Source organism: Marinobacter sp. EhC06 (assembly GCF_001650915.1).
Lineage (GTDB): Bacteria > Pseudomonadota > Gammaproteobacteria > Pseudomonadales > Oleiphilaceae > Marinobacter.
In genome coordinates this window covers 1-110,031 of record NZ_LXYO01000038.1, presented here as the reverse complement: position 1 = coordinate 110,031, position 110,031 = coordinate 1, and the positions used below count along the sequence as shown (strand labels likewise).

The window sequence follows — 110,031 nt, the reverse complement described above, 5'->3', positions numbered from 1 at the left end:
GAACTCTAATTACGCATGCACCGATTTTAGGGGATGGTTACACATCCAGGATGATTTCGGAAAGGATCTGAGACGAATTCAATTTGGTCAAGACCCTGTCCTGGCGATTAAACACCTCAACGGAATTGGCGCCGGCGTTACGGAACTGATCATTAACGGAAGCCCCGCCTATAGGTGCGTATACGTAACCAAATATATGGACGCTGTGGTCGTCCTGCATTCATTCGAGAAGACGGCCCAGGGAAGAGATAAAAAAGGGATGAGAGTTGCCGAGCAGCGCCTGAAGGAACTGCTCGCAGAGGTAAGAAACTCGAAATGATCAGGCAGCCACTTGGCTGTCTTTGATGCAGATGGATGCCTCGTGAATCGACGGCATGGTCATTTTCGCTTTGAAGCCCAGGGCATCTAACATGTCGAACATGGCATCCACTGTGAACTTCTCGATCTTCGAATTCATCAGATCAGAAACCCTGGATTGTGTAACATCTAGTTTTTCAGCAGCTTCCACCTGAGACCAGCCTTTCTCTTTGATCAGAGAAGTCAGCATGATTGAGAGGTCCATTTTCATAGCCATTTTGCTGGCAACGTCCTCTGAGTGAGTAACGTGGAACGGGCTTTCGTAGAATTTCAGTGCCATGGAAACCTCCAGATTTCTCAGTGCTTGTTAACCAGGTAATGAATAAAATTGGTGATCAGCCGGTTAACAATCATCAGTATATAAAATTTTAGATAATTAGCAAGGGTGACATTGCCCAATTGCAAACTCATACGTACATCTTCAGGCGTTTGTTGAGAGTCAGAGGACACCGAAGACAGACCCGAACTCGGGAAAGAGCAGTTGAAGGAGGTCAGGAAATGAAGAGCTTTAACGAATTCAAGAAGAAAGCACTGGAAAACCCCGAGGTCCGGAAGGAGTACGACGCACTAAAGGATGAGTTCACACTGATTGATCAACTGGCCACCGTGAGGACTTCAGCCGATCCTACCCATAAGGAGGTTGCCAACAAGCTGGGAGCCAATAAGCGTTGAACACCGCCGGATGTACTCATAATGTCGGTTGCCCCCTTGCCTACCGCCGTGTACCTTAATGCCCGTTAACGGCTGGACAGAACACGCAAGCAGCTGATTTTGAACGCCTGTGTCCTTAAATGTATTCCTCACACAGGTCTCATGGTGCTGGGGTCGGCGGTTCGACCGGAGCACGCAGCGCGTGCGGAGGAACGTCGGAGCAACGCGACGACGGCCCGAAGGGTGAGGGCCGCAGGCCCGAAGGGTGAGGGCCGCAGGCCCGAGTACTCCGCCCCTTGCTACCAAGATTCAAAGGGTTGCGACGCAAGTCGTGACCCTTTCTGTTGGTTGACTACAAATTGACTACAGCGAGACAACTTGCCCTTCAAAGCACCCTCTAGCGGCTGGATAACATTTAGCGGCTGGATAACATTTAGCGGCTGGATAACATTCCGTTCTCTGAGCGACAGGCCTCAACGGCGTGCATGATCCGAAAGGACACATTGGTCAGTTCATGGCGCGGTGAAATATACATTGAGGCAGAAAGCTCTCCAGCCTTTTGAATAACCGCTTCTTTAGCTCGCTCTCCCAGCACATCGTCTACCAGTATCGAGGGAATGACGGAAGCGTCCACCCTTCCACGCTCTAGCATCGGAACCAGTTGTGACCAGCTGGTCACCTCTTCGATCAATGAAGCCGATTCAGGGATGAATAAGTGGCCCACAAAGCCTCTCACAATGCCAAAGCGCAGACTCGTGTTGCCCGAAACCTCAGGCAGGGGCTTAAAAGAGACATAGGCATATTCGGCACGAATCAACTCACCTGCAAATACCAGGGACTCATCACGATCGGGCGTCCTTGCCAAAGGTAGCAAAGCATCCAGGTGCCCCCTTTCCAGGTAATACAGACCTCTCTTCAAAGGTATAGAAACATATTGAGGTTCCAGACCCGAGGTCTCAAAGACACACGTGTAAAGCGAGGACAGGGAGCCGCTCAGATGACCCTCGGAATGATCCACCAGTCCAGAAACCCCTTCGCTGATGCCAACCCGAATTATATTTTCTGCAAACGACAAATCTGAAAAACAGAGGAACACGAAAAGAATTGGAATAAAACGACTTGGAATCAAAGACCGAACTCCCACTCAGCGCAAAACAAGCCTTCCATTGGTGAAATAAGGAACAGAGCTTATAGAGAATTGTTAACAATCACACTATAGATGAGAATCATTTTGAATAAGCACTCATGATTAAAACTTACACAATTTTTTACATTGATCGGGATTAAGAGGCGAGATCAACCACTGGAGACAACCTGACCAGGTCACCTCTCCGATGGCGAGACTTTCAAAATGGCGTAGTCAGTTCTTTGAATCACGGCTTCTCTGAGGAATATCCCATCCCCCCTGATTCTGCTCGGCAATGAACCGGCATTCTCTTATTGCCTCCCTGAGATCTTGCGTCAAATCACTGTCATCCACGCGATGGGAAATATACATGGACAGATCTACCCAGGCGGCCGTCCTGTCAAAGTATGGATTGTCATAACCCGCCATGTAGGTGTCGATGAGCACCCATGGCAGAACTACAACATCCACACGTCCTCGTTTGAGCAGTTCAACAGCCTGCGCCCAATCAGACACATCAATAACCTGAGGGTCCTCACCTCTCAAAAGCTTGTCACCAACGAACTTGCGGACAAATGCGAACCGAAGACCTGTCAGACTATCTAATGGTGGGAGATCCTCGATCAGAAGATAGACATACTCTGTCTGGAACAACAGACCGCCAAAGTCGGCATACTCATCCCTATCGGAAGTTTGCACCAGCGGTAGTCCGGCGGCTATTCCACCTTTCTTGAGTCGATAAAGCATCTGCGCGAGCGGCATTTCCAGAAACCTGAAGTCACCCTCAACACGGTTGAAAACGCACCGGTAATAAGGAGAGAAGCGGCCAACCAGCTCACCGTCGGAGACTGCAATTTCACGCTCGATGCCCTCGAAAACCCCTATAGTGTATGGATCTTTCGACGAAGCGAAGGATACGGTCGAGGCGAGCAAAATAGTTATAATCGAAGCAAGCCTGAACGGAAGTAGCCTATCCATGAAATCACCTCCAAGACACGTTAGTCCTTACGTGCTGTACGAGCAGTAAAACAATACGGGTCAACCTGTCATCGTTATGACCAACTCACCCTGAATATAGTTGTTAAAATCAATTTCGCATCCAGTTCCTGGGGACGACCCCACCCTTTCCGGGCAGTGAACGCGGGACGACCCGCCTTCGTACAAGACTTGCTATGAGATCAACCAAAGACAGAGTTCGCCAGGCTATTTCCTTTGAGGTTATCGGCCTGCTTCTTTCCGTTCCCCTCGCAGCCATGACATTCGGGTTCGATATGGGAAAAACAGGAGTTCTCGGTGTGGTGGGCGCCACCATCGCAACCGTCTGGAACTACGTGTTCAACCTGGGGTTCGATCACGGACTGAACCACTTTACTGGTTCAACCCGTAAATCAATCCGAATCCGGTTCCTTCATGCGGTGAGCTTCGAGCTTGGTCTGATGTTGATTCTCCTGCCGATTATTGCCTGGTGGATGGGTATCGGTCTGCTGGAGGCTTTGATTGTGGATGTGGCGTTCGTGGTGTTCTACCTGGTGTATGCGTTCGTATTCACCTGGTGCTACGACACCATATTTCCTGACACGGGCGCCAAGAAATCCAACGTCACTTAAACAAACTTTGACAATCCTGGGGCCAGGAGTCGGATAGGATAGAGACTTCTCCCGAATGCGTTTTTAAGGCTGTATCGCATTATGAAATCCCGCCATGCACTCACGGTGTTCCTGGCCGTTGTTCTGGTTCCCATTGCCCTTGGGTTCGCTGGCGCGAGCGTGAAGGCGGCTATCCTGTCGATCAGCGTTTTCTGGGCCTGCCTGGGAATATTCTTTTATCCATCCATCAGCGACTATCTCAAGGCTGAAAAGAGGCAGCGCGACGACTAGCGCCTCATACGCTTCGCCTCAATCCGTTTCTCTTTCAACCAGGCTGCAACGATCCTCTCACAACAAACTCTGTGGCATACTCACGGGCTGAAACCCACAAAGAACAACACACCAGCAAGGACCGTTGACATGAAACCGGAAACCCTCGCGCTGCACGCAGGCTTCAAAAGCGATCCCACTACCCGGGCGGCAACCACGCCGATTTACCAGACCACGTCCTACACCTTTGACGACACCCAGCACGGTGCCGATCTGTTTGATCTGAAGGTTCAGGGCAACATCTACACCCGCATCATGAACCCGACCAACGCGGTTCTGGAAGAGCGGATGGCAGAACTGGAAGGCGGTGTTGGCGCCCTGGCCGTGGCCTCTGGCATGGCTGCCATCACCTACGCCCTGCAGACCATCTGCAAGGTGGGTAACAACATTGTCAGCACCAGTCAGCTTTACGGCGGCACCTACAACCTGTTCGCGCACTCGCTGCCGAACCAGGGCATTGAGTGCAAGATGGTTCGCCATGACGATTTCGATGCCGTGGAAAAGGCTATTGATGAGAACACCCGCGCCCTGTTCTGCGAGTCCATCGGCAACCCGGCGGGCAACGTGGTCGATATCCAGCGCTGGGCCGAAATTGCGCACAAACACGGCATCCCGCTGATGGTGGACAACACGGTTGCCACGCCGTTCCTGTGCCGCCCGATCGAGCACGGCGCCGATATCGTGATTCACTCGCTCACCAAGTACATCGGTGGCCACGGCACCACCGTCGCAGGCGTTGTCGTGGATTCCGGAAAGTTCGACTGGAAAGCCAGTGCTGACAAGTTCCCGATGCTGAACGAACCGGATCCGTCCTACCACGGCGTGGTCTACACAGACGCCCTGGGCCCTGCTGCCTTCATCGGCCGCTGCCGAGTGGTTCCGCTGCGCAACACCGGTGCCGCCCTTGCTCCGTTCAATGCGTTCCTGATCATGCAGGGTCTGGAAACCCTGGCGCTGCGCATGGAACGTCATTGCGAGAACGCCGAGAAAGTCGCGAACTTCCTGCAGGAGCACCCGTCTGTTGAATGGGTCAACTACGCGACCCTGGCCAACAGCCCGTACAAGGCGACCTGCGAGAAGATTTCCGGCGGGAAAGCGTCCGGCATCCTGAGCTTCGGCATCAAGGGGGGCCGGGAAGCCGGGGCAAAGTTCATCGATGCCCTGGAATTGATCCTGCGTCTGGTGAACATCGGTGACGCCAAGTCCCTGGCCTGCCACCCGGCGACCACCACCCACCGCCAGCTCAACCCGGAAGAGCTGAAGAGCGCCGGTGTGAGCGAGGATCTGGTGCGGCTGTCCATCGGTATCGAGCATGTCGACGACATCATTGCCGACATTACCCAGGCCCTGGACAAAGCCCAGGCCTGATAGCGGTCAACCGGGTACGACCAATGTCGTGCCCGGCACCCTCGTGATTGCCCCTATCTGTCTTGTAACTCCCCCGCCAGGCCATTACTCTTTAGTGTTCCCCATGCCCGAATCGAGAGTCCGGTTGCAATGAGCGAAAGCGCAAAAACCCGCATTACCAGTGGTTCCAAATTCCGCAATGAGCATGGCTTCTCGGCCATCAAGGATGGCGTCAAGCGGTCATCGAAGCAGGAAGCCACAACAGCGGAAAAGCGAGAGCCGAAGCCTAAATGGCTCCGGGCACGCATGCCCGGGGGCGAGCGCTATGAGGCGGTGCGCAAGAACGTCAGTGAGCACCGGTTGAGCACCGTTTGCCAGGAATCTCATTGCCCCAATATCGGTGAGTGCTGGACCGCCGGCACGGCCACCATCATGGTGATGGGGTCTGTGTGTACCCGGGCCTGCAAATTCTGCGCGGTGGACACCGGCAACCCGAAAGGCTGGCTCGATCATGAAGAGCCGGAGAACACGGCCAAGTCCGTAGAGCTGATGGGCCTTCGTTATATCGTGCTTACCTCGGTAGACCGTGATGACCTGGACGACGGCGGCGCTGCCCACTATGCCGCTTGTGTCTCTGCCATCAAACAGCGCACGCCGGAAGTCGCCGTTGAGGCGCTGACGCCGGATTTTGATGCGGTGATGGCGGACGTTGAGAAGGTGGTGGATTCCGGGCTGGATGTCTTTGCCCAGAACGTGGAAACCGTCAAGCGGCTGACCAGTCGGGTTCGTGATCCGCGTGCCGGGTATGAAAAAACCCTCCGGGTCCTGGAGCACGCCAAGAAGCACCGTCCGGACGTGCTTACCAAGACCAGCCTGATGCTGGGGCTGGGCGAAACCGAAGAGGAAATCCTGGAAACCATGGACGATCTGCGCGCCATCGGTGTGGATATCCTGACTCTGGGCCAGTACCTGCGGCCTACTCCGAACCACTTGCCGGTAGAACGCTACGTCACCCCCGAAGAGTTCAACCGTTACCGGGAAATCGGCCTGGAGAAGGGCTTCATGGAAGTGCCATCCGGCCCCATGGTCCGCTCCAGCTACCGGGCTGACAAAGTCTTCGATAAAAACAATCTGGGTCTCGCCGTGCCCGAGGTTCCCCAAGCCTCCAATGCCATGCAGATTCCGGTGAAGGCCATCGACTGAGAACATACATGCTGACACTGCTGCGAAATGCCCGGCTGAAGTACAAATTCTGGTTGCTGAACATTGTCGTTTTTGCAGTTCTCTGCTTGCTCGTTCTCTATGCCATGAACACGATTGCCGGGCAGACCGGCCGGTCGTTCAACGAGGTCTTCGCTGATACGGCACCCGGATTCGCGCTGGTTGTGGCAATACTCATGGTGCTCGAGATGGCCGGGTCCCAGCTGCTGATCTCGTTTATCGAACGCCACGTGAACCGCCTGAAAGACACCATGGTCGACGTTCAGGCATCGGGCAATCTGAGCCAGAGGGCGGTGGTGGACTCCACGGACGAAATCGGCGAAATGGCCAGCGCCTTCAATGCCATGCAGGACCGCACCGTGGGCGTGGTCCGAAGCATGAAGGAAGCCACAGAACGGCTGCACCGGGAAGTCGAGGAACTGACCGCGGCCGCCGAAGCCCGCCGGGATGACTTGGGCCGCCAACAACAGGGCGCAGACCGGTCGGCGGAAGTCATCGAAACCATGCTGCAAAGCTTTACCGGCATTGCCGAACAGGCCGGAATCGCCAAGACCCTGTCCCACGAAGCCAGCGATGCGGCTCGCGACGGCAGCACCCGTGTCGGCCAGAGCGCCGACAGCATCCGCAAGCTTGCCGACGTGGTGCGCAATTCCGCCAGCAGCGTCGAAGCCCTGGCCGAAAACAGCCATGAAATCAGCCACGCCATTACCGAGATCCGGGGTATTGCCGAACAGACCAATCTGCTGGCCCTGAACGCGGCCATCGAGGCGGCCCGAGCCGGCGAACAAGGCCGAGGGTTTGCCGTGGTGGCCGATGAAGTGCGTAAACTGGCCCAGCGGGTCCAGGACTCCACCGATCAGATTCAGGGCACCATTGATCGGCTCCTAAGCGCCATCAACACCGCCGTAAATCAGATGACCGGCAGCTCCGAGGATGCCACCCGCTGCGTCGAGGAATCCGAAGAAGGCCGCCGTGCCCTGGAAGCCATCAATGAAGTGGTCAGCCGGATCGATCATACCAACCAGGAAATCGCCAACGTTTCTGCAGAACAGACCGCCGGGACCGACGACGTGCTGGCCAACGTCCAGGGCATTCGCGAGACCACCCAGAACATGGTGACCCAACTTGCTGAGAGCGCAGATATGAGTCGCCGCCTGAAAAAGCTGATCGATTCCCTGGAAGAAGCCTCGTCAAAGGTCACGGTTCACTGAGGTTTATGGCACACTCTGCACTCGTTTGAACTGGCAGAGTAGTTGTTCATGAATCGTCTTCGCACCCTGTATGACCGCCTGATTTTTCCGCATCCCTTTATTATCCTCGCGGCCTTTGCCCTGTTACTGGCCCTCGCCGCCTTCAAGTTTGGCGAATTCCGGCTGGATGCTTCCGCCGAGTCCCTGGTGCTGGAAAACGACCGCTCCCTTGAACAGTACCGCCAGGTAAACCGCCGCTTCACTACCTCCGACGAGTTCCTGATCGTCACCTATACACCCGAAGGCGAGCTGTTCTCTGAAGATGGCCTGGCCAGGTTGGGCGCGTTGCGTGATGAACTGCAAAACCTGGAAGCGGTAGGCACCACCAACAGCATCCTGAACGTACCCCTGCTCCACAGCCCGGATCTGACACTGGATACCGTGGACAGCGAGATCAAGACCCTGGACGAACACGATGTGGCTCCAGATACCGCCCGCCAGGCGCTGCTGAACAATCCGCTCTACCCCAACCTGCTGATCAGTGAAGACGGTCGCACCACGGCGATACAGGTCAATCTACCAACGCCGGATCGTTATTTTGAGCTGCTGAGAAAGCGCAACGATCTGCGAGACAAGGCCGACGCCGGTGAAGCCTCCGAAGCCGAGCTGGCAGAACTGGAACAGGTAAAACAGGAATTCATCGACTTTACCGAAACCCTCGGTGTAGAGCGCGATGCCACCATCCGCACCGTTCGCTCCATCCTGGACAACTACCGGGATGATGCCGAAATCCATCTGGGCGGCGTGCCCATGATTGTGGCGGACATGATCCGTTTTATCGAAAACGACCTGTCGACCTTCGGGCTCGGCGTGCTCGCGTTTCTGCTGCTGACTTTAGCCATCATTTTCCGGCAGTGGCGCTGGGTGCTGGTGCCACTATTGTGCTGCGGCTTCACGGTCTGGCTGATGATTGGCTTTCTGGGCTGGGCCCAGTGGCCGGTGACGGTCATCTCCTCCAACTTTATCTCCCTGCTGCTGATCATGACCCTGTCGCTCACCATCCACTTGATCGTGCGCTACCGGGAATTCCAACACGACGATCCTGAGGCCAGCCCGAGAGATACCTTGCGCAACACCGTGATGGCGATGATCAAGCCCTGCTTCTACATGGCCATCACCACCATCGTCGCCTTCGGCTCACTCACCTTCAGCGGCATTCGCCCTGTCATCGATTTCGGCTGGATGATGACCCTGGGCCTGACAGTGGCTTTCCTTATTACCTTCGTCATATTCCCGGCCCTGCTGACCCTCCTGCCACCACCACTGGATAGCCGGGTAACCTCTGACCGGATTCCCTTCACCGATGCCTTTGCCAGGTTCACGGAACACTTCGGCAAGACGGTTCTGGTCGGATCCGGAGTGATTGCGGTGCTCTGCGTTATCGGCCTGAGCAAGTTGACGGTGGAAAACAGCTTCATCGACTATTTCAAATCGTCCACCGAAATCCATCAGGGCATGATCACCATCGACAACCGCCTGGGCGGCACCACGCCCCTGGACGTGGTCATCACCGACGATCCGCCACCGGAAGGCGCGAGCGGCGGCGACCCGTTTGCCAGTGACTGCGACCCGTTCGTGGAGGACTGCGGTGCCGACGAGGAATACCGGGATACCTGGTACACCTACCAGAAAATGGAAGAACTGGAAGCCGTGCACAAGTACCTGGACGGATTACCGGAAACCGGCAAGGTGCTGTCGATCAACACCACGCTGGATATCCTCGCCAGGATCAACCAGGGCGAGCCCCTGGATGCCCTCGAGCTGGCGTTTGTTCCCGCTGCGGTGCCCGATGACCTGCAGGACACCCTGCTGACGCCCTATATATCTGAGGAACACGACCAGGCGAGATTTAGCATCCGGATCCTGGAAACCATGCCGGAACTGCGTCGACAGGAGCTGCTGAACCGCATCCATAATCACCTGACCACGGAACTGGGCTACTCGGAGGATCAGGTGCTCTTTGCCGGCATGACCGTGATGTACAACAACATGCTGCAAAGTCTGTTCGATTCCCAGATCAAGACCATCGGCGTGGTCTTCGCCGCCATCATGGTAATGTTCCTGATCCTGTTCCGTTCCCTGAAACTGGCCCTGATCGGCATCGCCCCCAACCTGATCGCCGCCGGCTCCGTGCTCGGTCTGATGGGCTGGCTCGGAATCCCGCTGGATATGATGACCATCACCGTGGCGGCCATCACCGTGGGCATTGCCGTGGACGACACCATCCACTACATCCACCGCTTCAAAACCGAATTCCAGAAAGACGGCGACTACATCGCCACCATGCACCGCTGCCACCGGAGCATCGGCCAAGCCATGTTCTTTACCTCGCTGACCATCATCTCCGGGTTCTCGATACTGGTGCTGTCCAACTTCATCCCGACCATCTACTTCGGGTTGTTTACGGGGTTTGCCATGTTCATGGCTCTGGTTGGGGCTCTTACCTTGCTTCCCCGGCTGATTGTTCTGGTTAAGCCCTTTGGCTTGGGTGGGGCTTCGGGCTTGGGCTCCTAGCCTTTCGGTTTCGGGGGTGGCTCCACACCCCTGTTCCTCCCGCCAAACCAGCAGGCTAGGGGCACAAAAAAAGGGCCACACCAAAAGATGCGGCCCTTCTCAAATCCAGCTAGAGGGAAAGCAGGATCACTGCATGCCCTGACCTTGCCCCTGCTGCATCTGCTGTTGCATCTGACGACGCTGCTGCATTTGCTGTTGCATCTGCTGCATACGCTTGTCCAACTCGTCGCGCTGCTCCTGGGTAAACACGCTGTCGACCTTCGCCTGCATCAGAGTGGACAGAGCCGCGATCTCGCCAGTCACATCGCCCAGTTCTTCGGCCTGCTCGCGAATAGCGGCTTCATCAAAGTCTGATTTGATCTCACCCTGCATCTGCTGCTGCAGCGCACGGGCTTCCTGACGAAGCTCACCGATTTCGCCTTGCATCTCGTCGATGATGGCACGGATTTCAGTTTGCTGATCTTCGGTCAGCCCTACCATCTGTGCCAGCTGGTCAACCTGATCAGGCTGGCCGCCGGATTGCTGGGCCACGGCCGGGACCGAAAGGCTCAGGGCGACCAAGGCAGTACCAAACAGTTTTACAAGCTTCATAAATGTCTCCGTTAACAGGGTGGCCACAATCTGAATACCACCGACATACATTGGTTTCATCGTTCAGGGACTACACCCTAAAACATACGGATACGGTTTTTCACCCCGATCAGCCCTCTTTTTGTACATACTTCTCAGTATCCCCCGCCACAAGCCGCCACACACGGGGATTCAAACAAATGTGAAAGTTTGGTCATTCCCCTTCATAATGGCGCCGTTTAACCCAATCCGGAGCAGATACGATGGCCATCAACTGGTTTCCAGGGCATATGCACAAGGCCCGCAAGGAGATCAAGAAAGTCATGCCACAGATGGATCTCATCATTGAAGTGGTTGATGCGCGCATTCCCTTCAGTAGCGAAAATCCGCTGGTGCCGGCCCTTCGTGGCGAAACGCCACTGATCAAGGTATTGAACAAGCGCGACCTGGCGGATCCAGAGATCACCGAGCAGTGGCGAGCCTGGCTTGAGAAAGAGCGTGGGGTACGCGCCATCACTCTTACCCACAACCAGCGCAGTGAGGCCCTGTCCATCCTCAAGCTGGCCGAGGAATTAACGCCAGATCATGATCGCCAGAAGAGTGCGTTGCGGGTGATGATTCTCGGCATTCCAAATGTCGGCAAATCCACACTGATCAACACACTGGCAGGACGACCTGCGGCCAAAACCGGGAACGAGCCGGCCGTGACCAGGGCCCAGCAGGCCATCAAGCTGCCTAATAACATTCTGCTCTACGACACCCCCGGCTTTCTCTGGCCTAAGCTGTCCCCCGAAGCCTGCGGTTACCGTCTGGCGGTTACCGGGGCGATTCGAAGCGCGGTTCTGGACTTTGAGGATGTGGCCATGTTCGAGGCCGAGTACCTTCTGGAAGCCTACCCGGAGCTTGTGCAGGCCCGCTATGGCTTTGAGGAGCTGCCGAAAGATGCCCTGGCGCTGATGGACGGCATTGCCGCGAAACGCCGATTTTTCGGGCGTGGTGGTGTTCCGGACCTGCACAAGGTTTCGGAGGTACTACTCAACGAATTCCGGTCGGGCAAGCTGGGACGCATTTCCCTGGAAACCCCGGAAATGGTTGAACGCGAAGCCCGGGCCGCCGAGGAGGCGGCGAACTGAGCGCCTCCTGAGCTCCCCTTACCAAGGTCAAATATCGTATCCGGGCCAAAGCGCCTAGACTGTTAAATAACGTTATTGATCGCAAGGTCGGCCATATCGGCCGATCGGTAAGGAGGAACTTATGAGACGCGTCGTCGTCACCGGCATGGGCATTGTTTCCTGCCTCGGCAACTCACTGGACGAGGTCACCCAGAGCCTGAAGAACGGAAAATCGGGCATCCGTTTCAATGAAACCTACAAGGAAATGGGCTTCCGCAGCCAGATTGCAGGCTCTGTGGATGTGGACACATCCGTTATTGACCGCAAGATCCGTCGTTTCATGGGGCCATCCGCCATGTACAGTTTTCTGTCCATGGAGCAGGCCATTGCCCAGGCGGGGCTAACCGAGGACATGATCTCCAACGACCGCACCGGCCTGATCGCCGGCTCCGGTGGCGCTTCCTGTTCGAGCCAGGTGGAAGCCACCGATATCATGCGCGAGAAAGGCGTGAAGCGCATCGGGCCCTACATGGTCCCCCGAATCATGACCAGCACCGTTTCCGCCTGCCTGGCCACTGCTTACAAGATCCGGGGGGTGAACTACTCCATGTCTTCGGCCTGCGCCACAAGTGCCCACTGCATCGGCCACGCCATGGAGCAGATCCAGGCTGGCAAGCAGGACATCGTGTTCGCCGGCGGCGGTGAGGAAGAGGACTGGAGCCTGACCATGATGTTCGATGCCATGGGAGCGCTGTCCACCAAGTACAACGATGCCCCTGAAACGGCCTCCCGCCCCTTCGATGCCGGCCGGGACGGTTTCGTGATTGCCGGTGGTGGCGGCATGATGGTTCTGGAAGAGCTGGAGCACGCCAGAAAACGCGGCGCCAACATCATTGCTGAGCTCACCGGCTACGGCGCCACTTCGGACGGCTACGACATGGTCGCGCCTTCGGGCGAAGGTGCCCAACGCTGCATGAAGCAGGCCATGGCCACTATCCGGGGCAAGATTGACTATATCAACGCCCACGGCACCAGCACCCCCGTTGGCGACGTTGCAGAGATGGGCGCGGTGCGCGCAACCTTTGGTTCCGACATTCCCGCCATTTCCTCTACCAAATCGCTGACTGGCCACTCCCTGGGTGCCGCAGGTGTTCAGGAGGCGATCTATTCGCTGCTGATGCTGCAGAATGGCTTCATTGCCGGTACCAAAAATCTAAATGATCCAGATGAGAAAATCAGCGATCTTCCGCTGGTGGGCCCGAAAAGTCGCGACGGGGCGCTAAACACCGTCATGTCCAACAGCTTCGGGTTTGGTGGGACCAACGCATCGCTGGTTTTCGAGAAGCTTTGAGCGTAAAAGTGATAAGGGCCCACGGGCCCTTATTTGCTTAAAATATATTCTGATATCGTTATGCTTGATTATTGGCAAAGACAGTCATCCGTATTAAGGTACACACTTGATATGGATCAAATCGGACGGATTATCACGTATGGCCCAAGCAATTCCGTTTCGTCAGGCTTCTCCCCTGAAGGCCTCCTGCCACCAGTGCAGTCTGAGTAACCTGTGCTTGCCACTGGCGATTGAAGAAAACGATCTCGACCGGCTGGAAGACATTGTCCAGCAGGGGCGTATCTTCAACCGCGGCGAACATATCTTCGACCAGAGTACGCCCTACCGCTCATGCTTTGCGGTGAAAAGCGGGTCCATCAAGACGTCGATTATCACTGAAAGCGGTGAGGAGCAGGTCACCGGCTTTTTCATGCCCGGTGAACTGGTGGGCCTGGATAGCATTGGCAGTGAACACTATGCGTGCACCGCCAAAGCTCTGGAACGGACCAGCGTGTGTGAGTTTCCGATCGACAAACTGGAGGAACTGACTGGCAAACTGCCGGAGCTTCAGCATCACATGTATCACCTGATGAGCCAGGAGATCCAGAACAGCCATCAACTGGCCATGTTGCTGAGCAAGAACACCGCTGAAGAGCGCATTGCCGCATTGTTGTTGTCGCTTTCCAGCCGGTTCCAGCGTCGCAGGATGTCGCCGACCAACTTCAGCCTGCCCATGGCCCGTAACGATATCGCCAACTTCCTGGGTCTCGCCGTTGAAACGGTGAGCCGGGTATTCACGCGCTTCCAGAACCAGGGCATCATCAAGGCCCGCGGCCGGGAAGTCGAACTTCTGGATATTGAAGGCCTGCAGATGGTCAGCCGGGAATTCTCCCGCCAGTGCAATAACTGAGAAACTGTTTAGTGCCCGCCGTTGTCGTTAACCGGCGGGCTCACTCTCCACTTCCCTGCCGTTGTTCTTTTTCAGCATGGTCAGCTCATCCACCAGGCCGGAGCGCCATGGCATCTGCTTGATGCCGAACGTATTGCGGATCTTGGTGCAGATCAGCGTGGTATTGACCGGCTCCAGATGCCCCCACTGCGGCACCTCATCCACCACCCGGATACCTTCGGGAATCCCGGGAAGACCGGCAATCGCCAGGCCCAGCTCGTATAAATTGATTTCCTCGGCACCGGCGTACTGGTAGGTACCCCACACCTCTGCTCCGCAGTCCAGCTGAAGAACCACCGCTTCAATCACCCGGGCCAGGTCCCGAACCGCCACAGGCTGGCCGCGGCAGCGCCCTGGCAATGACAGTACCTCACCGGCAGCGGTACTGGCCTGAACTTTTCGTATGAACCGTGCCAGGCTCCAGCCGGTCCGCAGGATGATGTGTCTGGGCAGCAGGGTGCGCAGGGCTTGCTCGCATTCCCATTGCCAGTTACCCAGCTCGTTTACCGGCTGCCCCGGGTTCGATGTTATATACCCACTCTGCTTTCGGCCATCAAACACGTAGCAGGAGGAGAGCTGGAGCAGCGCCATGCCACGATCACGGGCGAACTCGGCCATGGCTACCGGCAAAGAGAACGCTGCCATATGAGCGCCCTCAGGGTCTTTCTCGGCAGTCTCCGGATCGGCCATCCAGAGTGCGTTTACAATCAGGTCGGTATCTTCGGGAATCCAGTTTTCCAGCGCATCGAGATCCGCATTGGAGGGGTCGCTGACAAGCAATGGGCTGACGTGCAGGTGAGTTTCCCGCAGCCGCTCCAGCAAAACCTTCCCCAAGGGGCCGTAATCGTGAACAACAAGTACATGCACGAGGATTCAATGCCTCCGGATATCACTGATGTGACGGTATTTCGGAACCGGTCTGGCCAATGGCTTATCCATTCCGGTCCATACACTGTGATGCAGTCTGAACTTAATGCTTTGCTATTTCTTTCAAGAGCATACAACAACAGGAACTCTCATGCTGAAACAACAGAGCCACATTGTGGCGCCGATTCCCGATGAGTTGCGAACCCGGGCCCTGTATACCGTCGGCGAACTGCGCGAACGGGGCAAGGCCGACAAGGAAGCCATCGACAAGCTCTTCAACCTGATCGTGGACATGACCGAAGAAGGTCTGGACTTCTTTTTCCTGGAGCCGCTTCGCCGTCTGCATGCCAGCAACATGATGATGGGCATGGCCAAAATGGGCATCAGCAGCATGCTCAAAGGCAGCAAGATGGTCGTGCACAAAGTGCTCAAAAAGCTGGACGACCGCAGCCTGGCTGCCATTCTCGACTTTATCGAGGAAATCATTCACGAACCTGAACAGGGCTGACAAAGCACCCCGCTATGTTACCGGTATTGCCGTGGCACCCGCCCGGTAATGCCGGTCATAAGCTCGTAGGAAATGGTGCCGGCGCAGGCGGCCACCTCGTCAACCCCCACGGTGCGCCCCCAGAGCTCGACACTGTCGCCCTCCTTCGCGTCCGGCGCACCGGTGAGGTCAACGGCCAGCATATCCATGGATACCCGGCCGATGAGCCGGATTCGCTGGCCATTGATGGCCGCGGGGGTGTTGGTGCCGGCATGCCGGGGGTAACCATCGCCATAACCAATCGCCACCATGCCCATTCGGGTGTCCCGGTCGGCAACCCAGCTGGCGCCGTAACCAACAGACTCTCCCGCTGGCACCATACGGGTGCTGATCAATGGCGCTTCCAGCGACATCACCGGCTCCAGACCAAGCTCCGGGCCGGTCTTGCCTACCATTGGCGAACCGCCATACAGCATGATTCCCGGGCGGCTCCAGTCAAACATCGGCTGGTCCGGATGAAAGTGGGCGGCCGAGTTGGCAACGCTCTTCATCAGCCCCGGGAAAGCAGAGGTGGCCTGCTCAAACACCGATGTCTGCTGCGCCGTCATGGCGCTCTCAGGATCGTCGGCACAGGCGAAGTGGGTCACAAAGCCCAGCAGCCCCTTGTCAGCACTAATGGCCTCGAGCTTGCCCATGACTCCGGCCAGCTCGTCCGGGTGAAAGCCCAGGCGGTTCATGCCGCTGTTCACTTTCAGCCAGAACGCCGGTCGTGCTTCAAGGCGCTCCAGCCACGACAGCTGCTGGAAACTGTGAAAAACCGGCTCAAACCCCTGTTGGGCGCACTCCTCGATATCCGCGTCGGCGTGCACCCCCTGCAGCAGAACCACCGGCTGCACCAGGCCGGTTTCCCGAATGGCCCGAGCCTCTTCCAGGCATGCCACCGCGAATTTTGGTGCCAGGCCGTCAAGGGCCGAGGCCACCGGCCCGATACCGTGGCCATAGCCATCGGCCTTGACCACCGCCATCACCTGCGCCCCGCCGGCCCGATTCAGGGCAGTCTGGAAGTTCCGGCGAAGGGCGTCGAGATCAATCCGGGCAACAGTGCTGCGGGGCATCAATACTCCCCGCCATAATCGCTGTAGTCACCGTGGGCCAGATCCTCGAATTTCGTGTACTTGCCGATAAATGCCAGGCGGATAGTGCCAATGGGGCCGTTCCGCTGCTTACCAATAATGATCTCGGCAATGCCCTTATCGGGGGTATCCTCGTTATAGACCTCATCCCGATACACGAACATGATCACGTCGGCGTCCTGCTCGATGGCGCCCGATTCCCGCAGATCCGAATTAACCGGGCGCTTGTTGGGCCGCTGCTCGAGACTCCGGTTGAGCTGGGACAGCGCCACCACCGGGCAGCTGAGTTCTTTGGCAATCCCCTTGAGGGACCGGGAGATTTCCGAAATTTCGGCCGTACGGCCTTCGGTGTTTCCGGGCACCCGCATGAGCTGCAGGTAGTCGACCATGATCAGGCCGATCTTGCCATCGTTCTCCCGGGCAATACGCCGGGCACGGGAGCGCATTTCGGTGGGGCTCAGGCCCGGCGTATCGTCGATATAAAGCGGTTTGTCCTTGAGCAGGCTCACCGCTGAAGTCAGCCGGGGCCAGTCATCCTCTTCCAGCTTGCCGCCACGGACCTTGGTCTGGTCGATGCGCCCGAGCGACGACAGCATACGCATGGCGAGGGCATCCGCTGGCATTTCCATACTGAACACCAGAACCGGCGTGCCGGTACTGATCAGGGCATTTTCAACGATGTTCATGGCGAAGGTCGTCTTACCCATGGAGGGGCGACCCGCCACAATGATCAGATCCGAAGGCTGCATGCCCGAGGTCTGCTCGTCGAGATCCTTGAAGCCCGTCGTCAGGCCGGTGGTCTGCTCACCCGACTCAAACAGTTCCTCAATCCGGCTCAGGGTCTTGGCCAGAATGGGGTTAATGGCCTGGGGGCCGGAACCTTCCTTGACCCGCGCCTCGGCAATCTGGAATACACTACGCTCGGCTTCGTCGAGAATTTCATTACTGTTCCGGCCGAGCGGGTTGAAGGCCGAATCGGAAATCTTGCCGGACACCTCCACCAGCTGTCGCAAAATGGAGCGCTCGCGGACGATATCGGCATAGGCGCGGATGTTTGCGGCACCGGGGGTTTTCTCGGCCAATTCCGCCAGATAAGACAAGCCACCGGCATCTTCAATATCGCCGGCGCGCTCCAGGAATTCGGCCAGGGTGACAACATCCAGCGGCTCGCTCTCACCAGCGAGGCGCTCCACTGCGCCAAAGATCAGGCGGTGATCCTGTCGATAGAAATCGGCGGCCGAAATCACTTCCGAGATCTCGTCGAACCGGCGGTTGTCGAGCATCAGGCCGCCCAATACCGCCTGCTCTGCTTCCACAGAATGGGGAGGCACCTTGATACGACTGGTTTCGAGATCAGTACTCGCGGGCTTCAGATTGGGCTTGGCCATGAACACATCTTCAGTTGGACATCGTAACCACGACAGTTTAAGCGACCTGCCGCAGCAATGGGAGAGGGTTACAGGGACTTAACAGCATACCAGAAAGCAACAGGCCCGAAAGCCGCGAGATGCGGTTCGGGCCTGTCAGGTTGGCCATCGCTCGGCCTCAGAAGAGGCAGCGACGGCCACCAGCGCATTACCAGAGCCGGGAAAACCCCGACGCCGTTTTCAGAGAAAACGGCTTACTCGGCAACCACCGCCAGCTTGACCGTTACTTCAACGTCGGAGTGCAGCTGAAGCTCGATCTCGTACTCGCCAGTCACCCGGATCGGGCCTTCCGGCAGACGAACTTCGCTCTTCTCGACTTCGGTACCACCGGCAGTGATCGCGTCAGCAATGTCGCGCACACCGATAGAGCCGAACAGCTTGCCTTCTTCACCAGCTTTGGAGCTGATGGTGAAAGCAGCACCCTCGAGAGCCTCGGCGCGAGCCTGGGCGGCAGACAGCTTCTCAGCAGCTGCTTTCTCAAGCTCTGCACGACGCTCTTCGAACGCCTTCAGATTTGCTTCTGTGGCAGGCACAGCCTTGCCATAAGGAAGCAGGAAATTACGACCGTAACCGGCCTTAACCTTTACCTTGTCACCCAGGGAGCCAAGGTTTGCAACTTTCTCGAGCAGAATAACTTCCATCTCGTTAACCTCTTCGTGCTTTATTCAGCCGGCCCGGCAGGGCTTATACGCCTCCGGATATCCAGCCAGCTATCCACAAAAGCCAGAACCACTAACAGAATCATCAGACTTGGGCCCAAAAGGACCAGTGCGACATAGAACATCGCCAGCCAGTTCCCACTGAGCTTTTTCAAACCAACAACACCGTGCACAAGTGCCAGGCTGGCGAGGAACAGCGGCGTTCCCGCAGCCCAGGCCAGCAGCATGGAGTTCAGTCCGAGGAACGGACCAACCACCATGGTCACCGCACACAACACCGCAATTGGCGGTGAAAGGCGCAGACCATGAAATTCCTTGCGGAATCCACCGGGGTTATAAAGCCCCGCCTGCCAGGCCCGCGCCAGCATGGTCATGCCCACACCCGTTGCCAGGTAGGTGCCTGCCATGCTCGCGTTCATCGTGTCCCGGATAACCCTATCGAGGTCATCGCCGAGACTCTTCGCAATTTCGGCATTGTACTGTTGGTAAAAACTCACCCCGGCCTGGACCAGATCATCCAGTAACCCCGGGTAGACCACAGGCAACATCAGGCCTGTGACGATTGCGAGAAAACTTCCCGCAAGCAGAGCTTTTTCCCAGGACAGCGTGGTTCTGATCAGTGACGCCATGAGCATAACCTGGAGCAACACAGCCAGAGCAGTCGGGTCCTGCCCGAAAATGCTCCAGCCAAGCGCCGGAAGTAATGCCCAGAGCCCGATATTGAGCCCCTGACTGATGCCGAGCCTCAGGATTACCAGGCCGACAACGGCTGCGCCAATCCAGAACAACAAGGGTACGGCAGTTGTGACTGCTGCTACCCCGCCGGCCTGGAGGGGACCGCGCATTACATACTGTGCAAGTGCACGCATGGTCCCAAGTCCTGTGTTTCTGTTACTTAGTTATCGTGGCTGTCCGAGTACGGCAGCAGTGCCAGGTAGCGGGCACGCTTGATAGCGGTAGCCAGCTGACGCTGATAACGTGCTTTGGTGCCGGTGATGCGGCTGGGCACGATTTTGCCGGTTTCAGTGATGTAGCCTTTCAGGGTGTCCAGATCTTTGTAATCGATCTCCTTAACACCCTCTGCCGTGAAGCGGCAGAACTTACGACGTCTGAAAAAACGAGCCATAACTTAACTCCTCAACTCCGGTTAATTACTCTTCTTCGTCCTGGGTTTCAGCACGCTGACGTGGCTCGTCAGATTCGGCTGAACGACGCGGGCGATCATCGCCGCCACGACGGTCTTCACGGGACTCGGAAGCTTTCATCGGGGACAGGTCTGTATCCGCACCATCACGGCGCAGGATCATGTCGCGGATGATTGCATCGTTGAAACGGAAGTTGTGAGTCAGCTCGTCCATCGCGGCCTGTGAACATTCAACGTTCATCAGTACGTAGTGAGCCTTGTGAATCTTGTTGATCGGGTATGCCAGGTGACGACGGCCCCAATCTTCCAGGCGATGTACCTTGCCGCCATCTTCAGTGATGACGCCGGTATAACGCTCGATCATCGCGGGCACCTGCTCGCTCTGATCCGGATGTACCATAAAAACGATTTCGTAGTGACGCATGAGTTCTCCCTACGGTTTAAACAGCTTCCTTTTTACCGGCACGGCTTTGAACCCGCGACCGACAAACATGAAAGCAAGGAGTTGACAGCATTCTGCTGCCGGTTTCTTTTTGCTTTATCAATAAGGCTTTACAAGAAAGGCTTGATCAAAAGCTTGGCCCCGTATTGCCTGCATTCAGGCAATACAAAACCACCCCTTGGAAAAGGGGTCACGTATTCTAGGCGGGGAATGCCCTGTGTGCAAGGGTTAACCAAGCCGTTGACGCAGGGCTTCGTATAGGCAAACACCCGTAGCCACGGATACGTTGAGGCTATCCACGTGGCCGAGCATGGGGATATTGATCAGCTGGTCACAGTGCTCCCGGGTCAACCGGCGCATGCCCTTGCCTTCCGCCCCCATCACCAGGGCCACCGGGCCCTTGAAATCGGCCTGGTAGAGCGTTGCGTCCGCCTCACCGGCGGTGCCGATCAGCCAGACCCCCTGATCCTGCAAACTACGCAGAAAGCGGGCGAGATTGGTAACCCGCACAAAGGGCACAGTCTCGGCAGCACCACAGGCAACCTTGCGGGCAACCGGGGTCAGCGAAGCGGACTTGTCCTTGGGGACAATGACCGCCTGAATTCCCACGGCATCGGCGGTGCGCATGCAGGCGCCAAGATTATGGGGATCGGTCACGCCATCCAGTACAAGCAGAAACGGCGGCTTGTCACTGCCCGCCAGCTGCGCCAGCAGATCGTCTTCCGTCCACTCCCGGCTCTCACTGACGGCCGCGACAATCCCCTGATGCACTCCGGACACGCGCTCGTCGAGCTCTTTACGATGCACAACTTTCCAACGCACACCCAGGCTATCCAGGGCATCGGTAATGCTCTTGACCCGCTTATCCTGCCTGCCGGTCTGAATCCAGACCTGCTGTAAACGTTCTGGCTCGCGCTTGAGGACAGCCTCAACCGCGTGCCAGCCAAACACAAATTCTCCGGACACTGATTCTGCTTCCTGTTACTTGCCTGATTTGCGCGGCTTGGCTTTCTTATCGCCTTTGCCAGCGGCACTGCCTTTTTTGCCTTTCTTCAGGGCAAGCTTTGCAGCTCTAGCTACCAGTTCGTCCCTGGCAGAGGGTGTTTCATCGTCATCAAACGTCTCGGGGCCCGCCTTTTTCTTCTGCGAAGCCGGGCGTTTCCTCGGGCGCTTCGGGCCAGACTCGCCGGGTGACGCGCCTTTCTGGCCAGGCCTGGTTCTGCCGGAGGGCTTGCCACCCTTGCCAGGGCCGCGTTTTCCCTTTCCTCTCTCCCCTTTATCAGGAACCTTGAGAGCGTCACGATCTGCCTGCCGGTGAACCGGCTCGCTGATCAGTTCCAGGTCTATCTTCCGGTCTTCCATACCGACCCGAACAACCTTCACCCGGACCTCATCACCAAGCCGGAAACTCATTGCCGTGCGTTCACCGATGAGACGATGTTTGGCTGAATCGTGATGGAAGAAGTCGCCGCTCAGCGTCGACACGTGCACCAATCCCTCTATGTAGACTCCCGAGAGCTCAACGAAGAAGCCAAAGGGCACCACTGAAGCAATCACGCCATCATAGTCCTCACCGACATGATCACTCAGGTACTCACACTTCAGCCAGGCCATGACATCCCGGGTGGCGTCATCGGCACGCCGCTCCGCCATGGATGTATGCTCACCCAGCTGCTCCATCCGGGCCAAATCGTAGGGATACTCGGAAAGCTCGGGATCCGGCTTCGGAGGCGGAACCACATCCTTGGACGGCTGCCCTCCGTGAATCACCGATTTGATGGCCCTGTGATTAATCAAATCCGGGTAACGTCGGATCGGCGACGTGAAGTGGGCATAACCCGCATAACCAAGGCCAAAATGGCCACCCTCTTCAGGACTGTATACCGCCTGGCTGAGTGAACGCAGCATCACCGTCTGGATCACATTGGCATCCGAGCGGTCCTTGATACTATTCAGCAGTTCCTGATAGTCCGCAGAGGTGGGGTTATCGCCACCACCCAATTGCAGCCCCAACTCACCCAGGAACAGCCGAACCGCGTTGAGCCGCTCTTCTGAAGGGCCATCGTGCACCCGGTAAAGTGCCGGGAGTTTGTGTTTTTTCAGGAATCGCGCTGTCGCAACGTTCGCGCACAGCATGCATTCCTCGATGATCTTGTGGGCATCGTTGCGCTGCACCGGAACGATCTCTTCGATTTTCCGGTCGGCGTCAAACACGATCTTGGTTTCGGTGGTTTCGAAATCGATTGCGCCACGCTCGGTACGGGCCTTGCGCAGCAACTGGTAAAGGCCGTAGAGATTGTGTAACTGCGGGAGCACATTGGCGTATTGCTCACACAGCTTGTAGCCCTGCTCGGTGTCCGGGTGCTCCAACATGGTGCTTACCTTGTTGTAGGTAAGCCGCGCATGACTGAACATGACCGCCTGATAGAAGCTATAACTACTGATGTTACCCGCGGCGCTGATGGTCATATCGGCCACCATGCAGAGACGATCCACCCCGGGGTTCAGCGAACAGAGGCCATTGGACAGCTTTTCCGGCAGCATTGGCACGACGTGATCCGGGAAATAAACCGACGTACTGCGGTTTACCGCCTCTTCATCCAGCGGTGTACCCGGCCGGACATAGTGGGAAACGTCGGCAATCGCAACCAGCAGGCGATAGCCGCCACGGGGCCTTGGCTCGCAATAGACGGCATCATCGAAATCACGGGCCGTTTCGTCGTCAATGGTTACCAGCCTGAGATTGCGGATATCCTTCCGGTTGGCCTTGTCTTTCTCTGTGACCTCTTCCGGAATTTCTGCCGTCTGCTCACCAACAGCTGGCGGCCAGCTATGGGGAATGTCATAGGAACGGATGGCAACGTCAATTTCCATCCCCGGTGCCATATGTTCGCCAAGGACCTCAACAACCTTGCCCAATGGCTGCGTGCGCACAGTGGGCTGGCGAACTATGTCCACCACAACGTACTGGCCATGGCGGGCATTGCCGCAATTTTCCTGGGGAATCAGAACTTCATGGTTGATCCTCGCGTTTTCCGGAACAACGAAGCTGATACCGCTTTCCTGGAAAAAGCGTCCCACCGTCTGACTGGTCCGGTATTCCAGAACCTCAACGATCACGCCCTCGCGTCGACCGCGATCGTCAACCCGATCAACCCGTGCCGCCACGCGATCACCATGGAACACCTGGCGCATCTGCCGAGCGGTGAGAAACAGATCAGAACCGCCATCATCCGGCACCAGAAAGCCGAAACCGTCTTTGTGGCCAATTACCCGACCGGTAACCAGATCAGCTTCTTCGATGGGGAGGTAGGCGCCACGCCGGTTGCAGATCAGTTGCCCATCCCGACACATGGCAATCAGTCGCCTGCGAAGAGCCTCAATGCCCTCCTCTGACGACTGCCCAAGCTCTGAACACAATGTTTCATGTGTTGCGGGCGCCCCGCGCTCCTTGAGGTGCGAGAGGATAAATTCCCGGCTTTGAATAGGATTATCGTATTTCTGGGCCTCACGGCTGGCGTGAGGATCCCGGTCGTTTTTCTTCCTGGAAACCATTCGGATCCTTGTCCTGAGGCTGTGCCAACGCGGCACAGTTTAGATTCGTTTGCAACGAGTATAACGTTGGGATGCAGCTCCTGCCTATCAACCTGCCCGGAATAGGCATAAATACCTGCCATTCTTTTTGCGAAAAAATGTTTGACAGCCCAGGCCGGAATTATTAAAGTACGCGCCATCGGTTGAGGGACACACCTCAACGCTGGCAGAAACGTTTAGTTTTCAACAAGCTAAAGTTCTGCAAATCACCTGCCGAGGTGGTGAAATTGGTAGACACGCTAGCTTCAGGTGCTAGTGGGGGCAACCCCGTGGAGGTTCAAGTCCTCTCCTCGGCACCACTTCCTCCCTCAGGAAGTGGCAAATTGGCTAGCCGGCCAAATTCCAGATCCCTTTGAATAATCGCCGATTTCTGTAATTCCTTTGCCTGCAGCCAGAAAAAAATCGGGCGCAATATTGCCTATTGCAGCAACCCAACCAGATACTCAGACAAACGCTGGTAGCTATACTCCACCCGCGCATAAGCGGAATTGGGCACACCCTCGAACTCGCGCCCACAGTCACCACCCGCATTGTATGGTTTAAGGTAGGCATCGCGAATTAGATTCGGTTGTTCAGCAACAAAGCCTGGTCCGTCAGCTGCAGGGTAATTCATCGCCCATTCGAAACTGCCATCACCGGTCACCCGGGACAGCTGGAGCCGAATCGGATCGAGGAATCCATAGCGCAACAGTCGCAGATACGGCGGCTCATCTTCAGAAAACCCCCTTCGATCGAACTCAAGAACCGGATCGGTAAAGCCTTCTGGCTGTGGTTCATAGCCTGAAAACTGGTACGCCTGAACGCCGTTTACAACCTGGTTTGCTTCGGCGGCATCCTCCTGAGGGTCACAGCGGTTGATACCGGCGGAAAACGTTACGGCTTCCACCTCACTGCCCTGCTCTGAAATCCGGTAACCGGGAAACACGGACGACGAATTTTCGGTTTCCGGAACCAGCGTACGGGTTGCCCCGTCACGAATCTCTGCAACCAATTCCACGAGATCACCACTGTCCCTCGTCCAGCTGTAGGTAACCTCTGGAGGGCCGCCCAGCTCCGTTGAATCTGCCGAAATCCCCCTGTGCACATGGCAGGTGGTGCTGGTCTCGAAGTAAATGCGGCGGTTGTCCCAATCGAAAATCAGGCGTTCATCCGTGCCCTCCTCGTCGAAATTCAAGCGGCTCTGATCCGAAAGCGCGGCGGACGGTAGCCACTGGGTTTGCAGGTCCGCCATATAGCCATTCACACCGATCAGTCTTGCCAGCTCCGGCATGGAGGGTGCCAGACAGCCGTTCGCGGAGACCGATAGCAGGCGCCCGCCCTCACTGTAATCGAAGGCCAGCTCGGCGGAGATCTGCAGGCCGGAGCGACTGGCAGGCAGAGTGTCCTGATTGGCGGGCTCGGCGTAGACCTTCTGGCTGGTCAGCAGCACCGGGTCGCTCAGTTCCACATCCACTTCGGGCAGCGTCAGGGCATCAACGTCGACATTGGCAAAATCACCCTGGGCGGCGGCATCAACCACGGCGATGACATCGCCGGCATTCTGTACCAGAGACACACCCAGTAGAAACGCCGCTTCCTTGCTCAGGAATCGCTCCGTGCCGTCACTGTCTCCCGCTGCCAGCAGGTCGTTATAGGCAGCTGGAATCTGGCTCGCCATGAACCGTGCCAATGCCCTGGCATAGGCGTGTGAGCGCTCGTCCCGGGCGAGGATATAATCGCGCACCAGATTCAGATCGGCCAGGCTGGCAGCGATGCCTGAAGGCGTTTCCAGGAACGAACCCAGCCCGACGATGCCCCGATAGCGGGCCAGTGTTGTCAGTGGCGTGATATTGCGAACACCGGGAGGCGCCGACATCAGATAGGCACTGGCCACCGGGACGTTACCGTTGCGAGTTTCCTCAAGTGTTTTACCCGGCAAGGCCACGGCATGCAGCGAATAGTCTCTTGGATCAAGGTCCGGGCCCACTGCAGGATCCAGAACCAGCTCCGAAATATCCATTACGAAACGACCGCCGGCACCACTCACTGCAGTGGGTTCGCCCGAAGCAAGGGTGACTTCACTGCCGTTATCCAGTTCTATAACCAGGGGCCCCGGCGTGAACTGACTGTCACCATCCAGATCCAGCCACACCCGAGCATTCTCGAGGTATCCGTCGATGACCTTGCCGGTATAGGGTGCAGGTTCACTGTACTCCACGCCATCGAAATCCCGCCCGTCCACGGGCAGCTGGTCGGATTCCTCACCGCAACCGGCCAGGGTGAGAGAGAAAGCAGTAACAGAGAGACCAATGAGGCGTTTCATCGCGGCAACCGTTTATCCTTGTTAGAGGTTGTGCCGCTACTTTAGGGGATGTGATGGCCGGAGACCTTGATAGGTTTGGCAATTTGTAAAGTTTGGTAACTGGCGCCCCGTCTGATCAGCGAGTTAACCAGACGAGACACTGGTCACGACGAGCAGCTGTAGTGGGAATACCCACCAAGATTGAACAACTCTGACGGCTTCAGCCGGTAGTAGTGCGACTCGACGGCATTCGATTGCTCGGCGTAAGGTTGCGTCAATACATCCTGCAACTCTCTCAGTGGCCGATAATCACCCTCGGATGCCCGCTGATAGACAGGAACCACGAACCACTCGCGCATGGTGTATTTCGGGTTCACGCGCTTCATGCTCCGGGAGCGTTCCTCGCGGAGCCGGGAGCCATCGCCAGCCCCATCGAGTCCAGTTTTTGATTTCCACTGGGCAAGCCAGTCGGACCAGCGCTTAAGCAGCCCTTCCGACTCGGCCCCTCCTGCTTCATCCAATGGCCTGTAAAAGCTCTTTTTTATGGGCTCAATGTCGTCAGGTATCGACGAAAGCTCACGAAAGAATATCGTGTAATCCACTGGGGTTCGGGTCATCAGCGCTATCAACTCCCTGAAGAGTTCAGAGTCAAAAACCTCAAGGCCTAACTTCGCTGCCCACATCCTCTCCATTTCCGCCTGCATCACCTCCGGAAAGCCGCTATGAATCTCGTCGAGTTGAGCCAGTTCATCCTCGTGAGCGCCTAGCAGAGGCCTCAAGGCTGAACAGAAACTTCTAAAGTTCCTTTCCGCTGCCGCGGGTTGGTTCAGGAAAGAGAAGTGCTGTCCGCCACCGGTCCATGGTTGGTAAAAGGGTTCAAATACCTCACAGAAGCCGAAGGGGCCGTAATCCAGTGTGAAGCCGCCGGCGGCGCAGTTGTCACTGTTGAAATTGCCCTGGCAGTAACCAACCCGGATCCAGTTCGCGACCAGGGAGGCAAGGCGGCTGCGGAATTCCCGCGCGAGCATCAAGATTTTTGTGGGAGTATCGAGGGACTGATCAATAACGCCGTTATACTCCCGATCAATCAGGTGCAGTACCAGTTGCTCGAGTTCTTCAAGCGCACGGGGATGCTCCTGCTTTCGGGCCCTGCGACCAAAGAGTTCAAGTTGGCCCACCCGAATGAATGACGGGGCCACACGCGTGGAGATGGCTACCGGCTCCGAAATGAGCTGGTCCGGATCCAGGGCATGAGAGCCCTCGGAGTACCAGGGTCGCCGCACTCTCTCCGTTTTCGATACATACAGACTCAGAGACCGGGAGGTCGGTACACCCAGGGCGTGCATGTGCTCCTGCGCCAGGAATTCACGCACGCTGGAACGCAAAACGGCACGTCCATCGGCACCGCGACAATAGGGCGTCTGGCCGCCACCCTTGAGCTGCATTTCCCAGCGCTGACCGTTCAGAACAGCTTCCAGTACTGAAATTGCTCGGCCGTCGCCATAGCCGTTGCCGGTCTGGAACGGGCACTGCTGGGTGTATTCGGTGCCGTAGATGGAAAGCGCGTAACCACAGGCCCAACCGACTTTGCTCATGGGCTCCGGCACGAGTGAGAGGTCTCCGGAGAACATCCGGATAAAGTCATCGGATTGGGCCAGGCTGTCCGCAAAGCCTAGTTCGCGGAATAAACTCTCGCTGTGGCCAACGTATTCAGGGGTCTCGATGGGCGTGGGCCTGACCGGAACATAGTGCCCTGAAAAAACCTGTCTTGGCCGGTGGTCAACGCCATCGGGAGTGGCATCCGGATCACGGTTCAGACTATCCATCAGTGAATAGTCAGCCATCGGTGCAAGTTCTTCGAGGTTGGTCACTTCGAGACTGGTATCTCGCGACAACGGCTGTTTCATCTGTGCCTCTCCTGATCGAAGGAAACGGGCAGTGCCAGCACTGCCCTCAGTTGCCCTTATAACCAGAACTTCAGGCCATGCTCAGAATGAACGGGCAACGATTTCCTTCATGATTTCGTTGGTGCCGGCGTAGATCCGCTGCACCCGTGAGTCCGCCCAGGCCCGGGCAATCGGGTACTCCCACATGTAACCGTAGCCGCCGTGAAGTTGAACACACTCATCCATCACTTTGCACTGCAGGTCTGTGGTGAGCTGCTTCAGCATCGCCGCGGTGGGGATGTCGAGCTTCTTGTCCAGATGCAGCTCCAGGCACCGATCGGTGAACACCCGGGCAGCGGTAATCTCGGCCTTCATTTCCGCCATCTTGAAGCGGGTATTCTGGAACGCAATCACCGGCTTGCCGAAGGCGTTGCGCTCCTTGACGTAATCCAGGGTCCACTGCCAGGCGGCTTCAGCGGCGGCAACAGCACCCAGAGCCACCTGAAGACGCTCGGCCGCCAGCTCCTGCATCAGTTGGAAAAAGCCCTGGCCTTCGCCCGGACCGATCAGATTCTTCTCAGGTACCTTCACATCCTGAAAGAACAGCTCGGAGGTGTCCTGGGCCTTCATACCAACCTTGTTCAGGTTCTGACCTTTTTCGAAACCTTCCCACGCGGTCTCCACCATGAACAGACTGATGCCCTTGGCGCCTTCCTTGGGATCGGTCTTTGCAACAACAATAACCACGTCAGCAAGCTGGCCGTTAGTGATGAAGGTCTTGGAACCATTCAGCACGTAATGATCGCCGTTTTTCACCGCCGTCGTTTTCACGCCCTGCAGGTCCGAGCCGGCACCCGGCTCCGTCATGGCAATGGCGCCAATCATTTCGCCGCTGGCCAGTTTGGGCAGATAGTAATTTTTCAGCTCGTCGGAGCCATAGTTAAGAACGTAAGGCGCGACAATGTCAGAGTGCAGGCCCCAGCCTATCCCGGTCAAGCCCGCTCTGGCGACCTCTTCAATCAACACCGCGCTGTACCGGAAATCCGCGCCTACGCCGCCAAACTCTTCTGGCAGGCAAGGGCAAAGAAAACCCAGCTCACCGGCTTTCTGCCAGAGCTCGCGGCTAACCTGGCCGTCTTTCTCCCACTGATCATGGTAAGGCGCCGCTTCCTGCTCCAGGAACTTGCGGACAGAATCTCGAAAGCCTTCAAGGTCGGCGTCGAAGAGAGTGCGTGGAATCATGGTGAACCTCGGTGAATAACCTGTGTTGTGATTGTCGTTCACCAAGTCTCTGCCCGGAGGCCCATTTGCTCAATGATGAAAAGCATCAATCGGGCTGACCAAAACCATCGCTACGAGCGGCTTCAGCCCTTGCGCTTGTCCTCGGCACGGGCCTCACCCCAACGGGGCATCAGGTCCTGGGGCAGGTTCAGATGATCAAGGATTCGGGCGACAATAAAATCGACCAGATCCTCAAGGGACTGCGGTTTGTGGTAGAAGCCGGGGCTCGCCGGCATGATGACGGCACCCATGCGGGTCAGTTTCAGCATGTTCTCCAGATGCACCTCGGAGAAAGGCGCCTCCCGGGGCACCAGAATCAGCGGGCGCCGCTCCTTCAGGGCCACATCACCGGCCCGCTCGATCAGGTTGTTGCTGGCACCCGTTGCCAGGGCCGAAAGCGTTCCGGTGCTGCAGGGGCAGACCACCAGCGGCGCTTTCTCGCCGGAGCCGGAAGCCGGCGGGGCAAACCAGTCTTCCCGCCCAAACACCAGAACCTGGCCCGGCTCCGCGCCGGTATAGGCAGACAAGGTTTCCTGCATCGCCGGCGGCGTCCCCGGCAGCTTCAAATCGGTTTCCGTGGCGATCACCACTTGCGCGGCCCGACTGACCATCACATTCACACGGCAGCCCGCTGACACCAGGCACTGCAACAAGCGCAGGCCATACTGGGCACCGGACGCGCCGGTGAAGGCCAGGTTAACAGTTGAAGGCCGGTTCTGGTCGTTGCTCATGGATGTCGCCACCTGTCGGTCTGAAAAAGTCGCCGGTTGCGCCCGGTCAGCCACGAATACGCTCAAGCTCGGAAATAAGTTTACCGTGAATACCGCCAAAGCCCCCGTTGCTCATGATCACAATGTGGCAGGGGCTGGGAAGATCTTCCAGGGTGCGTGCCAGCAAGTCCTCCACCGTAGCCTCCACCCGGTGCCGATCGGAACCGGTATTCAGCTCCTGCCAACCGGCAATCAGTTCCGGCAGCCAGTCCATATCATTCAGGTTGGCCCACAGAACCCGGTCCGCGGTTTCCGCACTGGGCAGCAGCGTCTGCTGGTGGACGCCCTGTTTCATGGTGTTTGAGCGCGGTTCAATCAGCGCCAGGATGGGCTCGTCACCCACCTGGTTGCGCAAGCCCTCAAGGGTGGTGGCAATGGCGGTCGGATGGTGGGCAAAGTCGTCGTATACACGCACGCCGTCTATGTCCGCCAGCAACTCCATCCGCCGTTTGACGCCGGAGAACCGGCACAGAGCTGCTACCGCATGATCCGGAGTGACGCCCACGTGACGGGCAGCAGCAATGGCAGACAGGGCATTGCGGACATTATGAAGACCGGTCTGATCCCACTTCAGCGTTGCCACTGGCTGTTCGTGGTGAATCACCAGAAATCGGCTGCCATCCTCCGAGAGCAGCTCGGCACGCCAGTCCGACATGCGCGGGGTCTCGCTGCCAATCGCAGTGTCCTGCACCGGGCTCCAGCAGCCCAATTCCAGAGCTTTATCCAGATGGCCGTCCACCGCGGGTCGGATGATCAGACCCTGGGAGGGGACAGTTCGAACCAGATGGTGAAACTGTCGCTCTATGGCTTCGACATTCTCGAAGATATCCGCGTGGTCGAACTCCAGGTTGTTCATGATCAGGGTGTGGGGCCGGTAATGGACAAACTTGGAACGTTTGTCGAAGAAGGCGCTGTCGTATTCGTCCGCCTCGATCACAAAAAAGTCGCTGTTGCCCAGCCGGGCCGAAACGGGAAAGTCCCGGGGAACACCGCCAACCAGGTAACCCGGTTCAAACCCGGCCTGATCCAGGATCCAGAGCAGCATGGACGTGGTTGTGGTCTTGCCGTGGGTACCGGCTACCGCCATTACCCAACGGTGCCTGAGCACCTCGCGGCTCAACCATTCGGGCCCGGACATGTAGTCGATATTCCGGTTGAGTACCGCTTCGACTTCCGGATTGCCGCGGGACATGGCGTTACCGATGAGCACCAGGTCCGGTTTCGGCTCCAGGTGATCCGGGCTATACCCTTCCATCAGACTGATACCCTGAGCCTCCAGCTGGGTGCTCATGGGCGGATAAACGCCCTGATCGGACCCGGTCACGGTATGGCCCAGTTCACGGGCCAGAACGGCCAGGCTGCCCATGAAGGTGCCACAGATTCCGAGGATGTGAATGTGCATTCGGCGACTGCCCCCTGTGTTGAAACCCGACAAGCCTCCCGTATCCGCCCCACCCCGTCAAGAGCCACGCTATCCGCAATCCTGCTCATGAAAATTGCCGGCGATTGGCGTATCATCTGCGCCATTGTCGAACCAGCAGGAGGCTCCAGCCCGAGATGGCCATCAAGAACGCATTTTACGCTCAGTCCGGCGGTGTCACCGCCGTCATTAATGCCAGTGCCTGTGGCGTCATCCAGACCGCCCGAAAGCATCCGGACAAAATCGGCAAGGTGTTTGCCGGACGCAACGGCATTATCGGGGCGCTGAAGGAAGAACTGATTGATACCAGCCTCGAGAGCGACGATGCCATCCAGGCACTGATTCACACCCCGGGGGGCGCTTTTGGCTCCTGTCGCCACAAGCTCAAGAACATTTCCGAGAACCGTCGCGAATACGAGCGGCTGATTGAGGTGTTCCGGGCCCACGACATCGGCTACTTCTTCTACAACGGCGGCGGAGATTCCCAGGATACTGCCTACAAGGTCTCCCAGATCGCCGACAAGATGGGCTACCCGATTACCTGTATTGGCGTACCCAAGACCGTGGATAACGACCTGCCTTTCACCGACTGCTGCCCCGGCTTCGGCTCGGTGGCCAAGTACATTGCCACATCCACCCTGGAAGCCAGCCTGGACATCAAGTCCATGTGCGAAACCTCCACCAAGGTGTTCATCCTGGAAGTCATGGGCCGCCACGCCGGCTGGATTGCCGCATCCGGCGGCCTGGCCGGACAGGGCGAGGGCGAACCACCCCACATTATCCTGTTCCCGGAAATTCCTTTTGACCGTGAAAGCTTCCTGGCGCGCGTGGATCATTGCGTGAAGGAATACGGCTACTGTGTTGTGGTGGCCTCCGAAGGTGCCCAGTACGAAGACGGTCGCTTCCTGGCGGATGCCGGTGCCAAGGACGCATTCGGCCACACCCAGCTTGGTGGTGTTGCCCCGGCCCTCGCCAATATGGTCAAGCAGGCACTGGGCCACAAGTACCACTGGGCCGTAGCGGATTACCTTCAGCGCAGCGCCCGCCACATCGCCTCCGCCACTGACGTGGAACAGGCCTATGCCGTTGGTAAGGCCGCGGTGGAAATGGCCCTGGAAGGCAAGCAGGCACTGATGCCCACTATCGTCCGGGAGCAAGGAAAGCCTTACCGCTGGAAGATTGGCGAAGCGCCCCTCAGTGAAGTGGCAAACCAGGAAAAAAAGATGCCGATTCACTTCATCACCGACGACGGCTTTGGTATCACCCAGGATTGCCGGGACTACCTGGAGCCGCTGATTGCCGGTGAGAGCTTCCCACCGTTCGATAATGGCCTGCCACGGGTCGCCAAGCTCCAGAACACCTTGACCGAGAAGAAGCTTAAAACCGATTTCCAGCTGTAGTCCTTTTCGGCCCCATCGGGAATCAAAAAAGCCTGACAGATTGACTCTGTCAGGCTTTTTTCTTTGTTCGGGGAACCATCGGCCCTGGTTAGCGGGCCAGTTCCGCCTGGTGGTCGCGCACGTAGGCATAGAACTGATCAAAACCGCCCACGTACTGGCTACCGACAAGAATCTGGGGCACGGTATAGACGGGCCGGCCAATCCTGTCGGCGATGTCCTGCTTGCTCATACCCTTCTCGATCATATCGACCCAGACATAGGGAATGTTTCTGGCCTCACACAGGTGCCTGGCCTGTACACAGAATCCACAACTTGAGCGGCCGTAAATCGTGACCTGCTCCATAAACACCTCCCTAAAATCTCTGCCGGTGAATTCCGGGATTAAAATCGCATGAAAGAATCATGACACGGCACCCGGTAATTGAAAATTGATGCTTTGAATCGCCGCCATAGTAGCGGGCCATCATGTTCTGAGGCGGCTCAGCTCACGCTCCAGAACCTGCACCTCGTTGTCCAGGGCCTGGCCGCTGCCCTTGACCCGGCCGGCAAGCTCCCGGAGATCGTTGGCGGCATCGCCGATGTGAGTGAGGTTGCGATTGATTTCCTCGCTCACCGAGCTCTGTTCTTCCGCGGCGGTAGCCACCTGGGTTACATGCTCCACAATGGTTCCGATCCGGTCGACGACGGTGGCCAGTGAATGGGCCGCTTCCTGGGTACCATCGACTGCCGAGGTGGCGCGATCAACGCCACTCTGGATCACCGAAACGGCGCCATTCACATCCTGCTTGAGGCCGTCGATCATGGTGCTGATTTCATCGGTGGATTCCCGCGTCCGCGAGGCCAGCGTACGGACCTCATCGGCAACCACGGCAAATCCGCGCCCCTGTTCGCCGGCCCTGGCGGCCTCGATGGCAGCGTTGAGGGCGAGAAGGTTGGTCTGTTCGGCGATGCCACGGATGACATCCAGAATCCGATTGATGTCCTCACTACGATTGGCCACCTGCCCGATTGCCGTACTGGCCTCCCCCATATCGTTGGCAACCGCGCTCACGCCCTTCACCGCCGATGAAAGGGTATCCTGGGTAAACCGGATGCCATCCTGGGCCATACGCGCATTATCCGCTGCTTCGCCGGCAAATCCGGCCACTTCCCCTGCAGCGGCAGACATTTCGTTCATGGCGGTCACCACGCTATCGATGTCCTGATGCTGCCGGCCGGTCTGCTCATCGGTCTCAACCGCAATACTGCCCACATCCCTGGCCTGCTCCCGAACCTTGGCGTTTACGCCCTTCAGGTCATTGATCATTTCCCTCAACCGGGCCAGGAAGGCATTGAACCCGCCGGCCAGCTCGATCAGTTCGGCATGAGTGTCGATTTCCAGCTCACGGGTCAGGTCCCCTTCGGCGCTGGCCAGGTTCTTCATACGATCCCGGATTTCATCCAGTGGCCGGGTAACCGAGCGCACCAGGAGCACCAGAGCGACGATGGCGAAAACCACCACCGCGATCCCCACCAGGGTCTGGCGTGTGGCTGTCGCGGCGACTTCGTCTGACAACAGACCGGTAATTTCCGAAACGCTGGCGAGCGCGGCATCCCGCGGCAACTCGATCAGCAGCGACCACTCGACATCCGGCAACCGGATTTTAACAGGATACGCCACGGCCAGGGTCTGCCCGTCATCAAAGGTGCCCTCACCCCGGTGCAGCCCTGCGAAAGTGTCGCCATGCTCGGGCACGGCTTCCTGAAGAGGCCGGCCAAGCTGTTCCTCATAATGACTGGAGGCCGCGATAAGCCCCTGCTCACTGATCAGCGTGACACGGGACTGGCCGCCGAACAGTTCCTGACTGACACCGGCAATGGTTCGTTGCAGTGTCGAGAGATTGATGTCGACACCCACCACGCCGGCGAATGTTCCGTCATCCAGAATCGGAACCACCAGGCTGGTCATCAACTCCGAGTAGCCTTCGCTGATTTCGTATTCGTAGGGTTCCATGATGCAGGGTGACTTGGTGTCCCGCGAACACAGGTACCACTCTGCTTCCCGGATCCCGAATTCGTTCAGGCTGTCCAGATATTTGGTAGCCGGGTCTTCCGTGCGGCTGAACTGGACCTGGCCGTCCGGATCCCGGTAGTAATAGATCTCCAGGGTGCCCTCATCGCTGCTGTGTTCTTCAACACCACCGGTGAAGTAGCGATCCTGGCCATCGTAGCCATCAGGCTCGAACTGGGCGTAGATTGAACTCAGGCTTTTCTGCTCCTCCAGAACTGCGCCAACGGTCTCCTGCAGGGCTGTCCGGCTGATACGCCCGGAGCTGTCAGCCTGAATGTTTCGGATAATGACATTGCGAACGACTTCCGGGGTTCGAAAGGCGGTCGCGAACTGGCCACTGACCAGTTCGCCATATTTGCCGGCGGTTGCGCCGAGCTGATCCATCACAATACCCTGCACCGTATCCCGGGTTTCGGCCGTCAATCTCTCTTCCATGTCTCCGAGTGACAACTGGGCCGTAACCACGATGCTGATACCCATAATCAGGAGCAGGGACACAACGAGGGCATAGAGCTTGAAGCGGAGCGATAACTGTTTCATGGTAAGGCCGGACCTGCGGAGTGTTGGAGGTTCATTTCATATTAAAGCACGGAGGGCCCGGTGGCCTACCTGACGCTATTTCTGACCGCGTTCGCTGCTGCCACGCTGCTGCCTGCCTACTCGGAAGTCCTGCTCGGCACCCTGATAACACAGGGCTACTCCTGGTGGTGGCTCTGGTTCTGGGCAACACTGGGCAACACGTTGGGCTCGGTCGTTAATGGGGTTATCGGCCGGCAGGTGGATCGCTTTAAGCATAAACGCTGGTTTCCGGTCAGCGAAATGCAGCTGCACAAGGCGCGGAACCGTTTTAACCGTTACGGCCAGTGGTCACTGTTGATGGGCTGGCTGCCCCTCGGAGGCGACGCGTTGACCCTGGTTGGCGGGATCATGCGCGTGCCATGGCTCAACTTTGTCATCCTGGTGGGTATCGGCAAGGGCGCCCGCTACGCCTTCGTGCTCTGGCTTGTGGCCGAAGCATCCGGCGCATCGTCACCTTCACCGTAGAGGTACTTCCTGAGCAGCGGTTCGCCGTTGAACTCGGAATTGAGTACCGCGACAAAGGTGTAGACCCCGATCAGTTTGCGGTTCAGGAAAACAAACTCCTTCGGAGGAACCCGGAAATAGCGGCTAATGGCAGACCGGGCCGCCTGGCGCGCTACCCGCGACGGCAATTCACTCTGCTTCCAGCGGTACTCTCCGTGACTGTTGACCGCATAATCCGGCCAGGATTCCTTGTTGCTGGACAGGGGCTCGAGCACCGACATGCATACCTGGCCGAACTTCTGCAGAACCTCATCCGGCCAGTCGGTACTCATGAACCGCAGCTTGACGCCGCCGTCGATCACAGCCTGGAGATCGTCCTCGTAGGACGCCCTGATCATCTGGATAACCGGCTGGAGAAATTCATCCGAGTAAGCCTGCACCGCTCCGAAATCAAGCAGAACAATGCGGTCGTACCCCGGATCGTCGCCCTCTTCGCCGGCGATACGGATTCGATAGTTGCCGAAGTTCGGATCCGTCTGTATTTCCCCCCAAACAAACAGCTCCCGGAAAAACAGCTCGAGAGCGGCCTTGCCAAGTGCGCTTCGACGCTCCAATGGAAGGTCCCTGACCGCCTGGGAGCTGACGGAATGGCCGTGTTCGTAGGTCGAGCAAATAACGTGTGCGGTTGAAAACTCGGGCAGGACCCTGGGCACAATGAACCTCGGATCCGACGCCAGCATATTGCGGAATTTCTCGGTGGTTTTCGCCTCCAGGCGATAATCCACTTCCCGATGCATCATCTGCCGGACTTCTTCCAGCCAGTCATTGAACTCCGGGCCGAAACTGACCAGCCTCGCTACCCGTAACAGCTGGGCAACTGCATTCAGATCGCTGTCTACCGCATCGGCAACGCCGGGGTATTGTACCTTCAGCACCAGTTCCAGGCCGTCGCTTTTGCGCCAGGCCCGGTGCACCTGCCCAAGCGATGCCGCGCCAATGGGTTCGGGCTCCACATCCAGTTGAGCCAGGCGGTCTGCCCCCAGCTCATCTTTCAGTACACGCTCAATGGCCGGCCATTCCAGTGAGGTGGTCTGGTCTTCCAGGGTATGCAACGCTTCGGTGACTTCTTCGGGCAGGAAATGCTCGCCATACAGGGCCATAACCTGGCCGATCTTGACCACGCTGCCCTTCAGCTGACCCAGCTCATCCACCAGGAACCGAGCCTGGCTCGACAGCATGGCCCGGTGCCGCTTCTCCCGGTTTTCCCGACTGCTGAACCAGTTGGTTGCCATATGTGAAGCCATACGGGTACCAGCAAACAAGCCGGCTCGGGTCAGGCTCAACCTGCGCTCAAAACTGCCAGTCTTGATGCGGGAAACCGAATTTCCTGAACGTCTGGAAGACATAGTGACCTGTTCGGATCAGAGAATTTCACCACGTTTGGCGGTTATTACCATTATACGGATAGTCAGGGTAGCTGACCTAACCGAGTCGACCGGCTTTCCGCGGCCACGGGGCCAATGTGTCGGCGGCGTCGCCGGTTTACACCTGACCAACCGGATCGTTTACGTTTCGACACAGTTTCTGGCAGGAAACCGGTCTAGTATTTCTACATACGTAAGGTCCAACAACGACTATCACAAGAACAAGATCCGAACATGCCGCAGTCCGCAAGAAAAACGCCGGATACGGAGCTGTCCCAGTTCCGGGTCAAAGGCGAAATTCCTGTCCCGATCCTGATCAACTGGCTGACGGCCGTTGCCGTTCCCCTGCTGTTCTTCTTTGCCTGGCGCTCAAGCCTGCAGAACGATCCGATTACGCCGCCACTGCTGATCGGCTTTGCCGTGCTGCTGACGGTCAACTCTGTAACCTATTTGCTTTCCGGCAACAAAACATTGCAACGCCGGGGGTTCATTACCCTGATCACGGTGCTGTTCACCTATCTGGCGATCCACGCCGTTGAAGACGGCTCCGCCATTATCTGGCTGTTTGCCTATCCCCCCATCATTTTCTATATCAGTGAATCCCGGATTGGCGTGCTCGCCTGCAGTGGCGGATTCGCTGCGGTCATTTTCCTGTTCAGCCCGTTGGGCGACCTGCTGTTTGAACCACCTCACAGCACCAGTTTCCGAATCACCATGGTGGCAGTGCTGGGCTTTGAAATGGTCACCTGCTATATCCTTGACCAGAGCCGACGACGCAGCAAGCTGGGCCTGCTGAAGCTGGCTGCGGAATTCGAGTATGCGGCCAAGCATGACGCCCTGACTGGCCTTGCCAACCGCCGGGAAGCCCTCGAGCAGCTCGACATCGAGTACCAGCGCTACCTTCGCAACGCCCGCCCCTTCTCTGTGCTGCTGATGGATATCGACCTGTTCAAGAGCGTCAACGATAACTACGGACATCATGTTGGGGACGAGCTCATCATGCTGGTTGCCAAAACCCTGAGGGAACAATGCCGAAAGGTTGACACCCTGGCCCGATGGGGCGGTGAGGAATATCTGGTGCTACTGCCGGAAACCACTACCGAAGAGGCCATGTCTTCTGCAAACCGGATCCGGGAAGCCTTTGCCGCCAAATCCGTCAACACGGAACAGGGCCAGGTTCAGGCCACAATCAGTGTGGGCGTGGCATCAATCCGGGGATCCGAGTCCATCGACCGCCTGCTGCAGCGGGCAGATGAAGCCCTGTATCGGGCCAAATCCGAGGGGCGAAACCGGGTATGCGGTTACGAGAACGAAGCCGCCGCCTGAACTACCACCCCTCGCGAAACTCGACATTCTGGTGCGCCAGGCCGCTGACAAGTTGCTCTGACAATCGTTGCTGCACGTCGGCCAGGGTTACACCCGGAACAAAGTCCCGCACCTGACACATGGCCATGCCGGCATAGCCGCAGGGGTTGATCCGCTGGAAAGGCTCCATGTCCATATCGACATTCAGTGCCAGCCCGTGAAAGGAACAGCCCCGGCGAACCCGGAGGCCAAGGGAGGCTATCTTGGCATCACCCACGTACACGCCGGGCGCATCCGGCCTGGGTGCAGCCTCAACGCCCAGACCAGCGAGGGTCCGAACGATCGACTGTTCAATCTCATCCACCAGGGAGCGGACACCCATTTTTTTGCGGGCCAGGTTGATCATCAGGTAAACGACCAACTGACCGGGGCCGTGATAGGTCACTTGCCCGCCCCGATCAACCGGAATCACCGGAATATCGCCCGGGGCAAGGATGTGTTCTGCTTTACCCGCCTGGCCCTGAGTGTAAACCCGGGGATGCTCAAGGCACCAGAGCTCGTCCGCCACACTGTCATCGCGGTCGGCGGTGAACGATTTCATGGCCTCCCAGGTTTCCAGGTAGGGCTGCTCCCCCAGGGATCGAACAATCAGGTCAGGCATCGGACTCAGAGCACCATATGCACACGGCCACTGGCCTTGAGGTCTTCGAACAGAGCTTTGAGCTGCGCTTCCCCGGTAGCCACAATCTTGAGCTGGACGGAGGAGAACCTGCCTTTGCTGCTGTCGTTAACCGTGATGTCAGTTTCGCAGATCCCGGGTGCGTGCTGTTCCACAACCTCAACCACGAACTCGGTGAAATCCGGCGCAGCATTGCCGATCACCTTGATCACGTAATCGCAAGGAAACTCAATTTTTGGTGCTTTCGGCTGACTCATGCCGTTTTACTCCCCGGGATCAACATCACCCTACTGAAATAACTGAACGAAAAAGAGCTTGATGGCATCCCAGATTCGTTTGAAAAATCCGCCCTCGGGGACCTCGGTCAGGGCCAGCACCGGCTGATCAACCAGTACCTCACCGTTGTAGGACACCTTGACCCGTCCCAGCTCATCCCCGACCTTGATGGGTGCTTTGATGACAGAATCAAGGTCTACCGTGGACTCCAGATCGTTTCGGGAACCCCGGGGAATGGTGACATAAACGTCTTCGGTCATGCCGACTGACAGCTGGTCAGCCTGGCCACCCCAGACACGGGCTTCAATCAGCTCCTGGCCGGACTGGAACAGGCGTTCGCTCTCGTAGTAGCGGAAGCCGTAATTCAGCATCTTCTGGATTTCCTGAGCCCGCGCTTCTGAGCTGCTGGTACCCATGACGACGGCTATAAAGCGGGTGTCGTTGCGCTTGGCCGAAGCAACCAGACAGTAGCCGGCTTCCTCTGTGTGACCGGTCTTCAGACCATCGACGCTGTCATCACGCCAGAGCAGGCTGTTCCGGTTCGGTTGGCGGATATTGTTATAGGTGAAGTGCTTTTCAGCGTACAGCGGATAGTTTTCCGGATAATCATTGATGATTGCCTGCGCCAGCATGGCCAGGTCATAGGCCGTTGAAAAATGATCCGGCGAAGGCAGACCGGTAGCGTTTTCGAAGTTGGTGTCTTTCATGCCCAGCAACTGGGCCTGCTGGTTCATGATATCAACGAAGGCGTCTTCGCTACCGGCAACAAATTCCGCAAGGGCGACTGAGGCATCGTTGCCCGACTGAATGATCACCCCCCTGAGCAGATCCTCAACCGACACCTGAGTGCCTTCCCGGACGAAGGTTCGGGACCCCTCGGTTTTCCAGGCATTCACGCTGATCGGCACCATGTCGGACATGGCAATCCGGCCCTCATCAAGCTCCCGCTCGACGATATACGCGGTCATCATTTTGGTCAGACTGGCTGGAGGCAAACGCTCGTGGCTGTTCTCCTCCATGATGATCCGTCCGCTCTTGGGATCCATCAAAACATAAGAGCTGCCAGCAATCTGCGGCGGCGACGGAATCAGTACCGACTGGGACATCGCCTTGCCTGTCAGAGCAAGCATCAGCACAAAGACAATAGATAGGGTTCGAAAAGCAGAGTTTAAGGCCATGGGTCCATTCATTCGTCGTTAAGTGTGTTTCTTATATAGCTGTCTTGTTAGCCGCGCTCAGTGCGTATCGGTCAGCAGGATGGACTGATCGAAACCACGGGCTTCCAACAGGCTCTGGGTGCGCCTTGCGCTGTCTTCATCGCTGAACGGGCCCACCTGAACCCGATGAAATCGCCCTGAAGACGTATCAACAGCCCGCACCCGCATTGGATTTTCCAGCACCGCTCTTACCTGGCTGAGCAACTTTTCGGCCGGATCCCGGCTGCTGAAGGAGCCCAGCTGTACAAACAATGACCGGTTGGTCGCCGCCATGTCACCGCTAGCCTTCACCCGACCTTCGGCGTATCCAGGTGAGTCTCCGGGAGAAAAGGGCTCACCGGCAACGAACATGGCTCCGTCCGGTCTGACCGTAATGGCGGCGACTTCCACCCGTGCCGTGCCCCGGGCCTGGTAACCCAGCTTTTTGGCCGCGGCGTAGGACAGGTCGATGATTCTGTCGCTGTGGAAAGGACCACGGTCGTTGACCCGGACGATCACCGAGCGGCCATTATCAAGATTCGTTACCCGGGCATAGCCAGGGATCCGCAGGGATTTGTGCGCGGCGGACATGGCATACATGTCAAAGGTTTCGCCGTTGGAGGTCTTGTGACCATGGAACTTTTCGCCGTACCAGCTCGCCGTGCCCCGGGCAACATAGCCGTCGTTGCTGTCGAGCACATGGTACTGCTTGCCCCAGACCTTGTAGGGCGATTTATTGCCTGCCCTGCGAGGAGCCTCGTAAACCGGCACCGCATCGTCAAGCCCGGAGACATCAAAGTTGCCCGAGGGTGCCCTGTCGGTAGCCAGAGTGTAGCGTGACGAATGGTCCGTTTCCGGGGCTGACGCACAGCCGCCGAGTATCATCGACGCCACTACCGTCAGCAGGAGAGAGAATGAGGGCTTGCAGTTCACTGTCCGGAGTTCCTCTTGACTACATTGGCCACCGCCATCAGGTATCCGGCGGCCTGCCGTTCATTGTAACGGGTTCTGCCCCGGAATCACCATTACCCGACCGCCATGGTTCGATTGACCCGGTCAGGCGCCAATCATCCGTCGGTGCGTGTGGATCGACATCAGAACGCCGAACGCAGCCATCAGGGTCACCCCCGAGGTTCCACCATAGCTGATCAGGGGCAATGGCACACCAACCACGGGCAAAAGTCCACTTACCATCCCGACATTCACGAAGATGTAGATAAAGAACGTCATGGTGAGTGCGCCGGCCAGCAGCCGACTGAACGAATCCTGGGCCGTGGCGGCAATGTAAAGACATCGCAGGATAATAAGGAAATACACCGTCATCAGAATCAGCATACCGACAAAACCGAATTCCTCCGCCAGCACCGCAACGATGAAATCGGTATGGCTCTCCGGAAGAAACTCAAGGTGTGACTGGGTCCCCTGCAGCCAGCCTTTGCCATCCACTCCACCAGAACCAATGGCTGTCTTGGACTGGATGATGTTCCAGCCGGCCCCCAGAGGATCACTTTGTGGGTCCAGGAGTGTCAGTACCCGCTGTTTCTGGTACTCCCTCATGACGAAAAACCACATCAGCGGAGCCGACACGGACACCATGGCCACGAAGGCGGTGATCAATTTCCAGCTGATGCCGGCGAAAAACACCACGAAGATGCCGGCCATGCCCACCAGCAAGGAGGTTCCCAGGTCTGGCTGCTGCATGATCATGATCATCGGCACCAGAACAATGGCCAACCCGACGGCCACATGGCGGAACCTGGGCGGCAGGAAGTGCCTGGACAGGTACCAGGCCGCCATCATGGGCACCACCAGTTTCATCAGTTCCGAGGGCTGAAACCGGGGCAGACCCGGTATCGCCAGCCAACGCTGGGCGCCCTTGGCACCGACGCCCACCAGCATGACTGCAATCAACGCAACAATGCCGGCCGCGTAAAGCCACGGTGCCCACCGGCGAAACACCGAGGGATCCAGCTGGGCAAACACCAGCATAACCACAAAAGCCACTCCCAGGCGTATGCCCTGGGCCTTGACGACCTCGAAGTTCCTGTCGGCACCGCTGTAAAGCACAAACAGCCCGCCGGAAACCAGCAGGAGCAGCAGCAGTAAAAGGATCGGGTCCAGATGCAGCGCGGTCCAGATGCTCCGCTGCCTGCCAAGCGGGTTGCTCGCCGTTGAATCCAGTAACGCCTTGAACGCCATCAGTCGGCCACCTCGTCTACGTCGCTGACCAGTGTGCCATCGGCCTGTCCATAGTCGAGCAACCAGGAGTCAAACAGGGCTCGGGCCACCGGCGCGGCCGTACCGCTGCCGCTACCACCGTTTTCGACGATCACGGCAACCGCGATCTCCGGATTATCCGCCGGCGCAAAACCAACAAAAAGCGCGTGGTCCCGGAGCCTCTCGCGGATTTCCTCTTCATCGTATTCTTCATCCTCGGCAAGGCTGAATACCTGCGCGGTACCGGTCTTGCCCGCCATCTTGTAGGGCGCACCGCGGCCTACAGAGCGCGCCGTTCCTTTTGGCCCGTGCATGACCTCTACCATTGTATCGACGACGTATTCCCAGTCGTCAGGGTTCTTGAGATTAAGCGGCTCGTGGGTCTCCGCAGGCAGGAATTCCTCGACCGGCCGATCCCCCTTGATGTCCTTCAGAAGCCTCGGCTCTACCCAACGGCCACGGTTGGCAATCAAGGCGGTTGCAGTGGCCAGCTGCAACGGCGTAGCAAGCATGAACCCCTGCCCGATGCCCATATTGACGGAATCCCCCGGGTACCACGGCTCATTCCGAACGGCACGCTTCCAGTCCCTGGAAGGTAGCAAACCGCTTAGAGCACCTGAGACATCAAGGGTGGCGTCTTCCCCGAAGCCGAAATGAGCCAGATAGCTGTGCATGGTGTCCACGCCCATTTCCACCGCCACCTCGTAGAAATAGACATCGCAGGATTCTGCCACAGCGTCCTTCAGATCAACCCAGCCATGTCCTGTTCGCTTCCAGTCGCGCCACAACCGGCCGCCTTCGTTCAGGCGAAAGTGTCCTGGATCCCAGATGGTGTAATCCCGGGTGGTGGCCCCGCTATCAAGCGCCGCTACTGCAAGCATCGGTTTCACAGTCGAACCCGGAGGGTACTGCCCCCGCAAGGCCCGATTGAACAGTGGCTTGTCCTTGCTTTCACTCAGTTCCCGGTAGTCATTGACGCTGATACCGGTAACGAATTTGTTGGCGTCAAAGCCCGGAACGCTTGCCAGCGCAAGAATGCCACCGGTATCCGGTTCGATAGCAATGATGGCGCCGCGGCGACCATCCAGAAGTTCGTGGGCCCGCTGCTGCAGCCTGAGATCCAGATGCAGCTGCAGATCTTCTCCGGGCACCGGGTTTTCTCGTTCCAGGACGCGCAGCGTCCGGCCCCGGGCGTTGGTTTCAACGTGCTGGTAGCCGACCTCACCGTGGAGGATCTCTTCGTAGAAGCGTTCGATGCCCGATTTTCCGATGTAGTTGGTGCCGGCATAGTTGACCGGATCGATCCGCTGCAATTCGTCCCGGTTGATACGCCCGACGAAACCCAGGGCGTGGGCCGTCAGTTCACTGTGCGGGTAGAAACGAACCAGCTCGGCCTTGACCTCCACCCCCGGAAGCTCATGGCGATGCACAGCAAGCCGGGCCATCTCCTGTTCATTGAGGTCGTAGCGGAGGGGAATTTCCTGGAATGGACGGCGGGGCTCCTGAAGCCGGCGCTGGAAACGTTCACGGTCTTCGTCAGAAATCTCCAGGATATTGCCAAGCTGAGCCAGGGTATCGTCCATGCCCTGCACCCGCTCGGGCACAAGCGTCACACTGAAAACGGGCCGGTTCTCCGCCAGCAGAGTGTCATTGCGGTCGTAAACCAGCCCTCGGGGGGGCGGTACCGACTGGACCTGAACGCGGTTCTTGTCCGAAAGGGTGGTATAAACCTCATGTTCCACGACCTGAAGCTGGTACATCCGCGCAATCAGGCCACCAATCGCCAGCATCACAAACACCAGCATCACCAGGGTACGGCGCTGGAAGAGCCGGCGTTCCGCTGCCGTATCCTTGAACTCACCCCATGGCATGATGACCCCCTAGGCCCGGTGGTACGGGTGATTGCGGGTGATCGACCAGGCCCGGTACAGCTGCTCTGCGAGAACGATACGCACCAGAGGGTGCGGCAAAGTGAGCGGCGACAGCGACCATTGCTGGTCGGCCCGCTTCCGGCAATCGTCGGCCAGGCCATCGGGGCCGCCCACCAGAAAGCTCACATCGCGGCCATCCTGTTGCCAGTTCTCCAGTTGAGCCGCGAGCTTTTCGGTCGACCACGGGCGACCGCCAACCTCCAGCGCAATCACGCGGTCTTTCGGACCGGTGGCCGCAAGGATAGCGTCACATTCTCGCTGCATCAGTCTGGGAATATCGGGATTCTTGCCCCGGTGGGCGACAGGAATTTCAACCAGTTCCACGGGTAGCTCCGGCGGCATGCGGCGGGCGTAATCTCCGAATCCGGTACTGACCCAGTCGGGCATTTTCTGCCCCACACAGATCAGGCGTAACCGCATGATTATTCGCTGCCCGCAACACCAAGATCCGGAGCATCGCGCCAGAAGCGCTCCAGATCGTAAAACTCCCGTGTGGCAGGCATCATCACGTGAACAACCACATCGCCCAGGTCCACAAGGATCCAGTCGCTGACGCCAGCACCCTCAACGTTGCTCGCGCGCACGCCCTGCTCCTTGGCTTCGATTACAACGGAGTCGGCGAGGGATTTCACATGTCGATTGGACGTTCCGGATGCCAGAACCATGAAGTCGGTGACACTGGTGCGGTCACGGACATCAATCACGCTGATGTCCTGTGCTTTCACATCTTCAAGCGCATTAATTACCAGATCTTTCAGTTGCTCTGCCTGCATAATCACCCTGTTGGACGGGCGTTTGCCGATATGGCCGCCCGAAATGTCATATTCAGACGCGATTGTAGCACTAAAAGTTCCCGTCGGGGCATGCACCATAGAGCCCCTGACGACGAATTTCTGCCCAGACCTGGTCGGGCATCAGGTAGCGGGGTGAGCGGCCATCACCAATACGCTTCCTGATTCCGGTGGCGGAAATGTCCAGAAGCGGCGGATCGAGCTCCAGAAAATGGCCGCAGGAACGGCCGTGCAAGGCCTCGGGGCCTCCCACACCTCGCTCCGCCAGCAGCCGGGCCGGTTCGCCTGTAGGGTCCAGAGCCGGGCCTGGTCGACGGACCACCACCACATGGGCCAGCTCCGGAATCTGCTGCCACTCCCGCCAGCGGTCGAACCCGGCAAAGGCGTCGGTGCCAACCACCATCGCCAGGGGCTCATCCGGCCCAAGCTCCGCGCGAAGCTGACGCAGGGTGTCGGCCGTGTAGGAGGCGCCTTCCCGTGCCAGTTCCCGGTCGTCAATCCGTAACTGGGGCTCGTTGGCCACCGCCAGCCTCAGCAGCTCCAGGCGCTGACCGGAGGAAGCCCCGGTCCGCCCCCGATGCGGCGGAATATGACAGGGCACCAGACTGACGTACTCCACGCCGAGACGGTCACTGATTTCAAGGGCCAGCCTGAGGTGGCCATGATGCACCGGATCAAAGGTTCCGCCATAGATCACATGCATGGACATCAGGTCCGGATGTGCCCGTCACCGAAGACCACGTATTTCTGGGACGTGAGACCCTCAAGCCCCACCGGCCCACGGGCGTGAATCTTGTCGGTGGAGATCCCGATTTCGGCCCCCAGACCATACTCGAACCCGTCGGCAAAGCGCGTTGAAGCGTTGACCATGACGGAACTGGAGTCCACTTCGGTAATGAACCGACGTGCCCGGGTGTAGTTCTCGGTAATGATGCTGTCGGTATGCTGGGAACTGTAGCGGTTGATATGGGCAATGGCGCCTTCCAGACCGTCAACCACACGCACCGCCAGGACCGGAGCCAGATATTCGGCTTCCCAGTCTGCCTCGGTAGCTTCGTTCACACCCTCGACAATAGCCCGGGTTTGCTCGCAGCCACGCAATTCCACGCCTTTCTCAACAAAAGCCTGAGCCAACATCGGAAGAATATCCTCGGCGATCTCGGCGTCGACCAGCAGGGTTTCCATGGTGTTACAGGTGCCATACCGGTGGGTTTTGGCATTGATCGCCACGTTGAGTGCCTTTTCCGGGTCGGCATGGCTGTCGATGTAGACATGGCAGACACCATCGAGATGTTTAATGACCGGCACCCGGGCATCGCGGCTGATGCGTTCGATCAAGCCTTTGCCTCCTCTGGGCACAATGACATCAACATACTCTGGCATGGTGATCAGCTCACCCACGGCCGCACGATCGGTTGTTTTGATCACCTGCACCGCATTCTCGGGCAGCCCTGCTTTTGCAAGTCCCTCGGAAAGACAGCGAGCAATGGCCTGATTGGAATGGATCGACTCCGAGCCGCCCCGGAGAATAGTCGCATTGCCCGATTTGAGGCACAGACTGGCGGCCTCTACGGTCACGTTAGGACGGGACTCGTAGATGATACCGATGACTCCCAGCGGCACACGCATCTTGCCCACCTGAATGCCAGAGGGGCGGTAGGCCATGTCGGTAATGGCACCGATAGGGTCCGGCAACGACGCCACCTGGCGAAGGCCTTCAATCATGGTATCGATTCGCTGGGGAGTAAGCTCCAGCCGGTCCAGCATCGCCGCATCGAGGCCATTTTCACGGCCCCGCTGCAAATCCTTGCCATTGGCCAGAGCCAGCTCTTCCCGGGCTGCATCAAGAGCATCTGCCGTAGCGAGTAGCGCCTGATTACGCACGGCGGTGGTCGAACGCGCCACTCCCGTTGCCGCTGCTCGGGCCTGCTGTCCAACCTCAGCCATGTACGCTGCAATATCCATTCAAATACCTTTCTGTTTTCAAGCGGAATCAGGAATAAGTGCCTAACTTTACCTTTCCCGTTTCAAGTACGCATCCCAAACAGATATTATACCGCTGCTATATGCCATACTCGGAAACTGAAGGAGCTTTTGAACAACTCCCCGGGGACGGTTTTATTCAGGGAGTTCGGGAAAAGGAAGGACACAATGGCCCAGATGGCCGAAAAATTCCTGTTAAGCAAGTTGTCGCGGGCAGGCTTCGTGGCCCTGATCGCCGTTGCCACCCTCTGTGCCGTACTGGGAGAACCCATGGTTGCGGCGGCTGCGGCTGCAGCCTCAGGCATTGTGATTGCCGGCAAGACCTTTCATCCCAGCCGGGTGAATCAGCCCTGGCCTCGGGTCCAGCAGGCTTTTTTCGTGATTCTTCTGCTGATTCTTTTGGCCAGCTTCTGGACTGGCCCCTGGGTCCTGAGCCACTGGCTGTACGCCCTTCCCCTCGTCGCTTTCGCACTGGTCCCGCCTGCGGCAGCAGCACTGATCACCCTGCTCATTACAGTTCTGGCGATGATCGCAACACAGTGGGCTGTCGGCCTTGCTGACCGCCACCAGATGATCAGCGCATTTCTGCTCACCATGCTGCTCTCGGCGCTGCTGGTATTCCTGCGTGACTACAAGGCCCGGCAACTGGCCCCATTGCGCCGGACCGATGAACTGACCCAGGCCGCAAGCCGGGAGTATCTTTCCGCCGACCTGCACAAAGAAATCCAGCGCAGCGAACGGGAAGGCACAGACATGTCCATTATCATGATCGGACTGGACACCCACCTGAGCGACAATGATCCGGATGAGGACATACGTTCAATACTCCCGCGCATTGGTCGTTACCTGCATTCCCAGATCCGTGATTTCGACACCTATTACCGGGTCGCCGATCTGCAGTTTCTGGTGATTCTGCCAGGCATCTCCACCAGCGACGCCATTGCCCGTGCCGAGACTATCCGCAAGGGCCTGGCAACACTTCTGGAATCACATGGCATGAACCTCACTGTCAGTACCGGAATTGCCGGCCTGAATATCGGTGACGATGCCAACAGTCTTCAGCAGAGCGCGGCGAATGCCTTGCGCCGGGCGCAACAGCAGGGAGGCAACCGAAGCCAGGCCTACAGTTCCTGGTCGCAGCCTGCGCAACCAAGCCAGCCGCAAGCCCAGGGGCCGGTATCATGACAGAGACCCGTCTGAGAACATGGACCCACGCCTTTGGCTACGGCATTGCCTGCCTGTTCATCTTCACCCTGGCCATGCAGAACCTGCGCTATGGCTTCTACGAATTGTTCTACCTGGCCTCAGGGATGGCGGTTCTGACCCTGGCCGGCGCTATTTACACCATTATCTGTCGTCGGCATCAGCTGTCAGCGCCGGGGCATCTGGTGATTCTCTCCGGCCTGAACAGCGGCATGCTGGCAGCACTGCTGAACATGGATGCACCCGGTATCAGCCACTGGGCAATGCCCCTGCTTGTCCTGAACCTGCTTATCCTGCCATTGCGCCAGGGCGTCGGGCTCTCCCTTTTGCTGCTTGTGCCCATGTCGATCATCCTGTTCCTGGAACAGGCTCCGGCCGAGGCCATTGCCATCACGGCAGGCCTGTTCATTCTTCTGGCGGTCGCGGCACTGTATATCTGGCACTATGATCACATGGCCCAGTCAGCCGAGGATCTTGCGATTACCGATCCCGTAACCGGTGCTCACAACGCCCGCTTCCTGGATGAAACCCTGCAGAAAGAGATCAGCCGGACCATCGCCGAACACCACTGGCCCGTGGTTGGCAAGGCCACCGTCAGTCTGGGCTGCACCACCCGTGGCAGTGGCGACACCCGTACAGACACTCTCCGGAAGCGGGCCCACCAGGCCATGGAGGAAGCTCGAAGGCGCGGGACTGATTCGGTCTGGTTCAGCCCGGGAGAAACCATCGAAACATGAGCAGTGCCTGGCTGAATGACCTGTCGGCATGGTTGAGCCTGCATCCCGGCTGGCTGGCAACGGCTCTGTTTACGACCGCCTTCATCGAATCCCTCGCCATAGCCGGCATTATTGTCCCGGGTGTCGCCATCCTGTTTGCCGTCGCTGTACTGGCCGGCGAGACAGGTATGCCGTTATTAGAAGCACTGCTCTGGGCCGGTCTGGGTGCCATTGCGGGGGACACCGCCAGCTTTGGCCTTGGGCGGCTGCTGCAGGGCCGCCTGACAACGGCCTGGCCGCTGAGCCGTTATCCGAAAGTCATCAGCACCGGAGAGCGATTTTTTACCCGTCACGGCGGCAAAAGCGTGATCATCGGTCGCTTTGTCGGGCCCGTGCGACCGGTTATTCCCCTGGTGGCCGGAGCCCTGATGATGTCCTGGCGTCGCTTTCTGGCCTTCAACATCGGCTCGGCCATCGCCTGGGCACCAGTCTATATTTTCCCGGGGTTTCTGGTGGGCAGCGCCCTGGCGAGCGAAATCAGGCCTCCTGCGCACTTCTATGCGGTGATCGGCATCAGCCTCGCCGCCCTGACCGTGGTCTACTTCGTGCTGTTGCGATTTCAGCTGGGGCTTGGTGAAAGCAGCCGCTTTTACCAATGGCTTAAGCAGTGGATGGCTCAATACGAAGCGACTCACCGATTCTGGCGCCTGTACACCAATCAACGCCCTGCCCGGGAGGGTGAATTTCCGCTGGCTTCGTTCATGCTCGCGCTTGGCGCTTCCGCACTGCTGCTGATCTGGAAGCAACTGGCTACAGCAACGAGCCTGCTTGATGGCTTCGACCAGGCCGCCCTGCAATGGTTTGAGCAACTCCGACAACCTCTGCTGGATGGCCCCTTCATTGCCATTACGTTGCTTGGTGACGCCCCGGTTCTGATCGCCGCCGGTGCTCTGGCATTCGCAGCATTGCTATTCCGGGGCTATTATGCCGCTGCCATTCATATTCTGGTGGCCGTCTTTGTGACCATATTTCTGGTCTGGGGCCTCAAGTTCCTGCTCGGCGTCCCACGCCCCGACGAGGTCATGGGGCCGCCCGATTCCGGCGCCTTCCCCAGCGGTCACACGGCAGGCGTTACCTTGCTGGTCACCCTGCTGGCCAGCTTTGTTGCCGGCGAAAGCCGACACCGCAAGCGCTGGCAATACTATGTACTGCTTTCTCTTCCACTGGTTCCCGTGGCTCTGAGTCGGCTTTACCTCGGAGTTCACTGGTTTACGGACGTCATTGGGGGATTGCTGCTTGCCCTGGCTGTAACCGGGGCGGTGCGGGCCAGCTACAGCCGCTACGACAAGGTACCTCTGCCCCCTGATATAACCATTGTGGCGGCAGCGGTTGTCTGGGCGGTCTTTGCAGGCGGATATATTGTGCTGTCATGGGGTGAGGCAGTTATGAATTTCCGGCCCGTGACTTAAAGGCTAGCCCTCCTCCAGCGCTTCCAGAAGTCCCTGAAGTCGACTGAGGCGTTCCAGTGGATCCTGCAACTCCACCAGCTTCTGCTTTTCCTGTTTGTCCAAAGGCAACAGCTCCGTGAGCCGCCAGCCAACATCCCGGGCATCGCCATAGTCGATGTCCATGTTCAGGTCCCTTATGACCGGGTGCCGGAACAGGGCCTTGAGGACCGAAGGCAATTCGCTGAAACGTTCAGGCACTTCCCTCTCTGCCTCTTCAATCAGACATTCCACGTCGCCAACATTCAACCCGTCTTCCTGCTGCCAGCTTCGCACCACCGACACCTTCGATTCGCCCTCAACGGTAATTCCCAGAAGGCCGTTATCAAGCTGCTGGAAATCAATAATCCGCACGTAGGTGCCAATGTCGTAAAAAGCTGCGGTGCGCCCGGCCTCTCCGCCTTCCTTCAACAGCACCACAACGAACCCGCGATCCTCCTTGAGACAGCGGGTGAGCATGTCGATGTAGCGCGGCTCGAACAACTGCAAGGGAATCCTCCCCCTGGGCAGGACGATGGAATTCAGGGGGAACAAAGGTACATTCATAAGAGCAACAGTCACCGGAAAGCAGACTCCACAGTTTACACAGCCCGGACAATTACCGGATGGCCAACAGTTGCTGAACTTCGTCGACCCGGGCCCTGGCCTCCGTCAGAAGCTGCAAACTGCGGGAGGCATTGAGTTCAAGTTCGCCCAGACGCCGATATGCGGGCACCTGGTCGAACGGAGGTAGCTCGGCATTCTGGCTGGAACCGATCATCGAATGCAATTGAGCCACGATAACCACATCCACCAGTTGGGGCGACGCCTCGCGGCATTCATAGCCCCAGTCCTCGGCATGACGGACCGCCTCCACGAACGCCGGCGGGAAGGACCAGTTTTCGAGAACCGCCGTGCCCACGTCAGCCCTGAGTTCCCGGATCGCATGACTCAGATTGGCCTCATCGGCAAAGAGATTCACATGGTGTTCGGCCTGAACCAGAATCGGCACCACACCGATATCATGGAGCAGCCCCGCCAGCAGTGCCTCTTCCGGGTTTAGCCGGGTAGCATGATCCGCCAGCACCCAGCACAGGGCTGCCACTTCCCGGGAGTGCCGCCAGAGCTTTTCCATTTCTTTTTGCAACGACGCCTGACGGGTCTTGAAAACCTCCCGCATCGAAAACACCGTCACCAACTGCCTAGTGGTACGCATACCGAGACGGACAACCGCTTCCCGGACATTCCGGACGTCACTGAACCCTCGATACAGAGGGCTGTTGCAGGCACGGACAAGTTTCGCGGCCATGGCCGGATCCGCAGACACCGCCAATGCCACCTGGTCTGCCGTCGATTCCTCACGATCGACCGCACGCCGGACCTTCCAGGCCACATCCGGCACACTGGGGAGCTTTACCTGATTCGACCTCAACTCCGACAGGAATTCCATCAACAGGTGATGTTCCTCGCTCTCGATACCGCCCGCGCCCTCACCGGAATCCATCTCAACCTGTTCCACCGGCGCCGAGCGCAGCAGCTGGTTAAGGATCTCCTGCTCCACAACCAGGAACTCGCAGGGTTTTACGGCGGTTACGTCGTACATTCGGGGCTGGAGCCGGGCAATGGGATTGTGCGCTTTCTCCGTCTCGGCTTCGATGATCGATTTACGGCCGTCCAGGGATTCCAGCTCCACCTTGCCGGCAATCAGAAAGAAGTCGAGACCGTCCCGGACACCGCGCTCAAGAACCCGCTGGCCGGGCCCGTGGGTTCGTCGTTCGGCGCGGCTGGCAAGCAGGACCAGTTGGTCATCCGTCAGCCGGTTCAACGGCTGAAACTCTTTAAGGCGACGAAGCGGCAGGCTTTCCTGGCCGGCCATAGGCATACTCCTTGTCGGTTCAAACCGGAAAATAAGTTGGCAACTATGTTAACTATTGTAAACAGCGGCTCTGAAAACAACCATGCGCCTCGAGTCTAATCTGGTATCCTCTGTTTTTTTGATCGACATCATCAGGTAACAACAGAGAGAACCGAACACCATGCCTCAGTATCGTTCGCGGACATCCACCGCAGGTCGCAACATGGCCGGCGCCCGCGCCCTCTGGCGCGCCACCGGTATGAAAGACGGGGATTTCGGCAAGCCCATTATCGCGGTTGCCAACTCCTTCACCCAGTTCGTGCCGGGCCACGTGCACCTCAAAGACCTGGGCCAGCTGGTGTGCCGCGAAATCGAGGCCTCCGGCGGTGTGGCCAAGGAATTCAACACCATCGCAGTCGACGATGGCATCGCCATGGGCCACGACGGCATGCTGTACTCCCTACCCTCCCGGGAAATCATCGCAGACTCTGTAGAGTACATGGTCAACGCCCATTGCGCCGACGCCCTTGTGTGTATTTCCAACTGCGACAAGATCACCCCGGGCATGCTGATGGCCGCCATGCGTCTGAATATCCCCACCATTTTCGTCTCCGGCGGGCCCATGGAAGCGGGCAAAACCAAGCTGTCCGAACACAAGCTGGACCTGGTGGATGCCATGGTCATTGCCGCAGACCCCAACGCCTCCGATGAACAGGTGGAAGAATACGAACGCAGCGCCTGTCCCACCTGCGGCTCCTGTTCCGGCATGTTCACCGCCAACTCCATGAACTGTCTGACCGAAGCCATTGGCCTTGCGCTGCCGGGCAATGGTTCTCTGCTGGCCACCCACGCCGACCGGGAACAGCTTTTCCTGAAGGCCGGTCGACAGATTGTGGAGAATGCGCGGCGCTATTACGAGCAGGACGACGCCAGCGTGCTGCCTTTGAGCATCGCCTCAATGGCAGCCTTTGAAAACGCCATGGTCATGGACATCGCCATGGGCGGCTCAACGAACACCATCCTTCACTTGCTGGCGGCCGCCCAGGAAGGCGGTGTTCCGTTTACCCTGAACGAAATCGACCAGCTTTCACGCCGGGTCCCGCAGCTGTGCAAGGTGGCGCCCAACTCGCCCAAGTATCACATGGAAGACGTGCACCGGGCCGGCGGTATCATGGGCATTCTCGGCGAGCTGGAACGGGGCGGACTGATCAACACCGATCTACCCACCGTGCACAGCAAAACCATGAGAGAAGCGCTCGAGACCTGGGATATCATGAGGTCGCCGACCACCGAAGTGGTCGAATTCTACAAAGCAGGGCCCGCCGGCATCCCCACCCAGACCGCCTTCTCCCAGAGCACCCGCTGGCCAACCCTGGACGGTGACCGGGAAACCGGCTGCATTCGCTCTGTTGAAAATGCCTATAGCTCCGAGGGTGGCCTGGCCGTGCTGTACGGCAATATTGCCCTGGACGGCTGCGTGGTCAAGACCGCGGGGGTCGACGAGAGCATCTATGTATTTGAGGGCAAGGCCCGGGTGTTCGAAAGTCAGGATTCCGCCGTTGCCGGCATTCTCGCCGACGACGTCAAGCCGGGCGAGGTTGTGATCATCCGTTATGAGGGCCCCCGCGGCGGCCCGGGTATGCAGGAAATGCTGTACCCGACCAGCTACCTGAAATCCAAGGGCCTCGGAAAGGACTGCGCACTGCTGACCGACGGACGTTTCTCCGGCGGCACCTCGGGCCTGTCCATCGGTCACGCGTCGCCGGAAGCTGCCGCCGGTGGAGCCATTGGCCTGATCGAGAATGGCGATACGATCCTTATCGACATTCCGAACCGGAGTATCAATGTTGAACTGGATCAGCGCGAGCTGGATCGTCGCCGGGAAGCACGGGATGCCAAGGGCTGGAAACCGGAACTGCCGCGGGACCGCAAGGTATCTGCTGCCCTGAAAGCCTACGCGCTGCTCGCCACAAGCGCTGATAAGGGCGCCGTTCGGGATCTCGAAAAGCTCGGCTGAAAATCCTGAGCGCCAGCCAGCAAAAAAGCCCGGCGGGAAAGTCCCGGCGGGCTTTTTCTGTTCAGGAGACTCCGATTACCAGAGCGACCAGCCTCCGTCTTCCTCTTCTTCAATGGCGTCGTCCTGCTCAGGTTCCTCCGGGGCCGACGTTTCTGCCGTGGAAGAAGCTGACTCCTGAGTCGGAGCGCTGCTGGATCCAGTGGACTGTGACGGTGCCGACGCGGCCACCTGAACCGAAATCATGCCCAGGGCTTCCTTGGTCGGATCGTCCAGAATACCGGTAGCCTGAAGACCGTTATCCTGCTGGAACCGGGTCAGCGCGGACCGGGTTGAGTCATCCATTTGCGGGCTGACATTGGAAATGTCGTACCCTGCTCCGTAGAGCGCATTCTTGAGTGCAACGATCTCATCCGCGAAGGCCGCAGGGGCAAAGCCCAGTGTGACCGCCAATCCGGCCGCAGCGGCCAGGCGTCCCAGTCGGGTAGTTGCTTTTCTCATGGTACTCACCTGCTTAACTCCTGATATCTCGCCGATATCCGTTTCTTTCTTGTTATGTGGTGCCTATCTCCACAGGCTGGGGCAAACGGCTAAAAGCCTACCATACTTTTGTCGTATGTCGCCTTACCGGACATCATTCCCCGCTTCCCCGCCTGGTTCCTGCTCCCCATCATCCACACTGGCCGGCGGGCGGTGGGCCTCTTCACTGAATTCGCGGATGAAAATCCCCCAGAAGGCCATGAACAGAGCCGCCACCAATGGCCCCATCACAAAACCGTTGATGCCGAACATGACGATACCGCCGAGCGTCGACAGCAGGACAATGTAATCCGGCAATTTGGTGTCGCGACCAACCAGTACCGGGCGCAGCAGGTTGTCCGCCAGCCCGATGACCACCACGCCGAATGCCGTCAGTATCACGGCCTCAATCACATCCCCCACGGCCGCGAGGTAGATAGCGGCAGGCACCCAGACCAGGGCAGCCCCCACCGCCGGCAAAAGCGATACGATTGCCATCACCACACCCCAGAGCAGCGCGCCACTGATCCCGAGAATCCAGAAAATCAGCCCCCCCATCGCCCCCTGGATAATGGCAATCAGCAGGTTGCCCTTGACGGTGGCTCGGGTAACTTCCGCGAACTTGGCAAACAGCAACCGCTCCCGTTCATCACCGAGCGGCAGCGCCTTGACCATTAATTCTACCAGCGCACTGCCGTCCCTCAGCAGGAAGAACGCCAGATACACCATCAACGCAAGCCCCAGGAAAAACTGAAAGGTATTCTGGCCAACGCCCAGGGCCTGCTTGCCTAGGAACTGACTCCCCCCCACGAAAAGGCTCACTGCCCGATCCCTCAGGTCAGCAAAGTTGATATCGAACTGGGCCAGGAACGCCTGAATAGCCGGAAAGGACTGATTGACGCGGTCGATGTACTCTCCGGGCCTTATGTCGCCACTCTGAATCTGTTGGTAAAGCGCAACGCCTTCAGCTACGAGTGAAGTCACCAGAACCAGAACCGGGATAACCACGATAAACATGCAGATGCACAGGGTTATCAGGGCATTCACATTGGGCCGCTCCCCCAGTTTCCGTACCAGCAGTTGCTGCACCGGGTGGAAAATCAGAGCGATGGCGACTGCCCAGAAGATGGGCCCGAAGAAGGGTTTCATGAGGAATACAAAGGCCAGGGAAACGCCGATCAGCAACGCCAGAAAAGTCCGTGTTTCAAGTTTTGCGTACATAGTTTTTGCGGTTCCCCGATTTTGGTTCTGCGTTTTAACGAGCCATTCTACCCTACCACGCTGGCGTGGCCACTGTAGCTCTCTTCAGGTTATAGTGGACGGTTGTTGTTCAACTAATAGACAGGTCATGTTGTTGGAACTGGAAACCTTCACCGTCGAAACAGCCCTGGACGCAGCTACGCAGCTGCGCAAGGTACTGGCCGCCAGAACTCACCGGCGCAAGGTGATGGGCCAGGAAGTGCTGGTGCCCGGCCAACTCGGCGAAGCTCTGCAGTTGCCACGAATCATCAACCGACTTCAGAGCAAGCAACAGAGGCAGCGGGACCTTGGCCTTGAGGATTTCCAGGAGCTCTGGCCTACGCTGTCGCCACAGACACGGGAGAGAGTACTGGAGGCAATTGGCTGGTATGACCCGAAGGAGCTTGACTGGGATGACAAGCGCTCTAACCGTCGGCCACTGGTCGATCCAGACAGTTAAGCCGTATAAATACGGCATCCCGACTTTGAAATGTCATACTCGGCCCATATGTTGGGCAGTATCAGGAGGATATTTATGACACAACCACAGCATTACACGGCACTTCTGGCTGAGGGCAGCGCGGTTCCCACCCTGCTGTGCGGCCACTGCCACTCGATTCTGTCCAGGGCCCGCATTTTCAGGAACCAGGGTGACCAGCACCAGGATATGGAATGCCGGACCATTGGCCTTTGCTCAGCCGACGATTGCGGCGCAGTCAATTGCTGTGACGAGGCTCTGGCCCGCGTTGACAACCCCGAACGCCTGTTCGGCATTGCGTCCTGATTCAAAGCGGCAACGCTCTGTTACGCAACTCAAACACACAAATTTTCCATCTGCTTTATCCTGATCTTCGACGATTGTATTAGGGCATTCTGTTCACCGGATGCCGCCCGGCAATCACGCACCCAATCAGTCAGGACAGTCGATGGCATGCGTATTCTGAGAACCGATGAAGCCCGCTTCGCAGGTCTTCCGGATTACCCCTTTGCTCCAAACCATCTCGACGTAGAACCGGGTCTCCGGATGCACTACGTTGACGAAGGCCCTAGAAACGCCTCGCCGGTTCTCATGCTCCACGGCGAACCATCCTGGTCCTACCTGTACCGGCACATGATCCCTCTGGTGGCCGAGGCCGGTCACCGCGTCTTGGCCCCGGATCTGATTGGCTTCGGCAAATCCGACAAGCCGGCGTCGGTTGCAGACTACAGCTACGGCCGCCATCTCACGTGGCTGGCCAGTTGGCTTGAACAGCTCAACCTGACCAATATCACCCTTGTGTGCCAGAACTGGGGATCGCTGCTGGGCCTGCGACTGGCCGCGGAACACCGTCAGCGATTCAGCCGGATCATCGTCGGAAATGGCATGTTGCCGACCGGCGAAACGCCCGTTCCAGCGGTATTTTCCATGTGGAAGGCCTTTGCCACCCACAGCCCCTGGTTCCCGGTCGGTCGTATCGTGCAACTGGGTACCGATCGCACCCTGAGCAAAGCTGAAATTGCCGCCTACGAAGCCCCATTCCCATCAGCAGAGTTCAAGGCCGGAGCCAGAGCGTTTCCAAAACTGGTTCCGACTGAACCGGACACACCGGACAGCGACGCCAACAAGGCGGCCTGGCAGGTCCTGGAGAAGTGGAAAAAACCCTTCATCACCTGCTTCAGCAGTGGCGACCCGATTACCCGGGGCGGCGACAGGCACATGCAGCGCCGGATTCCCGGTGCCCACGGCCAACCTCATATCACACTCAGAGGCGGGCACTTTCTCCAGGAAGATTCACCGGAAGATTTCGCCCGCATCATCATCGATGCCCTTAAATCGGAAATGGCGGCCTGAACCGCCATTTCCGTCAACCGAAGACCGTTACCGTCTGGCGACTCAGCGCTACCAGCTCGCCTCTGGCGGTCCATATCCCGGCCTGGGTGTGGCCGTAACCGGCGCCCGCCTGATCAATGGCAACCTTGTACAGGAGCCAGTCACCCGGCTCCATGACCGGTCTCGGATGCACGATATCCAGCGCCCAGCTCAGGGAACTGGTTCGCACACGTTGTTTTACATAGGGCAGGACTGCGGGAGGCCAGGCATCTACCAGGGCAACAATATGGGCATCAGAGAACGACTCCGGGGTTTTCCGGAACTGCATCCAGCCACCCAGTTCCCGACCGCCCTTGCCACTGAATGGCAGGTTTCCAAAAGCCCAGCGCATCTCAATCTGCTGGATGAATTCCGGGGTCACACCTTCTATATAATCCAGCCCAGGGCATTGATCGACCGGTGGTGCCTCGGGCGCCGGAAGGGCATCCACCTGTACCTCCGACTCCCGATCTCCGCCAAAGCTGGCCAGGCAGACCAGCCGGGTTTCTCCTTTCTGGACAATGCGCCCCTGCACCTGACTGACCGCCTTGCCCTCACGCAGAATCTCGGCTTCGAAACCTGCAGGCACTTCCGGCTCCACTGGCCCCACGAACGATACCTGCAATGACCGCATGGCTCGTCCCTCGGCAACAAGCTTTTCCATCCGCTCGAACATCAGCGCAGCCGTAAGACCACCGAATGTGGCTCTACCCTGGGACCAGCTCCCGGGCATTACCAGTTCCTCATTGCCACGGGCCGCCCGCAATAATTCGTCAAAGGTCATCTCAAGTTCCTGTTAGCAACCTATCGGGATAGATACGAAGCCTGCCGAAGATCGGACGGCAACGCAATGGGCCCGTCCCCGGCAACTACCTACAGCCCCGCCCGGGTTTAGCGTATTAAAGCAACAACAAAACCGCTATAATGGCCGCACATCATGCATTGCCCGGCAATGCTCTACCTCCCGAATTCCGAGTGAATCAATGTCTGAATTGTCCTTTGCCGAACTGGGGCTTGATCCAGCCGTACTTGAAGCTGTGTCCGCCGTTGGCTATGAAACCCCGTCTCCCATCCAGGCCCAGGCGATCCCCGCGCTGCTGGCCGGCAACCATCTGCTGGGCGTTGCCCAGACCGGTACCGGTAAAACCGCGGCGTTTGCACTGCCTCTGCTGAGCCGGATTGACGCCTCTGTTACCGATCCCCAGATTCTGGTTTTGGCCCCAACACGGGAACTTGCCATTCAGGTGGCGGAAGCTTTCACCACCTACGCCAGCAAGTTCCGGAATTTCCACGTTCTGCCCATTTACGGTGGCCAGGACTTTTATCCTCAGATCAAAGGCCTGCGTCGCGGTGCCCAGGTGATCGTGGGCACCCCGGGCCGAATGCTCGACCACCTCCGTAAGGGCACCCTGAAGCTGGACAGCCTGAAAGCGCTGGTTCTGGACGAAGCAGACGAAATGCTGCGCATGGGCTTTATCGACGACGTGGAAGCGATCCTGGCGAAGACGCCGGAGAACTGTCAACGGGCATTGTTCTCAGCCACCATGCCACCGCAGATCAAGAAAGTGGCCCAAACCTACCTGCGAAACGCCACGGAAGTTCGTATCGAAAGCGAAACCCGCACGGTCGAGCGTATTTCCCAGTTCGTTCTGCCGGTCTATGCTGAGCGCAAGCTGGATGCCCTGACCCGCATTCTGGAAGTTGAGCCGATTGATGCCGCCATTATTTTTGTGCGCACCAAAGCGGAAACCACCATGCTGGCCGAAAAGCTTTCTGCTCGGGGCCATGCGGTCGCGCCCCTGAGCGGTGACCTGAACCAACGCCAGCGTGAACAAACGGTTGAAGATCTGAAGCGCGGGAAGAAAGACATTATCATTGCCACCGACGTGGCAGCACGCGGTCTGGACGTGTCCCGTATCACGCACGTCATCAACTACGACGTTCCTTACGACACTGAAGCGTACATCCATCGGGTTGGCCGCACTGGTCGTGCCGGTCGCGAAGGCAAGGCGATTCTGCTGGTAACACCCCGCGAGCGTAGTTGGCTGCGAACGCTTGAACGCGCAACAAACTCGCCGATGGAAGCTTACGAGTTGCCGTCTCCCGTCGAGCTCAAGAAAATGAGGGAGCAGCAGTTCGAATCCCAACTGCTGGGCTTTGCGGAAGACAAGAAGTTGGCAAAGGCGATGTCGCTGCTGGACGAAATCGCCGAGCGCAATGACATGGACATGGCCATGGTAGCCGGCGCCCTCGCCTGCTGGATGGAAGCAGCTCAGCCAGGCTCCCTGCCCCTAGAGCAGCCAGAGGCCTTGCCAACCGTGTCGGCAACACCTCCCCGCCGTGATCGTAAAGGTGGCGGCGGCCGTCCGGGCGAGAATCGCAAGGGACCGAAAGGCGGTTTCAAGAAAGGTGGCCCGAAGGGTCGTGGCGGCCCCGGTGGTCGAGGCAAACCGCCCGGCAAGGGCGGCAAGCCCGCAGGCAAGCGCCCTCCTCGTCAGGCTTAAGCCTGACGCTGATAGACCACGAAGCTGTAGTCGTAAGGGTTGTTATCGGACGCGGAGAAATCCTCCCGTCCGATTTCTTCCCACTCATCCCAGTTCACTTCCGGAAAAAACGCATCCCCGTCCACCTCAGCGTGCACCTGGGTGATGTACATGCGATCAACCATCGGCAATGCCTCGGCGTAGATCTGCCCGCCACCGATAATCATCACTTCGTCGCCACCTTCCAGCTCCGCCTGCGCCTCGGCCTTCACCAGCGCTTCGGGCAAAGACTTCGCAGCCACCGTTCCGGTTGGTGCTTCCCAGGCTTCATTCCTGGAAATCACCACGTTCATTCTTCCAGGCAATGGCCGGCCGATGGAATCCCAGGTCTTCCTGCCCATGATAATAGGCTTGCCCATGGTGGCCTGCTTGAAATAACGAAGGTCACCCGGAAGATACCAGGGCAGTTTGTTGTTACGGCCAATAACCCGGTTACGGGACATGGCAACGATCAGGGCTTTTCTCATGTACTCGTCTCTTCGGGGTTCGGTCAGATGGCAATGGGCGCCTTGATGCCCGGATAGGGTTCATAGCCCTCGAACTCGAAATCTTCCAGCTCGTACTCGAAGATGCTCGCGGGCTTCCGTTTGATCACGAGTTGCGGCAGGGCCCGGGGTTCGCGCTTCAGCTGCTCGAAGACGATGTCATCGGTCAGGTGGTTCTGGTAAAGGTGGCAATCGCCAAAGGTATGCACAAACTCACCGACATCCAGGTCACACTGTTGGGCGATCATGTGCGTCAGCAAGGCATAGGAGGCAATATTGAACGGCACCCCCAGGAACAGATCGGCGCTGCGCTGGTACAGCTGGCAGGAGAGCTTGCCCTCGGCCACGTAGAACTGGAACAGGCAGTGACAGGGCGCCAGCGCCATACGGCCCTCGCGAACATTATCCTGTGGACCAATGGATTCGTCCGGGAGTTCCGCCGGGTTCCAGGCAGAGACAATCAGGCGGCGGGAGTTGGGCTTGGTGCGAATCTGTTCGATCACCTCGCTGATCTGGTCGACCACCTCGCCATTGGGGCACTGCCAGCTCCGCCATTGTTTGCCGTAGATGGGCCCAAGGTCGCCGTTTTCCAGGGCCCACTCATTCCAGATCGAGACCTTGCGCTCGCGCAGCCAGGTGTTATCGGTGGAGCCCCGGAGAAACCAGAGCAGTTCGAAAATGATGCTGCGCAGGTGCACTTTTTTGGTGGTTACCAGAGGAAAGCCTTCCTGCAGGTTGAAGCGGATCTGACGACCGAACACTGACCGGGTACCAACACCGGTGCGGTCCCCCTTGTCGAATCCGTTATCAACAACGTCTTGCATCAAGTCGAGATAGGCTTTCATCGGGGTTGTCTCCGGTAGGCAATAAACATCAGGGCGGCGCCGGCAACGATCATCGGGAAGGACAGTACCTGCCCCATGGTCAGCCAGTCAAAAGCAAGGTAGCCCAGCTGTGGATCCGGCTGGCGCACGAATTCCACCAGGAACCGGAACACGCCGTAGCAGATCAGGAACAGACCAGACACTGCCATGGTCGGCCGCTGCCTGGATGAGAACCACCACAGGATGACGAACAGGGCGACACCTTCCAGGGCAAACTGATACAGCTGGGAGGGATGCCGGGCGAGCGAATCCGGCGCCGTGCGAAACACCATGCCCCAGGCAACGTCGGTGGGCTTGCCCCACAACTCGCCGTTGATGAAGTTTCCGATCCGCCCCGCGCCAAGACCCAGGGGCACCAGCGGCGCTACAAAGTCGGCCATGCGCCAGAAACCGCTGCCCACTTTGCGGCCGTACCACCACATGGCAAACATCACGCCCAACAAACCGCCGTGGAAAGACATGCCGCCTTCCCAGACCCTCAGCAACCAGAGCGGGTCAGCCAGGAAGGCGTCAAAGTTGTAAAACAGGACATAGCCGAATCGGCCGCCCAGGATCACCCCGAGGGCAAGATAGAAAAGCAGGTCACCCATCTGCTCTTCGTTGATGGGCGACCAAGGCTTACGGGTGCGGATGCGCCCAAGCCACCAGCCGGCCACAAAGCCGAACAGATAGGTCAGACCATACCAGTGGATCTTGAGGGGACCGATGGCGATGGCCACCGGATCAATCTGGGGATGCTGCAGCATCAACTACCTCTCAGCTCAGGAGAAAACGGAGCCCCACCAGCAGGAGCATGATGGAGAAAGTACGCTTGAGAATCCGGGCGTTCAGCCGATGGGCCAAGTTGGCGCCAATCCGGGCAAAGAAAACGCTGGTGAGAATAATACCGATCAGGGCCGGCAGATAAATGAAGCCGGCGCTCAGTTCCGGCAGCGAGGGATTGTGCCACCCTGTCCAGATGTTACCCAGAGCACCCGCAATGGCGATCGGCAGGCCGCAGGCAGCCGATGTGCCCACCGCCTGCTGCATCCGCACGTTGCACCAGCTCAGATAGGGAACCGTAAGAGTTCCACCGCCGATTCCGAAAATCGCCGAAGCCCAGCCGATACCGCCGCCGGCAACGCCCAGACCGGCGGTGCCTGGAACGTCCCGACCGGGCTTGGGGTCGACCTGGAAAAACATTTTCAGGCCCACCAGGATCACGAAAATGCCGATGACGAGCTCCAGGGCGCGCCCGCTCATCAGGGACGCGGTCCAGGCGCCAACCAGGGCGCCGGCCACAATCCCCGCAGTCATGGGCCGGAACAGATCCCAGCGCACGGCGCCATGTTTGTTATGGGATCGGATGGAGCTGACCGAGGTAAAAACGATGGTCGCCAGGGACGTGCCAACCGCCAGATGGGGAATAATGTCCGGATTGATACCCTGCAGACCAAAACTGAACATCAGCACAGGCACGATAATCAGCCCGCCGCCAATGCCAAACAGGCCCGCAACGGTGCCTGCCAGGGCGCCAAGAGCCAGATACGATGCTATTACATAAAACAGGGTCATAGTTTGAGACGCACCCGGGGAAACCAAGGCTGGTATGATACACAGCGCACGAGTCAACTTCATTAACTCCGGGAGCGAGCCCCTCCACCATGTGCCTGATCGCCTTTGCCCTTGGCCAGAACCCTCATTTCCCGCTGGTTGTTGCCGCCAATCGGGATGAATTCTTCCGTCGCCCGACGGCCGCCATGGACTGGTGGACCACAGAATCCGGCACCCGCGTGCTTGCCGGCCGCGATCTGCTTTCCGGGGGCACCTGGCTTGCAGTTAATGCCGATGGCGAGGTCAGTGCTGTGACCAATGTACGGGAAGGCACACCGGAAACCGGTCGAATCAGCCGGGGCGAACTGCCCTTGCGGGCCCTCTCCGATTCCCGGGATCGGCTTGAGGGCTATCTGCTCGATGAGGCCGATCAGTTTTCCGGCTTCAACCTCGTTCACCTGACCACGGGAGACGGCTGGTATTTCAGTAACCGGGATGCCCACCCCGGCCGGCGGATCCACCGCGGGGTCTACGGCCTGAGCAATCACCTTCTGCAGACACCCTGGCCCAAACTTCTGCGCCTCCGACAGGCCGCCGGGGACACCATTGCCGCTGCCGGCCGCGACGCAGAAAGACTGCACCACGAATTGATTCCTCTGCTTCAGGACAGCACGCCGGCACCGGACCACCTGCTGCCTGACACCGGCGTTGGGCTGGAGACCGAGCGCTTCCTGTCGTCCCCTTTTATCGTCGGCTCAGATTACGGCACCCGTGCAACCACCGTGGTCACCGTGTCTGCCAGCGGCGACATCGAGGTAACCGAACAGAGCTGGGGCCCGGACGCCGAAACCGGTGAACGCCGTCACTTCCATTGGCAGCGATAGCGATCAGGCTCTGGTATAATCCGCGAAATTCTGCCACCCGATCGGAGGGCCCCTGATGGCCGGTGAACAAGGCGCCACATCGATAGCCGATTTTGAGAAATCTCTTGATGAACTGGAAAAGCTGGTTCGCGATCTGGAACAGGGTGAGCTGTCTCTCGAACAGTCCCTGACGGCGTTTGAGCGGGGTGTAAAGCTGACCCGTGAATGTCAGCAGGCACTGAAGAGCGCAGAACAGCGGGTCGAACAACTGGTCCAGAACAGTGACGGCACCCTGGAAACCCGCCCCTTTTCTCCGGATGATGCTGACTGATGTCCGGACCGAACCCGCTTGCCGCTGATTTTCTGGAAACCTGCCGGGCCCGCGTCGATGCGGAACTGGACAGGTGCATTGCTCGTGATTCGGCCTCCGGCCGGCTACAGGAAGCCATGCGCTACAGCGTCCTGGGCGGCGGCAAGCGAATCCGGCCGGCGCTGTGTCTTGCGGCGGCAAAGGCACTGGGACAAACCGGTGAAGAGGCCCTGATTCCGGCCTGCGCGGTGGAACTGATCCATGCCTATTCGCTGATCCACGATGATCTGCCGGCCATGGACGACGACGAATTACGCCGCGGACGGCCCACTACCCACATTGCCTTCGACGAAGCCACTGCCATCCTCGCCGGAGATGCCCTGCAAGCGCTGGCCTTCGGCTGGCTTGCCGAGGCTCCGGGATTATCGGAATCCGTGCGTCTGATCATGGTCAGGGAACTGGCCCGGGCCAGTGGCCACGGCGGAATGGTTGGCGGTCAGGCCATTGATCTTGAATCGGTGGGCAAGAGCCTGGCACTGGCCCAGCTTGAAACCATGCACCGGCACAAGACTGGCGCGTTGATCGAGACCAGCGTGCGGATCGGCGCCCTGACCGCGCCGTCGGTCAGCGAGCAGGCTCTGGCCTCTCTTACACAGTATGCCAAGGCACTGGGACTGGCCTTCCAGGTTCAGGATGATCTGCTGGACATAGAAGGAGACACCACGGTCATTGGCAAACCCCAGGGTTCGGATGTCGCCCGCGCCAAACCCACCTATCCCGCCCTGCTTGGCGTGGCCGGCGCCCGGGAGCATCTGGCAGCTCTGCTCGAGAATGCCCAGGAAAGCCTGCGGGCATTCGGCTCAGAAGCAGACCCGCTGCGGGCGATGGCCGATTACGTGGTGGCAAGAACCCATTGAACCGCGGCGCCCCGAAGGCGCACACTGGCCGTAAATATTTTCGTAACAACTGGCCCGGTTTGTGTGAAACAGCCTCCCCTGTTCCCTTATAATGCCAGTCAGTTACTGAACGTACCGGAAAAGACCCGAGCAGATGCAGGATACTTATATTTTCAAGGAAATCCCGTCACAGCGGCCCAACACGCCGCTGCTGGACCGGATTGACGAACCGGCCCAGCTGAGAGAGCTGGCCCCGGAGCAGCTTACGCAGCTGGCCCGGGAGCTCAGGGCCTTTCTGTTATGGTCAGTGGGCCAGACCGGCGGCCATTTCGGCGCGGGCCTGGGCGTGCTCGAGCTTACCGTTGCCCTTCACTATGTTTTTGATACGCCGAGCGACCGTCTGGTCTGGGATGTCGGCCATCAGGCCTACCCCCACAAGATTTTGACCGGTCGAAAGGACGCCATGGGCAGCATCCGTCGCAAAGACGGTCTGGCCGGCTTCCCGAAGCGGGCCGAAAGCGAATACGACACCTTTGGTGTTGGACACTCCAGCACCTCCATCAGCGCAGCACTGGGCATGGCCATCGCCGCGCGACTGCAACAGACCGGTCGCAAGAGCATTGCCGTCATTGGTGACGGCGCCATGACTGCCGGCATGGCATTCGAGGCCCTTAACCATGCCGGCCACCTGCACGCTGACATGCTGGTTATCCTCAACGACAACGACATGTCGATCTCCCGGAATGTTGGCGGACTGTCCAACTACTTTGCCAAACTGCTGTCCAGCCGCACCTACAATCAGGTCCGCGACAGCAGCAAGAAAGTTCTGCAGGGAGCGCCGCACCTGATGGCGCTGGCCAAGAAAACCGAGGAACACTTCAAGGGCATGATTGCCCCGGGCACCCTGTTCGAGGAGCTGGGGTTCAACTACATCGGCCCCATTGACGGCCATGACCTGCCCCTGCTGGTGGAAACTCTGGAGAACATACGCGAGCTGGAAGGGCCGCAGTTCCTCCATGTCGTAACCACCAAGGGCAAGGGCTTTGCGCCGGCTGAAGCCGATCCGATCGGCTACCACGCCATCAACAAGATCGAACCGGTTCCTCCCAGCAAGCCCGAACCGGTCAAGCCGAAACCGGCAAATCCGAAATACGCCAACGTCTTTGGTCAGTGGCTCTGTGATTCCGCCGAGCAGGACGAGCGCGTGGTGGGCATTACCCCGGCCATGTGTGAAGGCTCCGATCTGCTGGCATTCTCACAGCGCTTCCCGGAACGCTATTTCGATGTCGCCATCGCCGAACAGCACGCAGTCACGCTGGCCGCAGGGCTCGCCTGTGACGGCGCCAAGCCGGTGGTAGCCATCTACTCGACGTTCCTGCAGCGGGCGTACGATCAACTGATTCACGATGTCGCTATCCAGAATCTGGATGTGCTGTTCGCGATTGATCGCGCAGGCCTGGTCGGTGAAGACGGCCCGACCCACGCTGGCGCGTTCGACATCAGCTACCTTCGCTGCGTGCCGAACATGGTGGTGATGACACCGTCGGACGAGAACGAAACCCGCCAGATGCTCCAGACCGGCATGCTCTACGAAGGGCCCGCATCGGTGCGCTACCCCCGTGGCACGGGCCCCGGTGCCGAAATTCAGCAGGAACTGACGCCGCTTGAAATTGGCAAGGGCCGCCGGATTCGCAACGGCAAAGGTGTTGCCATCCTCAACTTTGGCACCCTGCTGGCGCCTGCTCTGGAGGCCGCAGAAGCCATCGGCGCAACGGTTGCCGACATGCGCTTCGTCAAACCCCTCGATGAGGAACTGGTGCTGGAACTGGCGGAGCAGCATGAGCTGCTGGTAACCCTGGAAGAGAATGCCATTGCCGGTGGTGCCGGCAGTGCCGTGACCGAATTCCTGAACAGCCGTCTGGTCGCCATGCCGGTGCTTCAACTGGGTCTGCCGGATACCTTCATGGACCATGGCAAGCATGGGGAACTGTTGACCGATTGCGGCCTGGATGCCAAAGGTATTGAATCGGCCATCCGCACCCGAATGGAGACCCTTCGCCACCAGAGCCTGAAGGTCGTCAAATAAGCAGAACGCTTACTTCAGAACCAAAAAGCCCGCGACTGTCGCGGGCTTTTTCGTATGCAGATGGAGGTCAAGGACAGGATCAGACCTCGGGATCGTCGTCCTGATGGGTCTCCAACCAGTGGCCGAGCTTGCTCTGCTTGGTATCGAGGTAGTGTTCATTGTGGGGGTTGCGGCCCACGTGCAGAGGTACCCTCTCCGTGATGTCGATGCCGTAGGAGGAGAGCGCTTTGACCTTGCGGGGATTATTGGTCATCAGCCTCAGGCTCTTGATGCCGAGATGCTCCAGCATGTCCTTGCACATGCTGTAGTCGCGGAGATCGGCCGCAAAACCCAGACGCTCATTGGCTTCTACCGTATCGGCACCCTGATCCTGCAGGTGGTAGGCCCGGATCTTATTCAACAGGCCAATTCCCCGGCCCTCCTGGCGCAGATACATCAGAATACCCCGGCCTTCCCGGGCGATGCTTCGCAGCGCTTCTTCCAGCTGATAGCCGCAATCACACCGCATACTGTAGAGAGCGTCACCGGTCAAACATTCGGAATGCGTGCGTGCCAGCATGGGTTCGTCGCTATCCAGGTCGCCGAGGGTCAGGGCAACGTGTTCCTTTCCGGTGTCCGGTTCTTCAAAGCCGTGCATATCAAATACCCCGAACGGGGTCGGCAACCGGCAGGTCTGGATGTAACGAACAGCCACAGTGTTTCCTCGTGGTTCAGTCAATCGGGCCGCGCATTCTATCACGGGCCCGCCCGCTTGGCGTAGTCTCGGCACTGTCGCTCCTCCGGCGTGGTCTTGGTAACCAACACTTACGAGCGCGGAGGTCCGCCAGATCAGGCTTTATCGGCAACCCAGTGGCCACTACGACCGCCTTTCTTCTCCAGCAGACGCACCGAACCGATCTCCATACCACGGTCCACGGCCTTGCACATGTCGTAAAGCGTGAGTGCCGCAACGCTTGCCGCGGTTAGCGCCTCCATCTCGACTCCGGTCTGGCCGGACAGTTTGCAGCGGGTAAGAATATGCACAGAAGCGCCATCGCTGCCCGGGGTCAGTTCGACTTTCACCGATGTCAGGTTCAGTGCGTGACACAGGGGAATCAGATCATGGGTTTTCTTAGCGGCCATGATGCCCGCGATCCGGGCAACGGCCAGGACATCCCCCTTCGGATGCTCACCCTCAATAATCATGTTCAGGGTTTCCGGTGCCATGCGGATGGTGGCTTCCGCGCGTGCCTCACGCTCGGTGGCCGCCTTGTCGGTCACGTCCACCATGCGGGCTTCGCCCTTGTCATCGAGATGGGTCAGTTTGCTCACGGTATCTCCCGGAATCGGTTTTGCAGGATGATAAAAAATGCAGAAATAACAGCATATCAGACAGGGCCCCGGCGTCGCTGACAAGTATCAGCTTTGCGGCCACCAGAAGCCGATACCGGCGACGCCCTGGCCGCCTCGATGACGGGCTTCCCGCAGATCACCGGGCGACAGCCCACCGAGGGCAAATACCGGCAGCGCCGCTTCGGACACCAGATCGGTAAAGGCCGGCCAGCCTAGCGTGGGCGCATCCGGGTGACTTTGCGTGGGTTTTACTGGCCCCAAAGTCACGTAGTCCGCTCCGATCGCCGTTGCATGATCGATTTGGCGCCGGTCATGACATGAAACCCCCAGCCAGACATCCTGCGGAACCGGTCGGGCCGAGAGCCCGGCTGCCTCACGCCAGGGCAGGTGCAGGCCCCGGGCATCGGGTGTGGCGCGGAATACCTCGGGGCCGCCGTGGACAATCAGGGCAGCTCCAGACTTTTCACACACCGGCAACGCTTTCGCCGCCAACTCCCGATAGGCCTGCGCACTCATGGTCGGTGCCCGGAGCACCACCAGGGGTGGCCTGGCAATTTCAAGGCCTGCCAGAAGGCGCGCAACCGCCTGATCCGTATCACTCGCTTCTCCGGTGATCGCAAGCTGACGGGGCAACCGCAGGGCGCGAATGATCGGCCGGTTGGCAGCGGGAAAATCCTCATCCTGAAGCTGCTCAGGGGCAAGCCACTCAACCGGCTGCCCCTCACATCCCTTTGCTTCGCCTTCGGCGGCTCTGGTTTCCCAGACGTCCAGGAAAACCCGCTTGTCCCCGTAGTCGTGGCGAATGCCGATAACAGGCTCCAGGGAGGCCTCAGGCACCCGGAGACCGGTCTCTTCGGCAATCTCACGTACCATTGCCGCCTGAACGCTCTCCCCCGGCTCCACCTTGCCCCCGGGAAACTCAAGCAAGCCCCCCTGATGGACATGGTCCGGCCGCCGGGCAATCAGCACCCGTCCATCCCGGACAATAACCGCGACGGCAACGTGGACTTCTTTAACCCGGGCTTCCGACGCAGACATGATCAGGTGCGGTACTCGGCGTTGATGGTGACGTAATCGTGGGAGAAGTCACAGGTCCATACCGTCTCCCGAACACCACCCCGCTTGAGATCAATGGCAATGGTGATCTCTTCCCGGTCCATCACCGCCTGTCCGCGGGCTTCCGAGTAGTCATCTGCCCTGCCACCGTTGCGGACCAGACAGACATCGCCCAGATGGATCTCCAGGGCGTTGAGGTCCAGCCCGTCGACACCGGCGCGCCCCACCGCTGCCAGGATCCGGCCCCAGTTCGGATCCGAGGCGAACAGTGCGGTTTTGACCAGCGGGGAATGCGCCACGGTATAGGCCACATCCAGCGCTTCCTGCTGGCTGGCCGCGCCGCTGACATCGATGGTGACAAACTTGGTTGCACCCTCGCCGTCGCGGACGATGGCGTGGGCCAGTTCCAGATAGACTTTTTGCAGCGCCTCCCGAAGCTTGGGCAGCGACGGGCTGGACGCCGTAATCTCGGGGCCGGAGTACTGACCACTGGCCATCAGCATGCAGGCATCGTTGGTGGAGGTATCACCATCGATGGTAATGCGGTTAAAGGATTGCTCTCCCAGCTCCGAGGCGAGCGTCTGCAGCAGCTCGGGCGCAATCCGGGCATCGGTGGCAATGAAGCCAAGCATGGTTGCCATGTTGGGGCGAATCATGCCCGCGCCCTTGCTAATGCCGGAGATGGTCACCGTATGGCCATCGAGTTCCACCTGACAGGAGGCACCTTTGGGGCGGGTGTCCGTGGTCATGATGCCACTGGCGGCTTCAGCCCAGCGATTCTCGGCCGTGTTCGCCAACGCCTCCGGAAGGGCACCAACAATCTTCTGGACCGGCAGCGGCTCGCCAATCACCCCAGTGGAAAACGGCAGAATCTCGGCCTCCGTCACGCCCGCCTGAGTTGCCAGGGCCTGGCAGCAGGCAACCGCATCCCGCATACCCTGCTCACCGGTACCGGCGTTGGCATTGCCGGTATTGATCAAGAGGAACCTGGGCGAGGTCGCGGCCAGATGGCGGCGGCTGAGGGTAACCGGGGCCGCACAGAACTGGTTCTTCGTGAAGATACCGGCAACCCGGCTTTCAGGGGCCAGTTCGAACACAACCACGTCCTTGCGCCCAGGCTTCTTGATGCCGGCGCTGGCAATACCAATCTTTACCCCGGCCACCGGGTGAAACTCAGGTAAGGTTCCCGGACCTACCGCCATTCTGCCACTCCTCTTTTCTAGGGATCGGTTCTAACGATCACAACACCCACTGGAAACGAAAAAACCCGCAGCCCACCAGTCCTGGCTGGCAGATTGCGGGTTCCGATGGTGTGATCAGTTCTCTGAATCAGCTGACCTTGCCATGACACTGCTTGTACTTCTTGCCGGACCCGCAGGGGCAGGGCTCGTTTCGGCCCACCTTGCGCTCCTGTCGCACAAAGGTTTCCGGAGTCGACTGCCGGGCATCGTCAGCGTTGCCCTCGCCCTGGCTCTGGGCCGTGGCACTGGTCTCATCGTGGCGCAGGCGAGCCTTGGCGAGCTCTTCTTCCAGCTCTTGTTTGCGGCGACGCTCGACTTCTTCCATCTCCTCACGGCTCTGGACACGAACGTGACAGAGCACCCGGGTGACGTCCCGCTTCATGGTATCGAGCATCGTTTCAAACAGGTTGAACGCCTCGCGCTTGTACTCCTGCTTGGGGTTCTTCTGGGCGTAACCCCGCAGATGGATACCCCGGCGCAGATGGTCCATATTGGACAGATGCTCTTTCCACAGGGTATCCAGCACCTGAAGGAATACCTGTTTTTCGAACTTGCGCATGGCCTCTGAGCCGGCGATTTCTTCCTTGGCTTCGTAGGCGGTCACAATTTCGTCCAGAATCTTCTGGCGCAGGCTTTCCTCAAACAGCTTGGAGTCTTCTTCCAGCCACTTCTGAATCGGCAGATCAATCGCCATCTCGGACTGAAGCTGGGCTTCGAGACCGGCGATGTCCCACTGTTCCGGCATACTCTGGGGCGGGATGTATTCACTGATCAACGAATCAACAACGTCTTCCCGGATGGTCTTGACCATGTCCGAAATGTCGTCGGAAGACATGACTTCGTTGCGCTGGTCGTAGATGACCGTCCGCTGATCGTTAGCCACGTCGTCGTATTCCAGCAGTGTCTTCCGCATATCGAAGTTGCGGCCTTCCACCTTGCGCTGGGATTTCTCAATGGCGTTGGTCACCATCCGGTGTTCAATGGCCTCGCCCTTCTTCATGCCCATCGCCTGCATCAGGCTCTTGACCCGGTCAGGGGCAAAGATGCGCATAAGGTTGTCTTCCAGGGAAAGGAAGAACCGTGAGGAGCCGGGATCGCCCTGACGACCGGCACGACCGCGAAGCTGGTTATCAATCCGGCGGGATTCGTGACGCTCGGTACCGATAATGTGCAGGCCGCCAGCCTCAAGAACCTGATTATGGCGCTCGGTCCATTCCGCCTTGACCCGGGCAATCTCCTCTTCCGAGGGGTTCTCCATGGCCGCGACTTCGTGCTCCCAGTTACCGCCTAGCACGATATCGGTACCACGGCCGGCCATGTTGGTGGCGATGGTGACTGCGCCGGGCCGACCCGCCTGGGCGATGATGTGGGCTTCCGATTCGTGCTGCTTGGCGTTCAGGATCTTGTGTTCGATCCGTGCCTTCTTGAGCAGCATGGAGAGTAGCTCGGAAGCCTCGATAGACGCGGTACCCACCAGGATCGGACGCCCCTCGGCGGTGACATCCTTGATCTCGTCAATGATCGCGTGGAATTTCTCTTCCTGAGTCAGATACACCAGATCATTGTAATCGGTCCGCTGGATCGGCTTGTTGGGCGGAATAACCACCACGTCGAGGCCGTAGATCTGGCGGAATTCGAAGGCCTCGGTATCTGCCGTACCGGTCATACCGGCCAGCTTGTCGTACAGCCGGAAATAGTTCTGGAAGGTGGTGGAAGCGAGCGTCTGGCTTTCGGCCTGGATTTTGACGCCTTCTTTGGCCTCAACTGCCTGGTGCAGGCCCTCGCTCCAGCGACGACCCGGCATGGTACGCCCGGTATGCTCGTCAACAATGACCACTTGGCCGCCCTGAACAATGTAGTCCACGTCTTTCTGGAACAGATGGTGGGCGCGCAGTGCGGAGTGCACGTGATGCAACAGGCTGAGGTTGGCCGCGGAATACAGGCTCTCCCCTTCTTTCAGAAGGCCACGCTCAAGCAGCAGTTCCTCAACTTTCTCGTGACCGCCTTCCGTCAGTTCGACCTGGCGGGACTTTTCGTCAATGGTGAAGTCGCCGTTAGGCTCGCCTTCTTCTGGCACTTCACCTTTTTCCAGGCTGGGAATCAGTTCATTAATGGCCTGGTACAGTTTCGAGCTATCCTCGGCGGCACCGGAGATGATCAGCGGCGTTCTGGCCTCATCAATCAGGATCGAATCCACTTCGTCCACGATCGCGTAGTTCAGCCCCCGCTGGACCTTGTCTTCCGTGCTGAACGCCATGTTGTCGCGCAGATAGTCAAAGCCGAATTCGTTGTTGGTGCCGTAGGTGATATCCGCCTGGTATGCAGCACGCTTTTCCTCCGCCGGCTGGCCCGAGGCAACCACACCCACCTGCATTCCGAGGAAGCGATACAGCTTGCCCATCCAGTCCGCGTCACGACGGGCCAGGTAATCGTTCACGGTTACAACATGGACGCCCTTGCCGGACAGCGCGTTGAGATACACAGAAGCGGTTGCAACCAGGGTCTTGCCCTCACCGGTTTTCATTTCCGCGATCCGGCCTTCGTGGAGGGTAATACCCCCGATCAGCTGGACATCATAATGGCGCATGCCCATAACCCGGCGGCCAGCTTCACGCACGGTGGCAAAGGCTTCGGGCAGCAGGGCGTCAAGGGATTCGCCCTCGTCGATCCGGCGACGGAACTCCGCGGTCTTGCCTTGCAACTCGGAGTCGGACAGATTGCCATACTGCTCTTCAAGCTCATTAATGCGTATGACAGCCTTACGCATTCTCTTGATTTCTCTGGCGTTTTTACTGCCGAACATCTTGGTTGCAAGCTTTGTGAACATAGACCACTGCTTCTTTGATTAAACGGAGGAAGCCGGCATTCTAACCTTATTTTGTAACAGGACAAAAGGCAGGCCTCACACAGGCGCCATAAGTCGCCGATGAGGCACCGAATTCACGGATACAAACTGGCCGGGCGCCGAATGGCGGAGAGGTTCTGAAGGCGGGTGAGCCGGAACCGGATCAGCGGCTCGCCCGTTTGATATAGGTTTCCGGGTTTTCAGACTTGCCATTCCGGATGACTTCGAAGTGCACATGGGGGCCGGTTGAGCGCCCGGTGCTGCCCATGAGCGCCACTACCTGGCCCTTCTGGACAACATCACCCACCTTTACCTTGATAGTCTTGCAGTGGGCATAACGGGTGATCAAACCATCACCATGGTCGACTTCCACGAGGTTCCCGTAGCCATAGCGCTCCCCGGCGTAGGTCACCACACCACCGGCGACCGAGATAATATCGCTGCCATCCTTGCCGGCCAGATCAACCCCGGCATGCCAGGTGCGCTTGCCGGTAAACGGATCAGAACGGTAGCCGTACTTGGAAGACAGCCAACCCCAGGTTATCGGGCGACCTTCAAGATAAAGCTCATCCTCAAGCCGCTTGCTGGATGCCAGCTGATCCAGTAACCGCAATTGCTGTTCACGGTCCTCGATCCGCCACTCCATTTCTTCGATCATGCGAGTCAGCTCAGGCGCGGAAAAGGAATCACCGGACAAGGCGTCTTCCGGGCCACCCACAGCGGCCGGCTGATCGAAGTTGAATTCATCGCTGGCCACCAGGCCGGATTCCACAAACCTCTGCCCCAGGGCATCCAGGCGCAACAGACGGCCCTGAATCTCGCCCAGACGCAGCGTCAGCGCATCAACCTGTTGCTGGACGTTCTCTTCAATACTGGCCAGCTCCGCCTTCTGCTCTGCCAGTTTTAGCTGCCACTCGGCCACCAGCTCGGAGTTGGTGGGCTCTCTGGCCTCAACCTGCTCAACGGCCATCTGATAACCTGCCCAGCCAGCGGCGACTAGCAGGGAAAGCACTAAAAAGAGCAGGCCGACGGCAAGCGTACTGTTGATCGACAATACACGGGACTTTCCGTGGTGTTTGCCAACGAGAATAATGTTCATATCGTCATCTGGTTTCATCGTTGAGCCGCAACCGCATCCTGTAGCGTTGCGCCCCGGAAAAATCCGAAGGGGGTCTGCCATCCTTTGGCAACAGCTACATACTGAAAAAATTGCAGCGCCCGGTAGACATACTCATTTATCACAATGTAAAACGAGTGTAATACAGGCACTACGCACAAACCGTGCCGAAGTGTAACCAATCGTAAACGGAGCCGTCGAGTAAAAACGCCGCCATGAAACGGAAAAACGAGCAAAAAATGTCCTTCGACAAGTTTGGCAGGACCCCGGTACTCAAGGATCTCGTTGCAAAGGCCGAACTCCACCGACAGGCGGAGGAGGAAGTTCTGGCGGCCCTTCCGCAGGATCTGGTCAAAGGGACACGCTTTGTCAGCTGCAAGGACGGCGAACTGGTACTGACCGCCGAAACCGCCGGCAAAGCCAGTCAGATCCGGTTTCGCCAACACGAGATCATGGAGAAGCTTCGAGAGAACGAACTATTCCGGTTCGTCTGGAAACTGAAGGTCAAGGTTGCCCCGCCCAGATTCCGGGAAAAGCCGGTGTTCAAAAAAGAGCCCTTGAGCAAAGAAAATGCCCGGCTCCTCAAAGAGGAAGCCGGGCACACGAAGGATAAAGCATTACGCGAGGTTCTCGAAAAACTCGCTAGCCACGTCAGGGATTAAAGCGTCCGGCTTTAACCCGCCGCCAGCACAGGCTTCATATAGGAAATCGGGGCAGTGGCTTCGTCATCAAAGGTAACCACTTCCCAGGCGTCCTCTTCTGCCCTGAGCTTGCGCAACAGCTTGTTGTTCAGATCGTGGCCGGATTTGATACCACGGAATTCACCAATCAGGCTATTGCCCAACTGATAAAGGTCACCGATGGCATCAAGCAGCTTGTGCTTAACGAATTCGTCGTCATAGCGCAGCCCGTCTTCGTTGAGGATCTTGTAGTCATCAACGACGATGGCGTTATCCACACTGCCACCAAGGGCGAGGTTCATGGCACGCAATTTTTCGATGTCACGCATGAACCCGAAGGTCCTCGCGCGGCTCACTTCCTTCACAAAGGAGGTGCTGGAAAAATCGACGGTTGCAGTCTGGGCGCGGCCTTTGAACACCGGGTGATCAAAGTCGATTCCGAAGCTGACCTTGAAGCCTTCGAATGGCAGCAGAGTCGCTTTCTTGTCACCTTCCTCAACCGTTACCTCACGCTTGATTCGGATAAAACGCTTGGCTGCGTCCTGCTCGGCAATACCGGCGGACTGCAGAAGAAACACAAATGGACCGGCAGAGCCGTCCATGATGGGCACTTCCGCGGCGCTAAGCTCGACGAAACAGTTATCAATCCCGAGACCAGCCATGGCCGAGAGCAGATGCTCTACCGTCGCCACACGGACACCGTTTTTTACCAGCGTCGTGGACAGCATGGTCTCACCCACATTTTCCGCACAGGCACGAATCTCAACCATGGGGTCCAGATCGGTACGGCGGAAGATGATACCGGAGTCCACCGGGGCAGGCTTGAGGGTCAGATAAACCTTCTCACCCGAGTGCAAGCCAACACCGGTGGCACGGATGGTGTTTTTTAGTGTCCGTTGTCTGATCATCGGTACATAATTCCGTCACAAAAAGGCGATATTCTAGGCAAAAATCTGCCCGGAGAATATCAGAAAATAAGACTGAATACCATTTAACCAATCCGTTGTTGCTGAATGTTCATCCAGCACGCAACCCATGGCAATCAGTGCACGTATTTACCGGTTTTCGGGTTCCATATTTCGCACACAAACCGGAACCGGATCACAATTGCACCAGATTATCAGTCAGCCTGCCGACGGAGGAATGCGGGAATATCGAGATAGTCGACACCCTGCTCCTCACTGTCCTTGCTCTGGTCGATAGCCACGTTTCCATGGGAAACGGCCCGGCGACGCAGAACGGCAGGACGGTCCAGCTGGTTGTAATCGGTTTTTCCATCCAGGGTGCGGGTATTGTCCACAACCTTTGTTGGCTTCTCGCGATCACCGCCCAGGCCGGTCGCAACAACCGTTACCTTCAGTTCGTCGGTCATTTCAGGATCAATGACGGTACCGACAACAACGGTGGCAGAGTCAGAAGCAAACTCACGCACAATGTCGCCAACCTCGGAGAATTCGCCCAGGTTGAGATCCATGCCCGCGGTAATGTTGACCAGAATACCCTTGGCACCCTGCAGGTTGATGTCTTCCAGCAGCGGGCTGCGAACGGCCGCTTCGGCGGCTTCCCGCGCACGGTTTTCGCCAGTGGCGCGAGCGGTGCCCATCATCGCCATACCCATCTCAGACATAACCGTCTTCACGTCGGCAAAGTCGACGTTGATCATACCGTTGCGGGTAATCAGATCAGCGATACCCTGAACTGCGCCCAGAAGCACATCGTTAGCTGCGGCAAATGCGTCCAGCAGGCTGGTTTTCTTGCCCATGACCGCCAGCAGCTTTTCATTGGGAATGGTAATCAGGGAATCCACGCTTTCTTCCAGCTCTTTCAGGCCGGATTCGGCAACGCTCATGCGCTTGCCGCCTTCAAACATGAAAGGCTTGGTGACAACGGCAACGGTCAGAATGCCCAGTTCGCGGGCCACTTCCGCCACAATCGGCGCAGCACCGGTGCCTGTACCACCGCCCATGCCCGCGGTAATGAAAACCATGTCCGCGCCCTTAATGGCTTCGGCGATACGATCACGGTCCTCCAGAGCAGACTGGCGACCGACCTCCGGATTGGCGCCGGCACCCAGTCCCTTGGTGATGTTGCCACCGAGCTGGATGATCTGACGCGCGTCCATATCGGTCAGCGCCTGGGCATCTGTGTTGGCGCAGATGAATTCCACACCTTCGATGTCGCTGTTAAGCATATGGCGAACGGCGTTGCCGCCACCACCGCCTACACCGACGACTTTAATGACAGCGTTTTGCTGGACATTATCGACGAGTTCAAACATTTCCCCTACTCCTTCGTGCTGTTTTCAGCCCTTGTTCCGGGCTGTTTGTTCGAGATTGTGTTTTCGAGATACCTTCGTGTACTAACTACCCGGTTCCGTCAGAAATGACCGGTAAACCAGGCTTTCATGCGCTCAAACAGCGAGGGTGCATCTTCACCCTTGAGCACCGGTGCCCGCCCCAGATCCATCTGGCGGAAACCATGAATCAACAACCCAACGCCAGTGGCGTAGATCGGATTGTTGACCACCTCCGTCATGCCGGAGACTGCCTGCGGACAGGCCAGCCTTACCGGCATGTGGAAGATCTCTTCGGCCAGTTCCACCACACCTTCCATGGTGGAGGAACCGCCGGTTATAACGATGCCTGCCGGAATCAGATCCTCGAACCCGGACCGGCGCAATTCTGACTGCACCAGAGTGAACAGCTCCTCATAGCGCGGCTCCACCACCTCGGCCAGGGCCTGCCTGGACAGATCCCGCGGCGCGCGATCGCCAACACTGGGCACCTTGATGGTTTCATCCGCACCGGCCAGCTGGGTCAGTGCACAGGCATACTTGATCTTGATTTCTTCAGCATTCTGGGTGGGTGTGCGCAACGCCATCGCGATGTCGTTGGTCACCTGGTCGCCGGCAATCGGAATCACCGCCGTGTGTCGAATAGCGCCGCCGGTAAACACCGCAATGTCGGTGGTGCCGCCACCGATATCCACCACACAGACCCCGAGTTCCTTTTCGTCTTCGGTGAGGATGGCGTGACTGGATGCCAGCTGCTCCAGGATGATGTCATCCACCTCAAGACCACAGCGCTTCACGCACTTCTCAATGTTCTGGGCGGCATTCACCGCACAGGTCACCAGGTGCACCTTTGCTTCCAGACGCACGCCGGACATACCCATTGGTTCCTTGATGCCTTCCTGGCTGTCGATCACGAATTCCTGGGGCAAAATGTGAAGAATCTTTTGGTCCGCAGGAATCGCAACCGCCTGGGCGGCATCGATCACCCGGTCAATGTCGGCCTGGGTGACCTCACGATCACGGATGGCAACAATTCCGTGGGAGTTCAGGCTCTTGATATGGCTTCCGGCAATGCCCGCATACACCGAGTGAATGCGGCACCCGGCCATCAATTCCGCCTCTTCCACCGCGCGCTGAATGGCCTGGACAGTGGTTTCGATATTCACCACCACCCCACGCTTGAGGCCCCGGGAAGGATGGGAACCAATGCCCACCACTTCGATGGTGCCGTCCATCTTGCGCTTGCCGACAATCGCAACCACCTTCGAGGTTCCGATATCGAGGCCGACAATCATGTTTTCCGTTTCAACCGATGACATGTGTTCCACCAAACCGTAGGTCTGAATTAACCGTTGCTATGATTTTGGGCTGGAGGCTGTCTCAACAGCTTTCCACTTGACCGCCACACCATTGGTGTAACGGGCATCCACCCGACTGACTTCGTCCGACCTTGCTGCCAGCCGGTTTTCATAAACCGTGATAAACCGCTCGAACCGTTGTTCCACCTGGTCCCGGCCAAGCACCACTTCGATGCCATTGGCCAGTTGCAGGGTCCAGGCGCCCCGATGTTCCAGAGCCAGGCCCGAAAACCCGAGACCCCGGGCAACCAGCTTGTCACTCATGGTCCGCGCCATATTGATCACATCCCGCACTCTTTCATCGGGCCCGGCGAGTCGCGGCAACCGACCTGCAACTTCCGGATTGGACGGCGCGAACAGCTCGCCGGTCCGGCTGACCAGGCGCCCGTCGGTCCAGTAGGCCAGCGGCTTCTTCTCCCGGATGTCGATGACCAGCCGGTCCGGCCACACCCGACGCACTGCGGCGGACTCAACCCAAGGCCGGCGCTCCAGGCTCTCCTTGATTTCCGAAAGATCCGTGGCGAAATAGCTCTTGCCGATCCAGTCGCCAGCAGCGCGCTCGATGGCTACCCGGCTGTCGCCCACAAAATCGCCTTTTACATCCACCGCCAGGATCTGCTGATCCATGGCACCCAGCACCTTGCCGGTACCCCAGGGCACCAGAGCGGCCAACAGTACAATCACGGCGCCCATGCCCACCTGAAGCCAGGGCACAGCCGCCAGCACACCCTTCAACACGCCAAACCGGTCCCGCTCAGGGCCGAGGGACGTTGCCCCCCGGCGCCGCGGTGGCTCGGACGGTGTCGCCCGGCTCCGGATCAGCAGTGTCTCAAGCATCGGCGCCCTCCAGGGTGTCCTTCAGTATCCGGACCACGAGCTCCTCAAAACTGATTCCTGCCGCCCTTGCCGCCATGGGCACGAGGCTGTGGTCGGTCATCCCGGGCACGGTATTCACTTCCAGGAGCCAGAACTGGCCGTCGCTGTCCTGCATAATGTCGACCCGGCCCCAGGTCCGGCAGCCGACAACCCGGAACGCATCCAGTGCCAGGTGCTGGAGGCGAACTTCGTCCTCAGGCGCGAGGCCACAGGGAATTTGATAGCGGGTGTCGTCCGCCAGGTACTTGGCGTCGTAATCGTAAAAGACGTGGTCGGTGCTGGCGCTCAGGCCAATGGCCGGAAGCGCCTGGTCCTGCAGCAGGCTGACGGTGAACTCCGGCCCCTCGATCCACTCCTCCACCAATACCAGGCTGTCCAGCGCGGCCGCGGCTTCGTACGCGTCTGCCAATTCTGCGGCGGTATACACTTTTCGGATGCCGATACTGGAGCCTTCCCGGGAAGGCTTCACGCTCAGTGGCACCCGCAGTTCGCCGATAATCTGGTTCGCCTGGTCTGCACCGGACATGGTCCGGAACTTCGGCGTTGGCAGGCCGCAACCTTCGAGCACGTATTTCGTTCTGAGCTTGTCCATGGCCAGAGCGGAGGCCAGCACATCACTGCCGGTGTACGGAATACCTGCCTGGGCGAGAATGGCCTGCAGGGTACCGTCCTCGCCGCCCCGGCCATGCAGCGCAATGAACACCCGGTCAAAATCAGGGTTGTCAACGGTTCTCAGCAAGCAGCCGCGGACATCCATCGCAAAGGCATCCACGCCGGCCGACACCAGCGCCGCCAGCACCGCCTTGCCGCTCTTCAGGGACACTTCCCGCTCGGCGGAATCGCCGCCCATGAAGACCGCAACCCTTCCGAGCGCCCTCACGAGTTCGGGATCTGCCTGATAGGTCTGTGCTTCGGTATGATGCATTTCACTCACCCGCAATCACTCCTGCGGCCGCCAGCCGCGAAGCCACACCACCGATATCGCCGGCTCCCTGGGTTATCAGAAGGTCGCCATCCTGCAGGACATTGGCCAGCAGGGATTCAATTTCACGGTTGTCCTCGACAAAGACCGGCTCCACCTGGCCACGCTGCCGAATACTGCGACACAGGGCCCGGCCGTCGGCACCCGGAATCGCCGGTTCGCCGGCGGAATAAACATCCATCAGCAGTAAGCCGTCCACCTCCGACAGCACCCGGACAAAGTCCTCATAAAGGTCACGGGTCCGGGTAAAGCGGTGCGGCTGGTAAAGCATGACCAGACGACGATCCGGCCAGGCATCGTGTGCCGCGCGAATAACTGCCTCCACTTCCGTCGGGTGATGCCCGTAATCGTCTACCAACGTCACCGTGCCCTTGGGTGTCTTGTAATCGCCGTAAACCTGGAACCGGCGCCCGACCCCGGCAAAGCCAGCCAGTCCGCGACAGATCGCATCATCGGCAACGCCCTCGTCTGTGGCCACGGCAATAGCCGCCAGCGCGTTCAGTACATTGTGTCGGCCCGGCATTTTCAGCTCGACTGTCAGATCACTACGACCGGCCGGACGCTTCACCACAAAGTGGGTCCGCAAACCATCGGAATTGATGCTCTCGGCCCGGTAATCCGCCTCCGGGTTTTCGATGCCGTAGGTAATAATCGCCCGGGAAATCCGGGGAATAATCTCCTGAACGTAACCATCATCCACACACATCACCGCAACACCGTAAAACGGCAGGTTGTGCAGGAAATCCACGAAGGTCTGCTTCAGTTTCTCGACATCGCCGCCGTAGGTGTCCATGTGGTCCGCTTCGATGTTGGTCACCACTGAAATCACCGGCGTCAGGTGCAGGAAAGACGCATCGCTCTCATCGGCCTCTGCCACCAGATAGCGGGACCCTCCCAGTTGGGCATTGGTGCCGGCACTGTTCAGCTTGCCGCCAATCACGAAGGTCGGGTCCAGACCCGCCTCGCCCAGAATGGATGCAATCAGGCTGGTGGTCGTGGTCTTGCCATGGGTTCCGGCCACCGCGATGCCGTGCCGGTAGCGCATGATTTCCGCAAGCATTTCTGCCCTGGGGACGATCGGCACCCGGCGACTGCGAGCGGCCATGACTTCCGGGTTTTCCGCCGATACCGCTGAAGAAACCACAACAACATCAGCACTGGCGCTGTTCTCTTCCCGGTGGCCGATCTGGACTTCAACGCCCATCGCTTTGAGGCGATCCGTCACAGCCCCCTCTTTGAGATCCGATCCGGAAACGTCGTAGCCCTGGTTCTTGAGAACCTCGGCGATGCCGCTCATCCCTGCACCACCAATCCCCACAAAGTGGATGTGACGGATCCGGCGCATTTCAGGCACCTGATAGACCAGGGGTGGATTGGTTGCATCAGCCATTGGCGGCCTCCAGACAGTAATTCACGACTCTCTCCGTTGCATCAGGGCGGGCCAGCGTTCGCGCGGCCTTCGCCATATCAGTTACCCGGCTGCGATCCCGGGCCAGATCGCCCAGGGTTTCCGCCAGCACCGCCGGGGTCATCTTTGATTGGGGGATCAGGATGGCCGCTTTTGCCGTCACCATCTGTTGACCGTTTTTCGTCTGGTGGTCATCCACGGCGTGGGGAAACGGCACCAGTACCGCTCCGATGCCTGCCGCACACAATTCGGAAACCGTCAGCGCACCGGCCCGACATAGCACCAGGTCTGCCCATTGATAGGCTTCAGCCATGTCCTTGATAAACGGCTCCACGTTGGCTTCAACCCCGTGTTGCTCATAGGCCTGCCGGGCCGCATCTGCGTGACGTTCACCGCACTGGTGGCGAACCAAGGGTCGATCAGCTTCCGGCAACATGGCCAGCGCCTCGGGCAGCTGCTCGTTGAAAACCTGGGCGCCAAGACTGCCGCCAATCACCAACAACCTCAGGGCACCTTCGCGCCCTGCCAGCCGCTGTTCGGGCACCGGCAGGGCCGCGAGATCCTCGCGAACCGGATTGCCGGTGCAGCGGGTGACGACTTTCGGCCCGAAGCTGCCCGGGAACGCCTCCAGCACGGTTTCTGCAAATCTCACCAGAATCCGGTTGGTCATGCCGGCAATGGCGTTTTGCTCATGAATCACCAGCGGTGTCCGGCTCAGCCAGGCGGCCACGCCACCGGGCCCGGTGACGAACCCACCCATACCCACGACACAATCCGGGCGGATCCGTCGCAGGATGGTGAACGCCTCGCCCAGTGCCCGCATCAGACGAAACGGCGCCAGCACCAGAGCAAGCTTGCCCTTGCCCCGCAAACCGGAAATATGAATCAGTGACAGTGGAATGTCGGTTTCCCCGATCAGCCTCTGCTCCATGCCACCACTGGCGCCAAGCCAGTACACCTGGTGACCACGGGCCTCAAGTGCCCGTGCCGTCGCCAGGGCCGGGAACACGTGCCCGCCGGTACCGCCGGCCATCATCAGGAAGCGACGCTGTTCAGTCATACACCGCACCTCCCCGCGTCTTCGGACCGGTTTTCTCTCGGGCCAGCTTTTCCTGATCCAGGCGCTCCATCTCCACACGGGCAAGCACGCCAATGCAAATACAGGTAATCATCAGACTGGATCCACCGTAGCTCACCAGCGGCAGAGTCAACCCCTTGGTTGGCAGAAGCCCGGTGCTGACCGCCATGTTTATCCCTGACTGCAAGCCGATCAGCAGGGTCAGCCCATAGGCAAAACACGCGCCGAACGGCATGTCCGCCTTCTCGGCCCGGCGGGCAATGACGAACCCGGTCACTACCAGCAGGGTGAACAGACTAAGTACCAGCAAGGATCCCAGGAGACCGAACTCTTCGGCGATAATGGCGAAGATGAAGTCGGTGTGGGCCTCTGGCAGATAGAACAGCTTCTGGATGGAATTGCCCAGGCCTACACCGCCCCAGTCCCCGCGACCAAACGCGATCAGCGACTGGGTCAACTGGTAACCACTGTCGAACTGGTCTTTCCAGGGATCGAGATAGCTGACGACCCGCTTCAGACGGTAGGGCTGGGTAACGATCAGAATGGCACCAAGAACCACCAGTGTACCGATCAGGGGTACAAACCGGCTAAGCCGCACACCGTTCAGGAAGATCATGCCTGCCGCTGCTGTCACCAGGACCACAGTGGCACCAAAGTCCGGCTGGATGACCAGCAGAACCGAGGCCAGACCAAGAACTACCAGCGGCTTGAGGAAACCCGGCCAGGTATTGAGCAGTTCGTTCCGGCGACGGACCACGTAACCTGCCAGGTAAGCAATCAGGCAGAGTTTTGCCACTTCCGACACCTGGACGTTAAACAGACCAAACGGGATCCAGCGGGTGGAGCCGTTAACGGTACGTCCCAGAGGCGTAAGTACCAGAACAAGAGCCAGCAGACCAATGCCCAGGAGCAACCAGCCACTGCGCTCCCACCAGGCTACCGGAACGTTGACGGCGACCAGCGCCAGCAGGCAACCAAGACCGGCAAACATCAGCTGGCGAATCACATAGTGGTAGCTGTTACCCATGGTTTCCGCAGCCATATCCATGGATGCCGAGGAAATCATGACAACGCCCATCACCAGCAAGGCGACCGAACTGATCACCAGCATGGGCAGAGGCTGGACTTCACCAAGCCATTGATTCCGGTTCCGGAGGGAAAGATCTGCGTGCATCACAGGGCCTCCACCAGAGAACGGAACTGGTCACCGCGATCGAGATAATCACGGAACATGTCAAAGCTCGCGCAGGCGGGCGAAAGCAATACCCGATCCCCGGGCACCGCCAGCTCAGCGGAACGGGCGACCGCCTCGGCGAGGCTACCCATCCGATGAACTGGGATACCGCTGCCCAGCACATCGGCGATGGCCGGCGCATCGCGACCGATCAACAACACAGCCCGGCAATACAGGGCTATGGGCGCTTCCAGGGCGGTGAAATCGGCACCTTTGCCGTCACCACCCGCGATCAACACGACTTTGCCATTGTCCGGTGCAAGGCTTTCAATGGCGGCCACTGTGGCTCCGACATTGGTGCCCTTGGAATCATTGATGAAATCCACATCATTCAGCCGGCGCACAAACTCGCAGCGATGCGGCAGCCCCGGAAATTCACGGGCGACCGTCAGCATCACATCCATGGGCAGCCCGGCGGCATGGCCCAGTGCCAGAGCGGCCATCACGTTGCTGATATTGTGATGCCCCATCAGCTTCAGCTCGCTGGCCAACAGAAGGTTATCGAAGCCAAAGGTAATCCAGGTTCCCTGGTCATCGTCCCGGGTGCTGAACGTTTCTGGGTTCACCCGGTGAAAACCGAAGCACAGGAACCTCATGGTGTCCCTTGCCATGGGGGTACTCAGGGCGTCGTCCAGATTAACAATCGCGTTTTTGCAGCCCCGGAAAATCCGCTGTTTGGCCTGGAAGTAGGCCATCTTGTTCGGATAACGATCCATGTGATCGTCACTGACGTTCAGTACCGTCGCCGCGAGGGCGTTCAGTTCATCGGTGGTCTCAAGCTGGAAACTCGACAGCTCGAGTACATACAGGTCGGCGCCCTGCCCCAGAAGATCCAGCGCCGGGGTGCCGATGTTGCCGCCGACAGCGACTTTCCGGCCCGCCGCTTTTGCCATCTCACCCACCAGGGTGGTGACGGTGGTTTTTCCATTCGAGCCGGTGATCGCAACGATGGGCGCATCGGCCGCCTCGGCGAATAGATCAATGTCACCGCGGATTCTTGCTCCCTGGCGTGCGGCGGCGGCAATGGCAGGCTCCGCGATGCTGATCCCGGGGCTCACCACCAACTCGTTAAAACCGGCAAACAGTTCTTTGTCAAAGGTGCCCAGATGGACCGGAATATCCGGCCAGCCTGCCTTCAGCTGATCAAGGCCCGGAGGAGCCGTGCGGCTATCGGCCACAGCTACGTCCCGCCCCTGTTCGGACAGATAGCGCACGCAGGAAAGCCCGGTTTTACCGAGCCCTACGACCAGTGTGCGACGATCCGAAACAATGACACTCATAGTTGCAGCGATTTCCTATCTCAGTTTCAGACTGGCGATGCCAATCAGGACCAGAACGACGGTGATAACCCAGAACCGGACAATCACTCTCGGCTCCGGCCAGCCTTTCAATTCAAAGTGGTGGTGCAGCGGCGCCATGCGGAAGATCCGCCGGCCGGTCAGGCGGAACGACGCAACCTGCAGGATCACCGATATGGTCTCCATCACGAACACCCCGCCCATGATGAACAGGACAATTTCCTGGCGAACAATAACCGCGACCACACCCAGGGCTGCGCCAAGGGCCAGAGCGCCCACATCCCCCATGAATACCTGGGCCGGGTAGGTGTTGAACCAGAGAAAACCAAGTCCGGCTCCGACGAGGGCACCGCAGAAAACGATAAGCTCACCGGTGCCCGGAAGATGCGGGATCAGCAGGTAGTTGGCGAACTGGGCGTGCCCGGACAGGTACGCGAAGATGCCGAGTGCGCCGGCCACCATGACCGTGGGCATGATGGCGAGCCCATCCAGACCGTCAGTAAGGTTGACCGCGTTGCTGCTACCAACAATGACGAAGTAGCTGAGCAGGATGAACAATACCGGGCCAAGGGTGAGGGACACCTGCTTTACAAACGGCACGTACAGAGAGGTCTCCTGCGGCAACGCCGAGCTGAAGAACAGCACCACCGCCGCCGTGGCGCCAATGACGGACTGCCAGAAGTATTTCCAGCGGCCCGGCAGACCTCTCGGGTTGCGCTCCACCACCTTCCGATAGTCGTCGACCCAGCCGATCGCACCGAACAGAAGCGTCACCAGGAGGGTAACCCAGACATAGCGGTTACCAAGGTCGGCCCAGAGCAGCGTACTGATACCGATGGCCACCAGGATCAGCGCGCCACCCATGGTCGGCGTGCCGGCTTTGCTGAGATGGGTCTGGGGACCGTCATCCCTTACCGCCTGGCCAATCTGGTACTGGCTCAGCTTGCGGATCATCACCGGGCCAATGATCAGCGAAATCAGCAACGCGGTGAGTGTGCCCAGGATTCCACGCAGGGTCAGGTACTGAAACACCGTCAGTGCCGAGAAATACTGTGATAGGACCTCTGTCAGCCAGAGCAGCATGAGTTATTCACCTTTTCTTTAATTCCCTCCACCACACGCTCCATGGCGGAACTGCGAGAACCCTTGACCAACACTGTCAACGGTGTGTTTTTATCTCCAACAGCCGATTCAACGGCCTGCTCATGGCTCAGCCCAAGCTCCGTGGACTCTCCAAACCCGTCGGCATAACCTTCACAACCCGGGCCCACAGTGATCAGTCGGTCAATACCGCGCTCCCTCGCGCACTCTCCGACCTCCCGATGCAATGCCCCTGCCTCAGCGCCAAGCTCTGCCATGGCGCCAAGTACCGCAATCTTCTGCCCCTCGCGCCGGGCCAGAACTCCAAGTGCGGCTTTCATGGACGACGGGTTGGCGTTGTAACTGTCGTCAATCAACGTCAGTTCCGGCGACAGCTTCAGAACCTGAAGCCGCCCTTTCACCGGCGCAACACTGGCCAACCCGACAGCAATCGCCTGATCACTGGCACCCAGCTCGCGGGTGGCAGCAATGGCCAGCAGCATGTTGGTGATGTTGTGATCGCCTTCCAGTCCCAGTGTCACCCGGCACTGCCAGCCATCCGGCCCGCTCACCTGAATGGTTCTGGTTCCGGCGTCCTGGTTTTCGATGACCGCGTGATAATCCGCTTCGGCACCAAGACGGCTGACTCCGGCGACACGGCGGGCGCCGGCACGGGTTCGCCACTGCTCAAAAGCCGGGTCGTCGCGGTTGAGCACCATCAGCCCATCTGCCGCGACGCCATCAATGATTTCGCCCTTGGCCAGAACAATATTCTCGTAACTGCCAAACCCTTCCAGATGGGCTTCGCCAGCATTCGTGAGAATGGCTACGCGGGGCTTCGCCAGGGAAACGGTATGGGCAATTTCACCCAGCCCGCTGGCACCCAGTTCAATCACGCCATACTGGTGTTCCGGAGAGAGGCCGAACAGCGTAAGCGGCACACCGATGTGATTGTTCAGGTTGCCTTTTGTCGAAAGCGTCTTGCCCATCTGCGAGAGAATGGCGGCGCACATCTCCTTGACCGTGGTCTTGCCACTGCTACCGGTGATCGCAAGAATGCCGGCTTTGCTTTCTTCACGGTTGCCCGCCGCGAGCCGGGCCAGGGCCTCCAGCGTGTCGCCTACCACCAGCTGGGGCAGATCAATTCTGCTGTCAGGCGTGTCAACCACCAGGCCAACTGCGCCCTTGTCCTGCGCCTGTTGCAGGAACCGGTGGCCATCAAAATTTTCGCCTCGCAGGGCCACGAACAGCTGCCCTTGCTCCAGAGTACGGGTATCGGTGGAAACCCCGTTGAAGCTCACTGACGCAGGATTGCCCGAAGTGCACTCGGCACCCAGCCAGCTCCTGGCTTCTGCCAGCGAAAAGGCGCGCATCATGCCACACCCCCATTGAGTTTCAAGACGTGGCGAACCTGCTCGGCATCGCTGAACGGGTATCTCTGGCCGGCGATTTCCTGGTAAGCCTCGTGCCCTTTCCCTGCAATCAGAACGAGGTCGTTCGGAGTGGCCGAACGGATCGTCGACAGGATGGCCTCGGCCCGGTCATGAATGACCGTCACCTTTGCTGAATCCGAGAATCCGGCAAGAATATCCTGCGCAATTACTTTGGGATCTTCACTTCGGGGATTGTCGTCCGTCACCACTACGCGATCCGCAAGCTTCTCGGCTTCCCGAGCCATGTCCGGACGCTTGCCGGAATCGCGGTCACCGCCGCAGCCAAATACACAAATCAGCTCACCAGTCACATGCGGTCGCAGAGCTGCCAGGGCATTCGCCAGGGCATCCGGGGTATGGGCGTAATCGACCACCACTCTGACACCATTGGCGCCACCGAATCTTTCGAGTCTGCCAGGGGGCGGTGTGAGTCGGCCGGTGGCCTGCTGAACACGCTCTACCGGAACACCGAGTGTGAGTACTGTCGCCATCGCCGCCAAAACATTGCTCGCGTTGAAGCTGCCCATCAGGGGAACGGCGATAGCAAACCTGCCCCACTCGCCATCCACGTCAGCTTCAAAGCCCTCGTCGGTTGGCCGGAACTCACGCAACCAGAGTTCAGTCTGTGCCTCGTGAAGGCTGTACCGCACGCGATCACATTTGCCGTCCAGCTGTTCGAAGAGTTGCCGGCCGAAAGGATCGTCAAAATTGATCACTGAAAAGTGCAGCTCCTCTCGCTCGAACAACCGGGCCTTGGCTGCGCCGTATGCGTCCATGGAGCCGTGGTAGTCGAGATGGTCCCGGGTCAGATTGGTAAACACGGCCCCGGTCATGGAGATGTTGTCCACCCGGCCCTGATCCAGTGCGTGGGAGGACACTTCCATCACAGCAGCGCGACCTTCCTGCTTCACGATCCGGGACAGGACCCGGTTAACCTGAACCGCATCCGGCGTGGTGTGAGTTGCTGGTTGAAGGGCACCGGGCATGCCATACCCCAAAGTGCCCAGGATGCCGCAGGGGGTCCCCGTTTCTTTAAGCAGCTGCGCCACATACTGGCAGACCGACGTCTTGCCATTGGTCCCGGTCACACCAATCAGGCGGAGCCGTTGCGAAGGATGCTCAAAGAACCGGTCCGCAATTCGGCCCACCAGGCTTCGCAGGCCGGCAACGGGCACAATCAGGGCGCCATGGTGTTCAGTGCACTCGCCGGCCTGTTCGGCTTCGAGGAGAATAACCGTCGCGCCAGCCTCAATGGCCTTATCGACATAAAAATCGGCAGGCGTTCGGGCACCCGACAGGGCTATAAACGCATCGCCGGAGGCGACCTCGCGACTGTCGGTTTTCAGACCGTGAATGGTCACATCGAACACCGACGGAACCGCTACAATGCCTTGCAATAACGTGCTGAGAGATGTGATGCACATAGGCCTACCCTCGCTCTCCGGATGCAGACGAAGCCATTTCGGCCTCGCCTACTTCCAGTTCAGGCTTCACATTCAACAGTCGCAGTGCGTCACTCATCACCCGTGAGAATACCGGCGCAGCAACCTCGCCACCGTAATATTCTCCGGACTGCGGCGCATCAACGGCCACAACCGTAACCAGTCTGGGATTATCAATAGGCGCCATACCGGCAAAAATCGCCTTGTACTGGCTGTCTTCGTAACCCTGGGCACCAACAAGATGAACTGTCCCGGTTTTGCCGCCGGCCGAGTAGAATCCCGGCTGTGCACGTTTGCCAGTCCCCCTCGAAACCGCCTCGCGCAACATATTGCGAACCTGATGGGTTACCTGCTCCGAAAGCACCCGCTGACCCTCCGGCTTCTCATCCTGCCGGACCAGACTCAGTGGATAGCGCACACCACCGTTGGCGATCACCATATAGGCTTGAGCCAGTTGCAGGGCGTTCACGCTCATACCGTACCCGTAAGACAGCGTTGCCTCTTCCACGGGGCGCCACTTGGGTGGAGAGGGCAACACACCCACCGCTTCGCCCGGGAAGCCGATACCGGTTGGCTGCCCTAGCCCGAGACGGGCGTATAGATCGCGGATCACATCGCCACCGAGATCGGTGGCAATTCGACTGATTCCGACGTTGCTGGACTTGACGATGATCTCAGCCATATCCATCACGCCATAGTTGCGATGATCCCGGATGGTAAAACGGCCAAAACGGCGAAAACCGGGACTGGTATCGATAGTGCTGTTAACCGAATAGCTGCCGGACTCCAGTGCAGCCGCCATGGTGATCGGCTTCATGGTTGAGCCGGGCTCGAACAGATCGGTAATGGCCTTGTTCCGGAGATTCTCAGCGGCTAGCTGACTGCGGTCATTGGGGTTGTAGGACCCCTGATTGACCATTGCCAGAACCTCACCGGTATCCACGTCGAGCATGACCAGTGTGCCCCCTCTGGCATTATGAGCCGCCACAACAGCTTTGAGTTCCCGGTAGGCGAGGTACTGGAGGCGCAAATCAATGCTGAGCGCGAGATTTTGACCAGGGCTGGCATCGCGAATCAGGGTCAGATCCTTGATGATACGACCTCGATTATCTTTCAGAACGCGCTTGCGGCCGGTTTCACCAGACAGCCACTGGTTATACGCCAGTTCGATTCCTTCCTGGCCACGCTCATCGATATCCGTGAAACCCACAACGTGAGCGGTCACTTCGCCCGCGGGGTAATAGCGACGGTATTCCTGACGGGTGTATATCCCATCGATCTCCAGATCCAGAACCTTTCTGGCCAGATCCGGCTGAATCTTGCGGCGCAGGTAAATGAACTCCCGACCGGAGTATTCTTTGAGTCGCTGCCGGAGGGAGGCCTCGTTGATGTCCAGAAGACGCGCGAGGTTGGTCAGACGTGCCTCGGAAGGGTCAGCCTCTGACGGATTGGCCCAGATGGTCTGTACTGGCGTGCTGACGGCCAGCGGCTCGTCATAACGATCGGTGACAACACCACGGTGAGCATCAATACTCTCAACCCGGATGGTCCGGACATCACCCTGCTTGCGCAGGAAATCGTTATCCACGACGTGGAGGTCGACCAGGCGCCAGCCAAGCACACCCACGACCAGGAGAAAGACGCCCACAACGGAGCCAAAACGCCAGGCTGCCAGCCCGGACGCCAAACGCTGCCCCCATGTTGTCTTCTTTCCCTGATCGGACACGTCGATCACCCTGAATCGTTGTTGTTTTCGTTTATTATCGGTTTGCAACCGGCGACATCAGCGGTACCAGCACGATATCCTGACGCCCGGGCACTACCATGCTAAAACGCTCAGCCGCCAGCTTTTCGACTCGACCGTGGGCGCTAAGCGCACTCTGTTCAAGCAGCAGCTGACTCCATTCACTTTGATAGCGGTCGCGCTCGGACTGAAGCTGCGAAAGGGTATTAAATAGTTCCCGGTTCTCGTGGGCACTCACTACCACGCCGATGGAGGAAGCCAGCAACACGGCAACCAGCCCGAGCGAGACCAGCACTTTGCCTTGCTTCGTAGCGGCGAATACCTGCCTGGAAATCCGGACTGCGGTTGCAACGCCGTCGCGGACCTTCTGCTTGTTGAGCTTCGCCGTTTTTACCGGCTCTTCAATAGCTACCGCGCCCATGGTTACGCGCTCCCCTGCGAGTTTTTCCTGAGATCTGTGCGTTCCAGCACCCGCATGACTGCGCTGCGGGCACGTACGTTGTCACTTACTTCGTCAGCTCCGGCCTTACTGGCCTTACCAACCAGACGGAAGTCCGAGGCCTCCTGCTCTGCCGTTACCGGAACACCTTTAGGCAACTGCGGCCCGCGGGCCAGATCCCTCATGAACCGCTTGACCAACCGGTCTTCCAGCGAATGGAAGCTGATGACCACCAGGCGCCCTCCCGGGGCAAGGTGATCAACAGCAGACTGAAGACCCACTTCCAGATCCTCCAGCTCCCGGTTGATAAAGATCCGGATTGCCTGAAAGGTCCGGGTGGCCGGATGCTTGTGCTTTTCTTTCTTGGGCACCGCCTCGCTGACCAGCTCAGCCAACTGGCGAGTGGTTTCGACGGGCGCTTCCTGGCGACGCTCGACCAGGAGCCGGGCAATGCGCCGGGAGAACCGCTCCTCGCCATAGCGGAAGATCACATTCGCGATATCCGACTCCTCCGCCGTTGCGAGCCACTCCGCCGCACTGGGCGATTGCTCAGTATTCATGCGCATGTCCAGCGGCCCATCGCGCATGAAACTGAAACCACGGGAGGCATCATCAAGCTGCGGCGATGACACGCCGAGATCCAGCAAAACGCCGTTAACTGTCTGCCAATCCTGACCGACTAACGCGGTGCCGAGCTCCGCAAAGGAGCCATGAAAGCAATGGAAGCGGCTATCCTGGGCTTCCAGCTCTCTTGCCTCGCGGATAGCTTCGGGATCCTTGTCAATTCCAAGGAGCTGCCCCGACTTTCCGAGACGGCCCAGGATCAGGCGACTGTGGCCACCCCGTCCGAAGGTGCCATCCACGTAATAGCCATCGGGGTCGCTGACCAGATAGTCGACCGCCGAATCCAGGAGTACCGAGCGATGCGAGTACGCCGCCCCGGCCTCCTGACTGCGATCGGAGGTCATAAGGACAGCGCCTCCATCTCGGGCGGCATCTCTTCATCATCAGAGGACTCATCCAGCCAGGCGAACCAGCGCTCTTCGCTCCAGAGCTCAAGCTTCTTGCCCTGCCCGATCAGCATCAGTTTTTTCTCCAGATGGGCATAACTTCTCAGAGTTGGAGGAATCAGGATGCGCCCGGCAGAGTCCAGCTCCATGGGTGCAGCATTACCCAGAATCAGCCGTTGCAGGCGCCGGGCCGCCTTGTTCATGTTCGGAAGCGCCTCGATTTTGGGCCGCAGAACCTCCCATTCAGGTTCGGGATAAAGCAGCAGGCACCGCTCCTCGTCAGCGTTTGCAGTCAATACAATGCGCCCACCACAGGCCTGCGCGAGCTCTTCGCGCACCTTGGCGGGGATCGCCAGGCGACCCTTCGCATCCATATTGATGGCATGACTGCCGAGAAAATTACTCATTTACGCTGTCTCTGGGTGCCTGATATCCACAAAAAACCACTAGAATCCACTTTTTCCCACTTCTGCACACTATAGAAACACGCAATACACAATGCAAGCGCCGCAAACAGCGCCACACTTGGAAAACTTCCTTTTATGACAAGAGGTTACAGAGCCAGATTCGATGAAATGGTGAGATTACGGAAAAGAAAAGAAGTAAAATCAAATACCTGCAAAAAACTCTGAAGACTGCAAGTGAGGTTTAAGATTTTTTGGCTATAAAGAACGCCTGTTGAGAATGACAGACATTTCAGGAAGGGAAAAAAAAGCGAGCTCGCCGATAAGCCGGGTTCTGTCTTGGACAGTCATTCATCTAGGGTCTGCGTCACCACAGACCTCAAGCAACCTACCCGAATCCAGCGCGGGCCACGCCATTGGATTCCTATTTGGTCTTGCTCCAGGTGGGGTTTACCATCGCCGTGGACTGTTGCCAGCCACGCGGTGCGCTCTTACCGCACCGTTTCACCCTTACCGGCGCCCGAAGGCGCTTAGGCGGTATACTTTCTGTTGCACTTTCCGTCGGCTCGCGCCGCCCAGGCGTTACCTGGCACCTTGCCCTATGGAGCCCGGACTTTCCTCCCCCGGAAAACCGGCGGCGACTGTCTGGCGAGCTCGGGCGAGACAATACTCCTGCGCCCATGGCCTTGCAAGGGAAACTGCCACGGTGTTCAGCCATCCTTCAGCTCCAGAGCCCGCTGGTAAAGCTCATTTTTCGATAACCCGGTCAACTCGGCAGCCATTTTGGCGACCTTCTTGACCGGCAGCTCAGCCAGCAAAACACGAAGCACCCGGTCCACATCCATAGTAGCTTCCTTACTGTTACCCGGCTGGGCCATCGCACCCCGAACCATAACCACGAACTCGCCGCGGCTTCCGTGAGGGTCTCGCTCCAACTCTGCCAGAACCTCTGCCACTGAACCGGAATAGAAGGTTTCGAAGGTCTTGGTAATCTCGCGACCAAGGACAATCTCTCGATCGGATCCCAACACCTCACCGATATCACGCACCGATTCCAGGATTCGATGAGGCGATTCGTAAAAAACCAGAGTCGCTACTTCACTGCTCAGCAAGTCCAGGCTGGCTTTGCGACCAGAGCGTTTCGCCGGCAGAAACCCCACGTAAAGAAATCGGTCCGTCGGCAGGCCGGCAGCACTCAATGCCGCCACCAGGGCACAGGGCCCCGGGATCGGGCTGACTCTGTGCCCGGCCGCCCTGGCCTCACGCACCAGAACATAACCGGGATCCGAAATCAGCGGCGTACCGGCATCGGAGATCAGAGCCACATCACGTCCGGCCTGAAGTTCAGCCAGAATACCGGCAGCGCGATCCTTTTCGTTGTGATCATGGAGCGCGATCATTCGCTTCTGTATACCCAAATGACTCAGCAGCCGACCACTGTGCCGCGTATCCTCGGCAGCCACCACATCCACACTGGCCAGCGTCCGGGTTGCCCGTGGAGACAGATCGTCAAGATTGCCGATGGGCGTGGCAACGACATAAAGCGTGCCACCCGACTCACCCTTGCGGCTATCTGACGACGGGAAATCGCTGACCTCGTTTTTCAAAGCTTCTGCCTCTCTTGTGGGGAGTCCGGGACCGTGACAGTTACGTCATGTGAATTAACCCCGGAGCTGTTAAACTTGCCACCGTTAGTCTGGCGCTACAAGCCCAATCATCCGGAGTATGTCGAGCCTGCCATGATAAAGATCCGCATTCATCAACGAGCCCTGGCCAGCGTATTTACTGCCGCCCTTTTGTCGGCTGGTTGCGCCACCGTGAACCTCGAAACCCATGTTGCACAAACCGCCGATCAGGCCCTGGAACTGGCCAGCAACGAAGACAGCATCGAAACCGCCCAGGCTTACCTGCTCCGGATCGCCAGCAGGTTCCAGGACCAGGGCAATCACGCGGCGGCCAGAACGCTACTTCAAAGTCAGCAGCTGGCGCAACCCGCTACGGGGCTTGGCAACCAGAAACTGCTACTGACCATGGCAAGCGCCACCGCCCTCGAAGATGAATCCTGGGCAAAAGAGATCGCCGGCGAACTCACACCGTCGACCTTTATAGACTACCCGGCGGACCTGATTGCCCGGGCAGCCAACCTGCAGGCGGACACCTTCGCCCTGGCCGGTGAGCCCATGCCTGCAGCCATGACCCTGATCCTGCTGGCCCAGACGGACAACACCGCGGATGCACAACAGATTCACAACCGGGTCTGGTCTCTGCTGGAAGAGGTTCCCGACAGCGAGCTCAACTCAGCCTCTGCCGAGGCCATCGGCTACGAAGCCCAGGGATGGCTGGAACTGGCCAGCCTCGTCCGGACACCGGACGCCGGCATTGACGAACAGGGGCGAATCATCCGTGGCTGGCAGAACAACTGGCCCGGTCATCCTGCCGCCCAGGTACTGCCCTCGGAGCTGCAACTGATCGCCACGCTGGCCGAAAGCCGCCCTGAAAAAATCGCCCTCGTCCTGCCCCTCGAGGGGCCGCTGGCAACCGCCGGCAAGGCGATTCGCGATGGCTTTCTGGCGGCCTACTACCTCGACGACTCTGCTGACCGGGGTGAAACCGACATTCGCATCTTCAACACCGCAGGAACATCGTTCAGCGATCTCTACAAACAGCTGTCCGAGCAGGATATCGACCTGATTGTTGGTCCCCTGGAAAAAGAAGCGCTTGCCGGCCTTGGCTCAATGAATACACTGCCGGTGCCCGCGCTGGGGCTGAATTACCTGCCCGCCGATACCAAGCCTGCTGACGGGCTTTATCAATTCGGGCTCTCCGCCGAAGACGAGGCGCGGCAGATTGCCGACCGGCTCGCCGCCGAACAGTTGCGTCAGGTTCTGGTTCTTATCCCCGGCGGCGAATGGGGCGATCGCGTCGAGGCGGCATTGCTGAAACGCATGGCCTCCCATGACGGCGTTGCCCTGGATATTGAACGCTTCTACCGGGAGGACAACCTTCGGGCGGTAACGGCCGATCTGCTGGGCATCACCGTTTCCCGGGACCGGGCCATTCAGGTTGAACGGACTATCGGCATGGACGTCGAGTTCGAGCCAAGGCGCCGGCAGGACGCGGACGCCATCGTCATGGTGGCAGAGCCCACGGTGGCAAGGCAGTTCAAGCCCCTGTTCGCGTTTTATTTCGGGGGTGACCTGCCAGTTTACTCGCCTTCCATTATCTATGAGGGCACACCCGCACCATCCCGGGACCGAGACCTGAACGGGGTTATTTTCACTGACATTCCGTGGGTTCTGGGCGACGACAACGAACTGCGCACCCGGGCCACGGAAAACCTGTCAGGCACCCGTGGCCAACCCGGTCGCCTGTTCGCCATGGGCGCCGATGCGTGGCAACTGAGTAAACGCCTGCCACTGCTGAAACAGGTCGAAAGCGCCTCGATATCAGGGCAGACCGGTGTACTGACCATGACACCACAGGGCAGCATTCATCGGGAACAGCTGTGGGCACAGTTCCGAAATGGGGTTCCCGAGCTCATCCCTGACCCCGTGACCGAAGAGAGCGAGGCAGCAACCCCGGAACAGGAAACCGCGCCCCTCAGCGAATAACACCACAGGAGCAAATCAGCTGCCATGGATGGCACCAAAACCCTGGGCAATCACTTCGAAGGCGTAGCAGCCCGATACCTTGCAAGTCGGGGCGTGCGGATAATCGAACGCAATATTTACAATCGCGGCGGCGAAATCGACCTCGTGGGCCAGGATGGCGATACCCTTGTGTTCTTTGAGGTCCGCTATCGAGGCGCGGGTAGCCTTGTTGACCCGGCAAGCTCAATCAATTACCCCAAACAGAAACGCCTGATTCGTGCAGTTTCATTCTATTTGCACAGACATGGGCTCTGGAACAACCTCTCGCGAATAGACGTGGTTGCCATCAGCCCGGGTACCGTCAAAAAATACCGGGTACAATGGATCAGGAACGCAATTCTGGCAGGATAGTGATACCGAAAATGACCGACACCGAACACCAGATCAATCAGTGGTTCGCAAGCCATATGGAGCATACTGCCCAGGCCGCCAGCACGGTGGGCCCTGATATTGAGGAGGTTGCCAATGCCTTCGTGGGAACTCTGCTCCAGGACGGAAAAATCATCACCTGCGCCAATGGCAATGCCAACATTCTGGCACAGTACTTCTGCACCGCCCTTCTGAACCGGTTCGACCAGGACAGACCCGCACTACCCGCCATCAACCTTGGCGCCGATGCGACGACCTATTCGGCGATCTGCCGGGATAACCGTTTCAACGACACCTTCTCCCGCCAGGTCAGGGCAATTGGCAAACCCGGAGACCTGCTTTTCGTCATTGTTGATGACGGGCACAAGGCCAACCTCATCCAGGCGATCCAGGTCGCCCATGACCGGGAAATGAGCGTTGTGGTTCTCAGTGCACGGGAAAAATCGGATATAACGTCGCTATTACACCCGGAAGATCACGAAATTGCACTGAACAATCTCAGCCCAACCGAGGCAACGCCACTATTACTGCTCATCATTAACGCCCTTTGTGGGCTGATCGACGCGAAGATCTTCGGGGGATAAAAAAGCCAGCAAATGCTGGCTTTCTCAAGACGGTGGGGCGAGGTTTATTTAACGACCTTGAGGGTTGGCCTGCCCGAAGGGCGATCCTCCTGCCCGGATGAAGACTGCTCGCCTTCACGCTCACGGGAAGTGCCGTCAGGATCCGGGGAGCCTGGCTCGCTACCGAACACCATGCCCTCACCGTTTTCCTTGGCGTAGATTGCCATAACCGCCTGCAGCGGAATGAACACCTGCATGGGCACGCCGCCAAAACGGGCACTGAACTCCAGCGCGCCATTGCCGATCACCAGGCCACGCACCGCTCCCGGACTGATATTCAGAACAATCTGTCCATTCGCGACATGCTCAGTCGGCACCTGCACACCCTGAATGCCTGCATCCACCACGATGTAGGGGGTACAGTCATTGTCCAGTATCCACTCATTGAATGCTCGTACCAGGTACGGGCGGCTGGACGTCATGGTGTTTTTACTCTCAGCCACTGCCACTCTCCTGCTCCGGCCAGCGGAACGTTACCAAATCAGCTGCGAATGTCTTCTTCCAGATCGGACAGGCTTGCCTTGAACCCTTCCCGGCTGAAGATGCTCTCCATGTACTTCTGCAGTGGCTTGGCCTGCTTTTCGTTCAGCTCGATACCGAGCGACGGAAGGCGCCAGAGGATCGGAGCAATACAACAGTCCACGATAGTGAACTCTTCAGACAGGAAGAACGGCATCTCTCCAAACAGCGGTGCCGTTGCCAACAGGCTCTCTTTCAGCTCTTTGCGCGCTGTTTCAGAGGCCTTGGCGTTCGGCTGCGCCAGGATCTGGTCAACCAGGCCACACCAGTCTTTCTGAATCCGATGAATCATCAGACGGCTGTTGGCACGGGCAACCGGGTACACCGGCAACAAGGGGGGATGCGGGAAACGCTCGTCGAGGTACTCCATCATGATGTTGGGCTCATAAAGCACCAGATCACGATCCACCAGTGTCGGCAGGGCGTTGTACGGGTTCAGGTCGGCTAGCTCAGCCGGCGGATTGTCGGGATCCACATCAACGATATCGACGGTAACACCCTTCTCTGCCAGAACAATGCGCACTCTGTGGCTGTAATGGCTGGCCGGATCCGAGAAAAACGTCATTGATGACCGCTTGGTCACAACGCCCATAGAACTACCTCACGAGTAAACAAACCGAAATGATCCTGAAAAAACGCAAAAATCCAGCGGGCCGGTTATGCCCGCTGGAACTCAGGGGACGGGATTATACCCTATTTCTCAGTGTACGTCCTTCCAGTACTCACGATTGAGCAGGTAGGCGAACACGAAGAAGATGGCCACAAAGATCAGGACAAAGATCCCCAGACGCTCACGCTCAAGCTTGACCGGATCACCCATGTAAGACATGAAATTGGTCAGGTCATACATGGCCTGGTCAAACTCGGCTCCTGACATGCTGCCTTCGATAGCGTACTCCGGGCAAACGTCCGCGTTGTTAATGTTGCCACTCAAAGGCTCAACGCTGGCCGGGGTACCGATATTAGGCTCGACGGCACACAGCCCCTGCATACCAACCAGGACATGGGGCATGCCCACAGCCGGGAACACCACGTTGTTCACGCCCAGCGGACGGGACTCGTCTTTGTAGAAACCACGCAGGTACGAATACACCCACGCTTCGCCACGCAAACGGGTTTCCAGCGTAAGGTCCGGTGGCGGCGCACCGAACCAGTCAGCCGCCATGTCCTTGTTCATGGAGTTTTTCATCAGCTCGCCAATCTTGGCGCTGGTGAAGATCAGATTCTCCTCATACAGCTCGTCGGGAATCTCCAGGTCGTCAGCCACACGCTTGTAGCGGGCATATTCCATGGAGTGACAGCCCATGCAGTAGTTGGTGAACAGGGCTGCACCGCGCTGCAAAGATGCTTTGTCAGAGTGATCTGACTCAAAGCTGTCAAGCGGCACAGTTGAACCCGCTGCCAGCCCGAGAGCTGGCAGGACCGCGATGAAAAGACCAAAAATCAGCTTTCTCATTATCCTGTCACCCTCTCTGGAACTGGCTTGGTTTTCTCCATACGCGTATAGAACGGCATGAGGATAAAGTAGAGGAAGTAGAGCACCGTCAGAACTTGGGCAACCATGGTGCGGCCTTCAGTCGCCGGTACCAGGCCGAGATAGCCAAGCACCACGAAGCTGACTGCGAAGATGGCCAGGGCAATCCGACTCAACCAGCCCTTGTAACGCATTGAACGTACCGGACTCTTGTCCAGCCAGGGCAGCACGAACAGAATGGCGATCGCCGCACCCATCACCACAACACCCCAGAACTTGGCATCCAGACCGAACAGGTCAATGGTTACCGCACGCAGCATTGCGTAGAAAGGTGTGAAGTACCAGACCGGAGCAATGTGATTTGGTGTTTTCAGCGGGTTTGCCGGCTCGAAATTCGGCTTCTCAATGAACAGCCCACCGCCTTCCGGGAAGAAGAACACGACGATGAAGAAGATAAAGAAGAATACACCAACGCCCAGCAGGTCGTGCACAGTGTAGTAAGGATGGAACGGGATACCGTCTTTCGGAATGCCGTTTTCGTCCTTGTTTTTCTTGATATCAATACCGTCAGGGTTGTTTGAGCCCACTTCATGCAGCGCCAGTATGTGAAGCACAACCAGACCAAGCAGAACGATCGGCAGCGCCACCACATGCAACGCGAAGAAGCGGTTCAGGGTAATGCCGGAAATCAGGTAATCGCCACGAATCCACAGTGACAGATCTTCACCAATGACCGGAATAGCACCGAACAGGTTAACGATAACCTGCGCACCCCAGTAGGACATCTGGCCCCAGGGCAGCAGATAACCCATGAACGCCTCAGCCATCAGGATCAGGTAGATCAACATACCGAAGATCCAGATCAATTCACGCGGCTTCTGGTAGGAGCCATACATCAGCCCCCGGAACATGTGGAGATACACCACGACGAAGAATGCCGAAGCACCGGTAGAGTGCAGGTAACGCAGCAACCAACCCCATTCGACATCACGCATGATGTACTCGACAGAGGCAAACGCACCTTCACCGGAGGGGTTATAGCTCATGGTCAGCCAGATCCCGGTAACCAGCTGGTTTACCAGAACCAGCATGGCGAGGGAGCCAAAGAAGTACCACACGTTGAAGTTTTTCGGCGCGTAATACTTGCCCAGATGCTTGTTCCAGGCATCTACGATCGGCAGACGTTCGTCTACCCAGTTAATCAGCTTTTGCATTACGCTGCCTCCGGATCAAGACCAATCGTGAGGGTCGCATCGTCGTCAAAACGATAAGGCGGCACCTCGAGGTTCAGGGGAGCAGGCTGCGCCTCGTAGACCCTTCCGGCCATATCATATCGGGAACCGTGACACGGGCAGAAAAGGCCACCCAGCCACTCGTCACCGAGATCCGCCGGAGCAACTTCCGGTCGGTAGGACGGAACACAGCCAAGATGGGTACACAGCCCTACAAGCACGGCAAATTCCGGCTTCAGGGAGCGCAGGATGCCATCAATATACGGTGGCTGCTGAGGTGCTTCCGACTGGGGGTCTTTCACCCGGTCGTTAAGCTTCTCGATATTCGCCTGCATCTCTTCGGTACGGCGGATGATCCAGACCGGCTTACCCCGCCACTCGACCGTAATCTGCTGACCCGGTTCAATCTTGCTGACATTGACGGTTACCGGTGCACCCGCTGCTTCCGCTTTGGCACTGGGATTCCAGGATGCCACGAAAGGAACGGCCGCACCGACGACGCCGACTCCACCCACCACAGACGTAGCACCGATCAGAAACCGGCGCCGGCCTTGGCTCACGTCGCCATTACTCATTATGGTTTTCTCCCATCAGGCGATGTCACAGCCCGCAAAACCGCCGGCAATGTGCATCTAAAAGGACTTCACAACCCAAAAATATAAGCGCCCAAATGGTAATGAAATTACCAGGGGCTTACAAGTCGGAAAGCCGCCGCTGGCGCCTCATCCCTGTTCCAGATCAATTTGCTGACAAATCGCCCGAACATAAAAAAACCCGACCGAAAAGGGCCGGGTTTTCCAGGATCCTGCTCCAGCGAATTTAACGCTTGGAGTACTGAGGACGCTTACGCGCCTTGCGCAGACCCACTTTCTTACGCTCGACTTCACGCGCGTCACGGGTAACGTAACCCGCCTTACGCAGCGCCGGACGCAGAGTTTCGTCGTAATCCATCAGAGCGCGGGTCAGACCATGGCGAATCGCGCCAGCCTGGCCACTGATACCACCACCCTTGACGGTGATGTTGATATCAAAGCGATCGGTAGATTCGGCAACAACCAGCGGCTGACGAACGATCATGCGCAGAGTCTCACGACCGAAGAAATCTTCGATTGAGCGACCATTGATAGAGATGTTACCGCTTCCCGGCTTGATAAAAACCCGAGCCGTGGATGTCTTGCGGCGACCAGTACCGTAATTTTGTGCTACAGACATATCCGCCTTCCGTTAAATGTCGAGTTCTTTGGGCTGCTGGGCTGCGTGAGGATGCTCAGCGCCGGCATAGATTTTCAGCTTCTTGAACATGGCGCGACCGAGCGGGCCTTTCGGAAGCATGCCTTTGACAGACTTCTGAATGATTTGCTCGGGAGCCTTGTCGACCAGCTTCTCGAAGTTGATGGATTTGATTCCACCCGGAAAGCCGGTATGACTGTAGTACATCTTGTCAGATGCTTTCTTGCCGGTAACCCGCACCTGGCTCGCGTTGATCACAACAATGTAATCGCCAGTGTCTACGTGAGGGGTGTACTCAGGCTTATGCTTGCCCCGCAGACGTAGGGCGATTTCGGTTGACAGACGACCCAGCGTCTTGCCGGCTGCGTCTACAACGTACCAGTCACGTTTTACTGTTTCTGGTTTCGCACTCAGAGTCTTCATTGATTCCGCCTTGAACGCTATATAAGAAACGTTAAAAACCACCACCGGTAAATGCAAGGCATCCGGAGGAGGTTCCATACCTGTGTTGCGCTGCCATCATTCGGGGCTGAGATAATGACATCGCCTTGAAAAGCCAGGGCGCGAAGTATACTCGAACCACCCAGGAAAGCCAACCCTGTGTCGATTCGTTTCGTTATTCCCCTATGCCGGCACTGGACCAACCATATAACCGGTAAACATTATCCAGAAGTACAGGCGCCAATTGCTCCGGCGTCCAGCCACGGATCTCCGCGAGCGCGTCCAGAATATCCAACAGGTACCGTGGGGAATTCTGCCCCTGCTGCACACCCTCCGGAGCCATGTCCGGCGCATCCGTTTCGAGCACCAGCGCTTCCAGGGGCAGCCTTGCGATTGCATCGCGGGTCTTTCGGGCCCTGGGATGGGTAACCACACCACCCACTCCGATGAAGCACCCCAGGTCAACCAGCTTGCGGGCCTGCTGAAAACTTCCGCTGAAGCCGTGAAGCAGGGCCCGGCCACTCCACTGCCGACCATTAAGCACACTGTGTACTTCGTCATGGGTCTTAACGGAATGGATCACCACTGGCATGTTTAGCTCTTGAGCCAGCTCCACTTGCGCCTCAAACCATGGCCACTGCAGTTCAAGACGTCCCCGAAGCCGGTCGAGCCCGCACTCACCGATTGCCACACAGCGCTCGGGGTGAGCCTCCAGCAGCCGGCGGAGCTCCGTCAGATCCTCCTCCGAATGCTCTTCAACGAACCAGGGATGTATGCCAAGACAGTAAAACAGGCCTTTGTGCGCCAGCGCTGTGTCACGAACCCGGCCCCAATCCGGCCGCCTGACACCGGGTATTACCAGCCCACGAAGTCCGCGCGAGCGACCCTGCTCAAGTTCCGCATCGCGGCGGCCATCGAACTGGGGAAAATCAAAATGGCAATGGGCGTCGATCAGCTTCACAGTCACCTCCGCCCGGAACCGTTAATGCTCCCGGGTCTTGTGGAACTGGATGTCCGGATACCTCTCCTGGGCCAGATTCAGGTTCACCATGGTCGGAGCGATATAGGCGAGCCGGTCACTGCCATCAAGGGCCAGGTTGTCGTTGTTCTTGCGCTGGAACTCGTCCAGCTTCCTGTCATCACTGCAGGTCACCCACCGAGCCGTGGCGACGTTAATCGGCTCATAGATCGCCTCGACCTTGTACTCACTTTTCAGGCGGCTGACCACCACGTCGAACTGCAAAACACCCACTGCGCCAACGATCAGATCGTTATTACGCAGCGGCCTGAATACCTGAACGGCACCCTCTTCCGACAGCTGAATCAACCCTTTCTGGAGCTGCTTGGCCTTGAGAGGATCCTTCAGGCGAATCCGACGGAACAGTTCCGGGGCAAAGTTCGGGATACCGGTGAACTTCATGTCTTCACCGGCAGTAAAGGTATCGCCCAACTGAATGGTGCCATGATTGTGCAGGCCGATGATATCGCCGGCAAAGGCCTGCTCGGCGTGCTCACGGTCACCGGCCATGAAGGTCAGCGCGTCGGAAAAGCGCACTTCCTTGCCGATACGTACATGACGGGCTTTCATGCCCTGGTTGTAACTGCCGGAGACAATGCGGAGAAACGCAACGCGATCGCGGTGTTGCGGGTCCATATTAGCCTGGATCTTGAAGACGAAGCCCGAGAAGCCGTCCTCTGCAGGCTGGACCAGTCTCTGGTCGGTTTCCCGTGGCTGTGGCGCCGGGGCCCATTCCACCAGACCATCCAGCATGTGGTCGACACCGAAGTTACCCAGGGCGGTACCAAAGAATACCGGCGTCAACTCGCCAGCAAGAAAGGCTTCCTGATCGAACTCGTGGGACGCGCCTTTGACCAATTCAATTTCATCACGCAGATCGCCGGCATACGCGCCGATGGCCTGGTCCAGTTCCGGGTTGTCCAGCCCCGAGATAATCCGCTTATCCTGAATCATGTGGCCCTGACCGGACTGATAGAGGATGACCTCATCCCGAAGCAGGTGATACACACCCTTGAAGCTCTTACCCATGCCGATTGGCCAGGTGATCGGAGCACAGGCGATCTTCAGGACCTCCTCAACTTCATCCATCAGTTCCACCGGATCCCGGGTATCCCGGTCCAGCTTGTTCATGAACGTGAGAATGGGAGTATCCCTCAGACGGGTAACTTCCATCAGCTTGATGGTACGCTCCTCGACACCCTTGGCGCTGTCAATCACCATCAGGCAGGAGTCCACCGCAGTCAGGGTCCGGTAGGTATCCTCGGAGAAATCCTCGTGGCCCGGCGTATCCAGAAGGTTCACCAGCTTTCCGCCATAGGGAAACTGCATAACGGACGTGGTTACCGAGATGCCCCGCTCTTTCTCCATTTCCATCCAGTCAGACTTGGCGTGCTGGCCGGATTTCTTTCCCTTGACGGTACCGGCTTTCTGGATCGCCTGCCCGAACAACAGCACCTTCTCGGTAATGGTGGTTTTACCGGCATCCGGGTGCGAAATAATGGCAAAGGTGCGGCGCTTGGCCACTTCCTGGGAAAGGTTAGACATAATCGAAAAGCAACCTGAATCTGATGTTCTGGAAAAGGCGGCCATTATAGGCCCTATGCCGCTGTGACGCTAACTCGTACTGAAGCGGTCACTGGCCGAGAGCACGCATCAGGACGCGGGCATCCTCCCGGCCATTGGCAGCCGGATAATACCCGGGTCGCTGGCCGATCTCGTGGAAGCCCTCATTCTGGTACAAAGCGATGGCGGCATCATTGCTGACCCTGACTTCGAGCAACACCTGGGACATGCCCTCGTGGGCTGCGGTTGCCAGCACGTGCCTCAGGAGATAGCGTCCGACACCCTCACCACGAGCGCTCGGGTGGACGCAGATATTCAGCAAATGGGCTTCATCAACCATATAGGCCACGACAGCGTAGGCCATCAGCATATCGCCATGACAGGCACCCCAGAGCCGGTAGTTGTCCTTGAAACAATCAAGAAACACCGATTCACTCCAGGGATGGGAATAACCCTGGCGCTCGATATCAAGCACAGCCGGAACATCGTCAGGCGCCAGAGGCCGAACCAGCAGATCGGCTTTGAGGACTTTCTGGTAGGTTTCCGGATAGGCCATTAACGGGCGACCAGAGGCCGTACTTGCTGCCAAAGCGACCGTTTCAGGGTCGGGTCACCGGCAATCTCCGCGAGGGTGTGCGGAAACCGAACCGCGGCGTCACGACCAAGCGCTTCCAACAGCCAGCTGTGATCTGAGTCTCCGGCGCCCTGCAGGACCACAACCTGCTGATGCTCCAGACCCGACAGAACACTGCGCATTACCTCGACAAAGTCATGGCCGGAGTTCCCGGGCACCAACAGATTGTTGAAGATGGGCCAGGTCACATGCCCAAGCACCCGGGGGTGGCCTTCGCCCAGGCTCTTGAGGATATTCAACGCGAGGGTTTCCTGGAGCCGACTGCTGGCATCCGCGGACATGCCTCCGATCAGCGCAGCACCACTCCCTGCCCAGACCATGAGATTGACGCGCTCTGCGGGGATCACAGACGATCGCGCTGTCGTCTCCTCTGGCGGCTCTGGTTCCGGGGAGTGCGTAATGGCCTCCGGCAAGGAAGGCGATTCGGGGGGCTGTCGGGAGGTTTTTCCCGGAACGCCAGCATCAGCTTCCATTAACGCCTGCAGATCCGCGATTCGGGCAACGCCCTCGGTTCGATTTGGCGCTGCCGGTTTACCCGGAGCCGGGCGAGCTGCATTGCTTACCGGGCGAGAGACAGGCTCGGAAACGACCGGGATAGTTTGTGGAACCTCAGTTGCCTCGGGAAATTCAAACTCAGGACTTGGCGCCGCACCCGGCAGCGGTTGCCGGGCATACCACATCCGTATTCCTGCGGCTCCCAGGTAAAACTGACGCTCTGCTTCCGATCCAATCATTAACTTCGCCTGTCCGGATTCACCGAATTCACATTCTCACACATCCGCAACCTGGGGATGCTGTCGAATTCCGCCCTTACTGATCAGGTTCAGGGCCTCTATATAGGCCTTGGCAGAGGCGATGATGATATCAGTATCAGCACCCACGCCGTTAACGATCCGGCCGCCGCGTTCCAGGCGCACAGTCACCTCACCCTGGGCGTCAGTGCCGCTGGTGATGTTATTCACGGAGTACAGCTGAAGGTTGCAGCCGGAATCCACCAGGGATTCGATCGCCTTGAACGTGGCATCGACCGGCCCGCTGCCTTCGGCCTCAACCTTGTGTTCTTTGCCGTCTACCGTCAGAGTCAGATTGGCCTTGGGCACAACTCCGGTCTCGGAGCATACCTGCATGCAGACCAGACCATACCGGCCATCTTCCTCTTTCTGGCGGGTATCGCTGGCGATCGCCTGCAGATCTTCGTCGAAAATTTCATGCTTCAGATCTGCGAGTGCTTTGAACCTCGTAAACGCTTCGTTCAACTCGGTTTCCGTCTCAAACTGAATCCCGAGTTCCAGCAAACGGGTGCGGAACGCGTTACGGCCGGAATGCTTACCCAGCACCAGGCTGTTGGTGTGCCAACCCACATCCTGTGCCCGCATGATCTCGTAGGTTTCCCGGTGCTTCAGAACCCCATCCTGATGAATGCCGGATTCATGGGCAAAGGCATTGGCGCCAACGATGGCCTTGTTGGGCTGTACAGGAAAACCGGTGATCGTCGACACCAGGCGCGACGCAGGCACGATGTGCTCGGCATCAATGCGGGTATCGATATGGAACAGATCCTGACGAGTACGAACCGCCATGACAATTTCTTCAAGCGCTGCGTTACCAGCACGCTCACCCAACCCATTGATGGTGCACTCCACCTGACGGGCCCCCTGGGAGACAGCTGCCAGAGAGTTGGAAACTGCCAGGCCGAGATCGTTGTGGCAATGCACCGAAAAAATGGCCTTGTCGGCGTTTGGAATCCGGTTCATAAGCTGACGGATGGTTTCACCGAACTGCTCGGGAATCGCGTAGCCCACCGTATCCGGAATGTTGATTGTGCTGGCGCCGGCATCAATTGCCGCTTCGATAATCCGGCACAGAAAGTCCAGTTCCGAGCGTCCGGCGTCCTCGCATGAAAACTCAACATCGTCGACATGACTCCGAGCGCGTTTGACCGAGCGAACCGCCTGCTCTACCACTTCATCAGGCTGCATCTGCAGCTTGTGCTTCATGTGAATGGGCGACGTGGCAATAAACGTGTGAATGCGGCCGCGCTGCGCTGGTCGAATCGCCTCTGCTGCGCGGTCGATATCCTTGTCGAGCGCCCGGGCGAGACTGCAGATTGTCGAATCCTTGATGGACTCCGCGATCGCTTTGACCGCCTCGAAATCACCCTGGCTGGCAATCGCGAACCCTGCCTCAATAACGTCGACACGGAGCTTTTCCAGCGCTTTCGCAATGCGGAGCTTCTCCGCCTTGTTCATGGTGGCACCGGGGCTTTGCTCACCATCACGGAGGGTTGTATCGAAGATGACCAGGTGATCAGTGGCAGGCATTGGCAGGCTCCATTCAGAGATTTGGTTCGTTATGGAGAGAGTATATCACCGGGTTGAGGTGAGTGAGGGTCTGAGTTTCAGGCAATAAAAAACCCCAGCATCGAGGATGCTGGGGTTTC

Annotated in this window: 106 protein-coding genes, 1 tRNA gene and 1 other RNA gene; 32 read left to right on the top strand and 76 right to left on the bottom strand. The window is 58.3% G+C overall.

From position 1 onward, the window contains the following. The first annotated feature begins 43 nt into the window (after positions 1–43). Entirely contained in the window at positions 44–319 is a 276-nt protein-coding gene (locus A8B84_RS21145) for a type II toxin-antitoxin system RelE/ParE family toxin (protein ID WP_064227078.1), read from the top strand. Here the strand turns inward: A8B84_RS21145 and A8B84_RS21140 are convergent, their stop codons facing one another. Continuing rightward, positions 320–637 (bottom strand): helix-turn-helix domain-containing protein, encoded by a 318-nt coding sequence (locus A8B84_RS21140; protein WP_064227075.1) that lies wholly within the window; start codon positions 635–637, stop codon positions 320–322. It abuts the gene before it with no gap. Between the two features lie 218 nt (positions 638–855). Between A8B84_RS21140 and A8B84_RS21605 the strand changes: the two genes are divergently transcribed. Beyond that, complete coding sequence (locus A8B84_RS21605) at positions 856–1,029, top strand: hypothetical protein (protein ID WP_161487077.1); 174 nt, start codon at positions 856–858, stop codon at positions 1,027–1,029. 412 nt (positions 1,030–1,441) lie between these two features. On the opposite strand, the gene A8B84_RS21135 is transcribed toward A8B84_RS21605, so the two are convergent. Then, complete coding sequence (locus A8B84_RS21135; RefSeq protein ID WP_064227074.1) at positions 1,442–2,137, bottom strand: transporter substrate-binding domain-containing protein; 696 nt, start codon at positions 2,135–2,137, stop codon at positions 1,442–1,444. A gap of 231 nt (positions 2,138–2,368) precedes the next feature. Continuing rightward, complete coding sequence (locus A8B84_RS21130; RefSeq protein ID WP_064227073.1) at positions 2,369–3,112, bottom strand: transporter substrate-binding domain-containing protein; 744 nt, start codon at positions 3,110–3,112, stop codon at positions 2,369–2,371. A gap of 194 nt (positions 3,113–3,306) precedes the next feature. On the opposite strand from A8B84_RS21130, the gene A8B84_RS21125 reads away from it, so the two are divergent. From A8B84_RS21125 to A8B84_RS21100, 6 genes are all read left to right on the top strand, one after another. Beyond that, a complete protein-coding gene (locus A8B84_RS21125; protein ID WP_064227072.1) occupies positions 3,307–3,741 on the top strand; it encodes a PACE efflux transporter in 435 nt (144 codons plus the stop codon). 81 nt (positions 3,742–3,822) lie between these two features. Then, complete coding sequence (locus tag A8B84_RS21940) at positions 3,823–4,011, top strand: hypothetical protein (RefSeq protein WP_227512625.1); 189 nt, start codon at positions 3,823–3,825, stop codon at positions 4,009–4,011. Positions 4,012–4,140: 129 nt separating this feature from the next. After that, on the top strand, positions 4,141–5,418 hold the full coding sequence (locus A8B84_RS21115; RefSeq protein WP_008176355.1) for an O-acetylhomoserine aminocarboxypropyltransferase/cysteine synthase family protein: 1,278 nt from the start codon (positions 4,141–4,143) through the stop codon (positions 5,416–5,418). 129 nt (positions 5,419–5,547) lie between these two features. Next, positions 5,548–6,600 carry a lipoyl synthase gene (gene lipA / locus A8B84_RS21110; RefSeq protein WP_014576159.1) on the top strand — a complete coding sequence of 351 codons (1,053 nt, stop codon included), beginning with the start codon at positions 5,548–5,550 and terminating at the stop codon, positions 6,598–6,600. A gap of 8 nt (positions 6,601–6,608) precedes the next feature. Continuing rightward, positions 6,609–7,829, top strand: coding sequence for a methyl-accepting chemotaxis protein (locus tag A8B84_RS21105; protein ID WP_064227071.1), 1,221 nt, complete (start codon positions 6,609–6,611; stop codon positions 7,827–7,829). Between the two features lie 48 nt (positions 7,830–7,877). After that, entirely contained in the window at positions 7,878–10,382 is a 2,505-nt protein-coding gene (locus A8B84_RS21100; protein WP_064227070.1) for an efflux RND transporter permease subunit, read from the top strand. Between the two features lie 126 nt (positions 10,383–10,508). Here the strand turns inward: A8B84_RS21100 and A8B84_RS21095 are convergent, their stop codons facing one another. Beyond that, complete coding sequence (locus tag A8B84_RS21095; protein WP_227512624.1) at positions 10,509–10,973, bottom strand: Spy/CpxP family protein refolding chaperone; 465 nt, start codon at positions 10,971–10,973, stop codon at positions 10,509–10,511. A gap of 242 nt (positions 10,974–11,215) precedes the next feature. On the opposite strand from A8B84_RS21095, the gene ylqF reads away from it, so the two are divergent. From ylqF to fnr, 3 genes are all read left to right on the top strand, one after another. Continuing rightward, positions 11,216–12,085: a ribosome biogenesis GTPase YlqF gene (ylqF, locus tag A8B84_RS21090; protein WP_064227068.1), complete on the top strand. Its 870-nt coding sequence runs from the start codon at positions 11,216–11,218 to the stop codon at positions 12,083–12,085. A gap of 121 nt (positions 12,086–12,206) precedes the next feature. After that, positions 12,207–13,415, top strand: coding sequence for a beta-ketoacyl-ACP synthase I (gene fabB, locus A8B84_RS21085; RefSeq protein WP_064227067.1), 1,209 nt, complete (start codon positions 12,207–12,209; stop codon positions 13,413–13,415). A 139-nt stretch (positions 13,416–13,554) separates the two neighbouring features. Continuing rightward, positions 13,555–14,304 carry a fumarate/nitrate reduction transcriptional regulator Fnr gene (gene fnr, locus A8B84_RS21080; protein ID WP_064227066.1) on the top strand — a complete coding sequence of 250 codons (750 nt, stop codon included), beginning with the start codon at positions 13,555–13,557 and terminating at the stop codon, positions 14,302–14,304. A gap of 27 nt (positions 14,305–14,331) precedes the next feature. Here the strand turns inward: fnr and A8B84_RS21075 are convergent, their stop codons facing one another. Beyond that, positions 14,332–15,210: an SDR family oxidoreductase gene (locus tag A8B84_RS21075; RefSeq protein ID WP_064227065.1), complete on the bottom strand. Its 879-nt coding sequence runs from the start codon at positions 15,208–15,210 to the stop codon at positions 14,332–14,334. 151 nt (positions 15,211–15,361) lie between these two features. Between A8B84_RS21075 and A8B84_RS21070 the strand changes: the two genes are divergently transcribed. Further along, on the top strand, positions 15,362–15,718 hold the full coding sequence (locus tag A8B84_RS21070; RefSeq protein ID WP_008176372.1) for a hypothetical protein: 357 nt from the start codon (positions 15,362–15,364) through the stop codon (positions 15,716–15,718). Between the two features lie 17 nt (positions 15,719–15,735). Here the strand turns inward: A8B84_RS21070 and alr are convergent, their stop codons facing one another. From alr to rnr, 8 genes are all read right to left on the bottom strand, one after another. Next, positions 15,736–16,812: an alanine racemase gene (alr, locus tag A8B84_RS21065; RefSeq protein ID WP_064227064.1), complete on the bottom strand. Its 1,077-nt coding sequence runs from the start codon at positions 16,810–16,812 to the stop codon at positions 15,736–15,738. Then, the gene (dnaB, locus tag A8B84_RS21060) at positions 16,812–18,218 is read right to left on the bottom strand and encodes a replicative DNA helicase (protein ID WP_064227063.1); all 1,407 of its coding nucleotides are present in this window, start codon (positions 18,216–18,218) and stop codon (positions 16,812–16,814) included. Before dnaB ends, alr begins: the two co-directional genes overlap by 1 nt. 233 nt (positions 18,219–18,451) lie before the next feature. Next, the gene (gene rplI / locus A8B84_RS21055) at positions 18,452–18,898 is read right to left on the bottom strand and encodes a 50S ribosomal protein L9 (protein WP_064227062.1); all 447 of its coding nucleotides are present in this window, start codon (positions 18,896–18,898) and stop codon (positions 18,452–18,454) included. Between the two features lie 20 nt (positions 18,899–18,918). Next, a complete protein-coding gene (locus A8B84_RS21050) occupies positions 18,919–19,785 on the bottom strand; it encodes a hypothetical protein (RefSeq protein ID WP_064227061.1) in 867 nt (288 codons plus the stop codon). 26 nt (positions 19,786–19,811) lie between these two features. After that, positions 19,812–20,042, bottom strand: a complete 231-nt coding sequence (rpsR, locus tag A8B84_RS21045) for a 30S ribosomal protein S18 (protein WP_007154918.1) — start codon at positions 20,040–20,042, stop codon at positions 19,812–19,814. A gap of 25 nt (positions 20,043–20,067) precedes the next feature. Further along, positions 20,068–20,484, bottom strand: coding sequence for a 30S ribosomal protein S6 (rpsF, locus tag A8B84_RS21040; protein WP_008176389.1), 417 nt, complete (start codon positions 20,482–20,484; stop codon positions 20,068–20,070). Between the two features lie 246 nt (positions 20,485–20,730). Next, positions 20,731–21,468: a 23S rRNA (guanosine(2251)-2'-O)-methyltransferase RlmB gene (rlmB, locus tag A8B84_RS21035; protein WP_064227060.1), complete on the bottom strand. Its 738-nt coding sequence runs from the start codon at positions 21,466–21,468 to the stop codon at positions 20,731–20,733. A gap of 15 nt (positions 21,469–21,483) precedes the next feature. After that, complete coding sequence (rnr, locus tag A8B84_RS21030) at positions 21,484–24,057, bottom strand: ribonuclease R (RefSeq protein ID WP_064227059.1); 2,574 nt, start codon at positions 24,055–24,057, stop codon at positions 21,484–21,486. Between the two features lie 251 nt (positions 24,058–24,308). Between rnr and A8B84_RS21025 the strand changes: the two genes are divergently transcribed. Next, a tRNA-Leu gene (locus A8B84_RS21025) sits at positions 24,309–24,395 on the top strand. A gap of 119 nt (positions 24,396–24,514) precedes the next feature. On the opposite strand, the gene A8B84_RS21020 is transcribed toward A8B84_RS21025, so the two are convergent. The 5 genes from A8B84_RS21020 to mpl all read right to left on the bottom strand — a co-directional run bounded on the left by A8B84_RS21020 (position 24,515) and on the right by mpl (position 31,716). Continuing rightward, positions 24,515–26,398: a hypothetical protein gene (locus A8B84_RS21020; protein WP_064227058.1), complete on the bottom strand. Its 1,884-nt coding sequence runs from the start codon at positions 26,396–26,398 to the stop codon at positions 24,515–24,517. A 143-nt stretch (positions 26,399–26,541) separates the two neighbouring features. Continuing rightward, positions 26,542–28,284, bottom strand: coding sequence for a protein adenylyltransferase SelO (locus A8B84_RS21015; RefSeq protein ID WP_064227057.1), 1,743 nt, complete (start codon positions 28,282–28,284; stop codon positions 26,542–26,544). Between the two features lie 81 nt (positions 28,285–28,365). Then, on the bottom strand, positions 28,366–29,505 hold the full coding sequence (locus A8B84_RS21010) for an acyl-CoA dehydrogenase family protein (protein WP_064227077.1): 1,140 nt from the start codon (positions 29,503–29,505) through the stop codon (positions 28,366–28,368). Positions 29,506–29,627: 122 nt separating this feature from the next. Then, positions 29,628–30,275, bottom strand: a complete 648-nt coding sequence (locus tag A8B84_RS21005) for a flavin prenyltransferase UbiX (protein WP_064227056.1) — start codon at positions 30,273–30,275, stop codon at positions 29,628–29,630. A gap of 46 nt (positions 30,276–30,321) precedes the next feature. Further along, positions 30,322–31,716: a UDP-N-acetylmuramate:L-alanyl-gamma-D-glutamyl-meso-diaminopimelate ligase gene (gene mpl, locus A8B84_RS21000; RefSeq protein ID WP_064227055.1), complete on the bottom strand. Its 1,395-nt coding sequence runs from the start codon at positions 31,714–31,716 to the stop codon at positions 30,322–30,324. Positions 31,717–31,871: 155 nt separating this feature from the next. Between mpl and A8B84_RS20995 the strand changes: the two genes are divergently transcribed. After that, the gene (locus A8B84_RS20995; protein ID WP_064227054.1) at positions 31,872–33,134 is read left to right on the top strand and encodes a 6-phosphofructokinase; all 1,263 of its coding nucleotides are present in this window, start codon (positions 31,872–31,874) and stop codon (positions 33,132–33,134) included. A gap of 88 nt (positions 33,135–33,222) precedes the next feature. On the opposite strand, the gene A8B84_RS20990 is transcribed toward A8B84_RS20995, so the two are convergent. After that, complete coding sequence (locus A8B84_RS20990; RefSeq protein WP_064227053.1) at positions 33,223–33,477, bottom strand: GrxA family glutaredoxin; 255 nt, start codon at positions 33,475–33,477, stop codon at positions 33,223–33,225. 120 nt (positions 33,478–33,597) lie between these two features. Continuing rightward, complete coding sequence (locus tag A8B84_RS20985; protein WP_064227052.1) at positions 33,598–35,724, bottom strand: methyl-accepting chemotaxis protein; 2,127 nt, start codon at positions 35,722–35,724, stop codon at positions 33,598–33,600. A gap of 60 nt (positions 35,725–35,784) precedes the next feature. On the opposite strand from A8B84_RS20985, the gene A8B84_RS20980 reads away from it, so the two are divergent. Next, positions 35,785–36,228: a YqaA family protein gene (locus tag A8B84_RS20980; RefSeq protein WP_064227051.1), complete on the top strand. Its 444-nt coding sequence runs from the start codon at positions 35,785–35,787 to the stop codon at positions 36,226–36,228. Here the strand turns inward: A8B84_RS20980 and A8B84_RS20975 are convergent. Then, positions 36,168–37,613: an ABC1 kinase family protein gene (locus A8B84_RS20975; RefSeq protein ID WP_064227050.1), complete on the bottom strand. Its 1,446-nt coding sequence runs from the start codon at positions 37,611–37,613 to the stop codon at positions 36,168–36,170. The genes A8B84_RS20980 and A8B84_RS20975 overlap by 61 nt on opposite strands. A gap of 252 nt (positions 37,614–37,865) precedes the next feature. On the opposite strand from A8B84_RS20975, the gene A8B84_RS20970 reads away from it, so the two are divergent. Then, positions 37,866–38,957 carry a GGDEF domain-containing protein gene (locus tag A8B84_RS20970; RefSeq protein WP_064227049.1) on the top strand — a complete coding sequence of 364 codons (1,092 nt, stop codon included), beginning with the start codon at positions 37,866–37,868 and terminating at the stop codon, positions 38,955–38,957. A 1-nt stretch (position 38,958) separates the two neighbouring features. Here the strand turns inward: A8B84_RS20970 and lipB are convergent, their stop codons facing one another. From lipB to A8B84_RS20920, 10 genes are all read right to left on the bottom strand, one after another. Next, positions 38,959–39,597, bottom strand: a complete 639-nt coding sequence (gene lipB / locus A8B84_RS20965; protein WP_064227048.1) for a lipoyl(octanoyl) transferase LipB — start codon at positions 39,595–39,597, stop codon at positions 38,959–38,961. A gap of 5 nt (positions 39,598–39,602) precedes the next feature. Further along, positions 39,603–39,872 carry a YbeD family protein gene (locus A8B84_RS20960; RefSeq protein WP_064227047.1) on the bottom strand — a complete coding sequence of 90 codons (270 nt, stop codon included), beginning with the start codon at positions 39,870–39,872 and terminating at the stop codon, positions 39,603–39,605. Positions 39,873–39,902: 30 nt separating this feature from the next. Continuing rightward, entirely contained in the window at positions 39,903–41,069 is a 1,167-nt protein-coding gene (locus A8B84_RS20955) for a D-alanyl-D-alanine carboxypeptidase family protein (protein WP_064227046.1), read from the bottom strand. Positions 41,070–41,126: 57 nt separating this feature from the next. After that, positions 41,127–41,972, bottom strand: a complete 846-nt coding sequence (locus tag A8B84_RS20950; protein WP_269063547.1) for a septal ring lytic transglycosylase RlpA family protein — start codon at positions 41,970–41,972, stop codon at positions 41,127–41,129. Positions 41,973–42,143: 171 nt separating this feature from the next. After that, positions 42,144–43,286: a rod shape-determining protein RodA gene (gene rodA, locus A8B84_RS20945; RefSeq protein WP_064227044.1), complete on the bottom strand. Its 1,143-nt coding sequence runs from the start codon at positions 43,284–43,286 to the stop codon at positions 42,144–42,146. After that, positions 43,286–45,175, bottom strand: a complete 1,890-nt coding sequence (gene mrdA / locus A8B84_RS20940) for a penicillin-binding protein 2 (protein ID WP_064227043.1) — start codon at positions 45,173–45,175, stop codon at positions 43,286–43,288. Before mrdA ends, rodA begins: the two co-directional genes overlap by 1 nt. Positions 45,176–45,184: 9 nt before the next feature. Beyond that, a complete protein-coding gene (rlmH, locus tag A8B84_RS20935; protein ID WP_064227042.1) occupies positions 45,185–45,655 on the bottom strand; it encodes a 23S rRNA (pseudouridine(1915)-N(3))-methyltransferase RlmH in 471 nt (156 codons plus the stop codon). A 2-nt stretch (positions 45,656–45,657) separates the two neighbouring features. Beyond that, the gene (gene rsfS / locus A8B84_RS20930; protein ID WP_064227041.1) at positions 45,658–46,008 is read right to left on the bottom strand and encodes a ribosome silencing factor; all 351 of its coding nucleotides are present in this window, start codon (positions 46,006–46,008) and stop codon (positions 45,658–45,660) included. A gap of 70 nt (positions 46,009–46,078) precedes the next feature. Further along, positions 46,079–46,729 carry a nicotinate-nucleotide adenylyltransferase gene (nadD, locus tag A8B84_RS20925; protein ID WP_064227076.1) on the bottom strand — a complete coding sequence of 217 codons (651 nt, stop codon included), beginning with the start codon at positions 46,727–46,729 and terminating at the stop codon, positions 46,079–46,081. Between the two features lie 5 nt (positions 46,730–46,734). Further along, the gene (locus A8B84_RS20920; RefSeq protein WP_064227040.1) at positions 46,735–47,991 is read right to left on the bottom strand and encodes a glutamate-5-semialdehyde dehydrogenase; all 1,257 of its coding nucleotides are present in this window, start codon (positions 47,989–47,991) and stop codon (positions 46,735–46,737) included. 186 nt (positions 47,992–48,177) lie between these two features. Here A8B84_RS20920 and A8B84_RS20915 point away from each other — a divergent pair, with 186 nt between their 5' ends. From A8B84_RS20915 to A8B84_RS20905, 3 genes are read left to right on the top strand one after another with little or no spacing between them, the layout of a single operon-like run. Next, positions 48,178–49,194, top strand: coding sequence for a GGDEF domain-containing protein (locus tag A8B84_RS20915; protein ID WP_064227039.1), 1,017 nt, complete (start codon positions 48,178–48,180; stop codon positions 49,192–49,194). Further along, on the top strand, positions 49,191–49,949 hold the full coding sequence (locus A8B84_RS20910) for a hypothetical protein (RefSeq protein ID WP_064227038.1): 759 nt from the start codon (positions 49,191–49,193) through the stop codon (positions 49,947–49,949). The genes A8B84_RS20915 and A8B84_RS20910 overlap by 4 nt, the downstream gene beginning before the upstream one ends. Further along, positions 49,946–51,397, top strand: coding sequence for a bifunctional DedA family/phosphatase PAP2 family protein (locus A8B84_RS20905; protein ID WP_064227037.1), 1,452 nt, complete (start codon positions 49,946–49,948; stop codon positions 51,395–51,397). The genes A8B84_RS20910 and A8B84_RS20905 overlap by 4 nt, the downstream gene beginning before the upstream one ends. Before the next feature lie 3 nt (positions 51,398–51,400). Here the strand turns inward: A8B84_RS20905 and A8B84_RS20900 are convergent, their stop codons facing one another. Together A8B84_RS20900 and A8B84_RS20895 are read right to left on the bottom strand one after the other, a co-directional pair. Further along, entirely contained in the window at positions 51,401–51,979 is a 579-nt protein-coding gene (locus A8B84_RS20900; RefSeq protein ID WP_064227036.1) for an LON peptidase substrate-binding domain-containing protein, read from the bottom strand. 52 nt (positions 51,980–52,031) lie between these two features. Then, complete coding sequence (locus A8B84_RS20895) at positions 52,032–53,288, bottom strand: HDOD domain-containing protein (RefSeq protein ID WP_064227035.1); 1,257 nt, start codon at positions 53,286–53,288, stop codon at positions 52,032–52,034. 160 nt (positions 53,289–53,448) lie between these two features. Here A8B84_RS20895 and ilvD point away from each other — a divergent pair, with 160 nt between their 5' ends. Beyond that, positions 53,449–55,284 carry a dihydroxy-acid dehydratase gene (gene ilvD, locus A8B84_RS20890; protein WP_064227034.1) on the top strand — a complete coding sequence of 612 codons (1,836 nt, stop codon included), beginning with the start codon at positions 53,449–53,451 and terminating at the stop codon, positions 55,282–55,284. A gap of 75 nt (positions 55,285–55,359) precedes the next feature. On the opposite strand, the gene A8B84_RS20885 is transcribed toward ilvD, so the two are convergent. Continuing rightward, the gene (locus A8B84_RS20885) at positions 55,360–55,782 is read right to left on the bottom strand and encodes a peptidoglycan-binding domain-containing protein (RefSeq protein WP_064227033.1); all 423 of its coding nucleotides are present in this window, start codon (positions 55,780–55,782) and stop codon (positions 55,360–55,362) included. Positions 55,783–55,905: 123 nt separating this feature from the next. Beyond that, a complete protein-coding gene (locus tag A8B84_RS20880) occupies positions 55,906–57,021 on the bottom strand; it encodes an AI-2E family transporter (RefSeq protein ID WP_064227032.1) in 1,116 nt (371 codons plus the stop codon). A gap of 127 nt (positions 57,022–57,148) precedes the next feature. On the opposite strand from A8B84_RS20880, the gene A8B84_RS20875 reads away from it, so the two are divergent. From A8B84_RS20875 to A8B84_RS20865, 3 genes are all read left to right on the top strand, one after another. Beyond that, positions 57,149–57,499 (top strand): hypothetical protein, encoded by a 351-nt coding sequence (locus A8B84_RS20875; RefSeq protein ID WP_064227031.1) that lies wholly within the window; start codon positions 57,149–57,151, stop codon positions 57,497–57,499. 75 nt (positions 57,500–57,574) lie between these two features. Then, positions 57,575–57,823, top strand: a complete 249-nt coding sequence (locus tag A8B84_RS20870) for a hypothetical protein (RefSeq protein ID WP_064227030.1) — start codon at positions 57,575–57,577, stop codon at positions 57,821–57,823. Between the two features lie 147 nt (positions 57,824–57,970). Next, entirely contained in the window at positions 57,971–58,870 is a 900-nt protein-coding gene (locus A8B84_RS20865) for a haloalkane dehalogenase (protein WP_064227029.1), read from the top strand. A gap of 13 nt (positions 58,871–58,883) precedes the next feature. Here the strand turns inward: A8B84_RS20865 and A8B84_RS20860 are convergent, their stop codons facing one another. Further along, positions 58,884–59,672: an acyl-CoA thioesterase gene (locus A8B84_RS20860; protein WP_064227028.1), complete on the bottom strand. Its 789-nt coding sequence runs from the start codon at positions 59,670–59,672 to the stop codon at positions 58,884–58,886. Positions 59,673–59,871: 199 nt separating this feature from the next. Between A8B84_RS20860 and A8B84_RS20855 the strand changes: the two genes are divergently transcribed. Beyond that, positions 59,872–61,392, top strand: a complete 1,521-nt coding sequence (locus tag A8B84_RS20855) for a DEAD/DEAH box helicase (RefSeq protein ID WP_062785656.1) — start codon at positions 59,872–59,874, stop codon at positions 61,390–61,392. Here A8B84_RS20855 and A8B84_RS20850 read toward each other — a convergent pair. The 4 genes from A8B84_RS20850 to A8B84_RS20835 are packed head-to-tail and all read right to left on the bottom strand — an operon-like array spanning position 61,389 to position 64,354. After that, positions 61,389–61,898 (bottom strand): dihydrofolate reductase, encoded by a 510-nt coding sequence (locus A8B84_RS20850; protein WP_064227027.1) that lies wholly within the window; start codon positions 61,896–61,898, stop codon positions 61,389–61,391. The genes A8B84_RS20855 and A8B84_RS20850 overlap by 4 nt on opposite strands. Positions 61,899–61,921: 23 nt before the next feature. After that, on the bottom strand, positions 61,922–62,761 hold the full coding sequence (locus A8B84_RS20845; RefSeq protein ID WP_064227026.1) for a thymidylate synthase: 840 nt from the start codon (positions 62,759–62,761) through the stop codon (positions 61,922–61,924). Next, the gene (gene lgt, locus A8B84_RS20840) at positions 62,758–63,546 is read right to left on the bottom strand and encodes a prolipoprotein diacylglyceryl transferase (RefSeq protein ID WP_064227025.1); all 789 of its coding nucleotides are present in this window, start codon (positions 63,544–63,546) and stop codon (positions 62,758–62,760) included. Before lgt ends, A8B84_RS20845 begins: the two co-directional genes overlap by 4 nt. A gap of 10 nt (positions 63,547–63,556) precedes the next feature. Then, positions 63,557–64,354, bottom strand: a complete 798-nt coding sequence (locus tag A8B84_RS20835; RefSeq protein ID WP_064227024.1) for a sulfite exporter TauE/SafE family protein — start codon at positions 64,352–64,354, stop codon at positions 63,557–63,559. Positions 64,355–64,443: 89 nt separating this feature from the next. On the opposite strand from A8B84_RS20835, the gene A8B84_RS20830 reads away from it, so the two are divergent. The 4 genes from A8B84_RS20830 (at position 64,444) to dxs (ending at position 68,488) form a co-directional block, all read left to right on the top strand. Continuing rightward, positions 64,444–65,217 carry an NRDE family protein gene (locus A8B84_RS20830; protein WP_064227023.1) on the top strand — a complete coding sequence of 258 codons (774 nt, stop codon included), beginning with the start codon at positions 64,444–64,446 and terminating at the stop codon, positions 65,215–65,217. Positions 65,218–65,272: 55 nt separating this feature from the next. Further along, positions 65,273–65,527, top strand: a complete 255-nt coding sequence (locus tag A8B84_RS20825; protein WP_008176478.1) for an exodeoxyribonuclease VII small subunit — start codon at positions 65,273–65,275, stop codon at positions 65,525–65,527. Next, the gene (locus A8B84_RS20820) at positions 65,527–66,423 is read left to right on the top strand and encodes a polyprenyl synthetase family protein (RefSeq protein WP_064227022.1); all 897 of its coding nucleotides are present in this window, start codon (positions 65,527–65,529) and stop codon (positions 66,421–66,423) included. Before A8B84_RS20825 ends, A8B84_RS20820 begins: the two co-directional genes overlap by 1 nt. Before the next feature lie 133 nt (positions 66,424–66,556). Then, positions 66,557–68,488, top strand: a complete 1,932-nt coding sequence (gene dxs, locus A8B84_RS20815; RefSeq protein ID WP_064227021.1) for a 1-deoxy-D-xylulose-5-phosphate synthase — start codon at positions 66,557–66,559, stop codon at positions 68,486–68,488. Positions 68,489–68,567: 79 nt separating this feature from the next. Here the strand turns inward: dxs and ribA are convergent, their stop codons facing one another. The 6 genes from ribA to A8B84_RS20785 form a co-directional block, all read right to left on the bottom strand. Continuing rightward, positions 68,568–69,182 carry a GTP cyclohydrolase II gene (gene ribA, locus A8B84_RS20810; protein ID WP_064227020.1) on the bottom strand — a complete coding sequence of 205 codons (615 nt, stop codon included), beginning with the start codon at positions 69,180–69,182 and terminating at the stop codon, positions 68,568–68,570. A 134-nt stretch (positions 69,183–69,316) separates the two neighbouring features. Then, positions 69,317–69,799: a cyclic pyranopterin monophosphate synthase MoaC gene (moaC, locus tag A8B84_RS20805; RefSeq protein ID WP_064227019.1), complete on the bottom strand. Its 483-nt coding sequence runs from the start codon at positions 69,797–69,799 to the stop codon at positions 69,317–69,319. Positions 69,800–69,886: 87 nt separating this feature from the next. Then, positions 69,887–70,858, bottom strand: a complete 972-nt coding sequence (locus A8B84_RS20800; protein ID WP_064227018.1) for a Nudix family hydrolase — start codon at positions 70,856–70,858, stop codon at positions 69,887–69,889. A gap of 2 nt (positions 70,859–70,860) precedes the next feature. After that, entirely contained in the window at positions 70,861–72,078 is a 1,218-nt protein-coding gene (gene argJ, locus A8B84_RS20795; protein ID WP_064227017.1) for a bifunctional glutamate N-acetyltransferase/amino-acid acetyltransferase ArgJ, read from the bottom strand. Between the two features lie 127 nt (positions 72,079–72,205). Next, positions 72,206–74,944, bottom strand: coding sequence for a preprotein translocase subunit SecA (gene secA, locus A8B84_RS20790; protein WP_064227016.1), 2,739 nt, complete (start codon positions 74,942–74,944; stop codon positions 72,206–72,208). Between the two features lie 181 nt (positions 74,945–75,125). Further along, positions 75,126–76,079 carry a M23 family metallopeptidase gene (locus A8B84_RS20785; protein WP_064227015.1) on the bottom strand — a complete coding sequence of 318 codons (954 nt, stop codon included), beginning with the start codon at positions 76,077–76,079 and terminating at the stop codon, positions 75,126–75,128. A gap of 215 nt (positions 76,080–76,294) precedes the next feature. Between A8B84_RS20785 and A8B84_RS20780 the strand changes: the two genes are divergently transcribed. Further along, the gene (locus A8B84_RS20780; RefSeq protein ID WP_064227014.1) at positions 76,295–76,741 is read left to right on the top strand and encodes a DUF721 domain-containing protein; all 447 of its coding nucleotides are present in this window, start codon (positions 76,295–76,297) and stop codon (positions 76,739–76,741) included. Between the two features lie 11 nt (positions 76,742–76,752). On the opposite strand, the gene lpxC is transcribed toward A8B84_RS20780, so the two are convergent. From lpxC to rsmI, 18 genes are all read right to left on the bottom strand, one after another. Continuing rightward, positions 76,753–77,667: a UDP-3-O-acyl-N-acetylglucosamine deacetylase gene (gene lpxC / locus A8B84_RS20775; RefSeq protein ID WP_008176497.1), complete on the bottom strand. Its 915-nt coding sequence runs from the start codon at positions 77,665–77,667 to the stop codon at positions 76,753–76,755. Between the two features lie 212 nt (positions 77,668–77,879). Further along, positions 77,880–79,037: a cell division protein FtsZ gene (gene ftsZ, locus A8B84_RS20770; protein ID WP_008176500.1), complete on the bottom strand. Its 1,158-nt coding sequence runs from the start codon at positions 79,035–79,037 to the stop codon at positions 77,880–77,882. Between the two features lie 98 nt (positions 79,038–79,135). After that, a complete protein-coding gene (ftsA, locus tag A8B84_RS20765) occupies positions 79,136–80,371 on the bottom strand; it encodes a cell division protein FtsA (RefSeq protein ID WP_008176504.1) in 1,236 nt (411 codons plus the stop codon). Positions 80,372–80,407: 36 nt separating this feature from the next. Continuing rightward, the gene (locus A8B84_RS20760) at positions 80,408–81,247 is read right to left on the bottom strand and encodes a cell division protein FtsQ/DivIB (RefSeq protein ID WP_064227013.1); all 840 of its coding nucleotides are present in this window, start codon (positions 81,245–81,247) and stop codon (positions 80,408–80,410) included. Then, positions 81,240–82,211: a D-alanine--D-alanine ligase gene (locus tag A8B84_RS20755; RefSeq protein ID WP_064227012.1), complete on the bottom strand. Its 972-nt coding sequence runs from the start codon at positions 82,209–82,211 to the stop codon at positions 81,240–81,242. The genes A8B84_RS20760 and A8B84_RS20755 overlap by 8 nt, the downstream gene beginning before the upstream one ends. Before the next feature lies 1 nt (position 82,212). Continuing rightward, positions 82,213–83,658: a UDP-N-acetylmuramate--L-alanine ligase gene (gene murC / locus A8B84_RS20750; RefSeq protein ID WP_064227011.1), complete on the bottom strand. Its 1,446-nt coding sequence runs from the start codon at positions 83,656–83,658 to the stop codon at positions 82,213–82,215. Then, entirely contained in the window at positions 83,651–84,736 is a 1,086-nt protein-coding gene (gene murG / locus A8B84_RS20745) for an undecaprenyldiphospho-muramoylpentapeptide beta-N-acetylglucosaminyltransferase (RefSeq protein ID WP_064227010.1), read from the bottom strand. Before murG ends, murC begins: the two co-directional genes overlap by 8 nt. Continuing rightward, positions 84,729–85,928: a putative lipid II flippase FtsW gene (gene ftsW / locus A8B84_RS20740; RefSeq protein WP_064227009.1), complete on the bottom strand. Its 1,200-nt coding sequence runs from the start codon at positions 85,926–85,928 to the stop codon at positions 84,729–84,731. The genes murG and ftsW overlap by 8 nt, the downstream gene beginning before the upstream one ends. Then, a complete protein-coding gene (gene murD / locus A8B84_RS20735; protein WP_064227008.1) occupies positions 85,928–87,268 on the bottom strand; it encodes a UDP-N-acetylmuramoyl-L-alanine--D-glutamate ligase in 1,341 nt (446 codons plus the stop codon). Before murD ends, ftsW begins: the two co-directional genes overlap by 1 nt. Positions 87,269–87,283: 15 nt before the next feature. Further along, a complete protein-coding gene (mraY, locus tag A8B84_RS20730; protein WP_064227007.1) occupies positions 87,284–88,369 on the bottom strand; it encodes a phospho-N-acetylmuramoyl-pentapeptide-transferase in 1,086 nt (361 codons plus the stop codon). Continuing rightward, positions 88,354–89,742, bottom strand: coding sequence for a UDP-N-acetylmuramoyl-tripeptide--D-alanyl-D-alanine ligase (locus tag A8B84_RS20725; protein WP_064227006.1), 1,389 nt, complete (start codon positions 89,740–89,742; stop codon positions 88,354–88,356). The genes mraY and A8B84_RS20725 overlap by 16 nt, the downstream gene beginning before the upstream one ends. Next, positions 89,739–91,223, bottom strand: a complete 1,485-nt coding sequence (locus A8B84_RS20720; RefSeq protein WP_064227005.1) for a UDP-N-acetylmuramoyl-L-alanyl-D-glutamate--2,6-diaminopimelate ligase — start codon at positions 91,221–91,223, stop codon at positions 89,739–89,741. The genes A8B84_RS20725 and A8B84_RS20720 overlap by 4 nt, the downstream gene beginning before the upstream one ends. 4 nt (positions 91,224–91,227) lie before the next feature. Next, positions 91,228–92,967, bottom strand: coding sequence for a peptidoglycan D,D-transpeptidase FtsI family protein (locus A8B84_RS20715; RefSeq protein WP_064227004.1), 1,740 nt, complete (start codon positions 92,965–92,967; stop codon positions 91,228–91,230). Positions 92,968–93,001: 34 nt separating this feature from the next. Beyond that, entirely contained in the window at positions 93,002–93,406 is a 405-nt protein-coding gene (ftsL, locus tag A8B84_RS20710) for a cell division protein FtsL (RefSeq protein ID WP_064227003.1), read from the bottom strand. 2 nt (positions 93,407–93,408) lie between these two features. Further along, positions 93,409–94,392: a 16S rRNA (cytosine(1402)-N(4))-methyltransferase RsmH gene (rsmH, locus tag A8B84_RS20705; RefSeq protein WP_064227002.1), complete on the bottom strand. Its 984-nt coding sequence runs from the start codon at positions 94,390–94,392 to the stop codon at positions 93,409–93,411. Further along, positions 94,389–94,841, bottom strand: a complete 453-nt coding sequence (mraZ, locus tag A8B84_RS20700) for a division/cell wall cluster transcriptional repressor MraZ (protein ID WP_064227001.1) — start codon at positions 94,839–94,841, stop codon at positions 94,389–94,391. Before mraZ ends, rsmH begins: the two co-directional genes overlap by 4 nt. Before the next feature lie 304 nt (positions 94,842–95,145). Continuing rightward, positions 95,146–95,495, bottom strand: an RNA gene (rnpB, locus tag A8B84_RS20695) — RNase P RNA component class A. A 53-nt stretch (positions 95,496–95,548) separates the two neighbouring features. Then, positions 95,549–96,445 (bottom strand): 16S rRNA (cytidine(1402)-2'-O)-methyltransferase, encoded by an 897-nt coding sequence (gene rsmI, locus A8B84_RS20690; RefSeq protein ID WP_064227000.1) that lies wholly within the window; start codon positions 96,443–96,445, stop codon positions 95,549–95,551. 75 nt (positions 96,446–96,520) lie between these two features. On the opposite strand from rsmI, the gene A8B84_RS20685 reads away from it, so the two are divergent. The 3 genes from A8B84_RS20685 to A8B84_RS20675 are packed head-to-tail and all read left to right on the top strand — an operon-like array spanning position 96,521 to position 99,441. Next, on the top strand, positions 96,521–98,449 hold the full coding sequence (locus tag A8B84_RS20685) for a penicillin-binding protein activator (RefSeq protein ID WP_227512621.1): 1,929 nt from the start codon (positions 96,521–96,523) through the stop codon (positions 98,447–98,449). A gap of 24 nt (positions 98,450–98,473) precedes the next feature. Continuing rightward, entirely contained in the window at positions 98,474–98,839 is a 366-nt protein-coding gene (locus tag A8B84_RS20680; protein WP_064226998.1) for a YraN family protein, read from the top strand. An 11-nt stretch (positions 98,840–98,850) separates the two neighbouring features. Then, entirely contained in the window at positions 98,851–99,441 is a 591-nt protein-coding gene (locus A8B84_RS20675; RefSeq protein ID WP_064226997.1) for an SIS domain-containing protein, read from the top strand. Between the two features lie 44 nt (positions 99,442–99,485). On the opposite strand, the gene A8B84_RS20670 is transcribed toward A8B84_RS20675, so the two are convergent. The 12 genes from A8B84_RS20670 to A8B84_RS20615 form a co-directional block, all read right to left on the bottom strand. Continuing rightward, a complete protein-coding gene (locus tag A8B84_RS20670) occupies positions 99,486–99,902 on the bottom strand; it encodes a ClpXP protease specificity-enhancing factor (RefSeq protein WP_227512626.1) in 417 nt (138 codons plus the stop codon). A gap of 59 nt (positions 99,903–99,961) precedes the next feature. After that, entirely contained in the window at positions 99,962–100,591 is a 630-nt protein-coding gene (locus tag A8B84_RS20665) for a glutathione S-transferase N-terminal domain-containing protein (protein WP_008176545.1), read from the bottom strand. A gap of 108 nt (positions 100,592–100,699) precedes the next feature. After that, a complete protein-coding gene (locus A8B84_RS20660) occupies positions 100,700–101,455 on the bottom strand; it encodes a cytochrome c1 (protein ID WP_064226995.1) in 756 nt (251 codons plus the stop codon). After that, the gene (locus A8B84_RS20655; protein ID WP_064226994.1) at positions 101,455–102,687 is read right to left on the bottom strand and encodes a cytochrome b; all 1,233 of its coding nucleotides are present in this window, start codon (positions 102,685–102,687) and stop codon (positions 101,455–101,457) included. Before A8B84_RS20655 ends, A8B84_RS20660 begins: the two co-directional genes overlap by 1 nt. Beyond that, positions 102,687–103,280, bottom strand: a complete 594-nt coding sequence (gene petA, locus A8B84_RS20650) for a ubiquinol-cytochrome c reductase iron-sulfur subunit (protein WP_064226993.1) — start codon at positions 103,278–103,280, stop codon at positions 102,687–102,689. The genes A8B84_RS20655 and petA overlap by 1 nt, the downstream gene beginning before the upstream one ends. A 244-nt stretch (positions 103,281–103,524) precedes the next feature. Further along, the gene (gene rpsI / locus A8B84_RS20645; RefSeq protein WP_064226992.1) at positions 103,525–103,917 is read right to left on the bottom strand and encodes a 30S ribosomal protein S9; all 393 of its coding nucleotides are present in this window, start codon (positions 103,915–103,917) and stop codon (positions 103,525–103,527) included. 12 nt (positions 103,918–103,929) lie between these two features. Next, complete coding sequence (rplM, locus tag A8B84_RS20640) at positions 103,930–104,358, bottom strand: 50S ribosomal protein L13 (protein WP_008176556.1); 429 nt, start codon at positions 104,356–104,358, stop codon at positions 103,930–103,932. Between the two features lie 193 nt (positions 104,359–104,551). Further along, a complete protein-coding gene (locus A8B84_RS20635) occupies positions 104,552–105,337 on the bottom strand; it encodes a TatD family hydrolase (protein WP_064226991.1) in 786 nt (261 codons plus the stop codon). Between the two features lie 21 nt (positions 105,338–105,358). Continuing rightward, complete coding sequence (gene prfC / locus A8B84_RS20630; RefSeq protein ID WP_064226990.1) at positions 105,359–106,939, bottom strand: peptide chain release factor 3; 1,581 nt, start codon at positions 106,937–106,939, stop codon at positions 105,359–105,361. An 88-nt stretch (positions 106,940–107,027) separates the two neighbouring features. After that, complete coding sequence (gene rimI, locus A8B84_RS20625; RefSeq protein WP_064226989.1) at positions 107,028–107,513, bottom strand: ribosomal protein S18-alanine N-acetyltransferase; 486 nt, start codon at positions 107,511–107,513, stop codon at positions 107,028–107,030. Then, complete coding sequence (locus tag A8B84_RS20620; protein ID WP_064226988.1) at positions 107,513–108,325, bottom strand: hypothetical protein; 813 nt, start codon at positions 108,323–108,325, stop codon at positions 107,513–107,515. Before A8B84_RS20620 ends, rimI begins: the two co-directional genes overlap by 1 nt. A 36-nt stretch (positions 108,326–108,361) precedes the next feature. Continuing rightward, positions 108,362–109,912 carry a 2-isopropylmalate synthase gene (locus A8B84_RS20615; protein WP_064226987.1) on the bottom strand — a complete coding sequence of 517 codons (1,551 nt, stop codon included), beginning with the start codon at positions 109,910–109,912 and terminating at the stop codon, positions 108,362–108,364. Positions 109,913–110,031: the final 119 nt, after the last annotated feature.

Coding starts and splice junctions, on each gene's coding strand:
- A8B84_RS21050 (WP_064227061.1), bottom strand. CDS start 19,785: ATGCGTGCACTTGCACAGTATGTAATGCGCGGTCCCCTCCAGGCCGGC.
- prfC (WP_064226990.1), bottom strand. CDS start 106,939: ATGTCTAACCTTTCCCAGGAAGTGGCCAAGCGCCGCACCTTTGCCATT.
- A8B84_RS20800 (WP_064227018.1), bottom strand. CDS start 70,858: ATGTCTGCGTCGGAAGCCCGGGTTAAAGAAGTCCACGTTGCCGTCGCG.
- A8B84_RS20895 (WP_064227035.1), bottom strand. CDS start 53,288: ATGGCCGGCCAGGAAAGCCTGCCGCTTCGTCGCCTTAAAGAGTTTCAG.
- mraZ (WP_064227001.1), bottom strand. CDS start 94,841: ATGAGTAATTTTCTCGGCAGTCATGCCATCAATATGGATGCGAAGGGT.
- A8B84_RS20655 (WP_064226994.1), bottom strand. CDS start 102,687: ATGCAAAAGCTGATTAACTGGGTAGACGAACGTCTGCCGATCGTAGAT.
- A8B84_RS21010 (WP_064227077.1), bottom strand. CDS start 29,505: ATGATTCCACGCACTCTCTTCGACGCCGACCTTGAAGGCTTTCGAGAT.
- rsfS (WP_064227041.1), bottom strand. CDS start 46,008: ATGCAGGCAGAGCAACTGAAAGATCTGGTAATTAATGCGCTTGAAGAT.
- A8B84_RS20975 (WP_064227050.1), bottom strand. CDS start 37,613: ATGTCTTCCAGACGTTCAGGAAATTCGGTTTCCCGCATCAAGACTGGC.
- A8B84_RS20665 (WP_008176545.1), bottom strand. CDS start 100,591: ATGGGCGTTGTGACCAAGCGGTCATCAATGACGTTTTTCTCGGATCCG.
- A8B84_RS20830 (WP_064227023.1), top strand. CDS start 64,444: ATGTGCCTGATCGCCTTTGCCCTTGGCCAGAACCCTCATTTCCCGCTG.
- argJ (WP_064227017.1), bottom strand. CDS start 72,078: ATGGCGGTAGGTCCGGGAACCTTACCTGAGTTTCACCCGGTGGCCGGG.
- A8B84_RS20970 (WP_064227049.1), top strand. CDS start 37,866: ATGCCGCAGTCCGCAAGAAAAACGCCGGATACGGAGCTGTCCCAGTTC.
- ftsW (WP_064227009.1), bottom strand. CDS start 85,928: ATGCACGCAGATCTTTCCCTCCGGAACCGGAATCAATGGCTTGGTGAA.
- A8B84_RS20660 (WP_064226995.1), bottom strand. CDS start 101,455: ATGAGAAAGCTGATTTTTGGTCTTTTCATCGCGGTCCTGCCAGCTCTC.
- A8B84_RS20615 (WP_064226987.1), bottom strand. CDS start 109,912: ATGCCTGCCACTGATCACCTGGTCATCTTCGATACAACCCTCCGTGAT.
- rimI (WP_064226989.1), bottom strand. CDS start 107,513: ATGGCCTATCCGGAAACCTACCAGAAAGTCCTCAAAGCCGATCTGCTG.
- A8B84_RS21005 (WP_064227056.1), bottom strand. CDS start 30,275: ATGAGCAACGACCAGAACCGGCCTTCAACTGTTAACCTGGCCTTCACC.
- fabB (WP_064227067.1), top strand. CDS start 12,207: ATGAGACGCGTCGTCGTCACCGGCATGGGCATTGTTTCCTGCCTCGGC.
- A8B84_RS20920 (WP_064227040.1), bottom strand. CDS start 47,991: ATGGATATTGCAGCGTACATGGCTGAGGTTGGACAGCAGGCCCGAGCA.
- A8B84_RS20785 (WP_064227015.1), bottom strand. CDS start 76,079: ATGAAACCAGATGACGATATGAACATTATTCTCGTTGGCAAACACCAC.
- A8B84_RS21140 (WP_064227075.1), bottom strand. CDS start 637: ATGGCACTGAAATTCTACGAAAGCCCGTTCCACGTTACTCACTCAGAG.
- nadD (WP_064227076.1), bottom strand. CDS start 46,729: ATGCATGTGATCTATGGCGGAACCTTTGATCCGGTGCATCATGGCCAC.
- mrdA (WP_064227043.1), bottom strand. CDS start 45,175: ATGCCATGGGGTGAGTTCAAGGATACGGCAGCGGAACGCCGGCTCTTC.
- A8B84_RS21070 (WP_008176372.1), top strand. CDS start 15,362: ATGCTGAAACAACAGAGCCACATTGTGGCGCCGATTCCCGATGAGTTG.
- A8B84_RS21940 (WP_227512625.1), top strand. CDS start 3,823: ATGAAATCCCGCCATGCACTCACGGTGTTCCTGGCCGTTGTTCTGGTT.
- A8B84_RS21130 (WP_064227073.1), bottom strand. CDS start 3,112: ATGGATAGGCTACTTCCGTTCAGGCTTGCTTCGATTATAACTATTTTG.
- rplI (WP_064227062.1), bottom strand. CDS start 18,898: ATGGAAGTTATTCTGCTCGAGAAAGTTGCAAACCTTGGCTCCCTGGGT.
- A8B84_RS20995 (WP_064227054.1), top strand. CDS start 31,872: ATGGCCATCAAGAACGCATTTTACGCTCAGTCCGGCGGTGTCACCGCC.
- A8B84_RS21020 (WP_064227058.1), bottom strand. CDS start 26,398: ATGAAACGCCTCATTGGTCTCTCTGTTACTGCTTTCTCTCTCACCCTG.
- A8B84_RS21125 (WP_064227072.1), top strand. CDS start 3,307: ATGAGATCAACCAAAGACAGAGTTCGCCAGGCTATTTCCTTTGAGGTT.
- lipB (WP_064227048.1), bottom strand. CDS start 39,597: ATGCCTGACCTGATTGTTCGATCCCTGGGGGAGCAGCCCTACCTGGAA.
- A8B84_RS20725 (WP_064227006.1), bottom strand. CDS start 89,742: ATGATGCGCGCCTTTTCGCTGGCAGAAGCCAGGAGCTGGCTGGGTGCC.
- A8B84_RS20985 (WP_064227052.1), bottom strand. CDS start 35,724: ATGAAACAGTTATCGCTCCGCTTCAAGCTCTATGCCCTCGTTGTGTCC.
- A8B84_RS20900 (WP_064227036.1), bottom strand. CDS start 51,979: ATGAATGTACCTTTGTTCCCCCTGAATTCCATCGTCCTGCCCAGGGGG.
- A8B84_RS20880 (WP_064227032.1), bottom strand. CDS start 57,021: ATGTACGCAAAACTTGAAACACGGACTTTTCTGGCGTTGCTGATCGGC.
- A8B84_RS20910 (WP_064227038.1), top strand. CDS start 49,191: ATGACAGAGACCCGTCTGAGAACATGGACCCACGCCTTTGGCTACGGC.
- A8B84_RS20855 (WP_062785656.1), top strand. CDS start 59,872: ATGTCTGAATTGTCCTTTGCCGAACTGGGGCTTGATCCAGCCGTACTT.
- A8B84_RS20860 (WP_064227028.1), bottom strand. CDS start 59,672: ATGACCTTTGACGAATTATTGCGGGCGGCCCGTGGCAATGAGGAACTG.
- rpsR (WP_007154918.1), bottom strand. CDS start 20,042: ATGGCTCGTTTTTTCAGACGTCGTAAGTTCTGCCGCTTCACGGCAGAG.
- A8B84_RS20675 (WP_064226997.1), top strand. CDS start 98,851: ATGACCGACACCGAACACCAGATCAATCAGTGGTTCGCAAGCCATATG.
- murC (WP_064227011.1), bottom strand. CDS start 83,658: ATGGCTGATGCAACCAATCCACCCCTGGTCTATCAGGTGCCTGAAATG.
- rpsI (WP_064226992.1), bottom strand. CDS start 103,917: ATGTCTGTAGCACAAAATTACGGTACTGGTCGCCGCAAGACATCCACG.
- A8B84_RS20950 (WP_269063547.1), bottom strand. CDS start 41,972: ATGATACTCGGCGGCTGTGCGTCAGCCCCGGAAACGGACCATTCGTCA.
- A8B84_RS21105 (WP_064227071.1), top strand. CDS start 6,609: ATGCTGACACTGCTGCGAAATGCCCGGCTGAAGTACAAATTCTGGTTG.
- lpxC (WP_008176497.1), bottom strand. CDS start 77,667: ATGATCAGACAACGGACACTAAAAAACACCATCCGTGCCACCGGTGTT.
- A8B84_RS20885 (WP_064227033.1), bottom strand. CDS start 55,782: ATGAGAAAAGCAACTACCCGACTGGGACGCCTGGCCGCTGCGGCCGGA.
- A8B84_RS21015 (WP_064227057.1), bottom strand. CDS start 28,284: ATGAAACAGCCGTTGTCGCGAGATACCAGTCTCGAAGTGACCAACCTC.
- A8B84_RS20835 (WP_064227024.1), bottom strand. CDS start 64,354: ATGACCCTGTTTTATGTAATAGCATCGTATCTGGCTCTTGGCGCCCTG.
- rnr (WP_064227059.1), bottom strand. CDS start 24,057: ATGGTTTCCAGGAAGAAAAACGACCGGGATCCTCACGCCAGCCGTGAG.
- dnaB (WP_064227063.1), bottom strand. CDS start 18,218: ATGGCCAAGCCCAATCTGAAGCCCGCGAGTACTGATCTCGAAACCAGT.
- rsmH (WP_064227002.1), bottom strand. CDS start 94,392: ATGACCTCCGATCGCAGTCAGGAGGCCGGGGCGGCGTACTCGCATCGC.
- A8B84_RS20780 (WP_064227014.1), top strand. CDS start 76,295: ATGAAACGGAAAAACGAGCAAAAAATGTCCTTCGACAAGTTTGGCAGG.
- murD (WP_064227008.1), bottom strand. CDS start 87,268: ATGAGTGTCATTGTTTCGGATCGTCGCACACTGGTCGTAGGGCTCGGT.
- A8B84_RS20850 (WP_064227027.1), bottom strand. CDS start 61,898: ATGAGAAAAGCCCTGATCGTTGCCATGTCCCGTAACCGGGTTATTGGC.
- mpl (WP_064227055.1), bottom strand. CDS start 31,716: ATGCACATTCACATCCTCGGAATCTGTGGCACCTTCATGGGCAGCCTG.
- A8B84_RS20875 (WP_064227031.1), top strand. CDS start 57,149: ATGTTGTTGGAACTGGAAACCTTCACCGTCGAAACAGCCCTGGACGCA.
- rpsF (WP_008176389.1), bottom strand. CDS start 20,484: ATGCGTCACTACGAAATCGTTTTTATGGTACATCCGGATCAGAGCGAG.
- A8B84_RS20955 (WP_064227046.1), bottom strand. CDS start 41,069: ATGGCCTTAAACTCTGCTTTTCGAACCCTATCTATTGTCTTTGTGCTG.
- petA (WP_064226993.1), bottom strand. CDS start 103,280: ATGAGTAATGGCGACGTGAGCCAAGGCCGGCGCCGGTTTCTGATCGGT.
- lgt (WP_064227025.1), bottom strand. CDS start 63,546: ATGCTGCAGCATCCCCAGATTGATCCGGTGGCCATCGCCATCGGTCCC.
- A8B84_RS20760 (WP_064227013.1), bottom strand. CDS start 81,247: ATGCTTGAGACACTGCTGATCCGGAGCCGGGCGACACCGTCCGAGCCA.
- A8B84_RS21100 (WP_064227070.1), top strand. CDS start 7,878: ATGAATCGTCTTCGCACCCTGTATGACCGCCTGATTTTTCCGCATCCC.
- ilvD (WP_064227034.1), top strand. CDS start 53,449: ATGCCTCAGTATCGTTCGCGGACATCCACCGCAGGTCGCAACATGGCC.
- rodA (WP_064227044.1), bottom strand. CDS start 43,286: ATGGCGTTCAAGGCGTTACTGGATTCAACGGCGAGCAACCCGCTTGGC.
- A8B84_RS20990 (WP_064227053.1), bottom strand. CDS start 33,477: ATGGAGCAGGTCACGATTTACGGCCGCTCAAGTTGTGGATTCTGTGTA.
- alr (WP_064227064.1), bottom strand. CDS start 16,812: ATGCCCCGCAGCACTGTTGCCCGGATTGATCTCGACGCCCTTCGCCGG.
- A8B84_RS20845 (WP_064227026.1), bottom strand. CDS start 62,761: ATGAAAGCCTATCTCGACTTGATGCAAGACGTTGTTGATAACGGATTC.
- dxs (WP_064227021.1), top strand. CDS start 66,557: ATGCAGGATACTTATATTTTCAAGGAAATCCCGTCACAGCGGCCCAAC.
- rlmH (WP_064227042.1), bottom strand. CDS start 45,655: ATGCGGTTACGCCTGATCTGTGTGGGGCAGAAAATGCCCGACTGGGTC.
- murG (WP_064227010.1), bottom strand. CDS start 84,736: ATGACTGAACAGCGTCGCTTCCTGATGATGGCCGGCGGTACCGGCGGG.
- fnr (WP_064227066.1), top strand. CDS start 13,555: ATGGCCCAAGCAATTCCGTTTCGTCAGGCTTCTCCCCTGAAGGCCTCC.
- secA (WP_064227016.1), bottom strand. CDS start 74,944: ATGTTCACAAAGCTTGCAACCAAGATGTTCGGCAGTAAAAACGCCAGA.
- ftsL (WP_064227003.1), bottom strand. CDS start 93,406: ATGGGCGCGGTAGCTATTGAAGAGCCGGTAAAAACGGCGAAGCTCAAC.
- A8B84_RS20820 (WP_064227022.1), top strand. CDS start 65,527: ATGTCCGGACCGAACCCGCTTGCCGCTGATTTTCTGGAAACCTGCCGG.
- A8B84_RS21095 (WP_227512624.1), bottom strand. CDS start 10,973: ATGAAGCTTGTAAAACTGTTTGGTACTGCCTTGGTCGCCCTGAGCCTT.
- A8B84_RS20680 (WP_064226998.1), top strand. CDS start 98,474: ATGGATGGCACCAAAACCCTGGGCAATCACTTCGAAGGCGTAGCAGCC.
- A8B84_RS20960 (WP_064227047.1), bottom strand. CDS start 39,872: ATGAGTCAGCCGAAAGCACCAAAAATTGAGTTTCCTTGCGATTACGTG.
- rplM (WP_008176556.1), bottom strand. CDS start 104,358: ATGAAGACTCTGAGTGCGAAACCAGAAACAGTAAAACGTGACTGGTAC.
- A8B84_RS20755 (WP_064227012.1), bottom strand. CDS start 82,211: ATGCATCATACCGAAGCACAGACCTATCAGGCAGATCCCGAACTCGTG.
- lipA (WP_014576159.1), top strand. CDS start 5,548: ATGAGCGAAAGCGCAAAAACCCGCATTACCAGTGGTTCCAAATTCCGC.
- A8B84_RS21115 (WP_008176355.1), top strand. CDS start 4,141: ATGAAACCGGAAACCCTCGCGCTGCACGCAGGCTTCAAAAGCGATCCC.
- A8B84_RS20825 (WP_008176478.1), top strand. CDS start 65,273: ATGGCCGGTGAACAAGGCGCCACATCGATAGCCGATTTTGAGAAATCT.
- A8B84_RS21605 (WP_161487077.1), top strand. CDS start 856: ATGAAGAGCTTTAACGAATTCAAGAAGAAAGCACTGGAAAACCCCGAG.
- mraY (WP_064227007.1), bottom strand. CDS start 88,369: ATGCTGCTCTGGCTGACAGAGGTCCTATCACAGTATTTCTCGGCACTG.
- A8B84_RS20870 (WP_064227030.1), top strand. CDS start 57,575: ATGACACAACCACAGCATTACACGGCACTTCTGGCTGAGGGCAGCGCG.
- A8B84_RS20865 (WP_064227029.1), top strand. CDS start 57,971: ATGCGTATTCTGAGAACCGATGAAGCCCGCTTCGCAGGTCTTCCGGAT.
- A8B84_RS20905 (WP_064227037.1), top strand. CDS start 49,946: ATGAGCAGTGCCTGGCTGAATGACCTGTCGGCATGGTTGAGCCTGCAT.
- ftsZ (WP_008176500.1), bottom strand. CDS start 79,037: ATGTTTGAACTCGTCGATAATGTCCAGCAAAACGCTGTCATTAAAGTC.
- ftsA (WP_008176504.1), bottom strand. CDS start 80,371: ATGTCATCGGTTGAAACGGAAAACATGATTGTCGGCCTCGATATCGGA.
- A8B84_RS20720 (WP_064227005.1), bottom strand. CDS start 91,223: ATGTGCATCACATCTCTCAGCACGTTATTGCAAGGCATTGTAGCGGTT.
- A8B84_RS20670 (WP_227512626.1), bottom strand. CDS start 99,902: ATGACGTCCAGCCGCCCGTACCTGGTACGAGCATTCAATGAGTGGATA.
- A8B84_RS20620 (WP_064226988.1), bottom strand. CDS start 108,325: ATGATTGGATCGGAAGCAGAGCGTCAGTTTTACCTGGGAGCCGCAGGA.
- A8B84_RS20915 (WP_064227039.1), top strand. CDS start 48,178: ATGGCCCAGATGGCCGAAAAATTCCTGTTAAGCAAGTTGTCGCGGGCA.
- ylqF (WP_064227068.1), top strand. CDS start 11,216: ATGGCCATCAACTGGTTTCCAGGGCATATGCACAAGGCCCGCAAGGAG.